At 46.8% G+C, this 98,088-nt stretch carries 76 protein-coding genes; 61 read left to right on the top strand and 15 right to left on the bottom strand.

Annotated elements, in window-relative coordinates; all coding sequences use genetic code 11:
- Positions 1–342 precede the first annotated feature (342 nt).
- Positions 343–1,107 carry a hypothetical protein gene (locus CS562_RS29940; protein ID WP_099859181.1) on the bottom strand — a complete coding sequence of 255 codons (765 nt, stop codon included), beginning with the start codon at positions 1,105–1,107 and terminating at the stop codon, positions 343–345.
- The gene (locus CS562_RS29935; protein WP_099859180.1) at positions 1,073–1,558 is read right to left on the bottom strand and encodes a hypothetical protein; all 486 of its coding nucleotides are present in this window, start codon (positions 1,556–1,558) and stop codon (positions 1,073–1,075) included. Before CS562_RS29935 ends, CS562_RS29940 begins: the two co-directional genes overlap by 35 nt.
- A gap of 1,017 nt (positions 1,559–2,575) precedes the next feature.
- Between CS562_RS29935 and CS562_RS33620 the strand changes: the two genes are divergently transcribed.
- The 6 genes from CS562_RS33620 to CS562_RS29900 all read left to right on the top strand — a co-directional run bounded on the left by CS562_RS33620 (position 2,576) and on the right by CS562_RS29900 (position 9,130).
- On the top strand, positions 2,576–2,710 hold the full coding sequence (locus CS562_RS33620; RefSeq protein ID WP_257219650.1) for a hypothetical protein: 135 nt from the start codon (positions 2,576–2,578) through the stop codon (positions 2,708–2,710).
- A gap of 473 nt (positions 2,711–3,183) precedes the next feature.
- Positions 3,184–5,178, top strand: a complete 1,995-nt coding sequence (locus tag CS562_RS29925; RefSeq protein ID WP_099859179.1) for a hypothetical protein — start codon at positions 3,184–3,186, stop codon at positions 5,176–5,178.
- A 212-nt stretch (positions 5,179–5,390) separates the two neighbouring features.
- A protein-coding gene (locus CS562_RS29920; RefSeq protein ID WP_099859178.1) for an IS3 family transposase occupies positions 5,391–6,748 on the top strand; the annotation gives its coding sequence in 2 pieces (ribosomal slippage) (positions 5,391–5,844 and positions 5,844–6,748; 1,359 coding nt in all).
- 133 nt (positions 6,749–6,881) lie between these two features.
- On the top strand, positions 6,882–7,148 hold the full coding sequence (locus CS562_RS29915) for a uracil-DNA glycosylase family protein (protein ID WP_099859177.1): 267 nt from the start codon (positions 6,882–6,884) through the stop codon (positions 7,146–7,148).
- A 465-nt stretch (positions 7,149–7,613) separates the two neighbouring features.
- Complete coding sequence (locus CS562_RS29910; protein ID WP_076291980.1) at positions 7,614–7,976, top strand: hypothetical protein; 363 nt, start codon at positions 7,614–7,616, stop codon at positions 7,974–7,976.
- Positions 7,977–8,509: 533 nt separating this feature from the next.
- Entirely contained in the window at positions 8,510–9,130 is a 621-nt protein-coding gene (locus tag CS562_RS29900) for a polysaccharide deacetylase family protein (RefSeq protein ID WP_099859176.1), read from the top strand.
- Between the two features lie 89 nt (positions 9,131–9,219).
- Here the strand turns inward: CS562_RS29900 and CS562_RS29895 are convergent, their stop codons facing one another.
- Complete coding sequence (locus tag CS562_RS29895; RefSeq protein ID WP_099859175.1) at positions 9,220–9,942, bottom strand: hypothetical protein; 723 nt, start codon at positions 9,940–9,942, stop codon at positions 9,220–9,222.
- Between the two features lie 199 nt (positions 9,943–10,141).
- Here CS562_RS29895 and CS562_RS29890 point away from each other — a divergent pair, with 199 nt between their 5' ends.
- The 3 genes from CS562_RS29890 to CS562_RS29880 all read left to right on the top strand — a co-directional run bounded on the left by CS562_RS29890 (position 10,142) and on the right by CS562_RS29880 (position 13,893).
- Complete coding sequence (locus CS562_RS29890) at positions 10,142–11,395, top strand: mechanosensitive ion channel family protein (RefSeq protein WP_099859174.1); 1,254 nt, start codon at positions 10,142–10,144, stop codon at positions 11,393–11,395.
- Between the two features lie 223 nt (positions 11,396–11,618).
- Positions 11,619–12,869 carry a macrolide family glycosyltransferase gene (locus CS562_RS29885; protein ID WP_099859173.1) on the top strand — a complete coding sequence of 417 codons (1,251 nt, stop codon included), beginning with the start codon at positions 11,619–11,621 and terminating at the stop codon, positions 12,867–12,869.
- A 169-nt stretch (positions 12,870–13,038) separates the two neighbouring features.
- Entirely contained in the window at positions 13,039–13,893 is an 855-nt protein-coding gene (locus tag CS562_RS29880) for an aldo/keto reductase (protein ID WP_099859172.1), read from the top strand.
- Positions 13,894–14,061: 168 nt separating this feature from the next.
- On the opposite strand, the gene CS562_RS29875 is transcribed toward CS562_RS29880, so the two are convergent.
- Positions 14,062–15,213, bottom strand: a complete 1,152-nt coding sequence (locus tag CS562_RS29875) for a glycosyltransferase family 2 protein (protein ID WP_076291974.1) — start codon at positions 15,211–15,213, stop codon at positions 14,062–14,064.
- A gap of 114 nt (positions 15,214–15,327) precedes the next feature.
- Here CS562_RS29875 and CS562_RS29870 point away from each other — a divergent pair, with 114 nt between their 5' ends.
- From CS562_RS29870 to CS562_RS29850, 5 genes are all read left to right on the top strand, one after another.
- A complete protein-coding gene (locus CS562_RS29870; RefSeq protein ID WP_257219649.1) occupies positions 15,328–17,148 on the top strand; it encodes an extracellular solute-binding protein in 1,821 nt (606 codons plus the stop codon).
- A gap of 81 nt (positions 17,149–17,229) precedes the next feature.
- Positions 17,230–18,156 carry an ABC transporter permease gene (locus CS562_RS29865; RefSeq protein WP_076291973.1) on the top strand — a complete coding sequence of 309 codons (927 nt, stop codon included), beginning with the start codon at positions 17,230–17,232 and terminating at the stop codon, positions 18,154–18,156.
- A 30-nt stretch (positions 18,157–18,186) separates the two neighbouring features.
- On the top strand, positions 18,187–19,071 hold the full coding sequence (locus CS562_RS29860; RefSeq protein ID WP_072735774.1) for a carbohydrate ABC transporter permease: 885 nt from the start codon (positions 18,187–18,189) through the stop codon (positions 19,069–19,071).
- Between the two features lie 49 nt (positions 19,072–19,120).
- Positions 19,121–21,454 (top strand): helix-turn-helix domain-containing protein, encoded by a 2,334-nt coding sequence (locus CS562_RS29855; RefSeq protein WP_099859171.1) that lies wholly within the window; start codon positions 19,121–19,123, stop codon positions 21,452–21,454.
- A gap of 33 nt (positions 21,455–21,487) precedes the next feature.
- Complete coding sequence (locus CS562_RS29850) at positions 21,488–22,618, top strand: glycoside hydrolase family 88 protein (RefSeq protein WP_099859170.1); 1,131 nt, start codon at positions 21,488–21,490, stop codon at positions 22,616–22,618.
- 121 nt (positions 22,619–22,739) lie between these two features.
- On the opposite strand, the gene pdxA is transcribed toward CS562_RS29850, so the two are convergent.
- From pdxA to CS562_RS29830, 4 genes are all read right to left on the bottom strand, one after another.
- Positions 22,740–23,741: a 4-hydroxythreonine-4-phosphate dehydrogenase PdxA gene (gene pdxA, locus CS562_RS29845; protein ID WP_099859169.1), complete on the bottom strand. Its 1,002-nt coding sequence runs from the start codon at positions 23,739–23,741 to the stop codon at positions 22,740–22,742.
- On the bottom strand, positions 23,738–25,033 hold the full coding sequence (locus tag CS562_RS29840) for a four-carbon acid sugar kinase family protein (RefSeq protein ID WP_076291969.1): 1,296 nt from the start codon (positions 25,031–25,033) through the stop codon (positions 23,738–23,740). The genes pdxA and CS562_RS29840 overlap by 4 nt, the downstream gene beginning before the upstream one ends.
- Positions 25,034–25,095: 62 nt before the next feature.
- Positions 25,096–26,082: a 2-keto-3-deoxygluconate permease gene (locus CS562_RS29835; protein WP_064641229.1), complete on the bottom strand. Its 987-nt coding sequence runs from the start codon at positions 26,080–26,082 to the stop codon at positions 25,096–25,098.
- A 166-nt stretch (positions 26,083–26,248) separates the two neighbouring features.
- Entirely contained in the window at positions 26,249–27,958 is a 1,710-nt protein-coding gene (locus CS562_RS29830; RefSeq protein WP_257219648.1) for a sigma-54-dependent transcriptional regulator, read from the bottom strand.
- A 174-nt stretch (positions 27,959–28,132) separates the two neighbouring features.
- Here CS562_RS29830 and CS562_RS29825 point away from each other — a divergent pair, with 174 nt between their 5' ends.
- The 28 genes from CS562_RS29825 (at position 28,133) to CS562_RS29695 (ending at position 62,393) form a co-directional block, all read left to right on the top strand.
- Complete coding sequence (locus tag CS562_RS29825; RefSeq protein ID WP_099859168.1) at positions 28,133–28,600, top strand: MarR family winged helix-turn-helix transcriptional regulator; 468 nt, start codon at positions 28,133–28,135, stop codon at positions 28,598–28,600.
- A complete protein-coding gene (locus tag CS562_RS29820; protein ID WP_180287248.1) occupies positions 28,584–29,438 on the top strand; it encodes a class I SAM-dependent methyltransferase in 855 nt (284 codons plus the stop codon). Before CS562_RS29825 ends, CS562_RS29820 begins: the two co-directional genes overlap by 17 nt.
- Before the next feature lie 199 nt (positions 29,439–29,637).
- Positions 29,638–30,591 (top strand): alpha/beta fold hydrolase, encoded by a 954-nt coding sequence (locus CS562_RS29815; RefSeq protein ID WP_099859166.1) that lies wholly within the window; start codon positions 29,638–29,640, stop codon positions 30,589–30,591.
- A 206-nt stretch (positions 30,592–30,797) separates the two neighbouring features.
- Complete coding sequence (locus CS562_RS29810) at positions 30,798–31,502, top strand: PspA/IM30 family protein (RefSeq protein ID WP_180287249.1); 705 nt, start codon at positions 30,798–30,800, stop codon at positions 31,500–31,502.
- Between the two features lie 45 nt (positions 31,503–31,547).
- A complete protein-coding gene (locus tag CS562_RS29805; protein WP_099859164.1) occupies positions 31,548–32,579 on the top strand; it encodes a TFIIB-type zinc ribbon-containing protein in 1,032 nt (343 codons plus the stop codon).
- A 23-nt stretch (positions 32,580–32,602) separates the two neighbouring features.
- Positions 32,603–33,382 (top strand): TPM domain-containing protein, encoded by a 780-nt coding sequence (locus tag CS562_RS29800; protein ID WP_099859186.1) that lies wholly within the window; start codon positions 32,603–32,605, stop codon positions 33,380–33,382.
- A 71-nt stretch (positions 33,383–33,453) separates the two neighbouring features.
- Complete coding sequence (locus tag CS562_RS29795; RefSeq protein WP_099859163.1) at positions 33,454–34,470, top strand: SPFH domain-containing protein; 1,017 nt, start codon at positions 33,454–33,456, stop codon at positions 34,468–34,470.
- A gap of 199 nt (positions 34,471–34,669) precedes the next feature.
- The gene (locus CS562_RS29790; RefSeq protein ID WP_063566529.1) at positions 34,670–34,897 is read left to right on the top strand and encodes a DUF896 domain-containing protein; all 228 of its coding nucleotides are present in this window, start codon (positions 34,670–34,672) and stop codon (positions 34,895–34,897) included.
- Between the two features lie 128 nt (positions 34,898–35,025).
- Positions 35,026–35,988, top strand: coding sequence for a ring-cleaving dioxygenase (locus tag CS562_RS29785; RefSeq protein WP_099859162.1), 963 nt, complete (start codon positions 35,026–35,028; stop codon positions 35,986–35,988).
- Positions 35,989–36,048: 60 nt separating this feature from the next.
- Positions 36,049–37,137 carry a low temperature requirement protein A gene (locus CS562_RS29780; protein WP_099859161.1) on the top strand — a complete coding sequence of 363 codons (1,089 nt, stop codon included), beginning with the start codon at positions 36,049–36,051 and terminating at the stop codon, positions 37,135–37,137.
- 222 nt (positions 37,138–37,359) lie between these two features.
- Positions 37,360–40,146 (top strand): glycoside hydrolase family 3 C-terminal domain-containing protein, encoded by a 2,787-nt coding sequence (locus CS562_RS29775; RefSeq protein WP_099859160.1) that lies wholly within the window; start codon positions 37,360–37,362, stop codon positions 40,144–40,146.
- A 101-nt stretch (positions 40,147–40,247) separates the two neighbouring features.
- Positions 40,248–40,436: a hypothetical protein gene (locus CS562_RS29770; protein WP_024629467.1), complete on the top strand. Its 189-nt coding sequence runs from the start codon at positions 40,248–40,250 to the stop codon at positions 40,434–40,436.
- A 187-nt stretch (positions 40,437–40,623) separates the two neighbouring features.
- Entirely contained in the window at positions 40,624–40,794 is a 171-nt protein-coding gene (locus tag CS562_RS33150; RefSeq protein WP_175380898.1) for a hypothetical protein, read from the top strand.
- A 170-nt stretch (positions 40,795–40,964) separates the two neighbouring features.
- On the top strand, positions 40,965–42,353 hold the full coding sequence (locus CS562_RS29765; RefSeq protein WP_099859185.1) for an alpha-L-fucosidase: 1,389 nt from the start codon (positions 40,965–40,967) through the stop codon (positions 42,351–42,353).
- 142 nt (positions 42,354–42,495) lie between these two features.
- Complete coding sequence (locus CS562_RS29760; protein WP_099859159.1) at positions 42,496–43,362, top strand: sugar phosphate isomerase/epimerase family protein; 867 nt, start codon at positions 42,496–42,498, stop codon at positions 43,360–43,362.
- 261 nt (positions 43,363–43,623) lie between these two features.
- Positions 43,624–44,682, top strand: a complete 1,059-nt coding sequence (locus CS562_RS29755; RefSeq protein ID WP_099859158.1) for a Gfo/Idh/MocA family protein — start codon at positions 43,624–43,626, stop codon at positions 44,680–44,682.
- A 454-nt stretch (positions 44,683–45,136) separates the two neighbouring features.
- Positions 45,137–46,549 carry an alpha-L-fucosidase gene (locus tag CS562_RS29750; RefSeq protein ID WP_099859157.1) on the top strand — a complete coding sequence of 471 codons (1,413 nt, stop codon included), beginning with the start codon at positions 45,137–45,139 and terminating at the stop codon, positions 46,547–46,549.
- A gap of 313 nt (positions 46,550–46,862) precedes the next feature.
- On the top strand, positions 46,863–47,843 hold the full coding sequence (locus CS562_RS29745; protein ID WP_024629462.1) for an ABC transporter permease: 981 nt from the start codon (positions 46,863–46,865) through the stop codon (positions 47,841–47,843).
- Positions 47,844–47,858: 15 nt separating this feature from the next.
- Positions 47,859–48,767, top strand: coding sequence for a carbohydrate ABC transporter permease (locus CS562_RS29740; RefSeq protein WP_246317897.1), 909 nt, complete (start codon positions 47,859–47,861; stop codon positions 48,765–48,767).
- 128 nt (positions 48,768–48,895) lie between these two features.
- Positions 48,896–50,533 carry an ABC transporter substrate-binding protein gene (locus tag CS562_RS29735; protein WP_083679136.1) on the top strand — a complete coding sequence of 546 codons (1,638 nt, stop codon included), beginning with the start codon at positions 48,896–48,898 and terminating at the stop codon, positions 50,531–50,533.
- Between the two features lie 196 nt (positions 50,534–50,729).
- On the top strand, positions 50,730–52,952 hold the full coding sequence (locus CS562_RS29730) for a helix-turn-helix domain-containing protein (protein ID WP_175380900.1): 2,223 nt from the start codon (positions 50,730–50,732) through the stop codon (positions 52,950–52,952).
- A 44-nt stretch (positions 52,953–52,996) separates the two neighbouring features.
- Positions 52,997–55,309 carry a glycoside hydrolase family 3 N-terminal domain-containing protein gene (locus CS562_RS29725; RefSeq protein WP_099859155.1) on the top strand — a complete coding sequence of 771 codons (2,313 nt, stop codon included), beginning with the start codon at positions 52,997–52,999 and terminating at the stop codon, positions 55,307–55,309.
- Entirely contained in the window at positions 55,306–58,407 is a 3,102-nt protein-coding gene (locus tag CS562_RS29720; RefSeq protein ID WP_099859154.1) for an alpha-mannosidase, read from the top strand. The genes CS562_RS29725 and CS562_RS29720 overlap by 4 nt, the downstream gene beginning before the upstream one ends.
- 139 nt (positions 58,408–58,546) lie before the next feature.
- Complete coding sequence (locus CS562_RS29715; protein WP_063566456.1) at positions 58,547–59,422, top strand: sugar phosphate isomerase/epimerase family protein; 876 nt, start codon at positions 58,547–58,549, stop codon at positions 59,420–59,422.
- 12 nt (positions 59,423–59,434) lie between these two features.
- The gene (locus CS562_RS29710) at positions 59,435–60,307 is read left to right on the top strand and encodes a sugar phosphate isomerase/epimerase family protein (RefSeq protein ID WP_063566455.1); all 873 of its coding nucleotides are present in this window, start codon (positions 59,435–59,437) and stop codon (positions 60,305–60,307) included.
- A gap of 215 nt (positions 60,308–60,522) precedes the next feature.
- The gene (locus tag CS562_RS29705; protein WP_099859153.1) at positions 60,523–61,314 is read left to right on the top strand and encodes a carbohydrate-binding protein; all 792 of its coding nucleotides are present in this window, start codon (positions 60,523–60,525) and stop codon (positions 61,312–61,314) included.
- A gap of 118 nt (positions 61,315–61,432) precedes the next feature.
- The gene (locus tag CS562_RS29700) at positions 61,433–61,660 is read left to right on the top strand and encodes a hypothetical protein (RefSeq protein WP_053782996.1); all 228 of its coding nucleotides are present in this window, start codon (positions 61,433–61,435) and stop codon (positions 61,658–61,660) included.
- 301 nt (positions 61,661–61,961) lie between these two features.
- Positions 61,962–62,393 carry a VOC family protein gene (locus CS562_RS29695; RefSeq protein WP_076291950.1) on the top strand — a complete coding sequence of 144 codons (432 nt, stop codon included), beginning with the start codon at positions 61,962–61,964 and terminating at the stop codon, positions 62,391–62,393.
- 116 nt (positions 62,394–62,509) lie between these two features.
- Here CS562_RS29695 and CS562_RS29690 read toward each other — a convergent pair whose 3' ends face one another.
- The gene (locus CS562_RS29690) at positions 62,510–63,388 is read right to left on the bottom strand and encodes a hypothetical protein (protein ID WP_076291949.1); all 879 of its coding nucleotides are present in this window, start codon (positions 63,386–63,388) and stop codon (positions 62,510–62,512) included.
- Between the two features lie 372 nt (positions 63,389–63,760).
- Between CS562_RS29690 and ytxJ the strand changes: the two genes are divergently transcribed.
- From ytxJ to CS562_RS29650, 8 genes are all read left to right on the top strand, one after another.
- Positions 63,761–64,300 carry a bacillithiol system redox-active protein YtxJ gene (ytxJ, locus tag CS562_RS29685; RefSeq protein ID WP_175380905.1) on the top strand — a complete coding sequence of 180 codons (540 nt, stop codon included), beginning with the start codon at positions 63,761–63,763 and terminating at the stop codon, positions 64,298–64,300.
- Between the two features lie 293 nt (positions 64,301–64,593).
- Complete coding sequence (locus CS562_RS33875) at positions 64,594–64,671, top strand: potassium-transporting ATPase subunit F (protein WP_072735816.1); 78 nt, start codon at positions 64,594–64,596, stop codon at positions 64,669–64,671.
- A 63-nt stretch (positions 64,672–64,734) separates the two neighbouring features.
- Positions 64,735–66,414 carry a potassium-transporting ATPase subunit KdpA gene (gene kdpA / locus CS562_RS29675; protein ID WP_099859152.1) on the top strand — a complete coding sequence of 560 codons (1,680 nt, stop codon included), beginning with the start codon at positions 64,735–64,737 and terminating at the stop codon, positions 66,412–66,414.
- Positions 66,415–66,481: 67 nt separating this feature from the next.
- A complete protein-coding gene (gene kdpB, locus CS562_RS29670) occupies positions 66,482–68,620 on the top strand; it encodes a potassium-transporting ATPase subunit KdpB (protein WP_257219647.1) in 2,139 nt (712 codons plus the stop codon).
- A 224-nt stretch (positions 68,621–68,844) separates the two neighbouring features.
- Positions 68,845–69,405 carry a potassium-transporting ATPase subunit KdpC gene (kdpC, locus tag CS562_RS29665; RefSeq protein ID WP_099859151.1) on the top strand — a complete coding sequence of 187 codons (561 nt, stop codon included), beginning with the start codon at positions 68,845–68,847 and terminating at the stop codon, positions 69,403–69,405.
- Positions 69,406–69,533: 128 nt separating this feature from the next.
- Positions 69,534–71,873, top strand: coding sequence for a histidine kinase (locus CS562_RS29660; protein WP_099859150.1), 2,340 nt, complete (start codon positions 69,534–69,536; stop codon positions 71,871–71,873).
- 8 nt (positions 71,874–71,881) lie between these two features.
- Complete coding sequence (locus CS562_RS29655; protein WP_099859149.1) at positions 71,882–73,462, top strand: ATP-binding protein; 1,581 nt, start codon at positions 71,882–71,884, stop codon at positions 73,460–73,462.
- 1 nt (position 73,463) lies between these two features.
- Complete coding sequence (locus tag CS562_RS29650; protein WP_099859148.1) at positions 73,464–74,162, top strand: response regulator; 699 nt, start codon at positions 73,464–73,466, stop codon at positions 74,160–74,162.
- A 91-nt stretch (positions 74,163–74,253) separates the two neighbouring features.
- Here the strand turns inward: CS562_RS29650 and melA are convergent, their stop codons facing one another.
- Positions 74,254–75,555: an alpha-glucosidase/alpha-galactosidase gene (gene melA / locus CS562_RS29645; RefSeq protein WP_076291944.1), complete on the bottom strand. Its 1,302-nt coding sequence runs from the start codon at positions 75,553–75,555 to the stop codon at positions 74,254–74,256.
- A gap of 195 nt (positions 75,556–75,750) precedes the next feature.
- Here melA and CS562_RS29640 point away from each other — a divergent pair, with 195 nt between their 5' ends.
- Positions 75,751–76,590, top strand: coding sequence for an AraC family transcriptional regulator (locus CS562_RS29640; protein WP_257219646.1), 840 nt, complete (start codon positions 75,751–75,753; stop codon positions 76,588–76,590).
- Positions 76,591–76,698: 108 nt separating this feature from the next.
- Here the strand turns inward: CS562_RS29640 and csaA are convergent, their stop codons facing one another.
- Together csaA and udk are read right to left on the bottom strand one after the other, a co-directional pair.
- Complete coding sequence (csaA, locus tag CS562_RS29635) at positions 76,699–77,028, bottom strand: chaperone CsaA (RefSeq protein ID WP_099859147.1); 330 nt, start codon at positions 77,026–77,028, stop codon at positions 76,699–76,701.
- A 177-nt stretch (positions 77,029–77,205) separates the two neighbouring features.
- Positions 77,206–77,838, bottom strand: a complete 633-nt coding sequence (gene udk / locus CS562_RS29630) for a uridine kinase (protein ID WP_076291942.1) — start codon at positions 77,836–77,838, stop codon at positions 77,206–77,208.
- A 306-nt stretch (positions 77,839–78,144) separates the two neighbouring features.
- Here udk and CS562_RS29625 point away from each other — a divergent pair, with 306 nt between their 5' ends.
- Positions 78,145–78,615: a hypothetical protein gene (locus tag CS562_RS29625; RefSeq protein ID WP_076291941.1), complete on the top strand. Its 471-nt coding sequence runs from the start codon at positions 78,145–78,147 to the stop codon at positions 78,613–78,615.
- A 103-nt stretch (positions 78,616–78,718) separates the two neighbouring features.
- Here the strand turns inward: CS562_RS29625 and CS562_RS29620 are convergent, their stop codons facing one another.
- On the bottom strand, positions 78,719–81,733 hold the full coding sequence (locus CS562_RS29620; protein ID WP_099859146.1) for a DEAD/DEAH box helicase: 3,015 nt from the start codon (positions 81,731–81,733) through the stop codon (positions 78,719–78,721).
- Positions 81,734–81,738: 5 nt separating this feature from the next.
- A complete protein-coding gene (locus CS562_RS29615) occupies positions 81,739–83,505 on the bottom strand; it encodes an SWIM zinc finger family protein (RefSeq protein ID WP_180287247.1) in 1,767 nt (588 codons plus the stop codon).
- A 281-nt stretch (positions 83,506–83,786) separates the two neighbouring features.
- Here CS562_RS29615 and CS562_RS29610 point away from each other — a divergent pair, with 281 nt between their 5' ends.
- Entirely contained in the window at positions 83,787–84,605 is an 819-nt protein-coding gene (locus tag CS562_RS29610) for an endonuclease/exonuclease/phosphatase family protein (protein ID WP_076291938.1), read from the top strand.
- Between the two features lie 188 nt (positions 84,606–84,793).
- On the opposite strand, the gene CS562_RS29605 is transcribed toward CS562_RS29610, so the two are convergent.
- Entirely contained in the window at positions 84,794–85,621 is an 828-nt protein-coding gene (locus CS562_RS29605) for a methyl-accepting chemotaxis protein (protein ID WP_083679131.1), read from the bottom strand.
- Positions 85,622–85,853: 232 nt separating this feature from the next.
- Here CS562_RS29605 and CS562_RS29600 point away from each other — a divergent pair, with 232 nt between their 5' ends.
- From CS562_RS29600 to CS562_RS29565, 8 genes are all read left to right on the top strand, one after another.
- Positions 85,854–87,434 carry an S-layer homology domain-containing protein gene (locus tag CS562_RS29600; RefSeq protein WP_099859144.1) on the top strand — a complete coding sequence of 527 codons (1,581 nt, stop codon included), beginning with the start codon at positions 85,854–85,856 and terminating at the stop codon, positions 87,432–87,434.
- Between the two features lie 255 nt (positions 87,435–87,689).
- Positions 87,690–89,987 (top strand): glycoside hydrolase family 88/105 protein, encoded by a 2,298-nt coding sequence (locus tag CS562_RS29595; protein WP_099859143.1) that lies wholly within the window; start codon positions 87,690–87,692, stop codon positions 89,985–89,987.
- 335 nt (positions 89,988–90,322) lie between these two features.
- A complete protein-coding gene (locus CS562_RS29590; protein ID WP_099859141.1) occupies positions 90,323–91,657 on the top strand; it encodes an ABC transporter substrate-binding protein in 1,335 nt (444 codons plus the stop codon).
- Between the two features lie 46 nt (positions 91,658–91,703).
- The gene (locus tag CS562_RS29585) at positions 91,704–92,654 is read left to right on the top strand and encodes a carbohydrate ABC transporter permease (protein WP_099859139.1); all 951 of its coding nucleotides are present in this window, start codon (positions 91,704–91,706) and stop codon (positions 92,652–92,654) included.
- Entirely contained in the window at positions 92,651–93,499 is an 849-nt protein-coding gene (locus tag CS562_RS29580; protein WP_099859138.1) for a carbohydrate ABC transporter permease, read from the top strand. Before CS562_RS29585 ends, CS562_RS29580 begins: the two co-directional genes overlap by 4 nt.
- A 25-nt stretch (positions 93,500–93,524) precedes the next feature.
- Entirely contained in the window at positions 93,525–95,423 is a 1,899-nt protein-coding gene (locus tag CS562_RS29575; RefSeq protein WP_099859137.1) for a sensor histidine kinase, read from the top strand.
- On the top strand, positions 95,420–97,024 hold the full coding sequence (locus CS562_RS29570) for a response regulator (RefSeq protein WP_099859135.1): 1,605 nt from the start codon (positions 95,420–95,422) through the stop codon (positions 97,022–97,024). The genes CS562_RS29575 and CS562_RS29570 overlap by 4 nt, the downstream gene beginning before the upstream one ends.
- Before the next feature lie 50 nt (positions 97,025–97,074).
- Entirely contained in the window at positions 97,075–97,620 is a 546-nt protein-coding gene (locus CS562_RS29565) for a GNAT family N-acetyltransferase (protein WP_099859134.1), read from the top strand.
- Positions 97,621–98,088 lie beyond the last annotated feature (468 nt).

Genomic DNA, 98,088 nt, shown 5'->3' with positions numbered 1-98,088 from the left:
TTCGGACAGGGGTTCGACTCCCCTCCTTTATCTGAACCCTTGTCCATACAAAACCACAACAATTACTGCTGAACAGGGGTTCATCAAGGTCCCATTAAAGCAGGCCTGTTTCTTCCGGACCTCACTGAGGGCAAGAATGTGGTTGGAGGTTGGAGCTGCTTTAGTGATCTGCTGGTTGAGACAGTTCGTTACTCGTTGCTGGGGTAAAGGGTCTGACCATTCTCCTTTAGCATAGTTACGAAGTGAATTGGATTACGATTCTTTTGCTACTATACTACTATATATTACTAGGGTCTCCTCAGGATTTACAAAGGAAGAAACAATAGTATTACATCAAAATATTTATTCTTCTTCTGATAAAAGATCGGAGGGAGATTCTTCTAAGCTCCTTAAATATTCTAAATAGGGAGGATACCATTCCAAACTCCATTCTTTTTCTTGACATAGATAGAATAAGTGCTCTTCTGTAATTGCAGCTGAATCTGTAATAATTCTGTGGGTAGATTTATTAACAACTAGCCCATTTTCGGTGTCTAATGCTTGGTCCCTAAACTTTGCTTTGCTTCTAATATGGGAAAACTCAGCAGATTTTTTCTCTAGAGACTCTCCAGTTAGCTCATCTATTGTAATTTTAAAAAGTTTGATTCTTTTTTTCTTTAGTTTGGAGAGTTGCTCTTCCATGAATTCTTGGTATTCTCCTCTGAGAACTTTTGCTTTGTCAGAGTCCCTTGCTGCTTTTAAACATTCTTCTGAAAAAGAGAGATATACTCCCCTTGTTTTTAATCCAGATTCTTCAATAGATTTAAAAATTTGGCCTGCCACTTGATGACCGCTAACAAATATTTCACCCTCGTATTCAATTTTATCACTAGAGCCTAATGTTTCGATAAAGAATCGAGCAGATTGTACATCAGTCCGAAGGATTGTACTTAATCCGGTTGCAGCAATCCATAACTCGCCTTTATCATTCAAATAGGCATGAACGTTAATAGAATTTCGAATACTTGTAATGGTGCCCTTATGGGCCCTGGATGGTACAGGCGGTACTTGGATATTAATTTGATTAACCCAATTAATTGGTATTAGTTGTTTGTCTTGTTCTGCCACCCTGTTTCATCCCTTCGTATAATTTATTGACTTCACTTGTTGCCTCACTTGCAAGAGGGTGCTTGCAGATATCCGGGTGGAGCTTTTTAATCATTCTATTTCTCCAGCGGGTTGCAATCTCTTTATTTTTATAGAAGAATTCACTTATTCCTAGGTATTTTAATCGTGTATCTCCATCTAATTTCAGAATGTAGAAAATTAACTGGTCAATATCTGATTTGAAAAAATCAATTTCATTTGTATACGTGCTCTCGAGATTGTCTGTGTGACTTTGATTGCCCATTTTTTTTGAAGCTTTTCGTAAACTGAGAAGAGTATGAAAAAGGTCATTCCAACCCTTTCCTTTAATTAAGACGCTCTCCCCCAAAATGTTTGCCATTTCCCTTTTTACTTCATTAAAAGAGCCAAGCTTCTTCAGATCCTCTATTGTTTTAACCTCGACCCATTCCATTTAATGTCCTCCTTTTTGGATATGATTATATTATTATAATACTCGAAATTATGAGAAATTAACTACAAACATTAGAGTTGGTTTAGACTTTGAATTTCTTCTATTTTAACCACTACATAAGGTTCAGGATCTATACCCCCCTAATGGGTATTATGAATAGCAGTTAAATTTAATCTCGTAACTATCCAACAAATGCGGCAACATATGTTCCGTACGTAGTCATTCGCCTGTTTTGTAATAGAAGGAAGTAATAAACAATTTATGTTTAGGGAGGTCTTTAAGTGGCATCTAGACATTAATAAAGGTGATCGTTACAACCCGCACGAGAGAATTACAGGTGTTGGTGGTAAGAATGCTGACGGAACCAGATGGCATATCACTCAAGAGAATGCTATTCAACGTAAAGTAAGAAGTGGGCTTTCTATGTTGCTGGTGGAAGAACAGTTGATATCATTGTCGCGAAGAACCAATACAGACATAAATACTTAAAGAACGTCACGGATAGGATACAACCAGACAACATTCTGAGCTTATCTGAGTGCCCTGTTTAAGCCAACTTCCCAAACAATCGAATCATCACACTCCGTATAGTTGTGGTTTTGCACAGCCACAGCTCGGTTTTCTGAATCTTTGTCCTTGCAAAACCACAATGGATAATATCGGACCAGTTTCGAATAAATTAAATACCTAGGATTATGTAGCATCCTCGGTATTTAGATAATGTGTCGGTTAGTTATCATTGAAAATGTTTGACATTCAGCGAACTAGTAGAATAAAATAAATTTGCAAAACAAGGATGGCAATTGTTGGTGAGTTACCGTGATGCGGAGTTGGCATTTTGATGCCTGCAATGTGTTCGGGAGTAATCCGACTAGGCTTCAGCCGTATGCTCAACAGGGCATGCATGTCAAACGACATAAGTTAGTGGAGCTCATTAATCTCCATAAATTTGTGCAAAAATTTGGCGTGCCTTAGCAAGGCGTCTTTATTTTGCAAAAATTTATAGGAGGTTTTTTTGTGTTTATAAAAGTGAAGGGGTTTATTAAGACCTTTAAAAAACGTGCCAGTAAACCAAGCTATTGGGTAATTGTAACTACTCGTATCATTATCGGTGTGGCTGTAGCGATTGTAGCCCGTTACATTTTAAACTAAGTGAATTATAAAAATGGAGCCAGTTCTTAAGATTGCTGTAAAAGGTGTGTTTTCTCAGGAAGGCTCTGATTGTTAATTAGAGTTTGATCGATAAACAACAGAAAGCTCGTTTATAACAGCTTCACAGGCTAAAAAGCGAGCCTTTTTGTTTTTGTAAAATTATTGCATGCCTTTTGCAGTACCTTTTTCGTAAGCGCTGGTTAGTAATCCATAATAATGTATTGATACTTGGCGATTCGCTAAGAGTGGTCTAAGTTGTAAATTTAGTGTATTGATTATTGATAAATTTCTCGTAATGGAGCCACGATGTATTAGGGAGTAAGCTGATGCTGCTTCTGCTTTATGTCCAACAGGACGCGCATGTCAAACATCATAAGTTAGTGGAGTTCAGTAGTCTCCAAAAATTTGCGCGAAATTTATCGTGCACTTAGCAAGATGTCTTTATTTTGCAAAAATTCACAGGAGGTTTTTTTATGTTTAATGTGCAATCTTCGCCAAACGGGAAACCTAGTCATGAAGAGAAAGATTACCCAGCGATAGCTGTCATAGGTGGTAGTGGAGAAGGGAAAAGTACAACAATTGCTGGTTTAAGTAATCCCGGTTTTCAGGAAAGTATGCTTCTCTTTGCTGGTGAAGGTAATACAACTTCTTGCATATCGAGAATTGTGATTAACCCTGAGTTGAACAAAGCTGATATTGTAGTGAATAAATTTAAAAGCAAAGAAGAAATTCGAGTTGAATTGGAACGTCACTTTAAAACTTCTTTAGTTTCGGAACTAAAGAATAGCTTGTCGAGTAGACCGAAAAAGGAATCAGAGCATAGACGCTTTTATGCAGAAGCAGTAGGGAAGAAACTATCACCTATTGATGCTACCTTTAGAATTGACAAGTTGCTTCAAGGTTTTGAAGATGCCTGGGTTAGATACCAAGAAATTATGGTGTCTAGTATAGAGTTCATTGATAAGCAGGCTGACTTGTCTTTCAGAAATAACTATTTTGATTGTTTGAAAGAAGAAAAGAACGAAGCAAATCGTATGATTGATACATTTATTGATCAGAAAATGTTTCCACATGAAGAGAGCGTAAGTGGTGTTGATGAGAATAATACTATTTTCCAACTGTTAAATGAACTTTGCGATTTGGTGTACGACAAAGCAATGGACTGTCTTCGAAATGCAGGTTTTCAATTAGACGAAAATTCAGCTGCTGCTTATGCTTTTAATAAATCATCTGAGGACTTTAAAATCAGTGTCCAAGCTGTTACCAACTCCAAAAGAGTGACTGCACCAAGTGCAGCTTGTATCATCAAGGAAATGGTGCTTCGTGTTCCTGGTCCAGGGTTACAGATAGATAACGGAATGATTGAGACAGCTTACTGTGTGTATGATGTTGTAGGATTTGATAATGATGGAATTGATAAAATTCCAGAGCGTGTTCAAGAGGCGCTACTTACGCCTGTTTTGTATGATGCAATTCTCTTTGTGCGGAGCACTGCATCACCAGCCGCGAGGAATCGTGATTATTTAAAAGCCATAAAACATTCCGTACGCCCGAGCAAACTTTTAATAGCAGTTACACATTTCGATCGTACCTCTATTTTTGAGCAAGATGAAGACCCCACTCCGGAGATAATGCAAAAACAGATTTCTCAGATCAAAAATGACACAATGGATTTGATTGAATCTGTGATTGATATGGAATGCCCTGTGAAGTTACCTAATAAGCCGGATATAATTTGCTTTGCAAACATCGTGCGTAAAAGTCGGTTGGGAGAAGATGCAGTTGTGTTCTTTAGGGAGAATGATCCTTATCAAATGCTAAGGATGTCCATTTCCAAAGCATTTGTCCAAGTTCGACCTAAGATAAAAGACCATAACATTCATCAGAGTCAAAAAGGAAAATTCTTATTAACTAAAGAGCCTCTTAATGAGATTATTGGTCAGATAATTAATGGCCTGACCAGTAGCATAAACGATGAATACAGTGTTTTACGGGATCGCTCCAATAAACTTCATCATTGGACTGTTGATGCAGTTCTATGGAATCTTTATCATGGTCGGCCACATGTATCATATGCTCAAGTCTGGGAAAATGTTAGTATTAAGACCTTCTCGAACTTTATTAGGATTTGCATGGAAAACCTGACACCATCAAAAATCGAAATAGGAGTGCAGATGGGAAAGTATTCAGACCGTGTGAAGCTGGAATTTGAATCAAATCTTAAACTTGAGTTGGATCAAGTAGCTCGTAAAATTTTTCTGGAATCTGTGGACTCCTCCCAGACAAATTCCTGTAAAGAGACTATACTGCAACTTGCACGTACATCTAAGTACAATAAGTGGAAAATTTTTGATGATCTCCGTAAATGTCTCTTGAATGCAGTAAGCCAACAAAGCTATTTAAAGGATTTGCTTGATTCAGCCGTTGAGAATGCCAATAATTCTACGTATTCTCGGCTTTTCCTGTGAATTTTTCACAAGAGTATTAAAGATGGAAGTGTTCAGTTGTTTGGTAAGATAATTAACGCCACCTCCCCAAACAATCTCACCAACAAAGTCCGGCGAATTGTGGTTTTGAACAGCCACGGCTCGCCTCCATTAGAGTCAAAAACCACCAACCAGCGTTCTGAACTGCACCCCAATTGTTAGACACAACTACCAATTGGAGGTGCAGTTTTTTTATGACTAAATTCAGTTCGGATGAAAAAGTACAAGCCGTTATGCGTTATGAAAAGGGATCAGAAAGCTTGAAAAGCATTGCAAAATCGATCGGGATTCACCATTCTGTCCTTTTAAACTGGATTAAACAATATGAGCATCATGGTGAAAAAGCTTTTATAAAGGGCTATACATCATATCCTACTCAGATTAAACTAGACGTACTTCATTATATGAACGAATTTGGGACGTCTGTTAGAGAAACGGCTGCTTTATTTAATATACCTAGCCATAGTACCCTTTTAAGTTGGCAAAAAAGCCTGGAATTACAAGGGATAGACGCCCTTCAATCAAAGAAAAAGGGGCGCTCATCCATGAAAAAAGGATCTAAAGCACAGAAGGATCAAACACTAGTAGAAGAATCTGTAGAAGCTTTACAAGCAGAGGTAGAGCGTTTGAAAATGGAGAATGCTTATTTAAAAAAGTTGAATGCCTTAGTTCGAAACAAGGAAAAATCACCAAACAAGACAAAGCTCAAGTAGTCTATGAACTAAGGAACGAATTTTCGGTGAAAGCACTTCTACAGCTAGCAGATATCCCTCGTAGCACGTATTATTACGTCATAAAAGCGTTTGGTACGGTAGACAAGGATTTAGAGCTAAAAGACATGATACATGCGATTTATAAGGAGCATGAGGGACGCTATGGTTATCGTCGTATTCGCGATGAGTTAACCAATCGTGGACACCATGTGAATCATAAAAAGGTACAGCGTTTGATGAAAGTATTGGGATTAAAATGTTTGGTACGTATGAAGAAATATCGTTCGTATAAAGGGACCATTGGCAAGATTGCACCGAACCTATTAGAACGCAATTTCCACGCTGAAAGGCCAAACGAGAAGTGGGTTACGGACATTACAGAGTCTAAATTGTTCGGAGAAAAACTATATTTATCTCCCATACTTGATCTGTATAACGGAGAAATCATTACATATACGATTGGTTCAAGACCGGTCTACTCACTTGTTTCCACGATGTTAGATCAAGCATTTTGCAGTTTAACAAATGAAGATAAACTCCTTATTCATTCGGATCAAGGCTGGCACTACCAGATGAGACCATATCGTCATGCCCTTGAAAAACGTGGTATCACGCAAAGTATGTCCCGTAAAGGGAACTGCTACGATAATGCCGTCATGGAGAACTTCTTTGGCATCATGAAATCCGAGTTCTTGTATTTAAAGCAATTTGAAAATATCTCACATTTTAAACAAGAACTATCCAAATACATCGATTATTACAACAACAAACGCATTAAGGCAAAACTAAAAGGCATGAGTCCGGTACGGTACCGGATTCATGCCCAACAAGTTGCTTAAAGATATAATCTGTCTAACTTTATGGGGTCACTTCATTCTGGTTGGTGGTTTTTCTGTTTATGATATAATCTTTGTGAAATAAGCTGATGCAAGCCCGATATACTCTGTAATCTCCCAAAGGAGGCAAAAAAGCATGAACCAAACGCAGCAACAGATCCGCGAGTTTGTTGCAGGGATACAAGCATATGTCTCGCCAGTAAATGTGATTAATCCTTGGAGAGATTATGTGACGGGCTATGATATCAGCCCCGAAGCTGTGGGCTATCAAGGGGCGAGGTTCTCCGGCGTACCTTTGACGTCCGAGTGGATGGTTACCGGGAATCACTCGCTGGTGAACCAGATGATTTTTTCAGGTGAGGCCGGGCATCCGAACAAGCCTGCCCAGTATCGTCAAACCTAACCGGAGTCAGGAACTGTATGGATTCGCAGAACCGGCAGTATCCATCATATGGTGCGAAGTGTTATCCAGTTTAAGGTGGAAACCAACGGACTTTATTTTTTGGAACATCTATCCCTTTCATCCTTATCAATCTTCTGAAAACAGGATGACGAATCGAACGCCGACTTGGGCAGAGTTGGAGGATGGTGTTTATTTCGCCAGACAGCGTATGCAACTCAATCCTGATGCTCAGATCGTGGCTATTGGCAGAAAGTCAGCAGACACGTTAAGCTCCCATCTCATTAAACATCACCATGTTCCTCATCCTGCAAATGGAAGGGCAGTACAATTCCAAAAAGCAGTATGGTCAATTATCTAGCCCATTTTGAACTGGAGGAATGTAAGGCTAACATATGCACCTTATCGTCCAAGTGCTGTACACATAAGGTAATGCCCTATCATATAAAGATTGGTTGGTGAAGCTGAATGAGTGAAAAATACTGGCTTGTGGTGCAATATCCGCTGAAGAGTGCGCAGGGCAGCAAACGAGATTATTGGTTGAAGGAAAAGGTGATGGAATATCTGGAAACCGTTCTAACTCAGGCGGATTTGGGAGAGGTGGATGGATGTGATCTGGGTAGCCGTGTGGCTGATCCAAAGGAATATGTAATGAACATTTTTTGTGTGGTAACGGACGAGGATCGGAGCATAGCGCTAATTAAAAAAGTGCTGAGAGAGAGTCGGCTGGATTACACTCGTATCCAAATCGCTACGATGCCATACGGCATAGAAGGAAGCTACACACTGAAATATGCCTCCAAAAAAGGCGTTACCGAATTCTCGCTTTGATCACGATTCGCTGTTTCTTACCATAACGTACTGTACTTCTCCTACCCGAGGGCGGTGTGCCCCCGACACTTTCCCCACTTAAATTCATTATACGGATTTCGCACTTAACCACTCGATTAACGTACTGTCAGTAGCAAGAATTATGCTCGTACATATCTTAATTTTGCTCAAAGTATGCACATATCGAGGTAGATGTTTATCAGCGTCTTTTGTGTATTAAGAACCTCCGCGTCCCGCGCATCACTCTCCATCCGGCACAAACCACAACTTATTTTCTGTACCTCCAAAATTTTATAAATCAGTACTCCTTGCGGGGCATAATTGGTGCGGAACTGATGATTACGACGGTGCCAACGGTAGTCATCTATCTGCTGTTGAACAAACAGGTGCAGAAGAGCATGATCGCAGGTGCGATCAAAGGTTAGATTAGAAGAGCAGGTAAAGGTGTGATCTCTGAACTAGACCGGAGTATATAATCATGGAATGATAAGGGAGAATGTAGACAAGCAGTTGCAGAGAGGGGGCATTGCTTTATGGTTAATATCACGTTGGTAGAGCAGGAATCTGTTCGGGAAAAGGTTGTGGCGTTCACGTTTGATGATGGTCCTCATCCGGTATATACACGTCAAGTGCTTGAGATATTCCGCAGTGCGAGTGGGCGGGCGACGTTTTTCATGATTGGCAAAGAGATGAAGGCTCACCCGGAGATTGCGGCGGAGGTGCACCGTGAAGGGCATGAGATCGGAAACCATACGTACACGCATCCGGATCTGACAAAGCTGACGCTAAAAGCAGCTGGAGAGGAACTGCAACGTGCAGAAAGTCTTGTTCAAGAAATTACGGGGCAACCTACCCGGTGCTTCCGCCCGCCGTATTTTGGCGTAAACGATGACATTCTGTCTCTGGCGGCGGAGCGCGGATATCAAACGATTGGTGCGGTAAACGGTGATGCGAAGGATTGGGACAATCCCGGCGTTGAGCACATTCTAGAGCATACCCGGTCTGCGGTGAAACCCGGGAGTGTGTTAATATTCCATGACGGGTACGGGGATCGTTCCGAGACAGTGGAGGCGGTTCGAGTGCTGGTGGATGAACTTGTCGCGGAAGGGTACCGATTGGTCACGGTAAGTGAATTGTTGAGATTTTCTAAGTAATCGATAAACAGAGTATTGAAGATTGGGCCCATCATTCATTGGAATGATAGGGTCCTCTTTCTTGTCCAGTATCGACCAGCCCCAGAAGTTTAATTATTGAACAAGGGTTCCGTGCGAAGCAAATAGTTACCCCGTACTTCCGCCGTCCAATTAGCAAAGACCTCTCTCCATTGAACACTGTTAAAGAAATCGTCTACGGATTGGTTATCGGAATCCCAGTCAACAAATATGTTGAGAGGTGTGATTCCTCCAGCCCAAATCCCATTACTGACGTCCGTTCCCTTCTCCCTCACTAATAAGATGGGAATGCCGAATTGAAAGGCCATGGCAGGCTCAATTTGAGAAAAGGTCGACCCTTCCCAGAACGGAGTGGTCGTTGGGGGCTCCCCTACATTGGATTCAAGAATTTGAACATAAAATCTGCGGAAGTTGATTGCGAGCAATCCATAGCTTGAAAAAACCAGGCGCCGTATATTCGTTAGAATGTTTTCCGGGTATTGTTCACTAACGGGTAATGTACGGGGAAAGAGCAATGCATCTTCGATTTCCCTAATCAGACGGTTCAAAAATTGCTCTTGCGGGCCATTTACCGTGTTGGTTGTACTCAAAAATATAGGAATACGAAAAGCACGGTCTACACATACATCGATAGCGGATGTTGTGTCCTTTTCATTATGAATGGCCTTATTTGGATTTGAGGAAGAGGTTCTTAAATTACCGCGGACGGGTGGAAGTTCTGTTACCATGCTTACGGGGGAAAGCTTTTTCATGGCAATAGGCTGAGTCTTAGCTTTATTTTTTGGATTACTCAAGGTTCACATCTCCAATGCAAGAGTCTGGTTTATATTTAGCCCAGTCTATGCACATTAGCCCATTTATGTGACGTGATACTCATGAGAGGAGCGTACCCTTTACCCCATCAACCGATTACTGTAATTTTTTGAAATTTTACTTCGTACTAGAATGTAATTTATAATAATAAGTTAATATAAACCGCGTCAGGAGGATACAATGGACTTTATCAAAAATCAACTAGACGGAACTGGCATGAGTGAACAAACCATTGGATATCTTTCGAATTTGATCATGGTGGTATTTATAGCTGTGGTCTCCATACTGGCCAATTTTATAGCCAAAAAAATCGTACTGAAGATAATTATCCAAATCATCAACAACAATCGGTACACGTGGGATAAAATCATTGTGGAGAAAAAGGTGTTCCACAACCTATCGCATCTGGTACCGGCGATAATCATCTATTATTCTGCGTATGTCTTCCCGTCCTATCAAGCTTTGATTGAAAAAGCAGCTTTAACTTATATGATCGTCATAACCATCACGGTATTAAATGCGTTACTTAATGCCTTTGATACTATATATCGTTCTTATGAAGTCTCCAAGATCAGACCCATTAAGGGATACATTCAGGTAGCCAAGATCATTCTTTTCATCATTGGAGGCATTATCGTCATCTCGAGCCTCATTGGACAGAATCCATTGATTATTCTCAGTGGACTAGGTGCCTTATCAGCTGTTCTGATGCTCGTCTTCAAGGACTCCATATTGGGACTGGTGGCAGGCGTGCAATTATCATCGAATGACATGGTGCGTGTTGGTGACTGGATTGAAATGCCTAAATATAATGCCGACGGCGACGTCATTGATATTACATTAAACACGGTGAAGGTTATGAATTTCGATAAAACGATCACGATGATTCCGAGCTACGCGCTCATCTCGGATTCTTTTAAAAATTGGAGAGGCATGCAGGTATCTGGTGGCAGAAGGATTAAGCGAAGTGTCTATATTGATACAAGCAGCATAAGCTTTTGCACCAAAGAAATGATTGGGGAATTTCAGAAGATCCACTATCTTACGGATTATCTCGCGACAAAATTAAATGAAATTAACGAATATAATATGGAACACCATATTAATACGGAAAGCATTGTGAACGGTAGACAGCTTACGAATGTGGGTGTATTCCGAGAATATATCCATCAATATTTGAGGAATCATCCGAAAATTCATAAGGATATGACGTTGATTGTGAGACAGTTAGCGCCTGGTGATAATGGACTACCACTTGAAATCTATGCATTCAGCAATGATATCACCTGGAGTGTGTATGAATCGGTTCAAGCGGATATTTTTGACCACATCTTCGCTGTTGCGCCGACATTTGGCCTTCGTGCTTTCCAAAATCCAACAGGACATGATATCGTGCAACTAAAAGAAAGCCCCCAATATTCGAGAGGATATTGAGATAGGTTATTTACCTAATCCAAAATGAATAACAACAGAGGAAGCACCGTAAAGGTGTTTTTTTTGTTCAAAAAGTGACATATACACTATTTACAAAAATGGAAATAATTAATAGTATATTTATATGGGCATGATTTCCAGATTTTATTTTAGACGTATTATCTTGAAGCTAGAAATAAAATGTCCGCTTTGAAGATTGGAAAATTTAATGGAGGTGAATTTCGTGGCACGTGTATTAGTTGTAATGATGCCTGCAGAAGGTCATATCAATCCGACGCTCGGAATAATCAAGGAACTGATAGAGAACGGAGATGAAGTCGTCTACTGTTGTACGGAAAAATATCGGACGAAGATTGAAGCGTTAGGCGCACAATTTAAAGCATACTCCTTCAACGAGGCAACCCTGCTTAACAACCCAGATATGAAGCCATTTGAAATCAAGCACCCTTATCAATTTTTATATATGGTTTTGAAAAAAATTATTCAACGCTTTATTCCAGATGTTCTGAATCTGATCGAAAATGAAACCTATGATTATTTAATTTTTGACTCCTTAATAGGCTGGGGAGGACAAATTTTAGGTGAAAAGCTGGGTATCCCAGCGGTATGCTCAACCACCACTTTTGTTTTTGTGGAGCCTCTCGGATTCGGTAATAAAAATCAACTGAAGGATGACGATGAGGAGGTCAAGAAGCTATATAACGGCATCATCGAGATGTCCCAGCAATTAGCTTCCCAGTTCAATGTAGCTGTTCCTTCTCTGTCAGAACTTTCTGGGCATCCAGGACAACTGAAGATTGTTTATACAAGCCGCTATTTTCAACCCATGGGGGACAAGCTGGACGACAGCTTTGTGTTCACTGGCCCATCTATTACACCTCGCAAGGATGCGCCATCCTTCGCAAAGGAATCTCTGCATGCCGTTTATAAACAGGTGGTTTATATTTCGATGGGAACCATTTTAAATAAGGATCTTGATTTTTATAGGCTGTGCTTTACGGCTTTCGGTGATTTGCCTGTGCAGTTTATATTGTCTTCAGGGAAGGACACTGATTTGGAGCCGATTGCTGATCTCATTCCTGACAATTTCATCATCAGACCCTATCTCCCACAATTGGAAGTGTTGCAGGGTGTAGATGCTTTTCTGACACATGCGGGCATGAACAGTACAAGCGAAGCATTGTATTATAATGTACCCTTGGTCATGCTCCCGTTAACCTCGGATCAGCCGCGTGTAGCAGGCCGGGTGCAGGAGCTCGGAGCAGGGGTCATCGTGGATAAAAATAACCTTACACCCGACGTACTGAGAAACGCGGTATTAGAAGTGCTCGGCAATGCCTCCTACAAAGAACATGCTGAGGTTATTGGGAAAACGTTACGCGATGCTGGCGGGTACAAGCAGGCTGCTATGGCCATTCAGAACTTTATGGGTAATCGGTCGTTATCGGCCACGCCCATCTCTTCGCTTGAATAAAGAGGCGACTTGCCTCTATTAATATTAGAAGAGAAAGCCACCACCCCATATAACGGGGTGGTGGCTTATATTTGATTCATCCGCGTATGGAGGGGTAGAATAAACGGAGAGGGCATATCACCTTTTCCATATCGTTTTAGTATATCTTTCGCAAAGGAGAGTTTACCAGATGAATCATACAATTCCGGAATATACGTTGAATGATGGCTTAAAAGTACCTGCCATTGGCTTCGGTACCTATAGCTTAAAAGGCGAAAAAGGCGTTAAATCCATAGCTTCGGCGATGGATGCAGGTTATCGACTGATTGACACAGCGTATAACTATGAGAACGAGGCGACTGTCGGGAAGGCTATTAAGCAGAGCTCCGTTTCCAGAGAAGACCTGCTCATTTCATCTAAACTGCCAGGGCGTTACCATGCTTTTGAAAAGGCGATTGTAGCCGTCCAAGAATCTCTATACAGAGCAGATCTGGATTATTATGATCTATATCTGATTCACTGGCCGAATCCCAAGCAGGATATGTATGTGGAAGCGTGGCAGGCACTCATTGAGGCGAAAAAACGCGGATATATCCGTTCCATCGGAGTTAGCAATTTCCTTCCGGAACACAATGAACGCCTGATTAAGGAGACGGGAATAGCGCCAAGTCTGAATCAGATTGAGCTGCATCCATTCTTTGACCAAGCGGATCAGCGGGAGAAGGATTCGAAGCATGGCATTATTAACGAATCGTGGAGTCCGATTGGTCGTGGCAATGATGCTGTACAAGATATCGTAAAAGATGAGCAGATCCTTCGTATTGCCGAAGCTCATGGCAAAACGGGTACGCAGGTTATTTTGCGCTGGCATACCCAGCTTGGGTCAATTCCTATTCCTAAAGCTGGCTCGCTTCAACACCAGCAAGAAAATATCGATATTTTCGATTTCGAGCTGAGCGAGAAAGAGATGGAAGTCATTTCTTCATATAATCGTAAAGATGGACGACTGTGGAATCAGGACCCGAGTGAATACGAAGAATTTTAAATTGCTGAATTTGAATACGTGCCATACACCGTAAGGTGGGGAAAATGAGTATAAAGGAAACATAGCCTCCTATTCTACAGAGATGTAGATAGGAGGCTTTTTGTTGTATTAAAAAAGTGGATGCAATTGGAGCAGGAGTAATATGGGCGAAGTTAGTGATACAGCTAACTACTCAACCAATTCCTTAGATCTCTGCGCCATATCCTGTAAAACGCGAGCCACCCGACTTTTTCTGCCTTTTGCTTTTCTCTGTATTCTTGCGAGCGATCTTTTATACGCTTCCACATCTGTTTGAAGCGCGAAGTGTTTGGCAGCAATCCGCAATGTTTTCTTTAACAATCGTGCGGAAGAACGTGTTGTTCTGGACCGGAAGCCTCTGCGCAAGATTCGCAGCGTTTTTTTGTAGGTTTGGAGGTCAGCTGATGGTGGTACTACGCAGAATAAATTTAGTGCGGAATCATTGAATCCATAGGTTTCGAGCATGATTTTCAGATTTTCTGTATTGAGCACTTCCCCTCGGAAATGTGTAGGATGTTCTTGATGATAACCTACGACCTCCTTCATACAGTAGAAGGGCACTTTCAAACGATGCAGTCTGTAGCCCAGATCCCAGTCTTCAAGCCCATACAGTACAAACCTTTCATTGAAACCTCCAACTCGATTCAGAAGGCTTCGGCGAATGGAAACACACCGCGTGACGAGCAGCATCCATGGAGCCACATCGGTGCTGGCAAATTGTTTGATGACACCAGGCGGTATTTTGGTTGGGAAAATCACTTTGGACAATGTATCTGTCTGATGAATGATATCTTCCGGTGTGACCAGTGGGACGATTTCATTCGCTGCATCAAATTCAGGACGCCATAAGTTTGAAGGGGTAAGGATTGAACGGCAATGATCTTTTTCCGAGGGCGAGAAGTCTGGATAGTAGTGGGTATAAGCATCGGCAAAGGAATGTGGAAAACCCGAAACGACGGCTCTGGGATTTTTACGATGATATTGACGCACGGTTCGAATAAATTCGGGTAATGCCAGAAAGTCAGCATCACAGAAGATAACATATAGCCCTTTGGCATGCTGAAGTCCCAAATTCCGGATCGCTGATCTGCCACGTTGCTCCGTCTGCGATACGTAGGTCAAAGGATATGAAGACTGGAATGCTTGGATCTGTTCTTTCGTTCCATCAGTGGAACCGTCATCAGCTACGATGACTTCGAAAAGGTGCTTCGGGTAGGTTTGTGTCTCTAAGGCTGCCAGAGTAAGCGATAACTGATGGGCCCGATTATAGGTTGGGATAATGATGCTGTAGCGGATCGCCATTCCTGTTTCCTCCTTCACGTTGTTGGACGCTCCTTATGAAAAAAACGAACACGCTCAATTAAGAAGTGATATTAGTTTATTCCATATATGTGGCAGCGACTGGTCAAACACCTTATGATTTTGGAAACGGGCTTGATCGATCTCGTTCTTGCGCTCACGCTCACCGTTCAATCTGGAAATATGATCTTGATCTCTTGCATTCATGTGCAAATCCTGCGCAGCACAAGGAAATATCAAATTTTGGATATGTCGGCAAGAATGGACGATAGCCAATATAGCGGGCAAACGGTAACTTTATGGAGAGCGATGACAGAGCTGCTTATCCACGATACACATTCAATGGGGGGACGTGAAGTGATGAAAAGGTCATGGAGAAAACGACTGACAATTGGTATCTGCCTAATGATGAGTATTGCTGCTCTTGGGGGCTGTTCAGGGGGAAATGGAAGTACAGGTGAAGCAGGAGGAGATGGACCTACCCCCATTTCAATCTGGATGTCGATGAATACCAATGCTTCCATCACACTCAAGAGCATGAATGAAATTACGGCGATTAAGGAATGGGAGAAGAAAACCAATACCAAAATCGAATTCCAGCATCCCGCTGTGGGTGCCGAGACCGAACAGTTCAATGTCATGATAGCCTCAAATCAGCTGCCTGATGCCATGTTTGTCAATGGAGATTACGCCAAGCTATTCAATGATGGTATCATCATTCGACTTAACGAACTCATTGATGAATACGCCCCCAATTTGAAAAAGATCCTGGAAGAGAATCCTGAGGTTGCCAAACAGTTAAAAGCCGACAACGGAGATATCTATGCAATACCGCATCTGCGTCTAGGGGAATACAAAACCTTCGGCGGTACGTTCATCCGTCAGGATTGGTTGGATGAGCTAAAGCTGGAGAAACCGGAAACGCTGGAGGAGTGGGAGACGGTACTCAAGGCCTTCAAGGAGAAAAAAGGCGTAGCAGCGCCGCTATTGTTTGGCGCACCACCCAAAATGAGCACGATGGGACCAGCCGCACCGACATATCTGGAGGCTTACGGCATCACTAATAGTACGTTCATGAAAGATGGCAAGGTGGTCTATGGGCCAATCGAGCCGGAATATAAGGAATTTCTCACGATGTTCCATCGCTGGTATCAGGAGGGATTGGTTGATCCCGATTTTGCTACTAATGACCAGAAAACATACGACGCCAAAATTTTGAGCAGTCAAGCTGGTGCATTTTTCACCTTTATTGGTGGAGGTGTAGGCCGCTACCTGCCCGCTCTGCAGGAAACGGATCCGAACGCCAACCTGACTGCCACACAATATCCGGTGCTGAATAAGGGCGATGAACCACTGTTTACCGGACGTTCCTGGGAGTGGAGCAGTAGCGGTGTTGTGCTCACCAATAGCAACAAACATCCGGAGGAAACGGTCAAAGCACTCGATTATTTCTTCAGTGAAGAAGGACATATGCTGAAAAATTTCGGTGTGGAGGGCCTCACCTACACGATGAAGGACGGTTACCCGACCTATACTGATGAGATTTTGAAAAATCCGGACGGCCTGTCGGTTGCTCAAGCCATGGCCAAACATTTTATTGCGAACTATCCCTTCGTTGGGGAGGATGACGATCGGTACAACGAGCAATATTACCAGCTCCAACAGCAGAAGGATGCGGCAGTTCTGTTCTCCAAATACAGCGAGAATACATTGAAGGTGGGCCTTCCTCCGACAAGTCTGACAACAGAAGAATCTACGGAGTACAGCAAGATTATGAGTGATATTGGAACCTACCGGGACGAGATGTTCGTCAAGTTTGTCATTGGGGTTGAGCCGATTGAGAACTTTGACAAGTTTGTAGATCAGATCAACAAGTTTAACGTGAAACGGGCTATTGAAATTCAGCAAGCTGCCCTGGATCGGTATAACGCCAGATAAGGAAGAGATGTCTAAGGGTAATGAAGCCTTTTTACGGCTTTGCTGCCCTGGACGCCCTCTTTGGAATGAAAAAGGAAGGGGATGAAGGAGTTGTCGCACAAGTTTTCCTTGTTATGGCTCAATTACAAAAAGAATAAAGCCATCTATTGGATGGCTCTCCCCGTCGTTTTATATTTTCTCGTCTTCAAATACCTGCCGATGTACGGAGCCATCATTGCGTTCAAAGACTACTCGGTGGGCAAAGGCATATGGGGCAGTGATTGGGTCGGATTGCAGCATTTTCGTGATTTCTTTCAGAGCTATTATTTCTGGCGAATTCTGAAGAATACTCTTTTGCTAAGCTTTTATCAGCTGTTGTTCGGTTTTCCGGCTCCCATTCTTCTTGCTCTTCTGCTTAACGAGCTCAGACATGAAATCTTCAAACGTACGGTGCAGACGATCTCTTACATTCCTCACTTTATTTCCATTGTCGTCATCTGCGGCATGATTGTTGACTTTTCTTCCCGAGATGGACTGTTTAACACTATCATTGGTTATTTTGGCGGTCAGAGCAGTGCCCTTCTCAGTGATCCTGCCAATTTTCGTACCATATATACTGCCTCATCGATCTGGCAGGAGCTTGGTTTCTCCAGCATCATTTATTTGGCTGCGCTTAGCGGCATTAACCCCGAGCTCTACGATGCTGCCAACGTGGACGGAGCGAGTCGGCTTCGCCAGGTGTGGCATATCACGCTTCCCGGCATCATCCCGATGATTATGATTCTCCTTATACTCCGCATTGGAGGATTGATGGAGATTGGGTTCGAGAAAATTATTCTGCTCTATAATCCGAATGTGTATGATACAGCAGATGTAATCTCGACGTTTGTCTACCGCAAAGGGATTAGTGAAAGTGCTGAATTCAGCTATACAACCGCGGTGGGTCTCTTCCAGTCGGTCATTAACTTTGCGCTGCTAATCGGTGCCAACCGTCTGTCCAAGGTGATATCCAATACGAAACTATTCTAGCCAAGAACGAGGTGAAAGGAGGGATTTCTTTTGCGAATGAAAAGGTCCATTGGAGAGCGGTTGTTTGGCGGTGCGAACGCGATTCTGATGACAGGGCTGATTATCGTAACCTTGTATCCGCTGCTGCATGTGCTGAATGCATCGCTTAGCGACTCAGGTCAACTCATGGCCCATAGAGGCCTGCTGCTTTTTCCCAAAGGAATTACAATGGAGAGCTACAAGCTGGTGCTAAGCAACCCCAATATTCTGTCCGGATACCGGAATACGATATTCATTGTGGTGGTGGGCACGGCGCTTAATCTGCTGTTCACCATTCTGGGGGCGTACACGTTATCCCGCAAAAGCTTTATGCTCCGTAATCCGATTATGCTGGCGATTGTGTTTACGATGTTTTTCAACGGCGGAATCATACCATCTTATCTGTTGATCAATAACACGCTCCATATGGGGAACAGCCTCTGGGCTCTGATTGTACCCGGTCTGATCAGCAGCTATAATCTGATTATTATGCGAACTTCCTTTGCGGAAATCTCGGAAAGTCTACTAGAGTCGGCCCGTATAGACGGGGCAGGAGAGATGCTCATTCTGTGGCGGATCGTCGTACCATTGTCCATGCCCGTCATTGCGGTGATGATTCTCTTTTATGGCGTCGGTCACTGGAATTCATGGTTCAGTGCGATCCTGTATATTCGGGACCGGAACCTGTTTCCACTTCAACTGGTGCTGCGAGAGATTCTGATTCAGAACAGTACAGACTCGATGACCACAGGAGCGACCGCTATGGACAAAGAGGCCATCGGGGAAAGTGTAAAATACGCAACCGTCATGGTAGCGACCCTGCCTATATTGTTCATCTATCCGTTTCTGCAGAAATACTTTGTTAAAGGTGTTATGATCGGAGCAATCAAAGAATAGAGTTGCCTTATCAAGCCATACCAAATAACAAACGGTGAGGAGGAGACGCATGAAGAGAAAAAGCATCCTGTTATCCTGGGGCATTTCTTACATGGTCATTCTGCTCATACCGATTGTGATCGGTGCTGCTGTTTTTGCCGAGTCTCGCATGTTGCTTGAGGAAGAAGTTAATCGTTCCAACATGGTGCTGTTATCTCAGGTACAGGAAACCATTGATAACCAGATTGGTGATATTGGCAGCATTAGCAATCAATTAATGGCTGACTCTCAACTCATGAGCTTCATTAATCATGCATCTGAACAGGATGCCCGCTGGAGAGTCATGGGGATTGATCTGATCAAAAACCTGAAATCTACACGCGTCGGAAACGGCTTGATTAGTGAACTATACATTTATATCAAACAACCCGATATCGCGTTGTCCTCGTCTTCACTTATTCAAAAAAATTATCTATACGACATGTTCTATCAGGGCACCAATGTAACCGAGGAAGCATGGACCCGGCTTATGCATGATTCCGGTAAGAGCATGTACCGAAAGATGGAGGTTCGGAGTGAAGATCGACGGATTGAAGACACGCTGGTCTATATTCAGCCGTTTCCTATTCAGAATGGCGCTGACAGCCCTGCGACCTTCGTTGTTAACCTGGACCCCAACCGATTCCAGCAAGCCATTGATAACGTACGTTTGGAAAAAGAGAGCACCGTGTTCATTCTGGATCACGACGGTCAAACGTTATTTTCTACCGGATCACTTGAAACCCCTTACATGAATGGGAAGGACCTTAATCTTTTCGATGATGCTGGGAAAAGAACGGAAACGATCGATTGGAACGGAGAATCCGTGACCATATCGCAGATTTCTTCCAAGATCCAGGACTGGAAGTATGTATCCATCATACCTACCCGAATCTATGCCAAGAAGCTGACGGTAATCCGCGATATTACGCTTGGAGGCGTTGCCGCAGGACTTATCCTTGGCGGGGTGGCAGCCTGGTGGTTCACCAGACGGAATTACCGTCCGCTGGGACGGATCATGAACATTATCTCGGATAAGGTCAAATGGAAACTGGAGCAGCCAGACGATGAATATGGCATTTTGCAATCTGTTCTGATCCAAGCTTGGGAAGAGCAGGATCAATTTGCGAACAGGCTTAAGGATCAGCAAAGCGTTATACGGAGCAGTCTGCTCTCCAAATTGATGAAGGGAAGGGTACAGGTGGGTGAGGAGTTTGCATCGACCTTGGAACGTTCAGGTATTCGATTTGAGTCGGAGTCGTTTGCTGTATTGCTCCTGCATATTGAGGATGTTGAAGGGCTGTTCCGTTCCAGAGTACGTGAGCAGGACCAGGAGGAGAAGCACCAATTTGTGCACCTGATTCTGACCAATGTACTGGAGGAGATGATCGGCTCAATCGGTCATGTATATTCTGCGGACATTGATGGAAGAATTGCATTCCTGATCAATATTCGGGAGTGTAAGGAGGATACCAGTCATCGGTTAATTCGTGCAGTCGAAGAAGCTCAGCGTTTCATCGGCTCCCGATTCTGCGTGTATTTCTCTGTTGGCGTTAGCCATGTTCATCACCGTATTGCGGAGATCGCAGATTGTTTCCGGGAATCGGAAGAAGCGCTGGAATACAGGCTGATTCTGGGGATCGGTCAAATTATTGACCCGAACCGAATTCGTCGGCCCAAGGAGGAGCTGTATTACCCTCTTGATCTGGAGAGACAGCTCATCAATTATATCGCTACAGGCAATTATGCCCGTTCCACGGAAGTGATGAACGAAATTCTCATGACTAATTTTGCGGGAGAGCCCTTGTCTGTTGAACTGGCTCGCTGTCTAATGTTTGAGTTGATTGGTACCTTTCTGAAAGCTACCGAACAGATCAAGACGGATGACCAGAACGAGATGACACAGCGCAACGATCTGATTCGGCAATTGTTTGCATGTGAGACCTTTGAGGAGATCGAGTCCGAATTGCTGCGGATACTGGAGACGGTATGCCAGACGGTGCATGAGCGCAAGCGTTCCCGCAGTGAGGAATTGAGGGATCAACTGGTGGAATTCATTCATGAGAGTTATGCAGATGTCAATCTGGGCTTGACCCATTTATCCGAGCGGTTTCGTTTTCATCCAACCTATGTCTCCAAGTACTTCAAGGAACAGACAGGGGTCAACGTAATCGATTACATCAACCAATATCGAATTGAGCAATCCAAGAAAATTCTACAGGCAGAGGAACTGACGATCCAGGACGTATCCGAGCGGGTGGGTTTCTTGAACAGCAATTCGTTCATTCGTGTCTTTAAGAAATATGAGGGAATTACACCCGGCCAATATAAGCAAAATAGCAGACTTGTCCAGCAAGAGGGTTGAAGAATATGACTTGCCTAGAGGAGGAACTGTTCCATGTGGAAAAAAGCTATTGAAGATGCACTTCATGTCACCCGACGTAATATAGATCGATTTGATGGGCGCTTTCCCCATGTTAGTAATGGGGATGAGCATTATGTGCTTAACGATAATACGGAGTGGACGGCAGGGTTCTGGTCAGGCATCCTGTGGTTATGCACGGAGTATACTCAGGACCAGAGGTTTCGTGAGGCTGCCGTGGATAGCGTCGATAACTTCCGTCGGCGAATGGAGCAGAAAATCATTTTCGATCATCATGATATTGGCTTCCTTTATTCGTTGTCTTCTAAGGCACAATGGATTGTGGAGCATGACGCCGCTGCAAGGAAACTTACGCTGGAAGCAGCTGATATGCTGATGAAACGCTGGAGGGAGGATGCTGGACTGATTCAGGCTTGGGGGCGGAAAGGTGATGTGAATAACGGAGGGCGAATTATTATCGATTGCCTGCTCAATCTTCCACTGCTGTTCTGGGCGTATGAGCAGACCAATAACGAGGAGTATCGCCGCGTCGCCGAGCTGCATGCGCTGAAAAGCCGCCGTTTCCTCGTTCGTGGAGACGACTCTAGTTATCATACCTTTTATTTTGATCAGGCTACCGGAGAGGCCATTCGAGGGGGGACGCATCAAGGCTACAATGATGGTTCTACCTGGACTCGCGGACAGGCATGGGGGATATATGGTTTTGCACTGTGCAGCCGCTATCTGCAAAGTGCAGAGATGCTGGAGACAGCCAAACGTCTTGCCCGTTATTTCATTGCCCATCTTCCGGAGGATGAAGTAGCGTATTGGGATTTTGATGCCCCGCAAACGTCAGATACGAAACGGGACAGTTCTGCATCGGCTATTGTTGCCTGTGGTCTGCTGGAAATTGCCGGGCGGCTTGATGAAGCCGATCCTGAGCGGGAGGTTTTTCAGAACGCAGCGGAATCGTCCATGAAATCCTTAATTAATCACTACTCCACGCAGGGCTCGGATACAGCCGAGGGTCTGCTGAAGCATGGTTCATACTCCGTAAGAGGTGGAGATTCACCTGATGATTACACGATCTGGGGCGATTATTTTTATCTTGAAGCGTTGATGCGTCTGGAACGAGGTATTCCTGGCTATTGGTACGATCGTCCATAAAGTGATTATGAACAAGTTCCTTGCCGATGAATCAAAATATTCTGACCCAAAAGAAAAAGCAGCGATTCTTCCGTGACGACAGAATCGCTGCTTTTTAATCTTTATATGTGAATACGTGCTGTTAAATTTGCGCTTTGGGCGCAAGCTCAATGGCGGAACGGATGGCGGCCAACATGCTTTTGTCATCGGCAATGTTTTTGCCTGCGATGTCAAAGGCTGTTCCATGGTCCACAGAAGTACGGATAATGCCGCCTTTGAGACCTACCGTAATGTTCACACCTTCTTCAATGCCCATAACCTTAATTGGTGCATGTCCCTGATCGTGATAACAAGCCACAACGATATCAAAATCACCACGGCCAGCGCGGAAGAATAACGTGTCCGCTGGAAGTGGACCAACGACGTTAATGCCTTCCTGTTGCGCACGTTCGATGCCGGGCTGCAGTTTTTCTTCCTCTTCACCATTACCGAACAGTCCGTTCTCACCTGCATGCGGGTTGATACCACAAACAGCTACACGCGGATTTTCGAAGCCGGCTTTTTTCAACGTATCATGAGCCAGTTTAACCACAGTGTATGTTCTTTCCGGGTTGATGCTCGCAATGGCATCAATCAGGCCCATATGTGTCGTAAGGTGAATTACTCGCAGATTGGGTGTAGTCAGCATCATGGAGAAATCTTCTGTATCGGTCAGATCGGCCAAAATCTCGGTGTGACCTGGATACAAGTGCCCACCCAGGTGCAGGGCTTCCTTGTTCAGAGGCGCCGTGCAGATGGAGTGAATGTGCTGTTTTTTCGCTAGATCAATGGCTTTCGCCAGATACTGAAATGCTGCATCTCCCGCAACGGCAGATACTTTTCCATACTCCAGATCGGCAGGAATGAGATCCAAATCAATAACGTCCACAGTACCGAATTCATACTTGGCTTCGGATGGCTCATGAATAGCATTTACCTTCAGGCTCGATCCGATGACAGGCAGGACACGCTCCAATATTTTTGCATCGCCAATGACGAGTGGATTGCAATTGTTGTAGACCTCCTGATGGCCCAATGCTTTCATAATGATCTCGGGTCCAATACCTGCTGCATCGCCCATTGTAATTCCTACGGTTGGTTTCATACGGTAACTCCTCCTTTTAATTTCTCAATCGCATGGATGAAGACGTCGGGCTTGCCGAACCCGCCCGCTTTGGTGATCACGTGCAGATCCTCAATACCAATAAATTTCGATATCGGTACACCAATTTCAAGCTCATCAAGCAGCTCAAAACCGCTGATATTCCACTTCATACAGATTTGCTTAGCTGTATCTCCGCCCGTCATGGATACACCTTTGAAGTACCCATTCTCCAGTAGCTTGGCACAGATTTCACCTATGGCCCGTACAATTTCATTGCTGACCTCGGTGTGATTAAGTCCTCTGACTTCACCCGTAGCACGTGCTAGTTCAATATCTACCTGTTCGGCGGTTGAATAGAGGACAACGTCATTACCTTCCACGGCTTTGGCCATCACTTCCTCATACACACGATCGATTTCTTGCTCACGATCTGCCGATCCCGATACGGCTTTGAACGAGTGGAACGGGATGGATGATACGTTGGTTTTCTGTAGCAACTGCTTGAGCTGCTCACGAGAGTTTTTGTTCACACTCCCTACAACAGTGAGGATCGGACCTGGATTTGCCGGAATGTTTAATTCCGCAGACTTGGCTCCCAAACCGTAATGAGTGGGAAGGTAGTTCGCGATCCCTGCTGAGCCTGCCCAGGCAAATGAATAATCCAGCTCACTGGTGATACTCAGAACCTGCTCCAAATGCTGCTCATCCGTTGAGTCGACGAGGATATAGGGAATGCCGTTTGCCTTAAAGGTTTCCAATTGCGTCTTCATATGATCTGTACCCGATTCAAGATCACTCACCGTAATCTCGCCCACTTCATACTTGGTCTGGAGCTTGAGCAAATCCGGAAGATATGAAAGAGTCACAGGTGTCTTCGGATCATTCGCAATCTCGGTATCGGCCAGTGGAACCCCGTTCAGATAATGTGTGCCATTAAGAATGGTGCGGTTGTTCTTGGGATAGCCCGGGGCAATCATCATGAAGTCCGGTTTGACCACATCGTACAAAGCGTCGATCTCGATCCCGATGTTTCCGCGCATGGTTGAATCCATTTTTTTGAAAATGGTGCCAAAGCCGTTTCTTAACAGCAGTTCTGCTGCTCGACTAACCCGCTGATACGCATCCTCCGGTGTGATGGAACGGCTATCGGTATCAAACACGACCGCATCGTAATTACGAATGTTATCTTCGTCCATGTTGAATAGTACGCTTGTCTTTAATCCATGACGGGCAAGCTGCACCCCGCTGTCATTGGCGCCGGTCAAATCATCTGCAATAATGGCTAATTTCATGCAGTCATCCCTCCTTGAAAATCCAAATTAAATATAAGTCCGGTCAGCTAAATTCAATGCATTTATGTGGATGGTCTTTGATTGTATTTCTCGACACCGCCTGATTTCTCCAGCCTTTTGGAAAGGAATCCGATGAAGATCGGCAGTAGAATGGCAGTCGTCACAACACTCGCAGCAATTTGTACTGTAGCAATCTCGGCAATAGGGGCAAAAGAAGCATTTGCCGCCACGATGGCAGCAGGTGTACCTACAGCGTTACCGGCTGTGGAACCTTCCGAAGCTCCGACAATGGGATTCCAGCCAATGGCTTTGAAGAGCAGGTAACCGACGCCGCCAGTAATCAATACAGTAATTACACCCAGCATAATGCCGCTAAGTCCGCCTTGAATGATGGACGAGAAGTTGATTCCCATACCCAGTGAAAAGGCGAAGAATGGAACGAGCTTGTCGCTGCCTTTGTGCAGCCATTCAGCAAGGTTGCGATCCAGGTTACCGATAACAACACCGACGATCAGTGGAAGCAGTACGGCTACAAAAGCCATCGGGGAGAACATGCCGTTGGCGAAGCCCATCGCACCGAAAATAGAGAGTGCAACCATGGTGAGGAACGGTCCATCGCTGAGTGCGAGGAATGGATAAGCAGCCTTGTCATCCTCTTTGCCGTATTGTCCGGCCAGCGCGATGTACAATCCACCATTGGAATTCGTCATTGCAGCGATAATAGCAAGCGGTGCCAAACCAAGGAATAAACCATTGGAATCCGCAAAATAGATGGCGATCAAACCTAATATTGCACCAACTGCCCACTTGAACACAAGCAATGTAACGCCTTTACCAACCGAAGAACCGGCTGTCTTGAACGTAATTTGTGTACCAGCAATCAACAGGAACAGGGCGATCAATGTACTTGAGCTATTCACGAACAGGGCTTCCGTGAAACCCCCGATTCGCAAAGCATTCGGAAAGAATGTGTTAATGGTTGCACCGAGCAACAGGGGAACAACCATCATACCGCCAGGAATACGATCTAATGTTGCTTTAATGTTCATAGTAGTGGCTCCTTATGAAGTAATCGTTTTTATAAAGCGTTTGCAGGGACTATGTTATCCCATATTGTTTATTTTAGCAACACTTAATTATTGTAAATTTTAAGAAATAGTTATAAGTGTTTAAATATGCAACACATATAATCGTAAAAAAAGCGTAAACCTAAAGTTACTCTTTAAGTTTACGCCATAACGTGGCACGGTTAATCCCTAAGCGTTCGGCCGCCTTGGATTGATTATTGTTTTCCTCATGTAGAACGAGTTGAATAATCTCTTTTTCGATTTCTTTCAGCGTACCACTGAGCTTCATCGTATTGGATGAGGGTTGTTCACCGAGCAGATGTGATAAGGTCTCAGCTGAGATCACGTAGTCCTGTTCGTTCAATGCAGCCTGTTTGATAAGATGCCTCAACTGGTTCACTGTCATATACGGAACTTGATTTCTAATTAGCTGCAACGCATCCTCTTTCATCTTCACCGCAACCGTTCCATACTTCTGGTAGTAATCACTGAGGAAATGCTGGATTAGTGGCGCAAGATCCTCCTGCCTGTCTACAAGGCTCGGCATAATGATCGTATTCAGCTCGACATCCAGCGTTCTGTTTGGATTCAATCCCTTTTCCCCCAGGATGAATACCCCGATCTGCCTCTGTAGACAGGTCTGAATGAATGAGATCAATTCCTCATCCTTCGAGCCATCTTCCAAATGATTAATTTCCACGTTGCGAACTTTGGAGAGGGGGATTTTGTGCAAATGGCCTGGAGGAACCTGAGCAAGCTCGATTTGGAGCATCAGCCCACCGCTGGAGTACATCTGATGAATATGTTTTACCAGAAAAGACTTGCCCGAATCCGCTTCACCTAGTAGATAAATGGGTTCATGGTTCTCGTAAACCGCCCGGATATTTTTCAATACGGCCTGCATGGCAGGGGATTCGGCAACGATCGGCTCCATGGATATATCGGTATATGCCGTTATGCCGAATTGTGCAAAAGCATAGGGCTGTCCTTTTTCAAGGGAGTATACTTTATAGGTTTTGTTATTTAACGTTGTTTCATAGGCCGTTACCGTAAGTTGGTAATCATCCACGATGAACACATTTTGAACTTGGGATTGATGGAAATCCAAGTTGGTATTGGTGAGATAAATGTGATTATCGGTGAGTGGATTCTGCTCAAAATCGGTCAAATTCTCAAATACAACCTCGCTCTCCTCGTTTAAAACAAGAAGATTAGGATGCTCTTGGGTAACCAGATTGTTCAGTATGACGGATATCGCGTGATTTTTACTTAAGTACCGATATACCAACTGTGCATCTTCAAGCGCTCTGAGGATGGATTCCTTGCCAGACTGGATCAGCAATCCTTCCATTCCATAGGTTTTGGCTGTATTCACGGTGATAACATCGCCAACAATCTGACGGTACCCTGACGCTTTCAGCTCCAGTAACAGCCGTGCCACATCCTCGGAACTGCGTATAGTATACACCTTTAAAGGCAGTTCCATTAGATCGATAATCGACTGTGCCCCTGAAGTAATGTTGGCAAAGCCAACGATAGCGGTTTGGCCGTTGAACTGGCTTGCGAGCGTTAGCGAACGAATCATGTCATATCCGGACAGCTGCACATCAATGACGGGAATGGTTACGGCTTCCTTGATTAGTTGGGCAGTACCGCCGCGGCTAATCATAATCTCCGCTCCGTTTCGTTCAGCCTGTGCCGCCAATTCGGCGCCTTTCATCAGGTCGCCCACCTCATATTGAATGGCCAACTGGGGGAATAGCGGAATACATTCTTCTATAATAGTAGTCATGGATTCGTAAGGGGCGATAATATGAACTCGTGTACGCATAATTTTCCTGCCTTTTATAAAAATCATTCATAGTTCCTGCTGGTACATCAGACCAGAGGGCTTTCCTTATTATAGCCAACTTGCAGAGGAATGGCATCCCTGCGCCAGCGGAGTTAGTAAAGCAACCAAACAAAGCGCGAGAAAATATTTATTTGCTTTGCGCAAACAAATAAATTATGATCAGATTGGAGGTGATCATTTTTGGCAAGTAATCGAGATGAGCTGGAGAAGTTGGCTTACGGTACGTTAAGAATAGTTAAAGAATTTACGCATGCACAAAATCTTCGGTCAGATCTGGACCGTCTAACGTTTGAGATTCTATTGTTAGTCAAGGAACAAGGAGCTGTGAGGATCACGGATATTGCCAGCAAACTAGATTTGAATCCCTCATCAATCACCCGGAGAATTCAGGGATTGAAACTGTCTGGTCATATCGTTGCGGTCTCAGATCCGAATGATTTACGGTCCAGTTTGGTTACCTTATCTCCATTGGGAGAAGAGGTATTATCTGATTTCCTGAAAGTGAGTATTGATGGTTTGGCACATATCTTGCGCGATTGGAACGACAGTGAGGTTCAGATGTTTGCCGAACAGTTATTAAACTATGCGGATTCCATGCGTACATGGCGTCTGGCTAAAGGAGCGGACTCAAATGTCGGCCAAAAATGAAAACCCTGACCAAAGTAAGCAATATGCTAATTCGGGTAAATTCAACGCGAGAATTCATTTGCATAAAACATACAGCACGAATCCATATCCCTGGCCTCTTTGGGTCTTTGATCAATTTCCAAAGAAGGATTATCTCAGGGTTTTAGAGTTGGGTGGTGGAAACGGATTATTGTGGATGGCCAATGCCGAGCGCATTCCTGATCATTGGGATATAACCATTACAGACAAATCGTCGGGGATGCTTCAGGACGCCCAGCGCAATCTTGCTCATCTTGGGGAACGTGCCCAATGGAGTGTCATGGATGCAGAGAAAATTCATTATCCCGATGAAAGCTTTGATATTGTAATTGCGAATCATATGTTATATCATCTTGGGAATTTGGAGAGGGCATTGTCCGAAATCGGGAGAGTGCTTAAGAAGAGCGGGACCTTTTATGCAAGTACCATCGGTTCACGAAATATGGCCGAGATGAAAGAGTTGGTAAAAGAATTTAATCCTGATAGCCAATATGACCGTGTTCTTGGCATGATTGAGTCGAAATTTTCCATGGAGAACGGAAAGCAACAACTTGAAAATGCCTTTACTGATGTGCAATTACATGTGTATGAAGACTCGCTTTCCATAACAGACTCAGACGCAATCGTCGAATATGTATTATCCATGAACGGGTTGGAAGGAAATGAACAAGTCATGAGTCTTCAGGAAGCGCAAGCGTTTAAAGTCTTTTTAGATGGGAAAATGAAAGAATCAGATGGGAAGATACACATTAGCAAGGCTTCTGGAATGTTCTCTTGTACAAATGCCAGAATTGTTCATTCTTCAACTAATCCATCCTAGATGGACTCCTTGTCAGATTGGATCAGCAATCGATCCAAATCGTAGGCTTTGCCATATTCACGGTGATGACATCACCAACATTCTGGAGGTATCCGATGCTTTCAGCTCCAGTAGCCTTCCTGTCGAATCCTAGTAAAGTATACGTCTATGAACACATGCTATAATAATTGGAAATGGGACAGAATGTTGGTGGAATGTAATGAAAATTGTACTCAAACGAATGAGTTATGGTTCATTGGCTTTATTGGGTATCCTGCTTTTGTTCATAGCGATTAGTTTCACGAATCATACAATTAAATTAAAGAAAGAATCGGCCATACTATCACCGCCAGGTGTATTGGTTGATGTTAATAATCACCCAATGCATGTCTACACAGAAGGTTCCGGAAAACATACACTGGTCTTTATGGCAGGTGGGGGCACATCTTCTCCTGTATTGGATTTCAAGGCGCTCTATTCCAGATTGTCGAATCAATACAAGATTGCTGTTGTAGAGAAGGCAGGCTACGGCTTCAGTGCAACGGCAAAGGTCCCTCGTGATATCGATACGATGTTGGAAGAAACCAGAATAGCTCTGACGTTAGCGGGAGAAACACCGCCCTATGTATTATTTCCGCATTCTATGTCGGGCATAGAAGCACTATATTGGGCACAGATGTATCCAAATGAAATTGAGGCTATCATTGGTCTTGATCCTGCTATTCCACAAGTTTATGAAGAGTATCCTCTACCTTCATTTGGAATGAGGAGTCTTACAGGCCTAGGAGCTCGTGTCGGAATAACCCGTTTTTTTCCGGACATTGTTAACTCGTCCGCCGCAATTGAAGAGAAGAGGTTGTCCTCCCAAGAGGAGGAGATCTATAGGGCATTATTTTATAAGAAAACGCAGACAATGAACATGAATGAAGAAGTTAAAATGATTAGGAATAATGCAGCGCAAGTTTTAGAACGAGGTATTCCGGATGTGCCCATGTATTTTTTTATATCTAATGGAGAGGAATTACCTGTCGAGAACTGGAAAAATTACTTAGTAAACTACGTTGAGTCTGTGAAAATTGGGCGCTATCTGTTATTACATAATGGTCATTACGTTCATGATGCTGATCCCGGTCTAATTGCAGAGGAAAGTATCAAATTTATAGAAGAACTGTGAATAAGGAAAAGGAAAACAATGATTTCGGAAAAGTTTTAGAATAATGAGACGACACCATAGGTGCTCGTCTTTTCTTTTATAACGTAAGGGGATTATGTCACGCTTGGATTACTTCAGATTTATTGTTGCAGTGGCAGTAAATGAAACCTTCAACCTCATATTCATGTATTATAGTACATATGAACTGATCGAAGGAGGAACGAATGATGGGAATCTTATCGAGGTTTAGGGACGTGATGAAAGCGAATGTGAACCATGTGCTGGCTCGGACGCAAGATCCGGAGAAGACGGTGAATGAATATATGCGGAGCTTGAGCAGTGATCTGGGTCAGGTGAAGGCAGAGACGGCTGCGGTTCTCTCGGATGAGAGCCGGGCGAAGAGGGCTTTGGACGAATGCAGTGCAGAGATTAAGAAATTACAGCGGTATGCAGAGAAATCTGCGGAGTCCGGTGATGAAGACAAGGCACGTAGTTTTCTGGAAAAGAAGGCAGAGCAGGCTGAGAAACGGAATGAATTACAAGCTGCCTATGATCGGGCTTCTGCCAAAGCTAAAATGATGAAGCACATGCACGAGAAGCTGGTTGCGGATATGGGGCAATTGGAAGCTCGGCATACGGAGCTGAAGGGCAAAATGTCTGCTGCCAATGCGCAACAACAGGCCAATGAACGGAACGCTTCCGCTGCCAATGCGAGTGCTGCTCTAAAGGCGATGGAAGACAAGGCGAATCAGGCGCTTAACGAAGCTGAGGCTTTGGCTGAACTTCGTGCTGGGGCACAGGAAGATGATTTGGATGTACTAATTGCGCAGTTGGAGCAGCAAATGAATGCCGAAGCGGGTAATAATGCTCAGGTGACGCCGAGTCCAGAGGAAGAGCTTGCAGCAATTCAGAAGAAATTGGAAGATAAATAAAGATATATTAAGATAATACATTTCGTTAAACATTGAGGTGAGCAAATGCCGGTAATCGAGTACAAGTGTCCCAACTGCGGCAGTGGAATGCTTTTTGATAGTGCAACTGGAGCGTTGTCCTGCCCCAGCTGCGGACGCCAGGATAACATCGAACAGATCCCCGATCCGCTGAAGAAACAGGTGTTCACGGAGAATGAGGTCAAGGAGTATCACTGTAACAGCTGCGGCGCGGATATTGTGACTGAGCCGGAGACAAGTGCAACAACATGCAGCTTCTGTGGAGCCGCCGTTGTTCTGAGTGATCGACTGACGGGAGATCTGGCACCGGCCATGGTCTTACCCTTTTCGATCAGTAAGGATGAGGCCAAGCAAGCGTTCAAAAAATGGTGCAGAAACGGCTTGCTGACACCTAGCGGATTCATGACAGCTGACCGGGTCAAGAGCATTACCGGGATATACGTGCCCTTCTGGTTATATGAGTTACATAACAAAATCGAAGTTCATGGCCGTGGCACAAAAATCAGAACCTACACGCAGGGTGATTATCATTACACGGAAACACAGCATTTTGATATTTACCGGAGAATCCGGCTGAACTATGTGAATCTGCCAATTGATGCTTCGGAGAAAATGAAAGATGAACTGATGGATAAGCTGGAGCCATTTCCGTATAACCAGTTAAAGCTTTTCAAAACCCCGTATCTCGCCGGGTATATTGCGGAAAAATATAGTTATACCGATGATGAACTATACCCGCGCGCCAAGGAAAAAACGAGCTCTTATATTGATTCTTATATTGCATCAACGGTTTCAGGTTATAACAGTGTCAGTTACACAGATAAACAGATCGATACTACGTTAAAAAATGCAGACTATGTGCTGCTCCCGGTATGGATGGTTTACTATGACTACAATCGTTCGCAGTATACCTTTGCCATGAATGGTCAGACAGGTAAAGTGGTGGGAAAACCGCCCATTAGCAAAGCTAAAGTTGCTGGATGGTTTGCAGGGATTTCAGCCGTTTCTTTGTTGTCATTGAAACTGGTCTCCTGGATGATGGGAGGTGGATTCCTGTGAGAAAAGGAAAACATTTGGCATGGATGGCAACACTCATTTTATTTGTGATTACCCTCGCTTCTCCATTGATTCCAATGTCAGTAGCATCGGCAGCAGATAGCAAAAACCTGATTTACGATGAAGCTAATCTGCTGAACGAGCAGGAAAAAAGTGAACTGAACGCATTGGCGAATGAGTATGGGGCGGAGAGGCAGACGGATTTTGTTATTCTGACAACGAATAATACACAGAATCAGGATGTACAGCTGCTGACCGAGGATTTCTATGATGAGCACGCTCTTGGGTATGACAAAGCGAATGGAAATGCGGTCATTCTGACGATGGACATGAATAATCGGGAAGTGTATTTGGCTGGATTCTATAAAGCTGAAGATTATCTGGACAACGGTCGGCTGCAATCAATCCGAAGCAGGATTACCTCTGAATTATCTAGTGGGGATTACAAACTCGCCTTTGAGAAATATATTAAGCTTTCCTATAAATATATGGGGTATGAACCTGGTGTGAACCCGAACAATATTTTATTTAACGGTTGGTTCCAATTAGGAGTATCTGTATTAATCGGAGGCGTTGTTGTTGGTATTATGACTTACCGTTCTGGCGGACGTGTGACGGTCAACCGGGCGACCTACGAGGATTCGAATACTTCCAGTGTAATCGATCGTCAGGATCGGTATATCCGTACTACCGTAACCAAACGCAAAATTGAGAAGAACAACAATAATGGTGGCGGAGGTGGCGGCGGGGGCGGAGGTACCAGCCGAGGCGGTCATTCGCACAGTGGTAGTAGAGGATCTTTCTAGCAGGAAAAACAACAATTCAACTTATGTCATGATGATGCAATATGCTTACTATAGAAGGGATGGGAACGAGTATGGGATTTTTCAAAAATCAATTTTCGAATGTGGTGGAATGGGAAGAGTTCAGAGATGATATGATTTTCTGGAAGTGGAGTAACCGTGAGATCAAGAAGGGAAGTAAATTGATTATCCGTTCGGGGCAAGATGCGATCTTCCTGAATAACGGCAAGGTGGAAGGGATTTTTGAGGACGAAGGGTCGTTTAATATCGATTCCGAGATCATTCCGTTTCTGTCTACCTTAAAAGGCTTCAAGTTCGGATTCAACAGCGGCATGCGGGTCGAAGTGCTATTTGTGAATACGAAGGAGTTTACGGTTCGGTGGGGTACGCAAAGTCCGGTATTGATTCCAACTCCTCAACTTCCAGGTGGAATGCCGGTTCGTGCGAATGGTACGTTTAATTTTAAAGTGAGTGACTATGTTACATTGATCGATAAAATTGCGGGTATCAAGCAGAGCTATCTGGTCGAGGATGTTAAGATCAGGATCACGTCTGTGCTGGATCAGTTGCTAATGAAATGGATTAGCCGTGAGGGTAAGGACATGTTCAACCTGCAGGCGAATGCTTCGGATATTGCCAAAGGAATTCAGGAAGATCTGGATATGCAAATGATGGACATCGGAATCGGAATTACAGGCTTCCAGGTGATGAGCTTCAATTACCCGCAGGAGATCCAGGATATGATTACGAAGACCGCTTCACATGAAATGATTGGAAATTTGCAAAAATATCAGCAGGTCAGCATGACTGATGGCATCTCATCCGGCAAAGTTAAAGGCGGCGGCGCTGCTTCGGATATGGCGGGCATGATGATGGGAATGAACATGGCGAATGAAATGATGAAGAACATGAATCAGAACCAGAACAACCAGAATCAGAATTCGGATCAAAAACCTGCGGCTAATCAAAACAGCGATGCAGGTGCATCTTCTTCGTCTGGAGACAATAAAAAGCCGAACTTCTGTCCAAACTGTGGCGCCAAGAATGATGGTGCAAACTTCTGTCCAAACTGTGGTCAGAAGTTGGGTTAACCTATATCTAAAATATAAGAAGGGCTTACTCTAAGGTCAAACTTTGGAGTAGGCCTTTTTTCATTCTATTTTAAATGGTAGAAAACGGTTGACAACGGAGCATAAATCATTTATCTTTAAATTAAGATATTTAATTTGAATATAAATTACACTCAAAAAACAAATATCTTAATTCCGATTACGAGGAGAGATCAAGATGATGATTCCAACATTGACCAGAATAAATGAACTTTCAAGAAAAGCCAACGCGGCAGGGTTGACGGAGATGGAGAAAGCAGAACAAATTCGTCTGCGCCAGGAATATCTGCAAACCTTTCGCGGTTCGATCAACGATATTCTGCTGAATGTAACCATCTATGATCCGAACGGCGATGACGTCACTCCGGATAAACTGAAACAGGAACAGGCCCAACAAAATAATAACTGAATCAGTTCGGTATATTATCTTAATATTAAGATAGTATACGTCTATAAATATAAATAAAGCACCTATAAGACGATCTACAAATAACCCTTCCCATACAAAATGATCTATAAACCTAGGAGGAAATGATGATGACCATTCAAACTGCAGGTATTCACCATATTACAGCTTTTGCGGGAGATCCGCAGGCTAATGTCGACTTTTATGCTGGTGTCTTGGGACTTCGGCTTGTGAAAAAAACAATCAACTTCGATGCACCAGACGTTTACCATCTGTACTTTGGGGATGAGAACGGAAGTCCAGGTACCATTATCACATTCTTCCCATCAGCCGGATCACCGCGAGGCAAAATTGGTGGCGGTCAGGTTGGCATCACCTCATATGTGATTCCGCCTGGGACTATTGGCTTCTGGCAGGATCGGCTGGAGCAGTATAACATTGAGGTAACCAAAACAAGTCGTTTTAACGAAGAGCTGCTGCAATTCGAAGACAGCGAGGGCTTGCGTCTGGAACTGGTTGAACGGGAAGAGGGTGCAGCCAGCACCTGGGTGCATGAAGGCATTCCAGTGGATAAAGCCATCAAAGGATTTGGAGGTGCCGTGCTGTTCAGCGTCAATCCGCAGAGAACGATGGATGCGCTGAACAAAATACTCGGATTCACCAAAGTAGATGAAGATGAGGAGTATGTACGATTCCGGTCCGTCGGAGATATCGGTAATGTCGTGGATGTTCCTGTCACCCGGATGGCTTTGGGGGCAGGCGGAGCAGGGACGGTCCACCATATTGCGTGGCGTGCCAAAGATTTTGCAGAGCACGAGCAGTGGAGAGAAGCTGTACAACAGTACGGCTATCAACCAACCCCAGTTCGGGACCGTCAATATTTTAACGCAATCTATTTCAGAGAAGCGGGCGGAATCCTGTTCGAAATTGCTACTGATCCTCCTGGATTCGCGAAAGATGAGCCTGCGGAGTCGCTTGGACAGAAACTCATGCTACCTGAGTGGTTTGAGCCATATCGCGCCCAAATTGAAGGCAATTTGCAGCCCATCCAGGTAAGAACGGTAGAGCCTTCGCATTCTATGATGGCACGTTAAAAAAGAGGCAAGAACAAGCAATCTTTTTGATAAGAGTTTAACCAAAAGGAGCATTGAAGGATGATGGAGAAAAAGGTTACCTGGCTGGAGCTGTTCTATGATTTGCTTTTTGTAGCAGCGGTCTCCAAAGCGGGACATGTCCTGCTGCATGCCGAACACGGCGTGATTTCGTTTGAATATCTGATGAAATTTGTTTTAATTTTTATTCCTGTCTGGTGGGCATGGGTCGGTCAGACCCTATTTATTAACCGTTATGGTCAGGATATCTTCATTCATCGAGTATTCCTCATCCTTCAACTCCTGTCTGTTCTGGTGATGACGGCGAGTCTCTCGGTTGATTTTGATCAATACTATCTTCCCTTCTTTGCGGGTTATATCGGTTCGAGGGCATTGACAGCCATTCAATATTTTATGATTCACAATTCCAAAAGCGAACATCAACAAAAAGCCGCCCGTTATCTGGGTGTATGCTTCATCATCGGCATCTTGATCTCAACAGGTTCCCTGTTCTTTGATTCGTGGCTGCGATATGCGATTTTGTACGTGGGAATTGCCGTGGATATCATTCTCCCGCTCATTGGGCGCAAAAATCTGGTGAAGGTGCCGATACACACCCATCATTTATTGGAACGTTTTGCTCTGTTCACGCTTATCCTGCTCGGTGAGTCGGTTGTCAGTATCATTGCCGTGCTGCAAATGGATCACTGGGATGTACGATCTGTTCTGTTCGCGGCATTTACATCCATATTTGTGATTGCGATATGGTGGCAGTATTTTGATAATGTTGAGAAAAAGGTCAGCAAAGAGATCCAGACCGCCGGGCAAACAATCATCTACGGCCATTTGTTCATCTATATATCCATGAGCATGATTGCCGCCTCCATTCAGTTGTTATACCTGGATGAACTTAATTATGGTTTCATGTTAGCCTTTGTATTTGGTTCAGTTCTGCTGTATTTTCTGTCCACCTCGCTGGTGTTCCACCGATACAGGCATGCTCATCTGCGGCTGCGTCCACGTCACTTGGTGTTTATGCTGGGGATAATGGCTGCGTTTATCGTTGTGGATCTGATCTATCGGGTGCCTAATTATGCAATCGTGGGAGAGAACATGGTGTTCTTCCTTGTCTACGCCAAATTAACGACCTAATGCATAGGTCACACAAGATTAAAAGTCACGGACGAATAACGTTCGTGGCTTTTTTAGTTGGATAATTACAAAATCATGTCCACTGTGAGAAAAAACGTTTAACCTGATTTATTTTCTACTATAGAATCTGTTAATATGAGACTAGATACAAGTGAATCTACCAGATTAACGAATATACATAGTGATTCGTGGAGATGGAGATGACAATCAGGAGGGAAATCATTGAGCACACATCAAATCGGAGTTCCATTGGAAGGGTTTGCAGAGTTTAGCCGCACGGTTGCCGCTGAAGGCGCAGTGCTTTTGAAGAATGAAGGACAAGCGCTTCCAATCCAAAAAGACGAAAACGTTTCAGTGTTTGGACGGATTCAAGTCAACTATTATCGCAGTGGTACAGGCTCAGGCGGCAGCGTTCATGTGGCGTATACAACCAATTTGCTGGATGGTCTGCGTAGCAAAATAGGACTTACAGTTAATGAAGAATTGGCAGCTGTCTATGAAAAATGGATTGAAGAAAACCCATTTGATGACGGTGGAAAAGTATGGGCGGCAGAGCCTTGGAATCAGAAGGAAATGCCTTTAACGGACGAAGTGGTATCCCAAGCCAGAAGTAAATCCAGCAAAGCAATTGTGGTGATTGGACGAACAGCAGGCGAAGATCAGGATAATGTGGATGCTCCAGGCAGCTACCGGTTGACGGAAGATGAGAAAGCGATGCTGAAGCAGGTCACGAATCATTTTGAACAAACGATCGTCGTGTTGAATGTCTCGAACATCATGGACATGAGCTGGTTGAATGATGAAAGTTACGTTCATCCGATCCAAAGTGTCATTTACTCGTGGCATGGCGGTATGGAGGGTGGTAATGCGATCGCCGATGTACTGGCCGGAGACGTTACACCAAGTGGTAAATTGACTGATACGATTGCATATTCCATTGAAGATTATCCTTCCACAAGCAATTACGGGAATGAGTTTAAGAACCTTTATCAAGAAGATATCTACGTAGGCTATCGTTATTTCGAAACGTTTCGACCTGAAAAAGTACAATTTGAATTTGGATACGGCTTGTCCTATACCACATTCACAACCAAGGCTGAAGACGCAAAATTGATCTCTCAAGACGGAGAAAATAGCATTAAGGTGAATGTAACCGTAACCAATACGGGCACGACCTATGCCGGTAAAGAAGTAGTGCAGATCTATTATGAAGCCCCACAAGGTCAATTGGGGAAACCTGCAAAAGCTTTGGTGGCATTCGGCAAAACGAATCTGCTTCAGCCGGGTGAGTCTCAGCGTCTGACTGTGAGCTTCCCTGTAGATTCCATGGCTTCCTATGATGATGCTGGCGTAACAGGACATGCATCGGCGTATGTACTTGAGGCAGGAACATATCGTTTGTACGTGGGAACCAGTGTCAAAAATGTGGAGCATGTCAGCATTGATGGCCAAGATGGCTACGTCGTAGAAACGATTCAACTCGTGGAACAGCTCCAGGAGGCAATGGCACCGACGGAAGGCTTTACGAGAATGAAGCCGGGAGCGCGCAAAGATGATGGTTCTTACGAGTTGATCTTTGCAGATGTACCTACACGTCAAGTATCCATGGCTGAACGAATTGAACAAAGCTTGCCACAAACGCTGGAGCAAACCGGCAATCAGGGCTACAAGCTGAGAGATGTAAAGGATGGCAAGGTTAGCCTGGAAGCGTTTATCGCCCAATTAAGTGATCAGGATCTGGCAGCGATCGTAAGAGGCGAAGGTATGAGCAGCCCACTAGTTACATCGGGTACAGCTTCCGCATTTGGCGGCGTGAGTGACAGTCTGTTCAATTACGGAATTCCTGTTGCATGTACTGCGGATGGCCCATCCGGTATTCGTATGGATAGCGGGGAGAAGGCTACACAAGTTTCCATTGGAACTTTGCTGGCCGCAACATGGAATGCAGAACTCGTTGAAGAGCTGTATGTGATGGAAGGCCAGGAATTGCTGAGAAATCAGGTGGATGCACTGCTCGGGCCTGGATTGAATATTCGTCGTAGTCCGATGAACGGACGTAACTTTGAGTATTTCTCAGAAGATCCGCTGATTTCCGGTGTATTTGCTGCTGCTTGCACAAGAGGAATCATGAAGGGTGGCTCTAATGCTACGCTGAAGCATTTCGCCTGCAATAATCAGGAGAAACATCGCAGTAAAGTGGATGCCGTTGTATCTGAACGTGCATTGCGTGAGATCTATCTGAAAGGGTTCGAGATTGCCGTGAAAGAAGGCGGTGCGAACTCGATCATGACTTCATACAATCCGATTAATGGACATTGGGCGGCTTCGAACTATGATCTGAACACGACCATTCTTCGTGGGGAGTGGGGCTTCCAAGGTATCGTGATGACCGACTGGTGGGCTATTATGAACGATGGCGTTGAAGGTGGACCAGCAGATCGGAAAAACACCAACTGGATGGTTCGCGCTCAAAACGATTTGTACATGGTTGTACCTAACTATGGCGCAGAAATCAACGGCTGGGATGATAACACGATCGAATCTCTGGAAAATGGGACGTTGACACGTGGCGAGCTTCAGCGCTCGGCTATGAATATTTGTGAGTTCATCATGAATGCACCTGTCTTCTCCAGAAAACATGAGATTGTAGAGAATGTCGCTTCATTCCAAGCGAATGCTTCACTTTCCTCAGAGCAGGCACAAGCGCTGGCTGATAATGCACAGGTCAAACCGGTTGTGGGCGAACCTGTTTACATGAAAGTGGATGAAGCAGGTCAATACCGGATTATTGTACAGATCATGTCTCCTGAGCCGGAATTGGCTCAAAGTGCATGTAATGTCATTCTCAATGATCAATTGATGACGACCATTCAAACCAATGGTACTGAAGGTAAATGGATCAGACAAAAACTTGTTAAAGTGGATTTGGAAGCAGGTTTGTACGAATTGAAGCTGGACTTCACCAAACCAGGTCTGCAGATCGACTGGATCGAATTCAAACAAGTGTAACGCAGGATCGTCTGATCTGTTGTAACTGAACATGACGACTGTTATGATTGTGTTATGAGATCCGGAATTTCTGAACAATCTGGTCAGGAGTGTTGCGAAGGATGAGAAGGTATAATTTTTGGAGCCCCATTCTGCTGATTGCGGTTGCGCTGATTGTCAGAGGCCTGGTTACGAATCTGGGCGTTCTGTTCGGCATGTCGCATGATGCAGCAAGTAATATCGCAATTGTTGCCATGTTGATTGCTGCACTGATCATGTTTAATCGAATGACAAAGGCAAAGCGAAAGTGAACTTATAATATTCGATATCGATCAAGAGAGAGGCACCCTTAGGGGTGTCTTTTTTGTGTATTGACGTTTCATTCATAACGTCTTAGACTGTTTATGAATAAAAACAATAACATTTTTATGATAACGAAAATAACAAATGTGATTACTCCAATGGCTAACCCATCATTTTCCGAAAGGAGACCCATTCATGAAGGTTATGGCGGCATGGTTTGTAGGCAAGCATGAAAAGGCAATGGATGTGTTGAGCAGGATGTGGGGAAAGCAGGAGGGTTCGTGGATCGTTCCGCTGAGATTGGTGAAGTCTTCGTGGAACAGGGATCGAATTGCAATCAGAAAGCTGACTTTCAACGACAGATGAACATAATTAAGGACCGCTGGAGATGCTGTGCTCTGTCGGTCCTTTATGGCATTTGACGGAAAGCGGACAGAGAACCAGCATGAGAGGAGAGGAATCCAGTAAATACAACCGATTGGGTGAAGGCAGCAGCACAGGTCGTGCCATCAGAACGTCAGCTGAAATGGCAGGAGATGGGGTTCTATGCATTTATTCATTTTACCATGAATACGTTTACAGATCAGGAGTGGGGAACCGGGAATGAAGATCCCGATATCTTTAACCCTTCTCATCTGAGTGCCCGGCAATGGGTTCAGGCGTGCAAATCTGCCGGTATGACCGGATTAATCCTCACATGCAAGCATCATGACGGGTTTTGTTTATGGCCAAGCCAGTACACGAATCATTCGGTAGCCGCCAGCCCTTGGCGAGATGGTGCGGGTGATCTGGTGAAAGAGGTTGCCGATGCCTGCCGTGAAGGCGGGTTGAAGTTCGGTATCTATCTGTCTCCTTGGGACCGTCATGAAGCATCCTACGGAGATTCAGAGCGATACAACGAATTTTTCAATAATCAGTTGCGTGAGCTGTTAACCCAATATGGTGAACTTTTCTGCGTATGGTTCGACGGAGCATGCGGAGAGGGGCCAAATGGGAAAAGGCAGATCTACGATTGGGATTCCTATTATGCACTGATCCGTGAGTTGCAGCCAGAGGCTGTAATCTCGGTATGTGGACCGGATGTTCGCTGGTGCGGCAATGAGGCAGGTCACACCCGGACTTCGGAATGGAGCGTCGTACCTGCCTACTTGCAAGATAATGAGAAGATCCAGGAGCAATCGCAGCGGGTGGATGATGGTGAGTTTGCCAGCAGAATTAATACACAGGATGCCGATTTGGGGAGTCGGGAAGTGATCCGGCAGCACGAGGGCAAGCTCATCTGGTATCCCGCAGAAGTGAACACATCCATCCGTCCGGGTTGGTTCTATCATGCGAGCGAGGACGATCAAGTCAAATCGCTGGAGGAACTGCTTAGCATCTATGATGGAGCGGTTGGGGGCAACGCTAATTTTCTACTAAACCTTCCACCAGATCGAAGCGGCCTTATTCACGAACAGGATGTTGAGCGGCTGCAGCAACTCGGAGACTTTTTGCGCAGTACTTATCGGCAAAGTTTGGCTGTTGGGGCGAGCATTCGCGCATCGGATACCATGGGTCAAGAACATGCCGCTACCCAGGTATTGCGTGAGGAATCGGATACTTTTTGGTGCCCATCTGAAGGAACTGAACTGGCTTGGCTGGAGGTAGAACTGCCGGAGGAAACGCGGTTCGACCGAGTCGTTCTCATGGAGCATATCCGTTTAGGTCAGCGAATTGAACGCTTTACGCTGGAGGCAAAGGAAGAGAGTGGTGATTGGCAGGAGCTGTATCGCGGTACGATTGTTGGTCACAAACGAATCTGTAGTTTCGAACCTTTTACCGCCAGAACCATTCGTCTGACCATTCATGAATCCAGATGGTATCCAACGTTGTCCTGGCTGGGTGTATATCTGAGCAAACAAGAGGTGCATGAAGCTGGCGATTGAGCCGTAACATTTGTAGATAAGCCGATTTTGGATTCATCCCATGGAAAATAGAGTAGCAAACGATTATTGGTAATTGTATGATCTTATGGAAAAAGGTATATGTAAGGTAGAGCCACACACCAGCAGGAGAGGATGAGAGGATATGAAAGTAGGACTCAGCACATACAGTCTGCAACAGGCACTGGATGCCAAGGAACTGACTGTACCCGACGCCATCCGTTACATCGCCGAGCAGGGCGGAGAACATGTGGAGATTGTTCCGATCGGGTACAGCCTGATCGACCAGCCGGAATTAATTGACCAGATTCGAGAGGCTGCGCAAGACGTGGGAATTGATATTTCCAATTACGCAATAGGTGCTAACTTCGTTACAGGAGAAGGCCCGGATGCACTTGGAAATGAGATTGCTACTGTTATGAAGCATGTAGATGTCGCTGCCGCACTTGGCGTTACGAGAATGCGCCATGATGTTGCGTTTCGTCCTGCACAGGAAGGTACTGTCGCCCAGTTTGAGGCCGATCTGCCTGTTCTGGTGAAGGCCTGTCAGCGAATTGCTGATTACGCTGCGAGTCACGGCATTACCACAAGTGTGGAGAATCATGGTTACTATGTGCAGTCCAGTGAGCGTGTCCGGCGGTTGGTGCATGAGACGGCACGTGAAAACTTCAGGACAACGTTGGATATCGGCAATTTCCTGTGTGTGGATGAAGACCCGGTTAGCGCTGTGAAAAACAACATTCCTTATGCATCCATGGTGCACGCCAAAGATTTCTATCGGAGACCTTCCTATCGCAATCCCGGAGAGGGCTGGTTCCAGACCGCACACGGCAATTACCTGCGCGGAGCGATTGTGGGCCATGGGGATATCGACATGCCGGAAGTATTCCGTGTGTTGAAGCAGTCCGGTTACGACGGATATATCTCTGTAGAGTTTGAAGGTATGGAAAATTGCAAAACAGCATCCCGAATCGCGATGGATAACGTCCGCCGCTTCTGGGAGGAAGCATAAACTGCTACTGTCCCACTATATAAGTGGAATCAATTTTTATATGTAAGGCTGAAGTAACAGGGGGGGAGTTTGGAACTGTAGGAGCGGTAGCGCCCGCCTTTGTCTGCGGATTTCAACTGCTGAGAGCGGTTGATACAAGAAATTTGTAGACAACAGCGGCCGAAAGTCCAAACATTCACCGTAGTTACGTTAAGCCGATTATCATATGTTTTGAATCAACTGATATGACCATCATTCAACTTATTATGGAGGGGAAAATCCATGTCCAAACTTAAAATTGCCGTTATCGGTGCAGGATCAATTTCCGATTTTCATTTACAAGCGTATGACAGTAATCCTGAAGTTGAAATATACGCCATATGCGACCTGAACGAGGCACGTGCCCAGGAAGCGGCGAAAAAATATAACGCTACTCATGTATTCACGGATTATAAGGAGCTCCTGGCACTACCTGAAATCCATTCGGTCAGCATATGTACCTGGAATGATACACATGCCGAGATCAGCATTGCAGCTCTGGATGCGGGGAAAAACGTACTTTGCGAGAAGCCGCTCTGTCAGACGGTAGAAGATGCGTTAGAGGTAGAGAAGGCTGTTCACCGCAGTGGAAAGCTGCTTCAGGTTGGCTTTGTACGCCGCTATAGCGACAATGCGCAGATTCTGAAGAAGTTCATTGATGAAGGCGAGCTTGGAGAGATCTATTATGCCAAGGCATCCTGTCTGCGGCGTTTGGGCAATCCGGGCGGATGGTTTGCAGATGTGGACCGTTCTGGCGGCGGTCCGTTGATCGATATTGGCGTTCATATTATTGATATCTCCTGGTATCTGATGGGCAAACCGAAAGTGAAAACCGTGTCTGCGAATGTCTCCAATCGATTAGGTAACCGTGCCAATATCCGTAATCTATCGTTCTACCAGGCTGCGGATTATGATGCGAACAAAAACACCGTGGAGGATATGGCCAACGCACTGATTCGTTTCGAGAACGGGGCAAGCCTGCTGGTGGATGTAAGCTTCACACTGCACGCGAAGCAGGATGAAACTTCGGTCAGACTCTATGGCGATAAAGGTGGCGCTGAACTGGAACCGGAAATTTCACTGATCGGTGAGAAATTCGATACCATTTTGAACATGACGCCACAGGTGGATTTCAAATCCCTTGATTTCGCAGGTTCTTTCCGTAATGAAGTCAATCATTTTATCGACAGTGCCCAAGGGCGCAAAGAGACGCTAAGCCCCGTTGAGGATGGCGTTGAAATCATGAAAATCCTCTGTGCCATCTACGAGTCCGCACGAGAAGGACGCGAGATTTCACTGTAGATATGCTGTTTCGATCCGAAAATGGCAACACCGCTCGAAGTAGTGAGGTCTAACAAGTCTATACTTGTTGAACCAAACATTTCGCCAAAACGGACTTAGAACCAATCTGAAGAATGCACTGCTATCGAAATGACTGGGCTAAATATGTCTTTCTTAGTTGAACGAAACATTTACACAATAACGGAGAGGGCAGAACGAATNATGCACTGCTATCGAAATGACTGGGCTAAATATGTCTTTCTTAGTTGAACGAAACATTTACACAATAACGGAGAGGGCAGAACGAATCTGAAGAAGCGAAGCGCTCGCCTTTATCCCCGGATTTTCCCCTTAGGAAAGGGAATCAAAAAAATCTGGGGATAACAGCGATCCGAAGATTGTTGTGACCGCGCAGTGGTCCAGTGTAATGCTATTTATTCAGCGTATGACATCCAATCCAAAGGAGATGAACGGGATGAGCGAAACCAAAGATACGGTGCTGGAACAGGAAGAGCAGGTGGTCGAAGCCGGGGTGCACAACTTTAGCAAAGAAGAGGAATGGGTGAAGCCTGAAGATCCATTGCTGAATGAACGCCTGGAGTGGTTCAAGGATCAGAAGCTGGGGCTGATGATGCATTGGGGGCCCTATTCTCAGCTTGGACTCGTGGAGTCCTGGGCGCTAAGTGACGAGGATGGCGATTGGTCACGCGATGATATCGACTGGACTGACGACATGGAGCATTTCAAGCAAGAATACTTTGATCTCAACAAAACCTTCAATCCGATTCGCTTTCAGCCTGAAGAGTGGGCACAGATGGCCGCTGATAATGGGTTCAAATATTTCCTGTTCACCACCAAACATCATGATGGTTTCTGCATGTGGGATACACATACCACCGATTATCGCATCACGGGCAAAGATACTCCTTTTCATACCCATAAGTATGCGGATATTTGTCGGGCGCTTTTTGACGCTTTTCGTGCCAAGGGGCTCGGGATCTCGGCTTACTTCTCCAAAGCGGACTGGCATACGCCATATTACTGGACACCTGGCATGGAGCGGGGAAGCCATATGTGGCGTGGACCATCCTATGATCCGAAAGCGTATCCATGGCTGTGGGAGAAATTCGTGGAGTTCACGCATGAGCAAATTATGGAGCTGCTGACCAACTATGGACGAATCGAATGTCTATGGCTGGATGCAGGCTGGGTACGTGAAGGCCGTCACGGTCAGGATATCCGATTGGGCGAAGTGGTGGAGCGGGCACGTCAGACAACTCAGCCGTGGCTCCTCGCAGCAGATCGCACAGTAGGCGGACCGTATGAGAATATCGTAACTCCGGAACAGACCATCCCTGAGCATCCAATGAATATTCCTTGGGAGAGCTGTATCACGGTGGGCAATTCCTTTGCGTTTGGATATGATGATCAGTACAAGTCAGCAAGACAGCTGGCACATATACTGCTTGAGGTAGTATCCAAGGGTGGTAACCTAGCGCTGAATGTTGGACCACAACCGGACGGGCGTCTTCCAAAGGGGGCAGTACGAAGTATTAAAGCCCTCGGAGAATGGATCGGTACTCACGGTGAGGGCATCTATGGCACGCGAATTTGCGGACCATACTTCACAGGAGATTGGGCCTTTACACGTAAGGAAGATCTCAACGTATCGTATGCCTTCCGTTTGTATAGAAACGAGAACGAAGCAGTACAATCACAGGTAGTCATTCCATATGTGGAAAAGGTGGAGCGAATTGAACTCGTCGGCACAGACGATGTGCTGTCATTCCAACGGACGGAAGATGGACTTGTTGTAGAGTTGCCACAAGCGGCAGTTACGGAAGTAGCACCTATCACGCTGACGTTCAGATTGTTCACAAACCAATAAACCTACATTTCAAATCCCGAGGGGCTTCTACAGTCCTTCGGGATTTTTTGGGTTGATGATTTTTGCGATATACCTGTGCTAAAGGACGATTTCCCCTTGTCCAGCAAGGGTTTTGGGAATAAGGAGAGGTGGGAGAAAATTGCAAATTGATAAAAGAACACTGCTCAAGGTACTATCGATTTAAGAAAGCGTTACCTGACATTATTACTCACACGGATGACGCTAATACAGAAAAATGAGTCAAAGAAAAGGATGTTTAAGGGATGTAAATGTAATGTATTATTACACTTAAGGTGTAGAAGGAGTGACGCGAATGAGTCGAGCTACGGAAAGCATACCTGCACCGGTGGAGCTCCAGCAAGGAAGAAATTACGCAGAACCCAAGCGACAGCATCCATTTATCAGAAGCCTCAAGAAGCATTGGGAGCTGTATCTACTGGTGCTTCCTCCCGTATTGTATCTGTTGATCTTCAAGTACATTCCAATGGTTGGTGTACAGATTGCCTTCAAAGACTTCAGTGTCGTTAAAGGAATCTGGGGCAGCCCTTGGGTTGGACTGAAACACTTTGAAGCCTTTTTCGAATCCCCGAACTTCTGGCTGCTGATCAAAAATACGATTGGGATCAGTTTCTACTCGTTACTCGCCGGATTTCCCATTCCGATCCTGCTGGCGCTTGCGCTGAATGAGATCCGAACAGGATACTTTAAAAAGACCGTCCAGATGGTCACGTACGCTCCGCATTTTATCTCCACAGTCGTCATGGTATCCATTATCATTCTGATGCTGTCACCGCATGTGGGTGTTGTAGACAAGCTATTTACCTTCCTGGGTTTCCCGATGACCAACTTTATGGGCATTCCCGAATACTTCAAATCCATCTATGTGTGGTCGGGTGTATGGCAGGGCATGGGCTATTCATCGATCATTTATATCGCGGCTCTCGCTGGCGTTGATCCATCCCTCTATGAGGCAGCGAAGATGGACGGCGCTTCAAGGCTTCGTAAAATCTGGCATATCGACCTTCCAACGCTCGTACCAGTCACCGTCATCATGCTGATTCTTAGCTTGGGCAGCATTATGGGCGTGGGCTTTGAAAAAATATATCTAATGCAGAATCCGCTTAACACGAGCGCTTCAGAAGTCATCTCGACGTATGTGTACAAGGTCGGTCTGATTGGGGCCAACTTCAGCTTCTCCTCGGCGGTAGGATTGTTCAACTCCGTGATCAACCTGATCCTGCTGGTTATCGTCAACGGCATTTCCCGCAAAGTATCCCAGAACAGCTTGTGGTAAAGGAGGAGCTCATCCATGTTCAACCTGATGAATCGTAACCGGATCAAGGACCCGCTCGGTGACCGTATCTTCATGACATTCAACTATATCTTTCTGTTCGCTATACTTCTAACGGTGTTTTACCCGCTCTTGTATATCATCAGTTCTTCATTCAGCTCCTCGCGTGCCGTTACATCCGGTCAGGTGTGGCTGTACCCGGTAGACTTTAACATTAAGGCCTACATCTCTATTTTCAAAAGCCAACAGCTCATGCTCGGTTTCTACAACACGATCATCTATACCGTTGTAGGCACATTTATCAATGTGGCGCTAACGGTCATGCTCGCCTATCCGCTATCGCGCAAGTCGTTTTACGGACGAGGTGCCATTATTATTTTCATGATGATCACGATGTTCTTTGATGGCGGTCTGATTCCAACGTATCTCTTGATGAAAGACCTTCATCTGCTGGATACACGCTGGGCGATGTGGCTGCCAGGGGCGCTCGCAGTGTTCCAGGTTATCGTAGCGAGAACCTTCTTCCAGTCTTCCATCCCGGAAGAGCTGGGGGAGGCGGCGGAAATGGACGGATGCCGGGACATCCGGTATTTGATCAGCGTAGTTCTTCCGTTATCAAAACCGATTCTGGCGGTCATGACCCTGATGTATGCGGTGGGCCACTGGAATGCGTACTTTGATGCCCTGATTTATCTTCGTTCCGAGAAGTTGTTCCCGCTCCAATATGTGCTGCGCAATCTGCTAATTCTTAACGCGGCAGACCCAGCAATGTTGGCCAATACGAGCCAGCAGCTAAGAGATCAGGGGTTCGAACAGGTCCTGAAATACGCACTGATCGTAGTTGCCAGCATTCCTATTCTCATCATGTACCCGTTTGTGCAGAAGCATTTTGTTAAAGGGGTTATGGTTGGCTCGCTCAAAGGATGATCTTTGTCATCTGCTTCCGTTACGCCACTTGAAAGGAGGTGGGGGAACACTCCGGCTTTCGGGATAAGGTTTAACACGAGTACGTAATCAGAATGTTATGCCGTTTTCAACAAAAAGGAGGAGTCAGATTGAAAAAATCTTGGATTTCGATGTTGTTTCTGGTCTTTGCTTCGATGGCTTTGTTGTCCGCATGTGGTTCATCCGAGGATGCGGGTACAGGGAGCGACGGTAGCGGGGAGAGCGGTGGCCCGGTAACGATGACCTTCTTTGCCCCACAAGGTAAAGCGTCCATGGAAGAAAATGAGTTCACCAAATTTATCGAAGACAAGTTCGATGTTACCCTGAAATGGGATCTGGCCCCGACGGACGCTCTGCAAGACCGCAGACAGTTGCTGCTGGCGAGTGGCGATTATCCTGAAGTGTTCCTCCATGGCAAGTTCACGACCTCAGACCTTCAAACGTACGGAAAACAGGGCGTGTTCCTCCCGCTGCAGGATCTGATCAAGCAGTACGGTCCGAATCTGACCAAGATGATGGAGGAGAAGCCGTACTTCAAAGAAGCGGTAACTGCGCCGGATGGCAACATCTACGCTCTGCCGATTTTCAATGAATGTTACCACTGTACGTACGCTCAGAAATACTGGATTAACACCGAGTGGCTGGACAATCTGGGTCTCAAAATGCCTACCACGACCGATGAACTTTACACGGTTCTGAAGGCATTCAAGGAACAAGACCCGAATGGCAATGGCAAAGCCGATGAGATTCCACTCACCGGTGCACCCAACAAGTACGTATGGAATGGCAACATCGATGCCTATTTGATGAACAGCTTTATCTATAATGACAACGATAAATATTTGATTGTGAATGATGGAAAGGTTGACTTTGCAGCGAACAAGGAAGAGTGGAAAAAAGGGCTGGAATACATGCATAAGCTGTATTCAGAAGGCCTGATTGATCCGGCTTCCTTCACACAGAACGATCAGGCAATCGGGCAGTTGGGTAACAAGGAAGGGGATGAGGTGGTCGGCTCTATAACGACAGCGCTGGTCAGCTACCTTGTGAACACGTATGACAAAGATATCACCCGCCACCAGCACTGGGACATCGTGCCTCCACTGAAAGGGCCGGATGGTGTGCAGACGACAGGCGCTACGCAAAGCGTAGGTGAGTTCGAGTTCGCCATCACCAATAAAGCGACCGAAGCACAACAGATCGCAGCGATCAAAATTGTAGATTACATGTTCAGTGAAGAAGGTGCCCTGTATGCAGAGTACGGTCCGACAGAAGGAAAGGGCTGGAAGAAGGCGGATGCCGATGAGAAAAACATCAATGGTGAGCCTGCCAAATACAGCTACTATAACCTGCCTGAGCGTGACCCAAATGTTGTAGTCAACGAGAGTTGGTCACAGATCGGAGCACATGACTTGTCCAATACGTTCCGCAATCTGTTTGCAGAAGGTCAGAATCCACTGGAAGCGGAGGGTTACGGTACACGTCTGGCGCAAGCAACCAATGTATATGAACCTTATGCGCCAAAAGAAGTCTATCCTGCGAACGTATTTATCCGTCCTGAAGATACAGAAACCGCTGCGCAGCTCACGACGGCCGTTAAGGATTACGTGATGACCAATATGGCTCAATTCATTATCGGCAGCAAGAGCATCGATAAGGAATGGGACGCGTACGTAAAAGGTTTTGATGGTCTGGGACTCAGCAATTACCTTGAGATTTACCAGCGTGCGATTGAGAAGAATCAATAAAGATTAATGGTTTCTTGAATGAGGCTGTCCCGATGTCAACACAGAAATCGGGATGGTCTTCTCCTTTTGACAACCCCACTTCATCCGATATAATTTACTGAATATTTATGGAAAATTAGCGACCAGATTGGCGCGGTTGTCATTCCAGCTTATGCAAAATGCTCATACGTATAAACAGTGGTGGGGGGCCTCGGAGATGAACAACAGTTGGTTTAGACGTTTGCTGCTATCGTATTTGCCTGTTTTTTTTATCGTGACCACAATCCTGTTTATCATTTTCTTTCAGGTATTCAATGAACAGAACCGGAGAGAAGCACTCAAGGCCAATGAATTTCTGGCGTCACAGGTAACGCAATATTTGGACAATTCACTACGTTCCATCGACTTCAAGGTGCTGCGTGATATTTTGACCAATCCCAACCTGAAAAATTATTATTCGGTAACCGGAAGCAAAGATGTGTATGCCGGAATTCAAGCAGTCCAGGTTATTGATGAATTAAAAATAGAGTATCCACTGATTGATTCCATATATCTGGTGAGATACAACGATGATACGGTATTCAGCAACGGCAAGGCGGTGCCGATTGAGGAATTCCCGGATGCAGCGTTTATTAAAGACAGTCGTGCTGCGGCAACGCAAAAGTGGGTGGGGGCGAGATCCTTTAAGGCATTTCCAACCGAGGAAGGAAAACAGGTCATTACACTCATTCGCGGTGTCGGAAACGGCACGGGCCTTGTCGTTGTTAACGTCGATCTGCCGACCTTGCAGAAATCCATCATGCAGATGTATGACCCTGAGTTCACCTTCGTGAATATCTTCAATCGCTCGGGTGGCAATCTGTGGGACGGAGCAATGCAGGGTGGAATTACAGCAGTTTCTCCCAAAACAGACTCAGGTGAAGTATTCTCCGAGTTTACATCCAGCTACAGTGGCTGGAAGGTACAGACGGGGCTGAACAATGGCAAGATCGTCAAATTTGCCCTGAAGTTTTATAATATCTGGTTTGTTTTTGCCGTTGCCGTTGTCCTGATTGGTGTGGTGTGGGTGATCTATGTAACACGTAGAAATTACAAGCCCATCCAGCAGATTGTCACGTTGATTGAGACGGTGGCTTCGCAGAAACAGCCAGGGGCGGGTTATACGAAGGATAACGAGTTTCGTTTTATCCAGACTACGCTGGAGCGAATGATTGATCAAACCAAGCAATATCAGGAGGAGCATGAAGAGAACCTGATTTTGCAGAAGAAATACTTCTTTCAGGAGCTGCTGGAGGGTACGCGGGACTTTACCGGCAATGAACTGACAGCGGAGATGAGCAGGTTCAAGCTCCCGCAGTTAGAGGATCGATGGGCTGTAATGGTGGTGGAGATCGATCAGTATTCCCGATTCATGGAGGAGTACCACAATCAGGATCAATCCCTCCTGAAATTCGTGTTATCCAGCATTCTACAGGAGAGTGCAAGGCACGAGGGCACCGAAGTGTGGGCTGAGTGGATATCGGATCAGCGTCTGTATGCCATACTCTGGATTCCCGAAATGGAGAAAGGTGAGGAGACCGAGCAGAGACTGCTCTCCGGTTATCTTGACAGGGTTGGGCAGTATTTGAACTTCACCGTAACCATCGGTATTGGAAGAGTCGCAGTGGATGTCCGTGGTCTGAGAGCTTCGCTGAAGGAGGCGGTGCATGCCTTGGAATACAAGGCTGTGCTCGGCATGAATCGTATCATTCCATGTGGGGAGGTACCGAACTCAACGAATGATGTGTATGAATTCCTGAAGACGATCTCTTTGCTGGTACAGGCGATGCGACTCTCGGAAGATGTGTGGGAGAAGCATTTTGACCGCTTATTCGAACAGATCCATGAATCCGTGCTCTCCCGCCAGGAGATTATGAATACGGTCCAATTGCTGTTCCAGCACTATAACCGGGAGTTCGCAGAACTTCCACGAGAGTATCAGGAGCGATGGGCATCTGTATTTACACCACTTCTTCCTAGGTTGGAAGGTTGGGAGACGTTGGATGATTTACGCGCGCTGTGCTGGGAAGGTTTCCGTGAGCTGGCTGATGAGATGCAGACGCTTCATTGCTCCAGAAAACATCGATCTCATATTCTTGAAATTCGCAAGTATATTGAACAGAACTACAACAACCCCGAGCTGTCACTAAATTATCTAAGTGATCTATTTGATATCAATCCGAAATATTTAAGTAAGCTATTTAAGGACGAGATTGGTGAGAAGTTCGTGGATCTTCTGATTAGTCACCGTATTGAGAAGGCGAAACAGCTCATGCTGGAGACGGATAAGGCCATTCAGGAGATCAGTGAGGAAGTTGGGTATACGAATTACAATTCCTTCAATCGGGCGTTCAAGAATGTGGTGGGTGTTGCGCCTAGCGACTATCGAAAAGCCATGTGAGCCCATGCACCAGACTAAGCCGAACTCATAAGGAGAATATGCATATGGACTATAAAGATGCATCGCTTTCCGTTCAGGAGCGGACCCAAGATCTGCTCGGGCGGATGACCACGGAGGAGAAGATAGGGCAGCTGATCCAGCCGATGGGGTGGAAGACTTATGTTAAGGAAGCAGATGGTACGGTTCAGGTTACGGATGAGTTTAAAAAGGAAATCGCAGATGGTGGGATTGGGTCTTTATATGGAACACTTCGTGCTGATCCCTGGACGGAAGTGACGCTGGAGACTGGCCTGACGCCTAGGCAGGGAGCTGTTGCCACCAATGAAATCCAGCGGTATGCCATGGAGAACTCCCGGCTGGGCATTCCCATTTTGTTCGGGGAAGAGTGTTCTCACGGGCATATGGCCATTGGGGCAACTGTATTCCCGGTGCCGTTAGCAGTAGGAAGTGCTTGGAACACGGAATTGTACCGCAAGATGTGTGAAGCGATTGCTGTGGAGACTCGGAGCCAGGGAGGAGCGGCAACATATTCGCCTGTGCTTGATGTAGTACGGGACCCGAGATGGGGACGGACGGAGGAATGTTTTGCCGAAGATCCATACCTGATCGGTGAATTGGCGGTTGAAGCGATAAAAGGTTTACAGGGTGACCGGCTCGATTCTAATCGGACGATTGTGGCGACACTCAAACATTTTGCAGCCTATGGCAGCTCGGAGGGTGGGCGCAATGCTGCTCCGGTGCATATGGGACTACGAGAGCTGCACGAGGTGGATCTGCTGCCGTTCAAGAAAGCAGTGGAAGCCGGAGCATGTTCTGTCATGACAGCGTATAACGAGATTGATGGTGTGCCTTGTACGTCGAGTTCATATCTGCTGAATGATCTCCTACGCGTGCAATTGGGTTTTGACGGATTTGTCATTACTGACTTTGGTGCAATTCAGATGCTTGTCAATGGACACAACACCGCGGAGAACGGGGAGCAGGCCGTTGCTCAGTCGCTTAAGGCAGGGGTGGACATGGAAATGTCCGGGTACATGTACCGCAAGCATCTCGGGCAGGCCCTGTCGCAAGGATTGATTGAAGAGAAGGATCTGGATACGGCGGTAAGGCGGGTGCTGGAGATGAAGTTCAGACTGGGCTTATTCGAACAACCTTTCGTTGATCCTGACTTTGCAGAGCAGGTGATCGGATGTGAAGAACATATTCAGCTGGCGAGAAAAGTCGCGCAGGAGGGAATCATTTTACTCAAAAATGAAGACAACACCCTTCCGCTCGGTAAAACAGGTACAAAACTGGCGGTCATTGGACCGAATGCAAACCACGTCTACAACCAGCTTGGCGACTACACCTCGCCGCAGCCGAGAGGACAGATCGTTACGGTGCTGGATGGGATTACGCGCAAGCTTGGTGCTGACACCGGAAAGGTGCTGTACGCACCGGGCTGCCGGATCAAAGGGGATTCCAGAGAGGGCTTTGCGCAAGCGCTCGCCTGTGCTGAAGAAGCAGATACTGTCATTATGGTGATGGGAGGGTCAAGTAGTCGGGATTTTGGCGAAGGGACCATTGATCTGCGGACGGGGGCATCCGTTGTTACGGATGATCCATGGAACGATATGGAATGCGGTGAAGGGATAGACCGATCGTCTCTGAACCTGATGGGTGTTCAACTGGAACTGGTGCAAGAAGTACATAAGCTGGGGAAACCGGTTATTGTCGTATATATTAACGGAAGGCCCATTGCCGAACCATGGATTGATGAGCATGCCCATGCCATTGTGGAAGCATGGTACCCCGGGCAGGAGGGGGGCAACGCCATTGCAGATATTCTGTTCGGTGATGTGAATCCATCTGGTCGTCTTACCATCTCCATTCCCAAGCATGTAGGTCAGCTTCCGGTCAACTACAATGCCAAACGTACCCGGGGCAAGCGATATTTGGAGACCGATCTGGTACCACAATATCCGTTCGGTTTTGGGCTTAGTTATACAGAATTCAAGTACGAGAATGTAAGAGTTGTACCCGAAGTGATTGGACCAGACGATGAAGCAGAGGTGCAGGTGGAGGTCACAAATACGGGAGCGGTTGCGGGAAATGAGGTTGTACAGCTGTATATTACGGACGTATCGGCTTCGGTCACCCGTTCCGAAATTTCACTGAAGGGATTTCGTAAAATCCATCTAGAGCCGGGACAGACCCAGACGGTGACGTTCCCTGTGCAAAAAGAACATCTAGAGCTGATCGATTCCCGTCTTCAGCCTGTTGTGGAGCCGGGTGAATTCAGACTGATGGTTGGTAGCAGCTCCAGAGACTGGACTGCTTGTAGTTTACACATCCAGAAGGTGGGGGTGGAGGTATGATTCGAATTCAGAGATTCATTCAGGATCTGACTCAGCAGCAATGGAGGGATACTATTGAACTTCCAGAGTGGCAGATGCAGAAAGCCAAGTATATCCGGCCAGGGGAATATGAGTATGAACAGAAGAATGCGACTGTTCAAAGCTTGAATCCACTCCATAGTAACCATGGAACGACTTATTTTCTGAGCAAAACCGTAGAGATTCCGGCCAATTGGGAGGAAGATGTGGTCGGATTGATCTTCGAGGCCAGGGGTGAAGGGCTGCTGAAGGTGAATGGCGTGCCTTATCACGGACTGGACCGCAATCATGGGTATGTACCGTTACCGAAGAGCCGTGTGGGAACTACGCCATTGCTGGAGATTGAACTATATGATCCCATACCGGAACCACATGACCCCTTGAATCGACAGGCGGTCATCCAGCCGCCAATTCAGGGCATCCGAGCCGCTTTGGTTCGTGTTAATTCGCCTTTACAGAGTCTAATGTATAGCATTACGGTACTTTCAGAATCACTCCGAACATTGCCGGAGAAAGACTTAAAGCGCACCCGTCTTATTCGGGATGTTCATCAGGTGATGGATAAGATGTACAACGAGCCAGAGCGCTGGAGTGAAGCGGCGTGGGTGCAGCATTGGGAAGAATGGCTCGCACAGTCGGTGCAGGAGGAAGACCCGGAAGAGTATCGAGACGGATTCATGCATTTGGTTGGGCAATCCCATATCGATATTGCCTGGCTGTGGCCTGTGCGTGAGACTGTGCGCAAGTCCAGCCGCACCTTCTCCACGATGTGTACTTTGATGGATGAGTATCCGGAGTTCGTGTATTCGCAGAGTCAACCACAGCTGTATGCATTCGTGAAAGAGCACTATCCTGAGCTGTACGAACGAATCAAAACCCGAATTGCCGAAGGCCGCTGGGAACTGGTTGGTGGCATGTGGGTCGAGCCGGATTTAAATATTCCGAGTGGCGAGTCGCTTGTGCGTCAGATCCTGTACGGGCAGAACTTTTATCAGGAGGAGTTCGGCAAGCGTTCAAACATCGAGTGGCTTCCTGACACTTTTGGCTACTGTGCTTCGCTGCCACAACTGCTCAAGCTGGCTGACATTCCTTATTTTATGACCACCAAGCTCAATTGGAATGATACCAACGTTTTCCCGTATGATCTGTTCCATTGGGTAGGTATTGACGGCACCTCGGTGCTTGCGTATCTCAATCACGGAGTGAATGAGCATACCCGGCCCAAGGATGTGGATGAGCACTGGCAATCCTACAAGCAGAAGGATGTACACCCCGAGCAAATGCTGCTATATGGGCATGGCGATGGTGGAGGCGGGGTAACGAACGAAATGGTCGCGTTCGCAGAGAGATCCCATTTCATGGTTGGGCAGCCCATCAACAATTTCAGTACAGCAGGCGCGTTTTTCGAAGAAATTTCGAACAACAATCCTAAGCTGCCCAAATGGCATGGCGACTTATATCTGGAACTGCATCGTGGAACCTATACAACTCATGCACGCAACAAACGGAGCAATCGCAAAGCAGAGGTGTTGTATCGGGAAGCTGAAATCTGGGGGCAGTTTGCCGGAGTTGAAGCAGCACAGGCGAAAAGTGATCTGGATGAAGGCTGGAAGCTGATCATGCTGAATCAATTCCATGATATTATCCCGGGCACGTCCATTCCCGAAGTATACGTAACATCAATGGAAGAGTATAAGAAAGTATTCGCTACGGGGACATCGGCTATGAATGGTGCCCTTAGCAATATTGAGGACCGAATTGCGACAGATGGCTTCGACGGTCTGCCCTATGTTGTACTTAATAGCCTAGGCTGGGAGCGGGGAGAAGTTGTTACGATTACAGGCGACGAGAAACTGAGCGGTTTAGCAGCGTTTGACCATCGGGGTAATCGTCTGCCGAGTGACCTGGAGGCAAATGGAGACGTGCTGACCTTGTCAGTCTATGTCCCATCCATTCCGGCCTTTGGGTATGCCACGATATGGCTACGCCAGGCACCGGATGCCAATCTTCCTGCATTGAAACAGGATGAATCTTTCCCTTCTGTCTGGGAAACGGACTTTTACACGCTTGAATTTAACGATGTAGGAGAGATCATCAGATGGTATGACAAAACCATGCAACGGGAGTGGCTGAAACCGAGCGATAAAGCGAATGAGTTACAGTTTTTCCATGACAGGCCAACGTATTGGGATGCTTGGGATATTGATCCGCGGTTTGAATCGCAGCGAGCAGGAGTGGCAGAGCTGATCTCCAGAGAAGTAGTACAGCGTGGAGTAACGCAGGATATCCTTCGGTTTCACTGGAAGTTAAACGAGTCGGAGATTCACCAGGATATTATCCTGTATCGTCATCAACGACGTGTTGATTTCAAGACAAAGGTGAACTGGGCGGAGAGCCATAAGCTGCTCGAAGTGGCTTTTCCCGTTGATTTGGTATCAGCGAAAGCAACCTATGAAATTCCGTTTGGTGCGCTGGAGCGTCCTACTCATAACAACACCAGCTGGGAGCAAGCCCAGTTTGAAGTGTGTGGTCACCGCTGGGCGGATATCTCCGAGGGCAACAGTGGTGTAAGCCTGCTGAACGATTGTAAATACGGATATGACATCAAGGATCAGATGATCCGTCTTTCCCTGCTCCGTGCTCCTAAATGGCCGGATGAACATGCTGACCAGGGTGAGCATGAATTCACGTATTCCCTGCTGCCGCATCAGGGAGATTGGCGGAAAGCGGGTGTGGTACGACGTGCGATGGAACTGAACCACCCGGTTCGGGTTGTTGCGAGTGAGCGACACTCTGGTACATTGCCGGCAGAGCACAGATGGGTTCATTTCCATAGTGAACATGTCATTCTGGATACAATCAAGGCTTCCGAGGATGGCACGGGAACGATACTTCGTTTCTATGAGTCATCTGGTGGAAGAGAAACAGTTCAGGTTCAATGGGCTGACGCGCGTATACAGACGTCTGTAGTCAATCTGTTGGAGGATGAAATCATGCCACTAGCTTGTCATGAAGGGAAGTTTGAGCTGACGTTCAAGCCATATGAAATTCAAACCGTGAAGTTGGTCTCAGCAGATTAGTTTCAGGAAACCGGATAAGAAATGATCGGAGAAAAAGGAGTGACCGGGTAGGGGTCGAAAATTGTATAGAGCATTCCGTCCATCATGAAGGCTCACCAGGAATGAAAAATCAAATACCGATTTAACGGGAGGGTATGGCATGAAATTAACAAACAAGATTGGCGTTATCGTGGATAGCTTCGGTGTAGGTGTACGTGAAGGATTAAGCAAAGCGAAGGATGTAGGTGCAGAAGGCGTACAGATCTATGCAGTCCATGGAGAGATGGACCCTGAGAACCTCTCTCCGACAGCTCGCAAGGAGTTAAGAAGTTATATCGATTCTCTTGGTCTTGAAATTTCTGCCCTGGTTGGCGATTTGGGCGGTCACGGGTTCCAGGTCAAGGAAGATAATCCGTGGAAAGTAGAGAAGTCCAAGCGCATCGTGGATCTTGCTCTGGATCTAGGTACAAATATCGTCACAACACATATCGGTATTGTTCCGCACGATCCCTCCTCCGAAGTGTATGCCACACTGCATGCCGCATGTGAGGAACTGGGCCAATATGCCAAAAGCGCAGGAGCCTACTTCGCGATTGAGACGGGACCAGAAACGGCAGCAGACCTGAAAGGGTTTCTGGATACCCTGTCGACTAACGGAGTTTCGGTGAATTTTGACCCGGCAAACATGGTGATGGTTACCGGAGATGACCCTGCACGAGGTGTTCATCTGCTCAAGGATTATATTGTGCATACCCATGTGAAAGATGGTGTGCGCCTGAAGGAAGTAGACCCGAGGGACGTATACGGTGCAGTGGGATATGCGCCTATGGATCATGAGAAAATTGCCGAAATGGTCTCTTCCGGAACATTCTTCCGTGAGGTACCGCTGGGCGAGGGCAGTGTGGATTTTGACGCATACTTTGCAGCCCTTCGGGATATTGGCTACAAAGGTTATCTGACGATTGAACGCGAGGTAGGCGACCAGCCGGAACAGGACATTCGCAAAGCGGTTAAATTTATCCAACAATACCGATAGGGAGCTGAGCAGATGAAAGTGGGCCTGAGTACGTATAGCTTGTTGAACGATCTGAATTCGGGTGAAATGACGGTTCTGGATATCATCGACTGGATTGCCGCAAATGGTGGCGAGCATATGGAGATGGTTCCGTATGGCTACACCGTGGAGGACAATCCTGATCTCGCCGACGCCATTCGGGAGCGGGCTGCTTCTGCGGGTATTGAGCTGTCCAACTATTCGATGCCTGCGAATTTCGTGCAGGAGACGGAAGAAGCTTTTGAAGAAGAGATAGCTCGGGTCAAAAGACATGTCGATGTTGTACACCGGATGGGTGTAAAGCATATGCGTCATGACGTAACGGCGTTTACTTTGCCTAAGGAGAAAATGACCATTGCCTGGTTTGAGGAAAATTTGCCGCTGATGGTGAAGGGAAGCCAGATCATTGCTGATTATGCTGCACAGTTTGGCATTACAACAACCATTGAGAATCACGGCTTCAGTGTGCAGGCCAGTGACCGTGTGCAGCGTGTGCTTCATGCCGTAGATCGTCCCAACTTCAAAACGACACTCGATATCGGCAACTTCATGTGCGTGGATGAGAATCCGATTATCGGGGTCATGAAAAATCTGCCGTACGCTTCTCTGGTTCACTTCAAGGACTTTTATTTCCGCCCTTATGATGAGCATCCGGGTGAAGGGGAATGGTTCACAACCGCTTACGGCAACTTCCTGCGCGGTGCCATTGTGGGGCAAGGGGATATTCCAATCCGCAAAATTGTGAGGCTGATTAAAGACTCCGGTTATGATGGTAACATTACGATTGAGTTTGAGGGCATGGAGGAATGTAAATCTGCATCCAAAATCGCCATGAGCAACCTGCGCCGATTCTGGGAAGAGGCTTAAGACAATCATTTAGTTTTTACATCGTGGGGCCACTTTAAGGAAGTGGCTCTTTTTGCACTTCTTATGTTGGGAAATATACTCGTCTTTGTATTAAATAAGTCATTATTTAGGGGTGCCTAGTCCCGTGATTATGATAAAGTATAATAAAGAGAAGCGCTTTCATATTTTCGGATCAAGAAATTTATAAATAATATCAATTGAAATGGAGAATGTAGATGACGAACTTATCGCTCGAAATTCAAAATGTGGACGGTGTGGTGCTCGAAACGCGGACGGACAGTGAACAAGTAAATCTTGTGTACAGACAGGCCTATGAATCAGGGGACAGCATCATTCTAAGAAGCTCTGATGTAAACGTATATCTGATCATCCAGCTGGAGGATTCCATGAATCCGGCTTTCGTTTATTTAACAGGTGAGGAGTATCGTTATGTCATTCCTTTTGAAGAGAAACGAGTGTCTTATTCACCAAAGTCATTTACGGGTGACAGGCATGTTCTAAGTGCTCGGTTGGCTACACGGGAAGAGATTGAGGCATATAAAAATGTAGCGCTGAATCCGTATGATCAGCATGGAAACGAAAGCTGTTTTCCTCATGCTTCCGCCAACGTGGAGACCCGTGGAGAGTCTGTATTTGCAGCACGTAACGCCATCAATGGCAACAGCGCCAATGATTCACATGGCGAGTGGCCATACGAATCTTGGGGGATCAACCAGCGGGCTGATGCTGCCATTACAGTCAACTTTGGACGTACGGTGTCTATCGACAAAGTAGTCCTGACCTTGCGTGCAGATTTTCCCCACGATAACTTCTGGGAGCGGGTTACTCTTACCTTTTCCGATGGCAGCTCCGAGCAGGCCAGTTTGATCCAAACTCATAAACCACAAACGATCGAAATTCAGTCGAAGGACGTGGAATGGGTAACGTTAAGCGAACTGATCAAGTCGTCAGATCCCTCTCCATTCCCGGCATTAAGTCAGTTCGAGGTGTTTGGTCGCGAAGCCTAAATTCATTAACATTAATTGGTTCTCGATAAGGATTAAGTTACGATCATCACAAGTATGGTATAATGGATCTATTCAGCCTGGAAAATGACTGGCTATGGATAGGGGAGATCACTGATCTATGCAGGTATTCGAGGACTGGAACCAGAAAGTGAAGAAAACGTTTAATGCTACGAATCCCGAGGTTGTATTGACGGTATCTGAAGCAGGGAGTTTGCTCGGTCTGACCAAAGATCAGATGAAACTTTATGTAGACAAGAATAAACTAACTAAGGTCCCGATCATGAGAAGTGTTCACCGATACCTCTTGTTGAAAAGTGAAATAGATAGCATCGTAAAAACGCGCTAACCTCATAGGATCGACCGCAGCCATTTTACCGACAGGATTCGGGAGAGTGGTTTTTTTTTTTTGCGAAGACACCGAGGATAAAATAAGGATTACAGGACAATCCTACCAATGGATGAACTTTGGGTCCCAGCACCACTGGGAGTTAAATGAAGAGTGGTCAGGGCCTCTTTGGAGAGAGGGCCTTGTTCTTAGAGATGCTTATGGAAATACCTTCTTGTCAATGGACAACCTATTCGTATATACTCTTGTCGCAAGTGGCAGGAATGGTTCAATTACATGATATCAAGGAGATGAAGCACGAATGGCAATTAGCTTGAATGTGTACCTTGTAACAGATGGTAACGGACGTGAAGCAGTGGAATTTTATAAAAAGGCATTTGGAGCGGAAGTGCTGGCACTCCAGACATTTGGCGATGGTCCTTCCAACCCAGATCACCCCGTACCTCCCGAAGCGAAAGACCGCATCATGCATGCTTCCTTGCAGATTGGAAGTTCTGTATTGATGTTATCCGATACATTCCCTGGTATGCCTTATATTGTGGGTAATCATGTGAATGTCACGGTAAACACAGATACTGCCGATGAAGCCAAAGCAATTTTCAACCAGCTGCAAGACGGTGGCGAAGTGAAAATGCCGATCCAGGAAACATTTTGGAGTCCAGCCTACGGTATGGTTATCGATAAATTTGGCGTTCAGTTCCAGATCAGCTGTGTCGCAGCTAACCATCAGTAAATTGAGAGTAGTGTCTCTGCCATATAGGTAAAGCAAAAAAACCTCCAAGACATGAGCAACGTGTCTGGAGGTTTTTTGTGACTCCTGCAAGGAGTATATACTTGCTAATCTGAAAATTAGACCTCTTTCTGAATTTTGGATGGGTTATTGATCTTGTAAGGAACAGGATTTCTGGTCAGTTTCTTCTTGATAATCTTTGCTTCAAAAGTAAGCACATCACCAACCTCAAGCTCCTGCTTCTTGATCGTGGCACTGTGACTGGACCAGGCTTCGCCAACGTCGATAACTTCGGGCTCGGTGATCGTAACGGCTTCATAGATAATGACTTCATCATCATTGTCGGAGAAGTGGTTCGGCACGGTCGTAAATTCCTTTACAACAGCGGACATTTTCACTTTACCCTCCGGCAGATCAATCTTGATCGATTTGGCTTTACCTGCGGTTTTTGCCTTTGGTTTAGCAGCGCTGCTTGTGGCCCCGTTTGCGGGTCCAACATACTCTTCCACCAGACCATCAGGGTCGCCTTTTAGTTCGGAGGAGGTATCATCGTCATCCGTGTCCACATCCAGTTCGGAATCAAAGTCACTCATACCGGATGGAATCTTATCCGAATAGGCAGCAACAGGATCTTGTGCAGCATCAGAGCTAGGGATCTCTTCTAAGTTGGTTGTAACGACTGGTTCATTAGATTTGTCTTTTGCCGTGCCTGCTCCAACCGAACTTTTTACATTATAGCTGGACGCCTGCATTTCTTTCAGATAAGAAGGATGAATACAGTGTTTCTGATCATTGTCCAATTGAATGACTGCTGCCATATGATCGACAAAGCCAATGATGGTGCAAGGCATATTCAACCCATTCCCTTTATAATAGAACGTTTTGACCTTCGTTGCTTTTTCCGAAAGCAAGCCCCATTCCTGGCACTTCTCAATCAACTCGTCTTCGTTCTCCAAAGCGGTATAATACTGCGGTTCGATCATAAAAGCATATGCCATAACGAATTTCCGCCTTTCCCATCAGTTCTTCATGTTCATCGTTGCCAAATTACACTCAGTGTATCACAAAAGTGGACCCTTCGATGAGGAATATAAAAGCGCCTGAATAGGCGCCTATGGTATAATTTTCGGTAGACAACGGGTGGGCATTACCATAATGAAGTCATAAACAAAAACCCACCGTTAAACCAGGTTGAACGCCTGTGGTGGGATTTGCTCTGCATCTGAACAGACGCGCGCCGTGAGAGGATTTTACCTCTCCATGTTGTCTATTCTTATGTTACCATAGGCATTTTATACAGGCAAATGAGTGACTGTTCCTACATTAAAGTTAATATTTTTTTATAAATATCTTCAAGGAGGATGATCTCCATGGGCACAAAAGTGAATCCTCAAACTCTATGGCTTGGGGTAGGTATTGCCATTGGAACGAGTATTGGTGTGGCAACAAACCAGATCGCCCTGGGGGTTGCCTTTGGTGTGGCATTGGGCGTCGTGGTTGGATCTGTCGTTAGCAAACGTGCAGGCTCGGGGCTGGATGATATGCTGAGTGAACATGTCAAGGAATTGTATAAGCAGGAGGAATGGGAAGAGGTACTTGAGCGGTCCCAGGATCATCCGGTGCTACTTCTGAAACACAGTACGACTTGTCCAGTCAGTGCGAGAGCATACAGGGAGTTTATGGCCTTTGTGGGCTCGAATGCATCAGATCCCGCACAAAAGATGGAGTACCGGATCGTCAAAGTCATCGAAAGCCGCTCGCTTTCCCGCCGCATTGCGGAAGATACCGAGGTTCACCATGAATCGCCTCAAGTCCTGCTGCTGGACGGTGGCCAAGTTATTCAACATACGTCACACGGGAAAATTACCCGGAAGAGACTGCTGCAATGGGCCCAGAATCCGTTTGGATAAAGGGCACCCAACATACATAGACCCGTTTCCTTCAGCTGATCGCTGAGGGGAACGGGTCTTTTTTACGCTTTTTTTACACCCTGGCGGGTATTTCTTTACCCCCTTTTTACAGCGTTTCGTATTACGATTTCATATGTAGAAGGTTGCAAGAACGGTAGAGAGAGGGAGGGGAGCACATGGTGAATGATGCAACGATAATTGGGCTGGTTGTGCTGTTGTTTGTGGTGTTCTGGGGATTTGTGAAATTTTGTGAGAAAGCATGATTGTATAGGGCGTGAAAGGGGAGAAGCCGTATGATCGTCATCGGCATGATTGTGCTCGCACTGGTAGTCTATCTTGGTTACGTGCTAGTGAGGCCGGAGAAATTCTGATGGTTGCTTGGGGCACGAAACCAGAAGCACTCGGATCGTCGATTTTAGGGAGGAAATGCGGATATGAGTAGCGGTTTATTACAAGTGGCGGTGACGCTGCTGATCATCATACTACTGGTGAAGCCAGTGGGGAGTTATCTGGTGAAGGTGTTTGACGGCAAACGAACAGGACTGGATCGGATATTTGGTGGGCCTGAGCGATTGCTGTATCGATTGATGGGGGTGAAGGAGAACGAGTCGATGGGTTGGAAAAAGTACCTGTCAGCCGTACTCATCTCAAACTTCGTCATGCTGTTATTGATGTTTCTGGTGCTGCGGCTGCAAAAGTATTTGCCGCTCAACCCGGATGGCATTGGCAATATGCCTGCGGCACAGGCCTTTAATACAGCTGCATCGTTCATGACCAACACGAACTGGCAGTCTTACACGGGCGAGAACGCACTGTCGTATCTATCACAGATGCTGGCCGTGACGTTTCCGATGTTCACCTCAGCGGCTACAGGCTTCGCGGTCGCTATTGCATTCATTCGCGGCCTGGTAGGCCGCCGGGATGAACTGGGGAACTTCTACGTCGACGTGGTACGGTCGATTACGAGAATCTTTTTGCCGCTGAGCTTCATTGTGGCGTTGTTCCTCGTATTCCAGGGTGTGCCGCAGACACTGGCGGGAGCGGTGAACGCAACCACACTGGACGGGGCACAGCAGACGATTAGCCGCGGGTTGGTCGCTTCGCTGGAGTCGATCAAACACTTGGGTACCAATGGTGGAGGCTGGTTCGGAACCAATGCCGCGCATCCATTTGAGAACCCCACAGCGTTGTCAAACCTGGTGCATATCGTCTGCATGATGCTGCTTCCTACTGCGTTGGTTTACGCCTTCGGCATCATGGTGAACAACCGGAAGCAGGGCTGGACGCTGTTTGCGGCCATGAGTTTACTTTTCCTCGTAATGTTGACCACGGTATTTGTTTCGGAATATCGCGGTGTGCCAGCGCTGGATACGGTGGGAATCCAAGGTAATATGGAAGGCAAGGAAGTCAGGTTTGGAGTATCCGAATCGGCGCTTTTCACAGCGGTGACTACAGCAGCCACAACCGGGTCGGTGAACAATATGCATGAGTCGCTCACCCCGCTTGGTGGCATGGTTGCACTGGCTGAGATGATGCTCAACAACGTATTCGGCGGTAAAGGGGTAGGTTTGCTCAACGGATTGCTCTATGTGATTCTGGCTGTATTTATCTGTGGGTTGATGGTTGGGCGGACTCCTGAATTTCTTGGTAAAAAAATTGAGGGTAAGGAAGTGAAGCTCGCATCTATCGCGCTGCTTGTTCATCCTTTGATTATTCTGGCTCCGACCGCGCTGGCGCTCATGAGTCCTGAATCTGTCGCTTCAATTTCGAATTCAGGCATGCATGGTCTGACCGAGGTGTTATATGCCTTCGCATCCGGGGCTGCCAATAATGGATCGGCGTTTGCCGGACTGAATGCCAATACGGACTTTTACAACATCGCTATTGGTGTGGTGATGCTGCTTGGAAGATACATTTCCATGATCGCGATGCTGGCCATTGCGGGATCACTGGCCAACAAACGAGTGGTTCCCGTAACAACGGGTACACTGCGTACACACACGCCTCTTTTTGCAGGCATTCTGGTGATGATGATTGTGGTAGTTGGAGCGTTGACGTTCTTCCCATCACTGGCGCTTGGACCGATTGCAGAACATTTGGCGATGATCCGATGATGGACGGTACGGTGATCGGATATGGGAATAGGAGCAAGGACGTAAAGTACGGAGGTGGATTATCACAATGAATGTTGTAGAACGAAAGAAGGAGCAGACAGTGGAAGGATTAGACAGAGGCATCATCAGAACCCAGGTTAAAGGAACGAGAGGTTCGGGGACGGATCCCGGTACGCCCAAAAGAACCAAAACATTAAGTCGGGACATTCTGCTCCAGGCATCTCTGGATGCCTTCAAGAAGCTGAACCCGGTCGTCATGATCAAAAATCCGGTGATGTTTATCGTCGAAGTCGGCACACTCATCACATTGCTGTTATGTATCAATCCCGATCTCTTTGTTGCATCCGAAGCAGGGCGAGGGTACAACATCGCGGTATTTCTCATCCTGTTGTTCACGTTGCTGTTTGCCAACTTTGCTGAAGCACTGGCAGAGGGACGGGGCAAAGCTCAGGCAGATACGCTGCGCAAGACGAAATCGGACACCACTGCGAAGCTGGTACAGAAAGACGGAACCATCAAGCAAGTGTCTTCGACCCAGTTGAAAAAAGGAGATATCGTCCGTATAGAAGCAGGCGAACTGATTCCCACGGACGGTGAGATTATTGAAGGGCTAGCCTCTATCGACGAGTCCGCCATTACCGGGGAATCGGCTCCCGTAATCAAAGAGGCGGGCGGTGACTTTTCCTCCGTTACAGGAGGCACGCGGGTTACTTCCGACTATATCGTGATGCGTGTGCAGACTGATCCGGGGGAGTCATTCCTCGACCGGATGATCTCACTTGTTGAAGGTGCACAGCGCCAGAAAACGCCGAATGAAATTGCGCTGACAACACTGCTCGCCGTGTTGACGCTGATATTTCTGATTGTCATCATGACCATGGTGCCAATGGCGAATTATTTGGGCATCCGGCTTGATCTGGCTACCCTTATCGCGTTGCTTGTCTGTCTGATTCCGACGACGATCGGCGGGTTGTTATCCGCGATTGGTATTGCCGGGATGGACCGTGTCACGCAGTTCAACGTACTCGCCATGTCGGGTAAAGCGGTGGAAGCGGCAGGGGATATTGATACGCTGATTCTGGACAAAACCGGAACAATTACGTACGGCAACCGCATGGCCTCGGAGTTTATTCCCGTTCAGGGCGTATCTGCACAAGAGATGACCCGGGCTGCGCTGCAAGCTTCCGTAGTGGATGAGACACCAGAGGGACGCTCGGTCGTCGAATTGGCTGGTAAGCAGGGGGAGAACTGGGCGGAGACAGAATATGCAGATGCAGAACATGTGAACTTCACCGCAGAGACCCGCATGTCGGGTCTGAATCTAAGCGGTGGGAAGCAGATTCGCAAAGGTGCGGTGGATGCAATCAAACGCCATATTTCCTCCCGTGGAGGACGGATACCCGGCGATTTGGAGGATATAGCTAACCGAATTGCAAAGGCTGGGGGTACACCGCTTGCTGTTGCGATTGATGACCAGATTTATGGTGTGATCTATTTGAAAGATACGGTGAAGCCGGGGCTGAAAGAGAAGTTTGCGGAGATGCGAGCCATGGGTATCAAGACGATCATGTGTACAGGGGATAATCCCCTGACGGCGGCGACCATTGCGCTGGAAGCGGGTGTGGATGATTTTATTGCCGAAGCCAAGCCGGAAGACAAGATTACTGCGATCAAAAAAGAGCAGCAGGAGGGCAAGCTCGTCGCCATGACCGGCGATGGCACCAACGATGCTCCTGCTCTGGCGCAGGCCGATGTAGGCCTGGCGATGAATTCGGGCACCATGGCGGCCAAGGAAGCGGCCAACATGATCGATCTGGATTCTGACCCGACCAAGCTGTTGTCGGTGGTCTCCATTGGCAAGCAATTGCTCATTACCCGCGGTGCACTGACGACATTTTCGATATCCAATGATATTGCCAAGTATTTCGCCATCATTCCGGCCATGTTTATTCTGGCAATGCCGCAGCTTCAGGCACTCAATATTATGAATCTCGCTTCACCGCAGTCCGCGATTCTGTCAGCGCTGATCTTCAACGCCATTATTATTCCACTGCTAATCCCAATCGCCATGCGGGGTGTGAAGTATCGGGCCATGTCAGCGGAGCGGCTGCTTGGACGGAATGTGTTTATCTATGGCGTGGGCGGTGTAATCGTACCGTTTATCGGAATTAAGCTGATTGATCTGGTACTGTCGGGGCTTATTTAACTAAGTATTTAAAAAGAAGCCTTGATTTACACGACAACGAAGAGTGCAGAACCAATCTGAAGAAACGAAGTGTTCGCCTTTATCCCCGGATTTTATCCCTTGGAAAAGGGAATCAAAAAAAATCTGGGGATAACAGCGATCGTAGGATGGTGCTGCAATCGGAGTGAACCAGTGTAACACGTATAGGTTGAGTTTTTACAATAACAAATCAGGATGTGATTCATATGAAACAGGTACTGCCCGCCATTCGGTTGTCTATTGTGCTTATGCTGATTTGCGGTATTATCTACCCGCTGGCTACAACTGGAGTGGCACAGCTGCTCTTCTCAAATCAGGCGAACGGCAGTCTGATCACACAAGGCGGGAAAACCATCGGTTCGTCACTGCTGGCGCAGGAAGTAAAATCGCCGGGGCTGTTCCAGCCCCGGGCATCGAATGCCAATTATGATGGAACTGCTTCGGCAGGTTCCAATCGCGCTGTGGCCTCGGAGGCGTATATAGTTGAAATGAAGGAAAAGGTTGCTCAGCTAATGCAAGAGAATCCGGGCTTGCAGCAAATTCCTGCAGATCTCGTGACAGGTTCCGGTTCCGGTCTTGACCCCGATCTGTCACCTGAAGCGGCAAAAGCACAGATTCCCCGGATTAGCCAGACAACGGGCCTTGGTGAGCAAGAGCTTGCCAAGATCGTCGATGAACATACACAAGGGCGACAGCTGGGCATATTCGGTGAGCCGCGTGTAAATGTGACCGCTCTGAATCAAGCTTTGACGGCTGAGCTAAAATAACAGGCATTTTATTAGCTAGATCCACGGGGAATGTAGCTTCCCTTGGTTGTTCGTATCAGGCCTTCTTCCGAGCTTCGGAAGGGGCTTTCTCCATTTTAAGTAAAGGTTATGTTGGGGGAGTGAACAGGATGGAAGACAGCTTCAAGCGGAAGTCCCCGGAAGACATCTTGAAGATGATCACGAAGCTGCAGCAGGGCACCTTGAAGATATATATCGGTCCGGTCAGCGGTTCGGGCAAAACGTATCATATGCTTAGGGAAGGAAACACATTACGCCATCAGGGGATCGATGTGGTTATCTGCGCTGTGTCGACCATGCAAAGACCGGAGACCGTGGAGCAGCTGGGCGAGTTGGAGCGGATTCCAAGCATTCACTGGTCTCGCTGGAAGGATGGCATGGAAATGAAGGATTTGAATCTGGATGCCTTGCTGGCACGTAATCCGGAGGTTGTGCTCGTTGATGGGCTTGCTCATAGAAACCGAAAAGGGGCGCGTCATGCAACCCGACTGGAAGACATTCAGTATTTGCTGCGACACAACATCAGTGTCATTACAACGGTGAATGTGTATGAGCTGGAGGGATATACGGAGCTTGCACGCCAGCTAACGGGAATTGCAGCAGAGCATACTGTGCCTGCCGATACCCTTGAACTGGCCGATGAAGTGAAGCTGATCGATGTAACTCCTGAAACCGTATTAAGCCGCCTTGCCGAGGGACATCTTCGGGGACATGAAGGTGAAGCGGTGTTCCGGCATGGCAATTTGGGCATTTTGCGTGAACTGGCTCTCCGACTTGTCGCGGAAGGGGTCAACGAATCACTGCGTGAGCACCGGGAAGAGATGGGAATTACGGTTACGACAGGCATCATGGAACGCATTTTGGTATCCACCCAATATCACTGGAACGGGTCCATCTATATTCGGCGGGGACAGCAGATTGCGAAGAGATTAAACGGAGATCTGCATGCCGTGACCTTTCGCAATATGAAGCAGCCACTAACCAAGGAAGCTACTGTTTTTCGTCGCAACATGATCAAACTGGTGGAGAAATTCGGAGGGCAGTTTGAGGAATTGCCTGTGTTACACCGCCGTAACATTCCATCTACACTTGCACGCTACGCAGTCCAGCATCAGATTACCCGCATTGTTATGGGACACTCACGACACAGTCGCTGGCAGGAGCTGTGGCGGGGATCATTTGTTAACTCCTTACTGCGCAGGATGCGGGGTGTCGATCTGTTTCTGCTCGCCGATCGGGCACAGCATGAGGGCGAGCGGGTACTTCCGACCCGATTGCCAGATACAGAGACTCCAACATATCGCAGGTTGAGTGAGCAGGAGATGAAGGCACAGATTGGTCAGATTCGGCGTGGCAAGTTCAAGGTATACATCGGTGCTGCGCCAGGTGTGGGAAAAACGTATATGATGCTCCGGGAAGGCAATGATCTGCTCCGCAAAGGCATCGATGTACGGATTGGTCTGCTGGAGACGCATAATCGGGTGGAGACGGTGGAACAGATCGGCCAATTATCCATCATTGCACGCGAGCAGCGGGTATACCAGGGGGTACAGCTCGAGGAAATGGATACCGAAGCGATTCTTCGTCTATGTCCTGAAGTGGTATTGGTGGATGAGCTCGCGCATACGAATGTCCCGGGAAGCACGCGGCAAAAGCGTTACGAAGATGTGCAGATCCTGTTGGATGCGGGCATCTCTGTCATCACTACCGTGAATGTACAGCATCTGGAAAGTCTGAACGATGCGGTGGAACATATTACGGGAATTAGAGTCCGAGAGACCGTGCCGGATCAGATTTTGCAAACGGCAGATGAGGTCCAGCTTATCGATGTGGCCCCCCAAGCCTTGCGGCAACGCATGCGGGAAGGTAAAATCTATGCAGCAGCCAAGGTGGAACAAGCGCTTGGTCAATTTTTTCGCATTGGTAATCTGATTGCCTTACGGGAACTTGCCCTGCGGGAATTGGCCGATGATGTGGATGAACGCCTCGAATCACAGGAGCGCAAAAGTGCACTTCGCGGTCCCTGGCGCAGACAGGAGGCGGTCTTTGTCTGCGTAAGCAGTGATGAGCATGCGGAGCGGCTGATCCGTCGCGGATTTCGTACAGCCTACCGGTTAAAGGCGGTCTGGCATGTGCACCATGTTCATGTAGGTCAAGTTATGAATAACGAAGTGAAATGCCAGTTGGAGGAGCTGGAACAGCTGACCGTTCGACTGGGCGGCAAATTTCATATTCATCATAGCCAGAGGCTGCGAGATGTACCTGGTATTTTGGCGGGTAAAGCTTCTGAGGAAAAAGCAACGCAGTTGGTGGTTGGTCAAGCGAAACGGGTCTGGTGGCTGAACGGCTATCGTGGAAAGGGAACGGTGGTCAGCAGGCTGGTGCGGTTATCCAGACATATGGACGTATTGATCGTTGCGGACTACGATTATGATCTGAGCGGGATGTGAGATGTACTGTGTCTGAACGAAATAATGGGGAAGACGTCTGGCTGAAGCTGAACCGTGTTCCCAAATATATATGGGTAACCATTGGAATCACATTGCTAACCATTCTGCTACATGCGATAGGGATTAGCGATGACCTGGTTAACGTAGGGTTAATTTATCTTTTTCCGGTATTGGTCAGCGCTGTGTACTGGGGAATGGGTCCGGCCATATATGCAGCGAGTCTTAGCGTTGTTGCCTTTGACTTCTTTTTTGTTCCTCCGTATCTCAGTTTTACGGTTGAAGATTTACGATATATTTTTTCCTTTATTGTGTATTTGGCAGTGGCGGTATTAACGGCGAGTCTGGCGGGACGCCTGCGGCAGCAGCTGGAGGTGGTAAAACAACGCGAGATTACGACGAATTCGCTATATGCTTTAAGTCGTCAGATGACGGCTGTTACGGATTTGCACACTCTACTCGGCAACATTGCGAGACAAGTGTCACTGACACTTGGAACTCCGGCGGCAATATATCTTTCCAATGTTCAAGGCGAACTTCAGGTTACCTCCTCTTCGGAGGATTCGGATTCAATAGCCTGGGGTGAGGGAGAAGCTGAAGTCGCTATTGCCAAATGGGTGTATAAAAATGGCGAAATCGCTGGACGAGGCTCCTCCAGCCTGCGGGAATCGTCTGGTCTGTATGTGCCGTTGCGTACAGAAGACCAGATCCATGGGGTGCTCGCTGTGAATCTGGAATCCAGCGATCTTCAGGAGCAGCGGGAAGAGCTGCGTTTGCTGGAGGCGTGTGGCGGGCTGGCAGCAAGTGCCATTGCTCGTGTCAAGCTGGCCGAAGAAGCGAGACTCGCGCAGGTGACGGCTGAATCGGAGCGAATTCGCACCGCTTTGCTGGACTCGGTGTCCCATGAGCTGCGTACACCCCTTACGGCCATCATTGGTTCAGCGACAGGTTTGCTGGAGAATGATTCTCTTTTTACCCCGGAGGATCGAAAAGAACTGACAGGCAATATCCGAGATGGAGCGCTGCGTATGAACAGGCTAGTAACCAATTTGCTGGGCATGGTGAAGTTGGAGAGTGGCATGTTGCAGCTGCGCAGAAAATGGTGTGATGTGGGCGACATGATCGGCATTGTGCTAACTCAGGTTCACCAATTTATCCAGCACCGTCGCATTCGGGTGGAATTGCCGGATCAGCCGCCGTTTGTATCCGGGGATGAGGTTTTGCTGGAGCAGGTTCTGGTTAACGTAATCAGCAATGCCATCAAATATTCACCAGAAGACAGTGAAATCGTCATTACGGTGAAGGTGGATGAGCGGCATGGACGAATGACCATTGTGGTGGCTGATTCGGGTGTCGGGATTCCGGAAGCAGAGCGAGAGCGGGTGTTTGAGAAATTTTATCGATCTGAATCGTCACGGCATGTGACAGGTACGGGACTTGGGCTTGCCATCTGTAGAGGAATCGTCGAAGTTCACGGAGGTACGATTACCGCAGAATCGAATCCGGGAGGCGGCACGCGGGTATGCATTGGTTTGCCCATTGAGGAACCTGAAGCATTATTCCCGTATATGGGACAAGGAGAGGAAGAATGACATGACGGGATCGCAAGGCGCGCGCATATTAATTGTGGATGATGAACCACAAATCCGTAAACTGCTGAAGGTTACGCTTCAGGCACACCAATTTGAGATTCACGAATGCGCCGACGGCGAAGAAGCGGTCATTCAGGCGAGTATTGTGCATCCTGATCTGATTGTGCTTGATCTGGGCTTGCCCGGTATGTCCGGAATGGATGTACTTCAGCGGATTCGGGAATGGTCGCAGGTACCAGTCATCGTGCTGACTGCAAAGGATCGCGAAGAGGATAAAATTGCTGCACTTGATGGCGGGGCGGATGATTATGTCACCAAACCGTTTGGCATGGGAGAGTTGGTTGCACGTATTCGGGTTGCCCTTCGCCACGTGGCCAAAACTACGGATGAGCCGGTATTGCGTTTTGGCCCACTCACCATTGATTTGGCCCAGAGACTGGTCGATTTGGACGGGTCATCAGTAAAGTTAACACCAACCGAGTATGAAATGCTGAAAGTGCTCGCAACCCATGCAGGCAAAATTATTACCCAACGCCAGCTGCTGCAACAAGTGTGGGGAGGACATCATCATGAGTCGGACAGTCATTACTTGCGGGTATATGTCGGACATCTGCGCAAAAAATTGCAGGAAGATCCCACGCGTCCACGTTTTATTCAGACCGAGCCAGGAATCGGCTATCGTTTTCTGCTTCAGGATTAGGCTGGGAAACAAGATGAAAGCTCAAAAAAGCACCAGCCTCTCCCTGTTGAGGAGGAGACTAGTGCTTTTAGAATTGCAAACGATGGACTTCTTATGACGTGTACTTCGGCAACCAGTCGCCATGAGCTTCGATCAGTTCATCACACATGGAGACGATATCATCAATGGACAGCTCGGCAGCTGTATGCGGGTCAAGCATCGCGGCATGATAGATGTGTTCTCTTTTGCCTGTAATCGCCGCTTCAATGGTCAACAGTTGGGTGTTAATATTCGTACGGTTCAATGCTGCAAGCTGCGGAGGCAGGTCCCCGATATACGTCGGGCTGATACCTGAACCATCAACAAGACAAGGCACCTCAACACAGGCTTCACGAGGAAGGTTGGTGATCAGTCCGTTATTCATGACATTACCGCCGATTTTGTAAGGGCGATCCGTCTCCATGGCCTCCATAATATGTGAAGCGTATTCCCGGCTGCGCGTATGTTCAATATTTTCGCTGGATAACAGCTTCTCACGCATTTCTTTCCAGCCTTCAATCTGGTTCACGCAGCGGCGCGGATACTCATCCAGCGGAATATTGAAGCGTTCGATCAGCTCCGGATAGTTTCGTTTGATAAAATAAGGATGGTATTCGGCATTATGCTCGGAGGACTCGGTTACATAGTATCCAAAGCGCTGCATCAGCTCATAACGCACCATGTCGTCATGCTGCTCTTTCTGCTTTTCTTTCGCCAGACGTTTAATCTCTGGATACAGATCCTGGCCATCCCGAGTTACTTCAAGCAGCCAGGCCATATGGTTGATACCTGCAACTTTCGCGACCACACCCGTCTGATCAATCCCCAGTGCATCAAACAGATGCGGCACACACACCTGTACACTGTGACACAGACCTACGGTTTTAATTCCGCCATGCACGTTCATGACATTTGTCAGTACTGCCATCGGGTTGGTGTAGTTCAGGAACCACGCATCAGGACACACTTCCTGCATATCCCGTGCAAAATCGAGCATCACCGGAATTGTCCGCAAATTACGGAATATCCCGCCAATCCCGAGCGTATCGGCAATCGTCTGACGCAATCCATATTTCTTCGGAATCTCAAAATCCGTAATGGTACATGGATCATATCCGCCCACCTGAATGGCATTGATCACATATTTGGCCCCGCGTAGTGCTTCCTTGCGGTCAGTATAAGCTTTAATGGCACATTGGCTTCCGAGCGAGCGGGCCATACTAGTAAGCAAACGCTCCGAGTCGTTTAGGCGTTCAGCATCAATATCGAACAACGCCAGCTCAAAATCCTGAAGTGCTTCGGTCATCATGACGTCACCCAATACATTTTTGACAAAAACGGTGCTTCCCGCACCGAGGAACGTAATTTTGTTCATCTCAAGTTCAGCCTCCCTGAATAAATGGTGTACCTCCAATATAGGCGGATCGGACTTATATAACTATGGCTCAACCTCTCTGAAACATGTCATAATCCCATTTTTGGATTCGCTTACAGCTAATAATTGAATGAATTACCTGTTATAATTTTAGTAGAGATAATTACCCGTGGTGATGAACAGAGGGAGTGTGAAATGTTGAAATTAATCGAAACAAACGTGGTTCCTATGGATTTGACGCAGATGGAATTGGTACTGTTGTTTTTCGGTTGGCAGGCATGTAATCCGTCGCATTATTGGGGTCCGGGTGTTCGGGATGCTTATATTGTTCATTACATTCATGAAGGACGGGGCACGGTGTTTATGGCGGATCAGCAATACGAGCTTACACAGGGTCAGGGCTTTGTTATTCTTCCGGATACGCTTATTCATTATGAAGCGGATGCGAAGCAGCCATGGACTTACTCCTGGTTCGGGTTCAAAGGTGTTCACGCCAAAGCATTCATGCAGCGGGCTCATATCAGTCCGGAACATCCTGTATTTGAGGCCAGAGATCCAGACATATTCGATCGTCTCTATACGAAGATGGTTCAAGCATCAACACGTACCGGGGGAGATGTGTTCAACCAGAGCCTGCTATACAGGCTGATCGCCGAGCTGATTGCATCTTCTCCCGCAGGAGAGCAGCTGCAACGGCCTCTGTCCACTAAAGAGGAATACATCAGGCAAGCCGTTCAATTTATCGAGAACAGGTATAGTCAGAGAACTTCAATTCTAGATATTGCCCGAGCGGTAGGTTTGGATCGCACATATCTATCAGGGCTTTTTAAGGAGAGGTATGGCAAGTCATTACAGGCTTTCTTTCTCGAATATCGGATGAATCGTGCAGCTGAACTGCTGCAGCATTCAGCCCTGTCGGTTAGTGAAGTGGCCCACTCTGTGGGGTACACAGATCCATTACTATTTTCTAAGATGTTTAAGCGAGTGACGGGTGTTTCTCCGAAAGGGTCGAGAAGCATGGAGCAGGGTGAGTAGGCTTCATTATGCTGGGAACCTCGAAAAACGCAAAAAAAGGCCGCGAATCCGAAGATTCATAGCCTAATGCTTTAAGGTGCAAAGACAGGAATAGCGATATGATGAAAATCAGGCAATCGGTGTTCCGTTCGGTAATATCTGGTCCGGGGTTAACAATACAACGTCACCTTCACCGGGCACGCCGCCAAGCACCAGTACTTCGGATACAAAACCGGCAATTCGGCGCGGCGGAAAGTTGACTACTGCAATAACCTGCTTGCCGATCATCATATCGGGGGTGTAACGTTTCGTAATTTGAGCACTCGAACGTTTAAGGCCAAGTGGGCCAAAATCGATGGTCATTTTAATGGCGGGGATGCGTGCCTTTGGAAAAGGTTCGGCCTCTACCACAGTACCAACGCGGATATCATGCTGTATAAACTCTTCAAAAGTAGCCATGTTATGATGTCTCCTTTCAGCTATGGAGTCCATTATAAAATAGAAATAACCAAAAAATCCAGATTGCGCTAATCGCAACCTGGATTTTAGTGGTGATATGGTATGAGCGATACCCGTTTTTGTCTCACTCAGATGTGAGCAGAGCAAAACGCCTGATACAGCAACATCATGTTAAAGTTATGCGCCATTCCAATTTTCACCGGTCAGATATTTCTCAGTCAGGATGGATAACATCTGAATGCCGACTTCATTATGTCCACCTTCGGGAATGATGATGTCTGCATACTTTTTGGAAGGCTCGATAAAAGCATCATGCATCGGTTTGACGGTTTCGAGATATTGTTTGTACACGGATTGAATCGTACGGCCGCGTTCTTCCATATCCCGCAGTACTCTGCGCAGAATACGCACATCGGAATCGGTATCAACAAAGACCTTGATATCCAGAAGAGCGCGCAGATGTTCATCAATCAGGACATGCAGTCCTTCCACAATTACGATATGGTTCGGTGCCAGTTCAACCGTTTCATCAGCGGCACGGTTATCTATGGTGAAGTCATATACGGGAGCATATGCCGTTTGTCCTTGTTTTAACAGGGTAAGATGCTCAATTAACAGATCATTATCGAATGCAAACGGATGATCGTAATTGGTGAGTCGACGTTGCTCAGGGGTGAGCTGCGACTGGTCTTTGTAATAGTTGTCTTGGGATATGAAAGTCACTTTGCCTGATCCAAGACGGTCTATGACGGAGCGAGCTACCGTCGTTTTACCGGAGCCGGTTCCTCCGGCGATACCAATAATGAGCATGATTGTTCCATAAACCTCCCTAGAATGGCAGCATGGTCATGGATAAATAATGGATGAATCGGGATAGATTCAAGTCTTTACCCACATGTCTGTCTGTGAATGCACAATTCCTCTATTGTAGCACAGCAAATCACTTTTTTCACCTTAGGGAATTACCACATTTTTCTGTTGAAGCAACCATCAATCTGTATCAATTTAGTCTCAACTTCGTTAGTTTAGGTTGTAGGATCTAGGACCTTCGATATATGATGTCGAAAGATGCCAGTTACTGGCGGGTATCTACATATATAAAAGGAGGTGTACGTTATGAAAAAATCAAGCAAAGTCATTTCTTCCACAGTTATTGCTGCCATCGCAGCTGTATCCGTTGTAACTTCTGCTTCTGCAGCAAGTGTATCTACGATAACTCCGGTGGGGTCTTCTCTCTCAGCTATTGATCTGAGCAGCATGGACATCGAAACAGCTTTGATGATGGTTCAGCAAGAACGCACGAAATTGCTGGATAGCCAATTGCAGGCACAGATTCAACAAGTTCAAAATCGCAATCAAGCGATTGCAGAGCTGAACGAACAATTGCAGGTAGCTAATCAGAATGGGGATACTGCCCAAGCTCAAAAACTGAAAGGCCAAATCGATGCGTTGAGCAACTCACAACAAATGGATATGCTGCGTTTGCAGTCTATGACTAATAAACGCAATGAAGCTTTTGATGTGATGACCAACTTCATCAAGAAAATGCAGGATTCCAGATCGTCCATCATCGGAAACATGCGTTAGGAATGTAAAAAAAGAGCGAAGACGGAATGCATTTCCGACACTTCGCTCTTTTTGTATTCTACTATTTACCAGGTTACATATGTTGCAACAATTTAGTCTGGAGTTAACCCGACCAGTCGCGGCGGCGGGTGAATAGATCCTTCAGCTCATCCGTCGACAGCTCGGTAATCCAGTTTTCAGAGCTGGTGATAATATTGTCGCTGAGCTGCTGTTTGCTTTCCAGCATCTCGTCAATGCGTTCTTCGAGTGTGCCCAGCGAGATAAACTTGTGTACCTGAACATCCTTCGTCTGTCCCATCCGATAGGCGCGGTCTGTAGCCTGATTTTCCACGGCAGGGTTCCACCAGCGGTCAAAGTGGAATACATGATTCGCTGCGGTCAGGTTCAAGCCCACGCCGCCTGCTTTGATGGACAGAATAAAGACCGACGGCTGCTCTGCCGCAGGCAACGTCCGGGACTGGAACTCGTCAATCATGCGATCCCTGGCTGTCTTGGACGTACCCCCATGCAGATACAGCACAGGTTCCTGCAACTCCTGTCTCAATACCTGTTGCAGCATCTGCCCCATGCCGATGTATTGTGTGAAAATCAGGCAACGTTCGCCCTCGTCCCGTAGTTCGCGCACCAGTTCCATCAGTCGTTCCAGTTTCGCGGAGCGGCTGATCAGCATGGCCATGTCCTGCGGACTGTACAGGTCATGCTCTGTTACAGAGCCTTCCGAGGAGATCGTTTCCGGCAAGGCTTCTTTGGTCAGCAGCAGAGGGTGATCACACAACTGCTTGAGCTGGGTTAAGGCAGAGAGAATCGCACCTTTGCGCTTAATGCCTTCCAGCTCTTTCATTTTGTCCATCAGTTCCTGAACGGACTGATCATACAGTGCACTTTGTTCACCCGTAAGGTGAATATACGTTTTCATCTCATTTTTGTCCGGTAGATCGAGTTGAATATTCGGATCTTTTTTCTTGCGGCGCAGCATGAATGGCTTCACTAACTGCTGCAAATCCTGCATGCGTTGCTCGTCCTTATCCTTCTCGATCGCACTGATAAAGCGAGTCTGGAATGCTCGTGCGCTGCCCAGATAGCCGGGATTAATAAAATCATAGATGGACCACAGTTCGGACAGCCGATTTTCAATCGGCGTACCAGTCAGTGCAATACGATGTTTTGCCGGGAAGCTGCGTACCGCCATGGACTGCTTCGTTTGGGCATTTTTAATATTTTGCGCCTCATCCAGACAGATCGATGCCCATGTATATGACTGCAACATCTCCTGATCCAGAGTAGCTGTTGCATATGAGGTAATGATGATATCTACCTGTTCAGTCTGTTCCCGGAACTCTTCTCCGGTCAGTCTTCGTGCTCCGTAGTGCAAACTGACGTTAATTGAAGGCGCGAAGCGACTGATCTCCTTCTGCCAGTTCCCTAATACGGAAGTGGGGCAGACGAGAAGGGCAGGGGCTTGCCCAGGCAAGCGCTGCTCATGCTCTTTGAGATGAAGTAAATACGTAATGAATTGTATCGTTTTTCCCAGTCCCATGTCATCCGCAAGACAAGCACCGAGACCGAATCTCCGCAGGAATCCAAGCCATGCGAAACCTTCCTTTTGATAAGAACGCAGCTCAGCATGCAACCCTGCAGGAATAGGCAGGGAAGGAGCGCCGCCTTGCCCACCGCCAAGCTGTGCAATGACCCGGTTCAGGTGTTCGTTCAGTTCCACCTCAAGTCGAATGTTCTCGTTGGACTGTGGCTGTTCTTCGTCCTCTTCCTGTCCTTCCTTGCGTTTCTGGTTGCGATATTCTCGCTGCTCATTATGCAGCAGATGCAGGTGCAGAATATCTTGAAACGATAGCCCCTGTTCCTGATCCACACCGCCCATGGCCCGGCGGATCTGCTCAAGCAAGGCCGGATCAAGGGGAACCCATTCTCCACGGAAGCGGACCAGCCGTTCATTACGGGCCACGAGATCAGCGAATTCTTCCTCGCTGAGATCTGTATCCCCAATCGCAATACGCCAGTCAAAATGAATGATCGAATCCAGTCCAAAGAAAGACTGTCCCCGCTCACTGCCTTCCTCCGGTTTCACCTTGGCACGTAGCTTGGGTTTCTTCTTGCGTGCAGCTTCCCACCAACCCGGAAGCAGCACTTGCCAGCCAGCTTCAAGCAGTCGCCCGCTGTCTTGCGTCAGAAACAGCCAAGCATCCTGATCTCCCAATGGATCACTGAGCACATCCCGACTGCCGCTGATAGCGCGGCGAATTCGGGGCAGATGTGCACGCAGTTGCTCAAGCCATCCTGCCGAACGATCAAGGATGAACGGTGTCCATACGTCTGGCCATTCACCTTCCAGCCGGCCACGTGAATCAAGTCGCACCGGAACCAGAACAGCTGCATCCAGTTTGTTCTGCAATACCAGCCGCAGCCGCCATGCCGGTTCATCTTCTTCTGGCTCTAGCAATTGCAGGAGTGGACGGAATGGGGCTGCATCTGCTTTCCAGCCGATGGACACGAGCCAGGATTGGGCATCCATGCCGGCCGTTTGTGGAGCTGTTCCGCTTTGTGGAAACAACTGCGGGAACTCGCGCCGCAGATCGGTGGCCGCTTCTTCTGTGCTGTACCATCGCTGGAATACGGAAGCCGAATAGGCAGCACTCAGTCCTTCGGCGTAGCTCTCATCCGTTTGTTCCACAGCTTTGCCAAGAGCGGTTCGATCCTGCTTTTTCAAGCTGTCCGGGTCCCAGGTCCATTGCAGTTGTCCGGTACGAAATGCGGTGAAGCTAGGGATGTATTTACGATTCTCAATCGATGCTGCAAGTACCGGGGCCAGCCGGATCAAATGCTCAGCCTGCTCGTCCCATTTCCATTCAATGTGCAGAAGGGTGTGCATTTCGCTGAAGAAAGGAATAACTTCTTCCGCAGGCAGGACGACCAGTTCAATCTCTTCGATCTGTCTTGTTTCTAATTCTGTTCCGTAGAAGGAAGGGGCATGCCAAGCAAATAATCGCTGCTTAAGCGATTGTCCCGTTACAAAGTGATGGGTGTTCAGCGCTCCATAGAACAAGGCATCCCCGTATCCTGTCAATGCAACATGGACCTCAATTGTTTCGGTGTAAGGGTGCATTAGGCTCATGAGATCAACTTACCTTTCCGAAGCTCTTCCTGCAGGGCGCGCAGTCGGCTGTTGCGAACAGCCAAAGTGGTGATAAACTGCTCCCAGTGTTCTTCCTGCTTCAATTTTTTATAAATTTTGGACAGACGCTTCAACAGTTTCACTGCTGCTTTGTATCCGTCCCTGTTTTTGTGTCCGATATAACGATCCACTGCTTGATGGTAGAAAGGCAAAAGCAGTTCGGGTGCATCCTTTTCAATCGGCTGTAGCACCGCTACCCGGAATTCAAGCGGCTCCGTCTCTGTGCTCAGTTGAAAATCAATCCACCGTCGCCACTGTCCACGGGAATGCATTGCTTCTTCATAAGCTGGCCGGGAATGAGGCAGCATGCTGACCAGTGTATCCCACATGCGGTGCTCTACATCAGGCAGATGATGAATGGCTGTGTCCCATAACTGCATGTAATCATTCAGAGGGGAGTTCCGTCGGTTCGCCAGCAGTGGTCCGAGCTGCACTAACCACTCGCCCAGCCGTTTCCAGTCGGAAGAATCTGCAAGCACATGAAGAAAATGCAGCAGATGCTCCGGCGGGATGCCGTATGCCGAGCTTCCGCTAATTAATCGCTGCCAAGCCTGTTCATCTTGTCTCAAATGGAAATATATCCAGCTCTGCGCCAATACCAGCGGCAAGGGCAGAGTGACAGACTTAATCGGCGCTCCGCTCCCGTTTTCCGTCAGATTCGCTACACTCAGCACGCTCTCACCAGGTTTGGTGGGTTTGGAAGCAGCAGTCAGGCTATTCTCCATTTCCTGTAGAAACGCCAGCTCTGACTCCAGCGTTTCCTGGTTTTCCTGAAGATTTGGCACGATCCAGTTTAACCAAAGCTGCCGATAAATAGGGGTAAAGAACAGCATGCTCGATGTCTCGGATATCATCTGCGTACGCAGGTAAGCCGAGGTTTCCTCAAGCCTTGTCCACTGCTGTTCAAGCTTCGTGCCCTTCAGACCAGAGAGGTCCAACGGACGGCTAAAGATCTGTTCCAACCCTTTTTGGAGCGCATCCACGGCAAGTTGAGCAGGATAGCTCAGATACACCGGTGTATGTGTGATTGAATTGCGGCCAGGCACACAGAAGCGAATCAGGTATAGCTGAACATGCAGCTCAAATAACTGGTCCATGCCAGCAGAAAGCTTAGGTTTAATGGAATAGAGTTCGTCCGCTGCGGCCTGCACATATGATGTACTTGGCGTACCTATCCCGAGTCGTTGCAGGCATGCCCGATACAGCTCATGCCATTCCGTGATTTCAAGTTCTGCAAGTTCCGTTGCACGTTCCTTGATCTGGCTATACTGATTATCAGGGATGATGAGATCCTCTTCGTGTGCTGCGTAATCCGAACGTCCTGAAGTCGCTATAACAGCAGGTTTTGGAGCCTGTTTCAGTGCCGTACTGGAGTGGGCGTTCACAATGCCGTGTACGGGTCGGCCCAGTTGCTCCGCATAACTCATTAGAACGGCTATCATATGTTTGCAATGAGAACCAACCGGACAGGTACAGTGACTGGTATTCAACGATTGTAAGCTCAGGGTTACCTCATAATCATCGGAGCCCTGCACTTCAGCCAAAATTCCGTTTTGTTCGGTGTAGGTTAATGGTCCGACGCGTTTCTGTTTATAATATTGGAATCCGCGCATAATCGTCAGGTTGTTAAAATGTTCAGCGACCTGCCTGATCAGCTGTTGCCACTGCGCGTCATCCATGTTCATGTCATTAGGTATGTTCATCATTCCATCTCCTGGGAAATCATAGGTTCAGTAATCACCACGTCTTGACGTAATGGTGTACATTTCATGTATCCATCATATCAGTTATCATGTGCTCCGTGCATCGGTTCTGAGAACTTGGATGAGACTTTTTGATAGGTGAAACCCAAGAGTATCGATCTCTATTTTTTACCATAAACCATGCATAATAGGCTCGTCTTGTGTATGCTTATCGTATGTATTCCTTTCAGGAACAATGCAGGCCGGGATTCGGCTTAATTTCAAACAACAGGAGAGAGCATATGAAAATACTTACGTTAAATACGCACGCTTGGGCAGAAGAAGACCAACTAAACAAGATCAGTCACCTGGCTGATTTTATTAATACACACCAGTTCGATGTGATCTCCATGCAGGAGGTTAATCAATCGATGCAAGAAGCAGCGCTATCTGCGGAGGAACTGAAACATTACTTTGCCACGGAATCGGATGCTGTGATCAAAAAAGATAACTACGCCTACGTTCTGCTTACGCAACTGACCGAGACCTATTACTGGACATGGATTCCGGCCCATGTTGGTTTCCGCAAATACGATGAAGGGCTGGCCATCCTAAGCCGGACGCCGATCATTCAGGCTTTTGGTGAATATGTATCCCACATGCGGGATTACGACAACTACCGGACACGCAAAATTGTAGGTGTTCAGACTGAAGTACAAGGGGAAGCAACCTGGTTTGTGAATGGACACTATAACTGGTGGGATGATGAACAAGAACCTTTCAAGGGGCAGTGGGAACTGACCGAGAGCAAGCTCACTCCATATATGGACCAGCCGCTGTATATTATGGGTGATTTCAATAATGTCGCAGAAGTACGTGGAGAAGGCTACGATTATATGATGAGTAAGGGCTGGAATGACCTGTACACGACGGCTGTGAAAAAGGATGACGGTGCAACCGTGGTCAAAGCCATTGCCGGATGGGCGGATAACAAACGCGATCTGCGTATTGATTATATTTTCTCGAATCGTCCGGTACAAGCGAAGTCTTCAACGGTAGTTCTCAACGGAAAGAACGGCCCTGTGGTCTCTGACCATTACGGCGTAGCTGTGGAGATTTAATAACAGTAAGTCAGTCTAGTACACGATTCTTTATCAAAATAAAATGAAAGCCTCCGCTTACTTCCTTATAAGGAAGTAAGCGGAGGCTTTTTATTTTCAACCTTTGCCATATTAATGTTAGATAGGCCCGTTTTAAACTATGTACATGTCATTCCTGTTTAACCTATTCCTCAGACCACAAGTTAGCTTTATTCCAGAGCCAGCATCTTTTGCACAAACGTTTTCAGATTCGCACTAGTTTCACTAAGCTGTTCAATACTTTCCATAAACTCGTTTACCAGCCCAGCCTGATCCACCGTTGCTGTGGTGATCTGACCGATCTCCTGTTCCATATGTTTAATGGAGTCTTGAACGCTGCCAAGGGAAGATTCGATATCGGCTGCTGCTTGTTTGGTGTGATCGGACAGCTTGCGAACCTCGCTGGCAACGACACCGAAGCCGCTTCCCAGATCCCCGACACGAGCCGCTTCAATCATGGCATTTAAGCCAAGCAGGTTGGTTTGTTCGGATACTTCACGGATGACGTTCGTCACTTTAGTCACATTGATGGAGTTCTCCGAGGCTTTTTTGGAATTGCGCAAGATCTCTTCCGAAGTCGCGGATAGTTCTTCCGAATGTGCCGCAATCTGCTGAATCCCACCAACTAGTGCATGAATGGTCGCTTCATTTTCGCTAATCAGCGTTTCCAGTGTGATGTGGTTATCCAGTGCGTAGTTCACACCGAGTATGCCCACAACCTGATCGTTTTCCTTAATTGGAATCAGGATGGCATCGAAGGGTCTGCCTTGCAGATCACCGGGCATGCGGGCCACGGTACGTGTGTCCTTGTTAATCAGCATTTTAAAATCCTTATAATCCTCATGTAACTCGTCCCCGACGTTTACACCGATCTCCAGACTTTTGGCTTCGGCAAAATACAATACTTTCTCATGATCATTAATAGATATGGATACATCATCACGAAACATCTGTCTTACAAAAGGCATAGCATTAACTAGAGATTCAAGAATACTCAAGGTACATCGTTCCTTTCTCATACAAAAAGTGGAATTTTCAGCCTACTACCTATATCGGAAACATTTTTCGATTTTTAAACCAATGCTCAACACGTTGTCGAAATAAGGCGATTTGTTCAGAATCGGTTCAGAACCTCTCTATATAATGGAAATATCGTACATGTCCATATTATTTAAGTTGGATTTTTCGTTGGAATGACACGAATATACTTCATATTGGAGGAGCATTCTTTTGAAAAAAAATCATTTCATCAGCTCGATTCTCGCAGCATCCTTGTTGACAACACCTTTCTGGACGACACAGGCTAACGCCGCAGTATCATTTACCGATATCGATAAATCCTACGCCAAGGATGCCATAGTAGAGTTGCAAAACGAAGGGATTATAACTGGATTCAGTCATGGCCAATTTAATCCGTCCGGTATGATCACCAGACAGGATTTTGCCATCCTGATTGCCAGGACGTTGAAGCTGGATGTAACCAATAACGTCCCATCCAATCCGACATTTACAGATATTCCTGTGACCAGCTATGCCTATGCTTCTGTTGAAGCGGTATATCAAGCAGGTATATTTAAAGGTATGGGAAGCGGGAAATTCGGGAGTGGTAAGACATTATCCAGACAGGATATGGTCGTAACCCTGATGAGAGCGAAGGGAACAGACATAACGGGCAAAGCTGCTTCGTTAACGTTCAAGGACAGCGCAAGCATCTCGGAGTATGCGAAAGATGCAGTTGGTGCGGCGCTGGAAGCCGGATTCATCATCGGTGATCAAAACAACATGTTCAAACCGGCTTTGCAAGCGGATCGTCAAGCTGCGGCACTGACGGCTTCTCGATTGCTGCAGAAGATAAAAGAAACTACAGGTCCGCAACTCGAACCAGTGCCGACCCCAACACCAACACCAAAACCAGAGGTAACACCAACGCCCGTGCCTACGCCGGCTCCACCTACCAGTTCGAATAATGGCGGGACCTCATCAGGTGGAAGTAGCGATAGCGGGAACATGAATCCATCTGTACCTGTGGATATAACAGCACCGACGGTGGATGTAAGCAAATTTAGCATTATCGATAATTACAGCGGAACCTGGGATCAAGTTCAGGGGGATCCTGGAGCAGTAAGTGAAGAAGGAGCCGTTGTAACTTTCTATAGTTGGACTGATGCAAATACGAATGGAGTCGTGGATGAAGGAGAGCTGGACGAAGGAATTCCCCTTGCCAAAAGCAAATCAGATGGCTCACTTGCGCTTACCAAGTTGGATAATTTGAGTCCAGGAGACTACAAATATGTGATTACCGCCAAGGATTCAGCAGGTAATGAGTCCCCTAAAGATGCGGCGCATGTATTTACTTTTACGCTGGTGAACGGAGAGATGCCAGAAGACGTGCCGACTATAGGTTCCAGTAAGTTTGGATTCGACTCAAGCAACTCCAAAACAAAGTATCTTCAAATTCAATATGGGAATAATCCATTTTCTCTAAACTACGATGTAGGAGAAGAATTTGTGGATGGCACCATCGAGTATTGGACCGATGCGTTCCAGTTTAGCATAGATGATTTTTACCAAATTGATGGTGAGAATTATACGATAGATAGCAGTCAGATCAGTACTGATGGTCATACGCTTAAGCTGAAAGTAAATGTAGAACCCGGCACACCTGTTATTTTGCAATTGGGAAATAAGATGAATGAGACAAGAGGCCAATATGATTTGATCATTCGCGTAGATGCTGACGGCGAAGGATTAGCCAAATCTGTATATGAAGAAACTGAGAAGCTATTCGTTAAATATGACATTTTCGGATAAGTGTAATCTACATGATACGGACTACAACGATGTAGTCCGTTGTTTTGTCTTATCGTCAGACTGACAATACAATTATTTGTTTGTAAGCGTAATCAAAAATCTGTAGCCACCGGAAAGCAGGTCAGTTATACTTGGATTATTATTTGGCTATTCCAAAGATAAACGAGGATCATCACCGTTCGGTAAAAGAGATTTTCTCACAAGGGTTAAGCGCTATACCTATGTATTCCATCTGGAGAGGAATGTGGGCATTCAATGACAACGTATTTCAGTGAACCGCAGAGCATGTATTATCGATTCGGAGAAGATCAGGATCAGGTGCTGAAGGTGCTGGCAGAGAGATATATAGGTGCCAACGCGCAGGCCGATTTTGTATATCGCGTATTTCAGAAGTCTGGTATTTTGCAAAATGAGAAGGGTCTGTATGATCTGAATTTGAGTAAACGTTTCCCTGATGCACAGAAAGGTCAGATTTCCTATGCCGCAGCGTTGGTATGGGGGGATGAAGATCGAAATCTGGATGTGCTAATCCGCTGTTATGGACCGGTTCGTTTCTACTTTAATGAGCAATTGGTATATCGCTCCACGGTCATGGATGAGATTAACCTGGACGCGACTGTGAAGCTGGGAATCGACATTAAGCCGGGATGGAATACGTTGTTGCTGGAGATGAAGTATACACCTGCGGGCTTTGGATGCCAGTTTGGCTCGGACGAGGGGAAAGTGCGCATTCTGAATGTGCTTGCTCCTTTCCAGGAGAGACAGGGACAGGCCGGATGGGTGTATTCCAAACCGATAAGTTCGGAGGAGAATCATCCGGAATGGAATCTGCTCGGGTCAGAAGAGGATCACAAACTGGAGTGGCTGCCTGACGTGCAATGGTCAGAGGAAAAACAGATGCAACCGTCCCTGGAAAGAATATACGGACATCTTCCTGGTCAGCAAGTCTATGCGTGGACACGGTTGGTCAATAGGGATTCAAGCGATTGCCCCATCCGTTTGTCTGGTCAATCTTCCGGGCCACTGAATATATGGCTGAACGGCGTATCGGCGGTGCAATTGAAGGAAACGGGTCCATTCGAGGTGAACATAGCCGCAGCTTTTGGACGGAATGACCTGTTGATTCGCAGTGAATGTAGCGATACGGCTGAGTCATGGAATTTTGTAATAAATGCAACGGTGAATGGAGAGCAATTGGAACTGGAGCTTCCCCAGCGTGTGCACGGAGCTTCTGGAGAATCATGGTTATTTCTAGGTCCTTTTGAATCGGAGGACGTCGAACCAGATTTGCAGGATCTAATGCGCACTGATCGGGTGTTTAAAAGAAATGTATTGAACGATAACCCAGAGGAAACGGGAAGCCAACAGGTACGTAAGGAACGCATATATTGGCGACTGGACAGACCAGATGCGTGGATACGTCCCTATTATGAAAATGCAATGCTCAGTAACAAATGGACAGTAGGCAGTGTGACCAACTATGGTCGCTGGGATTATCCATTAGGTGTCACCGTATATGGTCTGTTGCAGACCGGACGTTATTTGCAGCGGCCCGACATTTCCCGTTATGCGTCAGAACATGTGCAGTCGTGTACCCGTATGGATGAGTACTCATTATGGGATCGGGAGCAGTATGGTTTCCCAGCGGTTAACCAGCAACTGGTTATGATGAAAATGCTGGATAACTGTGGCTCTTTTGGCTCCGCAATGCTGGAGTCCTACTCCGAATGTCAGGAGCCGACGTTTTTACCGATTGCCGAACGGATTGCAGATTTTATGCTGACTCGGTTGGAACGACAGGAGGACGGTGCATTTTACCGCGAGTGTATCGGTGAATTTGCCGAGAATACGATGTGGGCAGACGACCTTTATATGAGCACTCCGTTTCTTGTGCGGTATGCCCGACTGACGGAAAATAATTCAGCACTGGATGAAGCCGCCAGACAATTTTTATTGTATCGGAAGTATCTGTTCATGCCTGAATTCAAGATCATGTCCCACGTATACGATTTCAAATATGGACAGGCGACACAGATTCCGTGGGGACGGGGGAATGGATGGACGCTCTTTTCACTGTCTGAGGTATTGGAAGCTTTGCCAGCAGAGCACTCGGAGCGCCCGGCTTTAATTGCCTTCTTTAATGAATTATGTGAAGGATATGCAGCTCTGCAAGGAGAGGGTGGATTGTGGCATCAGGTATTGAATGATTCGGAAACTTACCAGGAAGCCTCATGTACAGCGATGTTTGCTTATGGTTTTGCACGGGGAGTACGCTTCGGTTGGTTATATCAACCTGCACGTTACATTGAGGCGGCTGAGCGGGCATGGAACGGATTAACCCGTAAAGCGATTGACCGTCAGGGTAATGTACATGGTGTGTGCAGTGGCTCGAGATATGCCTTTACCGCAGAATATTACAATAAGGATCTGCTCACGGTAACGAATGACAATCACGGTATTGGCATTATGATGCTGGCAGGAACTGAAGTGGCGAAGATGAAGAAACATCTGGCCCAGCCTAAGGTGTCATCAACTGCTGTGACGCAATCCTGAAAGTGTCAGTAAAACTACAGGATACTTTCATCGAAATCTTACATGATATGTACTCTAACGTTTCATTGCAAACGGCTGGATGACCACTGGTGAGATGGAGCGAGGTAGAGTACGCCGCACGAAGAATGCTGTATATATGAATAACCACCGGGAGTATCATTCCTAGTGGTTATTTAATCACTAAGAATATTGAAGACAATTGAATGGACATTTGTACCAACCCCTTACTTTTTTGACAGGAAAGCTTACTTTTGTTTATGTCATGAGCAGCCATAGGCCGTTACAATAGTTTTTGTAAGCGATTCCATAAAAGTAAAAGGGGAGGAAATTCATTCGTGTTGAATACCAAAAAGTGGGTAACCCTGTTCTGCCTATCCCTGTTAATGTTCGCTACAGCCTGTTCCGGAGGATCATCAGTACCTTCTGCCTCATCCAATGAAGGTGAAGAAGGGGACACTTCCGGCAAAATTGAACTTCGTATGACCTGGTGGGGATCACAGACTCGCCATGATCTCACGACCAAAGTGATTAAGCTGTTTGAAGAGAAGCACCCTGGCATTACCATCAAGCCGGAATATTCCGGTTGGGACGGATACTTTGACAAGCTGACCACACAGGTAGCCGGTTCAAATGCACCGGATATCATACAGATGGATTACGCTTTTCTAACCGACTTTGCCCGGCGTGGTGCATTGCTTGACCTGACCCCATACGCAGAGAGCAAAGAGCTGCGCACAGAGGACCATGACAAGAGCATGCTCAAAGCCGGATCGATTGACGATAAATTATACGCGATTACATTGGGTGTAAATGCGCCTGGTGTCATCTATGATGCGACCGTATTCCAGGAGCTCGGGATCGAGGAGCCACAGGAAAGCTGGACTTGGAAGGATTTTAGCGACGTAGCGGCCAAGATTGCAGAGGAGAAGGGTGACGGTTTCTACGGTTCTGCGGATGTATCGGGAACGACCAACATGTTTGAGGTATTTATCCGGCAAACAGGCAAGGGACTATTTGATGGCGGGACGTTGACAGCGACCAGCGAGGAGCTTCAGCAATGGTTTGACATGTGGGGGGCGCTTCGTGAGAACGGGGGTGCTACCTCTGCAGAAGTGACGGCATCCACTACGAATGCACTGGAGACACGCCCGATCTCGCTTGGTACAGCCGCCATGGACTTTGCCTGGTCTAACCAATTGCTGACGTTCCAGCAGGTGAACAAAAACCAGGATCATAAGCTTGGGATACAAGTACTTCCGCACGGAGTGGGTGAAAAGCAAATCGGTGAATACCTGAAAGCAGGTCAGTTCCTGTCCGGTTATGCCAAAACAAAACATCCGAAGGAAGTGGCGATGTTTATCGACTTCATGGTCAATGATCCCGAAGCAACCGCCATACTCGGCTCGGAGCGCGGAGTACCCGTCAATGCCAGCATCCGTGAGAAGATGCAGCCTACGCTGCCAGAAGCGGAGCAAGCCATCTTCCAATTTATCGATGTGGTATCGAAAAACTCCAGTGAAATTGATCCGCCATACCCGCAAGGATTTTCCGAAGTGGATACCAGCTTCAAGAGTGCAAGCGAGCAGATCGCCTTTGGTCAAGACAACACACCGGATGTGATTGCCCAGTTCATTGAAGGGGCCAAGGCGACACTTGCATCAAGTCAATAACACTTGAACGGTTCCAGACTTCTTATTCCGCGGGGAGGTTGCGAAGATGAGTACAACACAGGTCAGTCAAGCACGAGCCGAGCGTGTAACAGCCCGGCGGGTGAAACGGAGATATGCCCATAATGGAGCAGCGCTTCTGTTTCTGGCCCCATGGCTGGTTGGTTTATTGTTTCTGACACTTGGGCCGATGCTCGTTTCCTTATACATTTCGTTCACCGACTACAGTATCCTGGCCGCCCCTTCCTGGGTCGGTCTGGATAACTACACCACGATGTTTACATCGGATAAACTGTTTATCCAATCGCTCAAAGTCACATTTACGTATGTCGCTGTCTCCGTACCGATCAAGCTAGTTTTTGCCCTGGTGGTGGCGATGTTGTTGAACAAGGGCATTCGTGGGCTTGGCATTTACCGTACGGTGTATTACATCCCAACCCTGCTCGGGGGCAGTGTCGCGATTGCAATGCTGTGGCGCAAAATGCTGGGCGGTGACGGTCTGCTCAATGGGGTGCTTGCCATGGTCGGCATTAAGGCACCCGATTGGGTCGCCAACCCGAAATATGCCCTGTATTCGATCGTACTGCTGTCCGTATGGCAGTTCGGATCGTCGATGATTATTTTCCTGGCAGGATTAAAGCAGATTCCACCTGAGTATGACGAAGCTTCCGCCGTAGATGGAGCAGGCCCACTCCGGAGATTCTTTTATATCACACTGCCGATTCTGTCACCGGTTATCTTTTTCAATCTCGTAATGCAGCTGATTACCTCCTTCCAGTCATTTACTCAGGCTTTTGTCATCAGTAACGGCAGCGGGGGGCCAGTCAATTCAACATTAATGTACTCTCTATACCTGTACAAAAAAGGGTTCTCGTTCTTCCAGATGGGTTATGCATCCGCAATGGCCTGGGTGCTGGTAATCCTGATCGGTGTCTTTACATTGCTGGTATTCCGCAGCAGCAAGCTGTGGGTGCACTATGAGGATGGTGGGAAATCATGATTGGACAACGAAATGCTGCTTCGTGGGTAGTCGCCAAGCATGTACTGATTTCGGTCATTGCCTTTGTCATGCTGTACCCGGTGCTCTGGATGCTGGGCAGTTCTTTCAAACCGGGACATATGATTTTCACCGAAACCTGGTTTTGGCCGCAAGAATGGAACTGGCAAAACTACATCAATGGCTGGACGGGCATTCAGGGCAATCCCTTCTCCCGTTTTCTGACCAACTCCGTCGTCCTGTCGCTGGGCGCTGTGCTTGGCAATGTCATTTCTTGCTCGATGGCGGCGTATGCCTTTGCCAGATTGAATTTTCGGTTCAAAGCGATTTGCTTTGGCTTAATGCTGATGACGATCATGCTGCCACACCATGTGACGCTGATCCCTCAATATATTCTGTTTAACCATTTGGAATGGGTGAATACGTATCTGCCGCTGGTAGTGCCAAAATGGCTGGCGACCGATGCCTTCTTTATTTTCCTGATGGTCCAGTTCTTCCGGGGATTGCCCAAAGAGTTGGATGAAGCGGCGACGATTGATGGATGTGGTCCTGTACGAATTTATACCAAAATTATCATTCCGCTGGCCTTTCCTGCGCTGGTGACGACGATGATCTTTACCTTTTTGTGGACATGGGATGACTTCTTCAGCCAGTTGATTTATCTGAGTGATGTCAGCAAATATACGGTCCCGCTGGGCTTACGTCTATTCCTCGATTCCAGTTCCCAATCCGATTGGGGGCCGATGTTTGCGATGTCAGTGCTGTCACTGGTACCTTGTTTTATCGTATTTATCGTGTGTCAAAAGTATTTCGTGGAAGGAATCGCGACCTCTGGGCTCAAAGGGTAATTCCAAGACGAAACGAGTTGATTCCATGCGGAAACGAAGATTATCGTTATTCCTAAATCATAAGCTGCAACAAAGCAAGCTCTCCACGTTGATGGTGACTTGCTTTATTGCGTTTAACCTGCTGCTCGTCTCGGTTATTGTTTGGCTGGCATACCAGTCGTTCTCTGCCGTCACGTTTACCGAGATCAGCAAAGCACGACTTGCTCTTCTGAATGAGAGTACACGCCGAGGGTTTGATTTTATTACAGGTGTTACAGGAACGGCTTACTCCTTGGCGAGCAACCGTGAGCTGTCGAATCTGCTTGAAACGAAGGGAACGGGAAGGCTGACACAGATCCACCAACGGCGTGAGGTGTCCAAAATACTGGATCATACGGTGGTAGTCAGTGAAGGTATTACCTCGATCGAGCTGTATACGGATGCCTTCAACGGTGTCACAGTCACGATGGCCGATCGCATCTATTCAGTGGATACGATTGCCGGTGCTTCATGGTTTGCTGCACTGGAGCATGCGGATGCGGCCTGGGTACCTCTGCGGGAAAACGAATCAGGCCAATCGCTAATCGGATACGCCCAACGAATCTTTGACAGCCGGGGTGGTACGGTAGCCTACGTGCTCATCCGCCTGAGTCGCGCCGATATTGTACGTAGATTTGCGGATATGCCGATGGTGCTGGATGGACAGGTGTTGTTGGTGGATACCGCAGGCAACGTCGTCATGCAGATGGGCGATGACAATTTAGAGGTGAATCCTGGTGAGGGTTCGAGCTCAATTCATGGAGCCTCGGAAATTTTTCCTTCTATTAATGTATCTACTAATGCAGCTGCTGCTGTGGAAAGCGAACCAGTCGTCGATCGTGTATGGATTCAGGAGCATGTTGAACATGGGGAGGACGGATTTGAAGTGGTTTCCGGCAAGCCTGGCGGAGCGCAGCTGGTTCTGTATTCAAGACCTGCCATGCTTCAGTGGCGATTGGTTCAGACGATCCCTGTTCACACACTATTATCTCCTGTGAGGCAGGCCGGATGGCAGATCCTTGGAATAGCTGTGCTGGGGTTACTATTTTCAGCGGTACTTGCGTATCTGTTCGTTTGGCGGATTGTTCGTCCTTTACGTCAGCTGATCAAGCGGATGAGGCAACTGGAGAAGGGGGATTTCAATACCCGGGTTCAGCTTTCGTTTACCGAGGAATATGCCCATTTGGCGTATGGATTCAACCATATGGCATCACAATTGACGGAGTTGATGGAGCAGGTCAAGGAAGAGAGCCGAGCGAAGCGTGAAGCACAGACCGGTTTACTGGAGGCGCAAATCAAACCGCATTTTTTGTACAACACACTCGACATGATCCACTGGCGTGCTCTCGATTATGAGGCCAAGGACATCAGCCGCATGATTGTACAACTCAGCAAACTGCTGCGTATTGGATTGAGCGGTGGCAGATTATTCATCCGGGTACGGGATGAGTTGGAGCATGCTCGTTGTTACGTCAGCATTCAGTCAGAGCGGCTGCCATTCTCCATTGATTATCAGGAACAGATTGATCCGAGAGTGCGAGGCTGTTACATTCCCAAAATCATTTTGCAGCCCTTTATCGAAAATGCGGTCATGCATGGGCAGCTGAAGGAAGGACAACTTCGCATACAGGTGGATATGCGGGAATCTGAGAGCAACGTTCCACCATCCAAAATCATCATTTGCTTAAAGGATAACGGACAGGGCTTGCCTCTGGGCTGGAAGCTGGAGGAGACGACTGGTATTGGTATACGAAATGTACATCAACGTATCCAACTGTATTGTGGCACTGGGTACGGCGTTGATATATGCGCAGGTGAATTAGGCGGAGTAGAAGTGACCATTACGCTACCACGTATTGAGACGGAAGAACAATTAAACTTATGGCTGGGCGGTGAAAATGAATGAAAACCATTATGCTCGTAGACGATGACCCGCATATTGTAAAAGCATTGACCGACCATATTGATTGGCCATCCATTGGCCTCCGCATTGCAGGAACAGCTTCCAATGGCGTGGACGCACTGGAGCTGTTCCAACAGCTGCGTCCCGATCTTGTGATGACGGACGTCTATTTGCCAGGAATGACAGGACTTGAGGTCACGCAGGCATTGCGGCGGGACTATCCCCATCTGCCGATCATCATTCTTAGCGGATATGACGAATTCGAGAATGCCAGAGCGGCCATGCGCTGGGGCGTGAATCATTTTTTGCTAAAGCCTGCGGAAGTGGAGGAGATTGAGTCTGTTCTGCGTGAGGTGTTACTGGAAGAGGATGTGCGTGAGCGGCGTGAGCAGCTGGAGCAGACGTACAAACAGGAAATTGGGCGGGTGGTTCCCTATCTTCGCAAATTGTTTCTCCACGAGCTGTTAACCACGCGCTATCGGGAAGAGGAATTGCCTGCGGAACGTATGGATTATGTGGGCATTCGCATACCCTCTCAAGTGCGTGCCATCAGTCTGCAGTTGTATCGGCCTGCATTTCTGACAAGGATGAAAGAACGGGACTGGCAACTGTTAAGGTATGGGGCAGCAGATATTATTCAGGAGACCGTCAAAGAGCAGGCTACGCAAATAAACGACTGCCAGGTGGAGATCGTGGATTATTCGGATCAGGTGATTGTGCTGCTTCTATTTGACGAGAAGGACCCGCTAGAACAATTTGAGTCGATAGTTGAAAGGATGATTGATCAGATTTTTACGTATCTCAAGATCGAAATGAGCGCAGGTATTGGAACGTCCAAAGTTCAATTATGCGAAGTGATGGACTCCTATCTGGAGAGCAGGGAGGCGCTGGAGAAAGCAGAGTTTCAGGGCGGGAGTCGTGTATATCGATATGATTCATCCGATGCTTTAACGCCGAGCGCAACGGATTACTCGCTATTGCTGCGACAATGGAGTGAGTCATGGGCAGATATGAGAACTGATCTGGCAGAGGAGGTATGGGTTCACCTTCGCAATCTGCTGGACGAAGGGGGTGGTATCAGTATTCAGGATGTGCAGGTTGTGGCCGTGAGCCTGTTCGACACGTTAATTCATAGTTGGAACCGACATTATCCCATGCTGGCACCACCGCTCGCGATGAGCCATTTTTTGCGGGAAATTCAATCGAAATATGGGCTGCAGGATCTGATATGCTGGATGGATGGTATTATTCGAAACTGGATGGAACACATACGTAAAGAAATGGGCGAGAAAAAAAGCAATAAATTAGTGGAGCAGGTGAAACAGTACGTTGAAATGCATTATGCTGATGAGATTAGTTTTGAAGCCATTGCCAAGGGACTGTTTGTACACCCCAAATATTTGAGTCAGCTGTTCAAGAGGGTGACTGGAGAGAACTTTGTGAGTTATGTAAACGGGTACCGGATTCAACGTGCGTTGGAGCTACTACAGTCAGGACATTACATGGTCTACGAAGTTAGCGAGATGACAGGGTTCCGCAACGCCACGTATTTCAGTCAGGTGTTCAAGATGCTTACGGGCAAGAGTCCGTCTGAGGTGGGGTAGAGCCATGAATAGGATATGCAAAATAAAATAAAATGGAGGGATTATGGCGTATGATCATCGATCAACAGGAGTTTAATGTAAAAGGATTGATCTATTCGATTAGGTCTGCAATGGAAAAGGATGCTGAAGCATTGTCATCACTTCGTGTACAGATGGATGGAGAAACCGAGTATATGGATCGTGAGCAAGGTGAAGGCTTTATTGATCCAGCGGGGTTTGAACAAATAATCCGGTTGGACTCGGAGAAAGAGAGAAACTTGTTTCTCGTTACTATTGTAAAAGAACAAATCGTTGGGTATTCCAGATGTGAGGGAGTCGATCTAAAGCGATTTTCTCATAAGGTTGAATTAGGCGTTTGCATAACGAAAGAGTTCTGGGGTTACGGGATCGGCAAGAGATTACTCGAACTATCGATAGATTGGGCAGATACGAATGGAATTGAGAAGATGACCTTAAACGTGGTGGGGACGAACGATAAAGCGATGGAGCTTTACAGAAGAATGGGCTTCGAGATAGAGGGAACTTTGAAAAAGGATCGGCGACATGCGGACGGTCGGTATTACGATACAGTTATGATGGGAAGGTTCAGGGGCTGAGGGGAGAAGGGAGTGGTGAGAAGTTGGCTAGCAATATACGCTGATCCCTTTATTGTTTCAATATGTAAATATGAAAGAGTAGATACTAGAGTAACTCCTATCTATTATGGAGAGAGTTAATATCTAGTAGATGTAGGTTTCTTAAAATCTGAATTCATATATTACTATAGAGACTAATGGATATGTGCGGTACAAAACTAAGTATCCCATTAGCTGCTAGTTAGTGTTTCTTCAAGACGAAAAGAATGTTTACTATGAACAGCAACTATTACCCTTTATCTATACGTTAATGAAGTTTAACATTATCATATCTATATGCGTGTAGCAGATAGGGTCTGATTTCAAGACAATGATTCATTATAAATAGAAGGGGGATAAAATGGTTCTATTGTTCTCATCAAACGGAGATAGATAAATATTAAATAAGGGTTGCAATTTATTTTTGTACATGGTATATTCTAATTCCGG

Source organism: Paenibacillus sp. LK1, assembly GCF_002750415.1.
Taxonomy (GTDB): domain Bacteria; phylum Bacillota; class Bacilli; order Paenibacillales; family Paenibacillaceae; genus Paenibacillus; species Paenibacillus taichungensis.
Note: the sequence above shows the minus strand (reverse complement) of the source record. Positions and strands in the feature narration are given on the sequence as shown.

Excerpts from the sequence above, each read along its gene's own strand:
- CS562_RS29935 (WP_099859180.1), bottom strand. The coding sequence starts at position 1,558 with ATGGAATGGGTCGAGGTTAAAACAATAGAGGATCTGAAGAAGCTTGGC.
- CS562_RS29925 (WP_099859179.1), top strand. The coding sequence starts at position 3,184 with ATGTTTAATGTGCAATCTTCGCCAAACGGGAAACCTAGTCATGAAGAG.
- CS562_RS29915 (WP_099859177.1), top strand. The coding sequence starts at position 6,882 with ATGAACCAAACGCAGCAACAGATCCGCGAGTTTGTTGCAGGGATACAA.
- CS562_RS29910 (WP_076291980.1), top strand. The coding sequence starts at position 7,614 with ATGAGTGAAAAATACTGGCTTGTGGTGCAATATCCGCTGAAGAGTGCG.
- CS562_RS29900 (WP_099859176.1), top strand. The coding sequence starts at position 8,510 with ATGGTTAATATCACGTTGGTAGAGCAGGAATCTGTTCGGGAAAAGGTT.
- CS562_RS29890 (WP_099859174.1), top strand. The coding sequence starts at position 10,142 with ATGGACTTTATCAAAAATCAACTAGACGGAACTGGCATGAGTGAACAA.
- CS562_RS29880 (WP_099859172.1), top strand. The coding sequence starts at position 13,039 with ATGAATCATACAATTCCGGAATATACGTTGAATGATGGCTTAAAAGTA.
- CS562_RS29875 (WP_076291974.1), bottom strand. The coding sequence starts at position 15,213 with ATGGCGATCCGCTACAGCATCATTATCCCAACCTATAATCGGGCCCAT.
- CS562_RS29870 (WP_257219649.1), top strand. The coding sequence starts at position 15,328 with ATGATTTTGGAAACGGGCTTGATCGATCTCGTTCTTGCGCTCACGCTC.
- CS562_RS29865 (WP_076291973.1), top strand. The coding sequence starts at position 17,230 with ATGAAGGAGTTGTCGCACAAGTTTTCCTTGTTATGGCTCAATTACAAA.
- CS562_RS29855 (WP_099859171.1), top strand. The coding sequence starts at position 19,121 with ATGAAGAGAAAAAGCATCCTGTTATCCTGGGGCATTTCTTACATGGTC.
- CS562_RS29850 (WP_099859170.1), top strand. The coding sequence starts at position 21,488 with ATGTGGAAAAAAGCTATTGAAGATGCACTTCATGTCACCCGACGTAAT.
- pdxA (WP_099859169.1), bottom strand. The coding sequence starts at position 23,741 with ATGAAACCAACCGTAGGAATTACAATGGGCGATGCAGCAGGTATTGGA.
- CS562_RS29840 (WP_076291969.1), bottom strand. The coding sequence starts at position 25,033 with ATGAAATTAGCCATTATTGCAGATGATTTGACCGGCGCCAATGACAGC.
- CS562_RS29835 (WP_064641229.1), bottom strand. The coding sequence starts at position 26,082 with ATGAACATTAAAGCAACATTAGATCGTATTCCTGGCGGTATGATGGTT.
- CS562_RS29830 (WP_257219648.1), bottom strand. The coding sequence starts at position 27,958 with ATGATTTTTATAAAAGGCAGGAAAATTATGCGTACACGAGTTCATATT.
- CS562_RS29820 (WP_180287248.1), top strand. The coding sequence starts at position 28,584 with ATGTCGGCCAAAAATGAAAACCCTGACCAAAGTAAGCAATATGCTAAT.
- CS562_RS29815 (WP_099859166.1), top strand. The coding sequence starts at position 29,638 with ATGAAAATTGTACTCAAACGAATGAGTTATGGTTCATTGGCTTTATTG.
- CS562_RS29810 (WP_180287249.1), top strand. The coding sequence starts at position 30,798 with ATGGGAATCTTATCGAGGTTTAGGGACGTGATGAAAGCGAATGTGAAC.
- CS562_RS29805 (WP_099859164.1), top strand. The coding sequence starts at position 31,548 with ATGCCGGTAATCGAGTACAAGTGTCCCAACTGCGGCAGTGGAATGCTT.
- CS562_RS29800 (WP_099859186.1), top strand. The coding sequence starts at position 32,603 with ATGGCAACACTCATTTTATTTGTGATTACCCTCGCTTCTCCATTGATT.
- CS562_RS29795 (WP_099859163.1), top strand. The coding sequence starts at position 33,454 with ATGGGATTTTTCAAAAATCAATTTTCGAATGTGGTGGAATGGGAAGAG.
- CS562_RS29790 (WP_063566529.1), top strand. The coding sequence starts at position 34,670 with ATGATTCCAACATTGACCAGAATAAATGAACTTTCAAGAAAAGCCAAC.
- CS562_RS29785 (WP_099859162.1), top strand. The coding sequence starts at position 35,026 with ATGACCATTCAAACTGCAGGTATTCACCATATTACAGCTTTTGCGGGA.
- CS562_RS29780 (WP_099859161.1), top strand. The coding sequence starts at position 36,049 with ATGATGGAGAAAAAGGTTACCTGGCTGGAGCTGTTCTATGATTTGCTT.
- CS562_RS29770 (WP_024629467.1), top strand. The coding sequence starts at position 40,248 with ATGAGAAGGTATAATTTTTGGAGCCCCATTCTGCTGATTGCGGTTGCG.
- CS562_RS33150 (WP_175380898.1), top strand. The coding sequence starts at position 40,624 with ATGAAGGTTATGGCGGCATGGTTTGTAGGCAAGCATGAAAAGGCAATG.
- CS562_RS29765 (WP_099859185.1), top strand. The coding sequence starts at position 40,965 with ATGGGGTTCTATGCATTTATTCATTTTACCATGAATACGTTTACAGAT.
- CS562_RS29760 (WP_099859159.1), top strand. The coding sequence starts at position 42,496 with ATGAAAGTAGGACTCAGCACATACAGTCTGCAACAGGCACTGGATGCC.
- CS562_RS29755 (WP_099859158.1), top strand. The coding sequence starts at position 43,624 with ATGTCCAAACTTAAAATTGCCGTTATCGGTGCAGGATCAATTTCCGAT.
- CS562_RS29750 (WP_099859157.1), top strand. The coding sequence starts at position 45,137 with ATGAGCGAAACCAAAGATACGGTGCTGGAACAGGAAGAGCAGGTGGTC.
- CS562_RS29745 (WP_024629462.1), top strand. The coding sequence starts at position 46,863 with ATGAGTCGAGCTACGGAAAGCATACCTGCACCGGTGGAGCTCCAGCAA.
- CS562_RS29740 (WP_246317897.1), top strand. The coding sequence starts at position 47,859 with ATGTTCAACCTGATGAATCGTAACCGGATCAAGGACCCGCTCGGTGAC.
- CS562_RS29730 (WP_175380900.1), top strand. The coding sequence starts at position 50,730 with ATGAACAACAGTTGGTTTAGACGTTTGCTGCTATCGTATTTGCCTGTT.
- CS562_RS29725 (WP_099859155.1), top strand. The coding sequence starts at position 52,997 with ATGGACTATAAAGATGCATCGCTTTCCGTTCAGGAGCGGACCCAAGAT.
- CS562_RS29720 (WP_099859154.1), top strand. The coding sequence starts at position 55,306 with ATGATTCGAATTCAGAGATTCATTCAGGATCTGACTCAGCAGCAATGG.
- CS562_RS29715 (WP_063566456.1), top strand. The coding sequence starts at position 58,547 with ATGAAATTAACAAACAAGATTGGCGTTATCGTGGATAGCTTCGGTGTA.
- CS562_RS29710 (WP_063566455.1), top strand. The coding sequence starts at position 59,435 with ATGAAAGTGGGCCTGAGTACGTATAGCTTGTTGAACGATCTGAATTCG.
- CS562_RS29705 (WP_099859153.1), top strand. The coding sequence starts at position 60,523 with ATGACGAACTTATCGCTCGAAATTCAAAATGTGGACGGTGTGGTGCTC.
- CS562_RS29700 (WP_053782996.1), top strand. The coding sequence starts at position 61,433 with ATGCAGGTATTCGAGGACTGGAACCAGAAAGTGAAGAAAACGTTTAAT.
- CS562_RS29695 (WP_076291950.1), top strand. The coding sequence starts at position 61,962 with ATGGCAATTAGCTTGAATGTGTACCTTGTAACAGATGGTAACGGACGT.
- CS562_RS29690 (WP_076291949.1), bottom strand. The coding sequence starts at position 63,388 with ATGGCATATGCTTTTATGATCGAACCGCAGTATTATACCGCTTTGGAG.
- ytxJ (WP_175380905.1), top strand. The coding sequence starts at position 63,761 with ATGGGCACAAAAGTGAATCCTCAAACTCTATGGCTTGGGGTAGGTATT.
- CS562_RS33875 (WP_072735816.1), top strand. The coding sequence starts at position 64,594 with ATGATCGTCATCGGCATGATTGTGCTCGCACTGGTAGTCTATCTTGGT.
- kdpA (WP_099859152.1), top strand. The coding sequence starts at position 64,735 with ATGAGTAGCGGTTTATTACAAGTGGCGGTGACGCTGCTGATCATCATA.
- kdpB (WP_257219647.1), top strand. The coding sequence starts at position 66,482 with ATGAATGTTGTAGAACGAAAGAAGGAGCAGACAGTGGAAGGATTAGAC.
- kdpC (WP_099859151.1), top strand. The coding sequence starts at position 68,845 with ATGAAACAGGTACTGCCCGCCATTCGGTTGTCTATTGTGCTTATGCTG.
- CS562_RS29660 (WP_099859150.1), top strand. The coding sequence starts at position 69,534 with ATGGAAGACAGCTTCAAGCGGAAGTCCCCGGAAGACATCTTGAAGATG.
- CS562_RS29650 (WP_099859148.1), top strand. The coding sequence starts at position 73,464 with ATGACGGGATCGCAAGGCGCGCGCATATTAATTGTGGATGATGAACCA.
- melA (WP_076291944.1), bottom strand. The coding sequence starts at position 75,555 with ATGAACAAAATTACGTTCCTCGGTGCGGGAAGCACCGTTTTTGTCAAA.
- CS562_RS29640 (WP_257219646.1), top strand. The coding sequence starts at position 75,751 with ATGTTGAAATTAATCGAAACAAACGTGGTTCCTATGGATTTGACGCAG.
- csaA (WP_099859147.1), bottom strand. The coding sequence starts at position 77,028 with ATGGCTACTTTTGAAGAGTTTATACAGCATGATATCCGCGTTGGTACT.
- udk (WP_076291942.1), bottom strand. The coding sequence starts at position 77,838 with ATGCTCATTATTGGTATCGCCGGAGGAACCGGCTCCGGTAAAACGACG.
- CS562_RS29625 (WP_076291941.1), top strand. The coding sequence starts at position 78,145 with ATGAAAAAATCAAGCAAAGTCATTTCTTCCACAGTTATTGCTGCCATC.
- CS562_RS29620 (WP_099859146.1), bottom strand. The coding sequence starts at position 81,733 with ATGCACCCTTACACCGAAACAATTGAGGTCCATGTTGCATTGACAGGA.
- CS562_RS29615 (WP_180287247.1), bottom strand. The coding sequence starts at position 83,505 with ATGAACATACCTAATGACATGAACATGGATGACGCGCAGTGGCAACAG.
- CS562_RS29610 (WP_076291938.1), top strand. The coding sequence starts at position 83,787 with ATGAAAATACTTACGTTAAATACGCACGCTTGGGCAGAAGAAGACCAA.
- CS562_RS29595 (WP_099859143.1), top strand. The coding sequence starts at position 87,690 with ATGACAACGTATTTCAGTGAACCGCAGAGCATGTATTATCGATTCGGA.
- CS562_RS29585 (WP_099859139.1), top strand. The coding sequence starts at position 91,704 with ATGAGTACAACACAGGTCAGTCAAGCACGAGCCGAGCGTGTAACAGCC.
- CS562_RS29580 (WP_099859138.1), top strand. The coding sequence starts at position 92,651 with ATGATTGGACAACGAAATGCTGCTTCGTGGGTAGTCGCCAAGCATGTA.
- CS562_RS29575 (WP_099859137.1), top strand. The coding sequence starts at position 93,525 with ATGCGGAAACGAAGATTATCGTTATTCCTAAATCATAAGCTGCAACAA.
- CS562_RS29570 (WP_099859135.1), top strand. The coding sequence starts at position 95,420 with ATGAAAACCATTATGCTCGTAGACGATGACCCGCATATTGTAAAAGCA.
- CS562_RS29565 (WP_099859134.1), top strand. The coding sequence starts at position 97,075 with ATGATCATCGATCAACAGGAGTTTAATGTAAAAGGATTGATCTATTCG.